At 56.2% G+C, this 114281-nt stretch carries 110 protein-coding genes and 7 pseudogenes (2 of these 117 only partly in view); 51 read left to right on the forward strand and 66 right to left on the reverse strand.

Annotated features, from left to right (window positions below; genetic code table 11):
- From QTL95_RS16825 to QTL95_RS16840, 4 genes are all read right to left on the reverse strand, one after another.
- On the reverse strand, positions 1-4373 hold the 5' portion of the coding sequence (locus QTL95_RS16825) for an AAA family ATPase (RefSeq protein ID WP_289721079.1). The gene continues 244 nt to the left of window position 1, outside the view; 4373 of the gene's 4617 nt are visible here — the first part of the coding sequence; the start codon lies at positions 4371-4373; the stop codon falls past the left edge of the window.
- 444 nt (positions 4374-4817) lie between these two features.
- A complete protein-coding gene (locus tag QTL95_RS16830; protein ID WP_289721080.1) occupies positions 4818-5522 on the reverse strand; it encodes an alpha/beta fold hydrolase in 705 nt (234 codons plus the stop codon).
- 114 nt (positions 5523-5636) lie between these two features.
- Positions 5637-6059 carry an XdhC family protein gene (locus QTL95_RS16835; protein ID WP_289721081.1) on the reverse strand — a complete coding sequence of 141 codons (423 nt, stop codon included), beginning with the start codon at positions 6057-6059 and terminating at the stop codon, positions 5637-5639.
- 105 nt (positions 6060-6164) lie between these two features.
- Positions 6165-6560 (reverse strand): XdhC family protein, encoded by a 396-nt coding sequence (locus QTL95_RS16840; RefSeq protein ID WP_289721082.1) that lies wholly within the window; start codon positions 6558-6560, stop codon positions 6165-6167.
- A 265-nt stretch (positions 6561-6825) separates the two neighbouring features.
- Here QTL95_RS16840 and QTL95_RS16845 point away from each other — a divergent pair, with 265 nt between their 5' ends.
- From QTL95_RS16845 to QTL95_RS16855, 3 genes are all read left to right on the forward strand, one after another.
- Positions 6826-7236 carry a copper resistance protein CopC gene (locus tag QTL95_RS16845; protein ID WP_289721083.1) on the forward strand — a complete coding sequence of 137 codons (411 nt, stop codon included), beginning with the start codon at positions 6826-6828 and terminating at the stop codon, positions 7234-7236.
- A gap of 430 nt (positions 7237-7666) precedes the next feature.
- A complete protein-coding gene (locus QTL95_RS16850) occupies positions 7667-8560 on the forward strand; it encodes a glyoxalase (RefSeq protein WP_289721084.1) in 894 nt (297 codons plus the stop codon).
- A complete protein-coding gene (locus QTL95_RS16855; RefSeq protein ID WP_442981302.1) occupies positions 8557-10017 on the forward strand; it encodes an alginate export family protein in 1461 nt (486 codons plus the stop codon). The genes QTL95_RS16850 and QTL95_RS16855 overlap by 4 nt, the downstream gene beginning before the upstream one ends.
- 66 nt (positions 10018-10083) lie before the next feature.
- Here QTL95_RS16855 and QTL95_RS16860 read toward each other — a convergent pair whose 3' ends face one another.
- Positions 10084-10656 carry a carboxymuconolactone decarboxylase family protein gene (locus tag QTL95_RS16860; protein ID WP_289721085.1) on the reverse strand — a complete coding sequence of 191 codons (573 nt, stop codon included), beginning with the start codon at positions 10654-10656 and terminating at the stop codon, positions 10084-10086.
- 68 nt (positions 10657-10724) lie between these two features.
- Positions 10725-11546 carry an alpha/beta fold hydrolase gene (locus QTL95_RS16865; RefSeq protein WP_289721086.1) on the reverse strand — a complete coding sequence of 274 codons (822 nt, stop codon included), beginning with the start codon at positions 11544-11546 and terminating at the stop codon, positions 10725-10727.
- 195 nt (positions 11547-11741) lie between these two features.
- Between QTL95_RS16865 and QTL95_RS16870 the strand changes: the two genes are divergently transcribed.
- The 4 genes from QTL95_RS16870 (at position 11742) to poxB (ending at position 16170) form a co-directional block, all read left to right on the forward strand.
- On the forward strand, positions 11742-11927 hold the full coding sequence (locus QTL95_RS16870; RefSeq protein WP_289721087.1) for a hypothetical protein: 186 nt from the start codon (positions 11742-11744) through the stop codon (positions 11925-11927).
- 427 nt (positions 11928-12354) lie between these two features.
- Positions 12355-12678, forward strand: a complete 324-nt coding sequence (locus tag QTL95_RS16875) for a UBP-type zinc finger domain-containing protein (protein ID WP_289721088.1) — start codon at positions 12355-12357, stop codon at positions 12676-12678.
- Positions 12665-14392, forward strand: coding sequence for an FAD-dependent oxidoreductase (locus QTL95_RS16880; RefSeq protein WP_289721089.1), 1728 nt, complete (start codon positions 12665-12667; stop codon positions 14390-14392). The genes QTL95_RS16875 and QTL95_RS16880 overlap by 14 nt, the downstream gene beginning before the upstream one ends.
- A gap of 50 nt (positions 14393-14442) precedes the next feature.
- On the forward strand, positions 14443-16170 hold the full coding sequence (gene poxB / locus QTL95_RS16885) for a ubiquinone-dependent pyruvate dehydrogenase (RefSeq protein WP_289721090.1): 1728 nt from the start codon (positions 14443-14445) through the stop codon (positions 16168-16170).
- A 125-nt stretch (positions 16171-16295) separates the two neighbouring features.
- Here poxB and QTL95_RS16890 read toward each other — a convergent pair whose 3' ends face one another.
- The 3 genes from QTL95_RS16890 to QTL95_RS16900 all read right to left on the reverse strand — a co-directional run bounded on the left by QTL95_RS16890 (position 16296) and on the right by QTL95_RS16900 (position 18521).
- Positions 16296-16517, reverse strand: coding sequence for a hypothetical protein (locus QTL95_RS16890; protein ID WP_289721091.1), 222 nt, complete (start codon positions 16515-16517; stop codon positions 16296-16298).
- 158 nt (positions 16518-16675) lie between these two features.
- A complete protein-coding gene (locus QTL95_RS16895; RefSeq protein WP_289721092.1) occupies positions 16676-17815 on the reverse strand; it encodes a patatin-like phospholipase family protein in 1140 nt (379 codons plus the stop codon).
- 310 nt (positions 17816-18125) lie between these two features.
- Complete coding sequence (locus QTL95_RS16900) at positions 18126-18521, reverse strand: DUF1622 domain-containing protein (protein ID WP_289721093.1); 396 nt, start codon at positions 18519-18521, stop codon at positions 18126-18128.
- Positions 18522-19003: 482 nt separating this feature from the next.
- Between QTL95_RS16900 and QTL95_RS16905 the strand changes: the two genes are divergently transcribed.
- Together QTL95_RS16905 and QTL95_RS16910 are read left to right on the forward strand one after the other, a co-directional pair.
- Positions 19004-20878: a DUF262 domain-containing protein gene (locus QTL95_RS16905; RefSeq protein WP_289721094.1), complete on the forward strand. Its 1875-nt coding sequence runs from the start codon at positions 19004-19006 to the stop codon at positions 20876-20878.
- 43 nt (positions 20879-20921) lie between these two features.
- Positions 20922-21473 carry a PH domain-containing protein gene (locus tag QTL95_RS16910; RefSeq protein WP_289721095.1) on the forward strand — a complete coding sequence of 184 codons (552 nt, stop codon included), beginning with the start codon at positions 20922-20924 and terminating at the stop codon, positions 21471-21473.
- 348 nt (positions 21474-21821) lie between these two features.
- Here QTL95_RS16910 and QTL95_RS16915 read toward each other — a convergent pair whose 3' ends face one another.
- The 3 genes from QTL95_RS16915 to QTL95_RS16925 form a co-directional block, all read right to left on the reverse strand.
- On the reverse strand, positions 21822-22493 hold the full coding sequence (locus QTL95_RS16915) for a DNA polymerase III subunit epsilon (protein ID WP_289721096.1): 672 nt from the start codon (positions 22491-22493) through the stop codon (positions 21822-21824).
- Positions 22494-23147: 654 nt separating this feature from the next.
- A complete protein-coding gene (locus QTL95_RS16920) occupies positions 23148-23921 on the reverse strand; it encodes a GGDEF domain-containing protein (RefSeq protein WP_289721097.1) in 774 nt (257 codons plus the stop codon).
- 913 nt (positions 23922-24834) lie between these two features.
- On the reverse strand, positions 24835-25257 hold the full coding sequence (locus QTL95_RS16925; RefSeq protein WP_289721098.1) for a VOC family protein: 423 nt from the start codon (positions 25255-25257) through the stop codon (positions 24835-24837).
- Between the two features lie 272 nt (positions 25258-25529).
- On the opposite strand from QTL95_RS16925, the gene ku (QTL95_RS16930) reads away from it, so the two are divergent.
- The 8 genes and pseudogenes from ku (QTL95_RS16930) (at position 25530) to ligD (QTL95_RS16965) (ending at position 32141) form a co-directional block, all read left to right on the forward strand.
- Positions 25530-26405, forward strand: coding sequence for a non-homologous end joining protein Ku (gene ku / locus QTL95_RS16930; protein WP_289721099.1), 876 nt, complete (start codon positions 25530-25532; stop codon positions 26403-26405).
- Between the two features lie 2 nt (positions 26406-26407).
- Positions 26408-27223, forward strand: a complete 816-nt coding sequence (ku, locus tag QTL95_RS16935; RefSeq protein WP_289721100.1) for a non-homologous end joining protein Ku — start codon at positions 26408-26410, stop codon at positions 27221-27223.
- Between the two features lie 212 nt (positions 27224-27435).
- Positions 27436-28248, forward strand: coding sequence for a DUF1206 domain-containing protein (locus QTL95_RS16940; RefSeq protein WP_289721101.1), 813 nt, complete (start codon positions 27436-27438; stop codon positions 28246-28248).
- A 112-nt stretch (positions 28249-28360) separates the two neighbouring features.
- Positions 28361-29290: a TIGR02587 family membrane protein gene (locus QTL95_RS16945; RefSeq protein WP_442981303.1), complete on the forward strand. Its 930-nt coding sequence runs from the start codon at positions 28361-28363 to the stop codon at positions 29288-29290.
- 6 nt (positions 29291-29296) lie between these two features.
- The gene (locus QTL95_RS16950; RefSeq protein WP_289721103.1) at positions 29297-29707 is read left to right on the forward strand and encodes a hypothetical protein; all 411 of its coding nucleotides are present in this window, start codon (positions 29297-29299) and stop codon (positions 29705-29707) included.
- Positions 29708-30300: 593 nt separating this feature from the next.
- Positions 30301-30501: a hypothetical protein gene (locus QTL95_RS16955; protein ID WP_289721104.1), complete on the forward strand. Its 201-nt coding sequence runs from the start codon at positions 30301-30303 to the stop codon at positions 30499-30501.
- A 167-nt stretch (positions 30502-30668) separates the two neighbouring features.
- The gene (locus tag QTL95_RS16960; RefSeq protein ID WP_289721105.1) at positions 30669-31046 is read left to right on the forward strand and encodes a hypothetical protein; all 378 of its coding nucleotides are present in this window, start codon (positions 30669-30671) and stop codon (positions 31044-31046) included.
- Between the two features lie 110 nt (positions 31047-31156).
- Positions 31157-32141: pseudogene (gene ligD / locus QTL95_RS16965) on the forward strand (non-homologous end-joining DNA ligase).
- A 124-nt stretch (positions 32142-32265) separates the two neighbouring features.
- Here the strand turns inward: ligD (QTL95_RS16965) and QTL95_RS16970 are convergent.
- The 3 genes from QTL95_RS16970 to QTL95_RS16980 form a co-directional block, all read right to left on the reverse strand.
- Positions 32266-32646: a response regulator gene (locus QTL95_RS16970; RefSeq protein ID WP_289721106.1), complete on the reverse strand. Its 381-nt coding sequence runs from the start codon at positions 32644-32646 to the stop codon at positions 32266-32268.
- Positions 32647-32736: 90 nt separating this feature from the next.
- A complete protein-coding gene (ligD, locus tag QTL95_RS16975; RefSeq protein ID WP_289721107.1) occupies positions 32737-35391 on the reverse strand; it encodes a DNA ligase D in 2655 nt (884 codons plus the stop codon).
- Between the two features lie 591 nt (positions 35392-35982).
- The gene (locus tag QTL95_RS16980; RefSeq protein WP_289721108.1) at positions 35983-36852 is read right to left on the reverse strand and encodes a UV DNA damage repair endonuclease UvsE; all 870 of its coding nucleotides are present in this window, start codon (positions 36850-36852) and stop codon (positions 35983-35985) included.
- Between the two features lie 155 nt (positions 36853-37007).
- On the opposite strand from QTL95_RS16980, the gene QTL95_RS16985 reads away from it, so the two are divergent.
- Positions 37008-37424: a hypothetical protein gene (locus QTL95_RS16985; RefSeq protein WP_289721109.1), complete on the forward strand. Its 417-nt coding sequence runs from the start codon at positions 37008-37010 to the stop codon at positions 37422-37424.
- Positions 37425-37457: 33 nt separating this feature from the next.
- Here the strand turns inward: QTL95_RS16985 and QTL95_RS28925 are convergent, their stop codons facing one another.
- The 12 genes and pseudogenes from QTL95_RS28925 to QTL95_RS17045 form a co-directional block, all read right to left on the reverse strand.
- Entirely contained in the window at positions 37458-37868 is a 411-nt protein-coding gene (locus QTL95_RS28925) for an NUDIX hydrolase (RefSeq protein WP_442981304.1), read from the reverse strand.
- Positions 37869-38483: 615 nt separating this feature from the next.
- A complete protein-coding gene (locus tag QTL95_RS16995; protein WP_289721111.1) occupies positions 38484-38942 on the reverse strand; it encodes a hypothetical protein in 459 nt (152 codons plus the stop codon).
- A 232-nt stretch (positions 38943-39174) separates the two neighbouring features.
- On the reverse strand, positions 39175-39444 hold the full coding sequence (locus QTL95_RS17000; RefSeq protein WP_289721112.1) for a hypothetical protein: 270 nt from the start codon (positions 39442-39444) through the stop codon (positions 39175-39177).
- 246 nt (positions 39445-39690) lie between these two features.
- Positions 39691-40905 carry an MFS transporter gene (locus QTL95_RS17005; protein ID WP_289721113.1) on the reverse strand — a complete coding sequence of 405 codons (1215 nt, stop codon included), beginning with the start codon at positions 40903-40905 and terminating at the stop codon, positions 39691-39693.
- A gap of 81 nt (positions 40906-40986) precedes the next feature.
- Positions 40987-41193, reverse strand: a pseudogene (locus QTL95_RS17010) (hypothetical protein); the annotation flags it as partial.
- An 87-nt stretch (positions 41194-41280) separates the two neighbouring features.
- A pseudogene (locus QTL95_RS17015) lies at positions 41281-42039 on the reverse strand (DUF1932 domain-containing protein); the annotation flags it as partial.
- Positions 42040-42226: 187 nt separating this feature from the next.
- Positions 42227-42736, reverse strand: coding sequence for a DUF992 domain-containing protein (locus QTL95_RS17020; protein ID WP_289721114.1), 510 nt, complete (start codon positions 42734-42736; stop codon positions 42227-42229).
- 148 nt (positions 42737-42884) lie between these two features.
- Positions 42885-45089, reverse strand: a complete 2205-nt coding sequence (locus QTL95_RS17025) for a KAP family P-loop NTPase fold protein (RefSeq protein ID WP_289721115.1) — start codon at positions 45087-45089, stop codon at positions 42885-42887.
- Between the two features lie 78 nt (positions 45090-45167).
- Entirely contained in the window at positions 45168-46658 is a 1491-nt protein-coding gene (locus QTL95_RS17030; protein ID WP_289721116.1) for a sulfatase, read from the reverse strand.
- Positions 46659-46695: 37 nt separating this feature from the next.
- Positions 46696-47526, reverse strand: coding sequence for a carbohydrate ABC transporter permease (locus QTL95_RS17035; RefSeq protein WP_289721117.1), 831 nt, complete (start codon positions 47524-47526; stop codon positions 46696-46698).
- Entirely contained in the window at positions 47526-48434 is a 909-nt protein-coding gene (locus tag QTL95_RS17040) for a carbohydrate ABC transporter permease (protein ID WP_289721118.1), read from the reverse strand. The genes QTL95_RS17035 and QTL95_RS17040 overlap by 1 nt, the downstream gene beginning before the upstream one ends.
- 51 nt (positions 48435-48485) lie before the next feature.
- Entirely contained in the window at positions 48486-49841 is a 1356-nt protein-coding gene (locus tag QTL95_RS17045; protein WP_289721119.1) for an ABC transporter substrate-binding protein, read from the reverse strand.
- Between the two features lie 159 nt (positions 49842-50000).
- On the opposite strand from QTL95_RS17045, the gene QTL95_RS17050 reads away from it, so the two are divergent.
- Positions 50001-50945 carry a LysR family transcriptional regulator gene (locus QTL95_RS17050; protein ID WP_289721120.1) on the forward strand — a complete coding sequence of 315 codons (945 nt, stop codon included), beginning with the start codon at positions 50001-50003 and terminating at the stop codon, positions 50943-50945.
- Between the two features lie 44 nt (positions 50946-50989).
- On the forward strand, positions 50990-52366 hold the full coding sequence (locus tag QTL95_RS17055) for a sulfatase-like hydrolase/transferase (RefSeq protein ID WP_289721506.1): 1377 nt from the start codon (positions 50990-50992) through the stop codon (positions 52364-52366).
- A 345-nt stretch (positions 52367-52711) separates the two neighbouring features.
- Here QTL95_RS17055 and QTL95_RS17060 read toward each other — a convergent pair whose 3' ends face one another.
- Complete coding sequence (locus QTL95_RS17060; RefSeq protein ID WP_289721121.1) at positions 52712-53380, reverse strand: hypothetical protein; 669 nt, start codon at positions 53378-53380, stop codon at positions 52712-52714.
- Between the two features lie 322 nt (positions 53381-53702).
- On the opposite strand from QTL95_RS17060, the gene QTL95_RS17065 reads away from it, so the two are divergent.
- The gene (locus tag QTL95_RS17065) at positions 53703-54092 is read left to right on the forward strand and encodes a hypothetical protein (protein ID WP_289721122.1); all 390 of its coding nucleotides are present in this window, start codon (positions 53703-53705) and stop codon (positions 54090-54092) included.
- 69 nt (positions 54093-54161) lie between these two features.
- Here the strand turns inward: QTL95_RS17065 and QTL95_RS17070 are convergent, their stop codons facing one another.
- Positions 54162-55844 (reverse strand): hypothetical protein, encoded by a 1683-nt coding sequence (locus tag QTL95_RS17070; RefSeq protein ID WP_289721123.1) that lies wholly within the window; start codon positions 55842-55844, stop codon positions 54162-54164.
- Positions 55845-56106: 262 nt separating this feature from the next.
- Here QTL95_RS17070 and QTL95_RS17075 point away from each other — a divergent pair, with 262 nt between their 5' ends.
- Complete coding sequence (locus QTL95_RS17075; RefSeq protein ID WP_289721124.1) at positions 56107-56670, forward strand: type II toxin-antitoxin system VapC family toxin; 564 nt, start codon at positions 56107-56109, stop codon at positions 56668-56670.
- A gap of 175 nt (positions 56671-56845) precedes the next feature.
- A complete protein-coding gene (locus QTL95_RS17080) occupies positions 56846-58978 on the forward strand; it encodes a DNA cytosine methyltransferase (RefSeq protein ID WP_289721125.1) in 2133 nt (710 codons plus the stop codon).
- 289 nt (positions 58979-59267) lie between these two features.
- On the opposite strand, the gene QTL95_RS17085 is transcribed toward QTL95_RS17080, so the two are convergent.
- Both QTL95_RS17085 and QTL95_RS17090 read right to left on the reverse strand, forming a co-directional pair.
- Positions 59268-59951 (reverse strand): hypothetical protein, encoded by a 684-nt coding sequence (locus QTL95_RS17085; RefSeq protein ID WP_289721126.1) that lies wholly within the window; start codon positions 59949-59951, stop codon positions 59268-59270.
- A 439-nt stretch (positions 59952-60390) separates the two neighbouring features.
- On the reverse strand, positions 60391-60696 hold the full coding sequence (locus QTL95_RS17090; protein WP_289721127.1) for a hypothetical protein: 306 nt from the start codon (positions 60694-60696) through the stop codon (positions 60391-60393).
- A gap of 455 nt (positions 60697-61151) precedes the next feature.
- Between QTL95_RS17090 and QTL95_RS17095 the strand changes: the two genes are divergently transcribed.
- The 11 genes from QTL95_RS17095 to QTL95_RS17145 all read left to right on the forward strand — a co-directional run bounded on the left by QTL95_RS17095 (position 61152) and on the right by QTL95_RS17145 (position 72190).
- A complete protein-coding gene (locus tag QTL95_RS17095) occupies positions 61152-61625 on the forward strand; it encodes a hypothetical protein (protein ID WP_289721128.1) in 474 nt (157 codons plus the stop codon).
- 375 nt (positions 61626-62000) lie between these two features.
- A complete protein-coding gene (locus QTL95_RS17100; protein WP_289721129.1) occupies positions 62001-62843 on the forward strand; it encodes a hypothetical protein in 843 nt (280 codons plus the stop codon).
- Positions 62844-63139: 296 nt separating this feature from the next.
- A complete protein-coding gene (locus QTL95_RS17105) occupies positions 63140-63442 on the forward strand; it encodes a hypothetical protein (protein ID WP_289721130.1) in 303 nt (100 codons plus the stop codon).
- Positions 63442-65664, forward strand: a complete 2223-nt coding sequence (locus tag QTL95_RS17110; RefSeq protein ID WP_289721131.1) for a DDE-type integrase/transposase/recombinase — start codon at positions 63442-63444, stop codon at positions 65662-65664. Before QTL95_RS17105 ends, QTL95_RS17110 begins: the two co-directional genes overlap by 1 nt.
- Positions 65651-65941 carry a Mu transposase C-terminal domain-containing protein gene (locus QTL95_RS17115; protein WP_289721132.1) on the forward strand — a complete coding sequence of 97 codons (291 nt, stop codon included), beginning with the start codon at positions 65651-65653 and terminating at the stop codon, positions 65939-65941. Before QTL95_RS17110 ends, QTL95_RS17115 begins: the two co-directional genes overlap by 14 nt.
- A gap of 8 nt (positions 65942-65949) precedes the next feature.
- Positions 65950-66981 carry an ATP-binding protein gene (locus QTL95_RS17120; protein WP_289721507.1) on the forward strand — a complete coding sequence of 344 codons (1032 nt, stop codon included), beginning with the start codon at positions 65950-65952 and terminating at the stop codon, positions 66979-66981.
- A complete protein-coding gene (locus QTL95_RS17125; RefSeq protein ID WP_289721133.1) occupies positions 66968-68764 on the forward strand; it encodes a TniQ family protein in 1797 nt (598 codons plus the stop codon). The genes QTL95_RS17120 and QTL95_RS17125 overlap by 14 nt, the downstream gene beginning before the upstream one ends.
- 672 nt (positions 68765-69436) lie before the next feature.
- Positions 69437-70108 (forward strand): type IV toxin-antitoxin system AbiEi family antitoxin domain-containing protein, encoded by a 672-nt coding sequence (locus QTL95_RS17130; RefSeq protein WP_289721134.1) that lies wholly within the window; start codon positions 69437-69439, stop codon positions 70106-70108.
- Between the two features lie 216 nt (positions 70109-70324).
- Entirely contained in the window at positions 70325-70690 is a 366-nt protein-coding gene (locus tag QTL95_RS17135; RefSeq protein WP_289721135.1) for a hypothetical protein, read from the forward strand.
- A 178-nt stretch (positions 70691-70868) separates the two neighbouring features.
- Entirely contained in the window at positions 70869-71090 is a 222-nt protein-coding gene (locus tag QTL95_RS17140) for a hypothetical protein (RefSeq protein WP_289721136.1), read from the forward strand.
- A complete protein-coding gene (locus QTL95_RS17145; protein WP_289721137.1) occupies positions 71090-72190 on the forward strand; it encodes an ImmA/IrrE family metallo-endopeptidase in 1101 nt (366 codons plus the stop codon). Before QTL95_RS17140 ends, QTL95_RS17145 begins: the two co-directional genes overlap by 1 nt.
- Position 72191: 1 nt before the next feature.
- Here QTL95_RS17145 and QTL95_RS17150 read toward each other — a convergent pair whose 3' ends face one another.
- From QTL95_RS17150 to QTL95_RS17165, 4 genes are all read right to left on the reverse strand, one after another.
- Positions 72192-73112 carry an alpha-glutamyl/putrescinyl thymine pyrophosphorylase clade 3 protein gene (locus tag QTL95_RS17150; protein WP_289721138.1) on the reverse strand — a complete coding sequence of 307 codons (921 nt, stop codon included), beginning with the start codon at positions 73110-73112 and terminating at the stop codon, positions 72192-72194.
- Positions 73109-74089, reverse strand: a complete 981-nt coding sequence (locus QTL95_RS17155) for a thymidylate synthase (RefSeq protein WP_289721139.1) — start codon at positions 74087-74089, stop codon at positions 73109-73111. The genes QTL95_RS17150 and QTL95_RS17155 overlap by 4 nt, the downstream gene beginning before the upstream one ends.
- Before the next feature lie 233 nt (positions 74090-74322).
- Positions 74323-74862: a hypothetical protein gene (locus QTL95_RS17160; protein WP_289721140.1), complete on the reverse strand. Its 540-nt coding sequence runs from the start codon at positions 74860-74862 to the stop codon at positions 74323-74325.
- Between the two features lie 343 nt (positions 74863-75205).
- Positions 75206-75736, reverse strand: coding sequence for a peptidoglycan-binding domain-containing protein (locus tag QTL95_RS17165; RefSeq protein ID WP_289721141.1), 531 nt, complete (start codon positions 75734-75736; stop codon positions 75206-75208).
- Positions 75737-75955: 219 nt separating this feature from the next.
- On the opposite strand from QTL95_RS17165, the gene QTL95_RS17170 reads away from it, so the two are divergent.
- Genes QTL95_RS17170 through hxsA form a run of 4 tightly spaced genes read left to right on the forward strand, consistent with a single transcriptional unit; the run spans position 75956 to position 79243 of the window.
- Entirely contained in the window at positions 75956-76174 is a 219-nt protein-coding gene (locus QTL95_RS17170; protein WP_289721508.1) for a hypothetical protein, read from the forward strand.
- The gene (gene hxsB / locus QTL95_RS17175; protein WP_289721142.1) at positions 76171-77577 is read left to right on the forward strand and encodes a His-Xaa-Ser system radical SAM maturase HxsB; all 1407 of its coding nucleotides are present in this window, start codon (positions 76171-76173) and stop codon (positions 77575-77577) included. Before QTL95_RS17170 ends, hxsB begins: the two co-directional genes overlap by 4 nt.
- Entirely contained in the window at positions 77574-78662 is a 1089-nt protein-coding gene (gene hxsC, locus QTL95_RS17180) for a His-Xaa-Ser system radical SAM maturase HxsC (RefSeq protein WP_289721143.1), read from the forward strand. The genes hxsB and hxsC overlap by 4 nt, the downstream gene beginning before the upstream one ends.
- Complete coding sequence (gene hxsA / locus QTL95_RS17185; RefSeq protein WP_289721144.1) at positions 78659-79243, forward strand: His-Xaa-Ser repeat protein HxsA; 585 nt, start codon at positions 78659-78661, stop codon at positions 79241-79243. Before hxsC ends, hxsA begins: the two co-directional genes overlap by 4 nt.
- Before the next feature lie 210 nt (positions 79244-79453).
- Here hxsA and QTL95_RS17190 read toward each other — a convergent pair whose 3' ends face one another.
- Both QTL95_RS17190 and QTL95_RS17195 read right to left on the reverse strand, forming a co-directional pair.
- Positions 79454-80062, reverse strand: a complete 609-nt coding sequence (locus QTL95_RS17190) for a hypothetical protein (protein WP_289721145.1) — start codon at positions 80060-80062, stop codon at positions 79454-79456.
- A 10-nt stretch (positions 80063-80072) separates the two neighbouring features.
- On the reverse strand, positions 80073-80930 hold the full coding sequence (locus tag QTL95_RS17195) for a hypothetical protein (RefSeq protein WP_289721146.1): 858 nt from the start codon (positions 80928-80930) through the stop codon (positions 80073-80075).
- 70 nt (positions 80931-81000) lie between these two features.
- Here QTL95_RS17195 and QTL95_RS17200 point away from each other — a divergent pair, with 70 nt between their 5' ends.
- The 3 genes from QTL95_RS17200 to QTL95_RS17210 all read left to right on the forward strand — a co-directional run bounded on the left by QTL95_RS17200 (position 81001) and on the right by QTL95_RS17210 (position 83296).
- The gene (locus tag QTL95_RS17200; RefSeq protein WP_289721147.1) at positions 81001-81327 is read left to right on the forward strand and encodes a hypothetical protein; all 327 of its coding nucleotides are present in this window, start codon (positions 81001-81003) and stop codon (positions 81325-81327) included.
- A gap of 753 nt (positions 81328-82080) precedes the next feature.
- Positions 82081-82890: a putative bifunctional diguanylate cyclase/phosphodiesterase gene (locus QTL95_RS17205; protein WP_289721148.1), complete on the forward strand. Its 810-nt coding sequence runs from the start codon at positions 82081-82083 to the stop codon at positions 82888-82890.
- Positions 82883-83296, forward strand: coding sequence for a BLUF domain-containing protein (locus QTL95_RS17210; protein ID WP_289721149.1), 414 nt, complete (start codon positions 82883-82885; stop codon positions 83294-83296). The genes QTL95_RS17205 and QTL95_RS17210 overlap by 8 nt, the downstream gene beginning before the upstream one ends.
- A gap of 87 nt (positions 83297-83383) precedes the next feature.
- On the opposite strand, the gene QTL95_RS17215 is transcribed toward QTL95_RS17210, so the two are convergent.
- Entirely contained in the window at positions 83384-84055 is a 672-nt protein-coding gene (locus tag QTL95_RS17215) for a TetR/AcrR family transcriptional regulator (protein ID WP_289721150.1), read from the reverse strand.
- A 76-nt stretch (positions 84056-84131) separates the two neighbouring features.
- On the opposite strand from QTL95_RS17215, the gene QTL95_RS17220 reads away from it, so the two are divergent.
- The gene (locus QTL95_RS17220; protein WP_289721151.1) at positions 84132-85310 is read left to right on the forward strand and encodes an FAD-dependent oxidoreductase; all 1179 of its coding nucleotides are present in this window, start codon (positions 84132-84134) and stop codon (positions 85308-85310) included.
- A gap of 841 nt (positions 85311-86151) precedes the next feature.
- On the opposite strand, the gene QTL95_RS17225 is transcribed toward QTL95_RS17220, so the two are convergent.
- From QTL95_RS17225 to QTL95_RS17235, 3 genes are all read right to left on the reverse strand, one after another.
- Entirely contained in the window at positions 86152-86454 is a 303-nt protein-coding gene (locus QTL95_RS17225) for a hypothetical protein (RefSeq protein WP_442981315.1), read from the reverse strand.
- 100 nt (positions 86455-86554) lie between these two features.
- Complete coding sequence (locus QTL95_RS17230) at positions 86555-86746, reverse strand: CsbD family protein (RefSeq protein ID WP_289721153.1); 192 nt, start codon at positions 86744-86746, stop codon at positions 86555-86557.
- A 141-nt stretch (positions 86747-86887) separates the two neighbouring features.
- Complete coding sequence (locus tag QTL95_RS17235) at positions 86888-87097, reverse strand: hypothetical protein (RefSeq protein ID WP_289721154.1); 210 nt, start codon at positions 87095-87097, stop codon at positions 86888-86890.
- A 234-nt stretch (positions 87098-87331) separates the two neighbouring features.
- Here QTL95_RS17235 and QTL95_RS17240 point away from each other — a divergent pair, with 234 nt between their 5' ends.
- The 3 genes from QTL95_RS17240 to QTL95_RS17250 all read left to right on the forward strand — a co-directional run bounded on the left by QTL95_RS17240 (position 87332) and on the right by QTL95_RS17250 (position 89306).
- Entirely contained in the window at positions 87332-87607 is a 276-nt protein-coding gene (locus QTL95_RS17240; protein WP_289721155.1) for a hypothetical protein, read from the forward strand.
- A 1209-nt stretch (positions 87608-88816) separates the two neighbouring features.
- Positions 88817-89074: a helix-turn-helix domain-containing protein gene (locus QTL95_RS17245; protein WP_289721156.1), complete on the forward strand. Its 258-nt coding sequence runs from the start codon at positions 88817-88819 to the stop codon at positions 89072-89074.
- 13 nt (positions 89075-89087) lie between these two features.
- A complete protein-coding gene (locus QTL95_RS17250; protein WP_442981316.1) occupies positions 89088-89306 on the forward strand; it encodes a PAS domain-containing protein in 219 nt (72 codons plus the stop codon).
- Here the strand turns inward: QTL95_RS17250 and QTL95_RS17255 are convergent.
- Positions 89300-90079 (reverse strand): GGDEF domain-containing protein, encoded by a 780-nt coding sequence (locus QTL95_RS17255; protein WP_289721158.1) that lies wholly within the window; start codon positions 90077-90079, stop codon positions 89300-89302. The two genes, QTL95_RS17250 and QTL95_RS17255, sit on opposite strands and share 7 nt — an antisense overlap.
- Before the next feature lie 46 nt (positions 90080-90125).
- Positions 90126-91172 (reverse strand): annotated as a pseudogene (locus QTL95_RS17260) (PAS domain-containing protein); the annotation flags it as partial.
- 687 nt (positions 91173-91859) lie between these two features.
- On the opposite strand from QTL95_RS17260, the gene QTL95_RS17265 reads away from it, so the two are divergent.
- Entirely contained in the window at positions 91860-92060 is a 201-nt protein-coding gene (locus QTL95_RS17265) for a hypothetical protein (RefSeq protein WP_289721159.1), read from the forward strand.
- A 367-nt stretch (positions 92061-92427) separates the two neighbouring features.
- Here QTL95_RS17265 and QTL95_RS17270 read toward each other — a convergent pair whose 3' ends face one another.
- The 4 genes from QTL95_RS17270 to QTL95_RS17285 all read right to left on the reverse strand — a co-directional run bounded on the left by QTL95_RS17270 (position 92428) and on the right by QTL95_RS17285 (position 97121).
- Positions 92428-92655, reverse strand: a complete 228-nt coding sequence (locus QTL95_RS17270; protein ID WP_442981305.1) for a DUF2934 domain-containing protein — start codon at positions 92653-92655, stop codon at positions 92428-92430.
- 21 nt (positions 92656-92676) lie between these two features.
- Positions 92677-94467: a malto-oligosyltrehalose trehalohydrolase gene (gene treZ, locus QTL95_RS17275; RefSeq protein ID WP_289721161.1), complete on the reverse strand. Its 1791-nt coding sequence runs from the start codon at positions 94465-94467 to the stop codon at positions 92677-92679.
- Positions 94464-95240, reverse strand: a complete 777-nt coding sequence (locus tag QTL95_RS17280; protein ID WP_289721162.1) for an SDR family oxidoreductase — start codon at positions 95238-95240, stop codon at positions 94464-94466. Before QTL95_RS17280 ends, treZ begins: the two co-directional genes overlap by 4 nt.
- Before the next feature lie 75 nt (positions 95241-95315).
- Positions 95316-97121 (reverse strand): YbhB/YbcL family Raf kinase inhibitor-like protein, encoded by a 1806-nt coding sequence (locus QTL95_RS17285; protein ID WP_289721163.1) that lies wholly within the window; start codon positions 97119-97121, stop codon positions 95316-95318.
- A gap of 1405 nt (positions 97122-98526) precedes the next feature.
- Between QTL95_RS17285 and QTL95_RS17290 the strand changes: the two genes are divergently transcribed.
- The gene (locus QTL95_RS17290; protein ID WP_289721164.1) at positions 98527-99042 is read left to right on the forward strand and encodes a response regulator; all 516 of its coding nucleotides are present in this window, start codon (positions 98527-98529) and stop codon (positions 99040-99042) included.
- Between the two features lie 123 nt (positions 99043-99165).
- Here the strand turns inward: QTL95_RS17290 and QTL95_RS17295 are convergent, their stop codons facing one another.
- The 9 genes and pseudogenes from QTL95_RS17295 to QTL95_RS17330 all read right to left on the reverse strand — a co-directional run.
- On the reverse strand, positions 99166-99405 hold the full coding sequence (locus QTL95_RS17295) for a DUF2934 domain-containing protein (RefSeq protein ID WP_289721165.1): 240 nt from the start codon (positions 99403-99405) through the stop codon (positions 99166-99168).
- Between the two features lie 223 nt (positions 99406-99628).
- Positions 99629-100462: a haloacid dehalogenase type II gene (locus QTL95_RS17300; RefSeq protein ID WP_289721166.1), complete on the reverse strand. Its 834-nt coding sequence runs from the start codon at positions 100460-100462 to the stop codon at positions 99629-99631.
- On the reverse strand, positions 100459-100665 hold the full coding sequence (locus tag QTL95_RS17305) for a hypothetical protein (RefSeq protein WP_289721167.1): 207 nt from the start codon (positions 100663-100665) through the stop codon (positions 100459-100461). The genes QTL95_RS17300 and QTL95_RS17305 overlap by 4 nt, the downstream gene beginning before the upstream one ends.
- 43 nt (positions 100666-100708) lie before the next feature.
- Complete coding sequence (locus QTL95_RS28930) at positions 100709-101335, reverse strand: BA14K family protein (RefSeq protein ID WP_442981306.1); 627 nt, start codon at positions 101333-101335, stop codon at positions 100709-100711.
- Positions 101336-101791: 456 nt separating this feature from the next.
- The gene (locus tag QTL95_RS17310; RefSeq protein ID WP_442981307.1) at positions 101792-102355 is read right to left on the reverse strand and encodes an acyloxyacyl hydrolase; all 564 of its coding nucleotides are present in this window, start codon (positions 102353-102355) and stop codon (positions 101792-101794) included.
- Positions 102356-102366: 11 nt separating this feature from the next.
- Positions 102367-102564 carry a hypothetical protein gene (locus tag QTL95_RS17315; protein ID WP_289721168.1) on the reverse strand — a complete coding sequence of 66 codons (198 nt, stop codon included), beginning with the start codon at positions 102562-102564 and terminating at the stop codon, positions 102367-102369.
- Between the two features lie 681 nt (positions 102565-103245).
- The gene (locus QTL95_RS17320) at positions 103246-103626 is read right to left on the reverse strand and encodes a response regulator (RefSeq protein WP_289721169.1); all 381 of its coding nucleotides are present in this window, start codon (positions 103624-103626) and stop codon (positions 103246-103248) included.
- A 406-nt stretch (positions 103627-104032) separates the two neighbouring features.
- Positions 104033-104268: pseudogene (locus QTL95_RS17325) on the reverse strand (hypothetical protein).
- Positions 104265-104480 (reverse strand): annotated as a pseudogene (locus tag QTL95_RS17330) (exodeoxyribonuclease III); the annotation flags it as partial. The pseudogenes QTL95_RS17330 and QTL95_RS17325, both read right to left, overlap by 4 nt.
- A 457-nt stretch (positions 104481-104937) precedes the next feature.
- Between QTL95_RS17330 and QTL95_RS17335 the strand changes: the two are divergent.
- A complete protein-coding gene (locus tag QTL95_RS17335) occupies positions 104938-105813 on the forward strand; it encodes an alpha/beta fold hydrolase (protein ID WP_289721170.1) in 876 nt (291 codons plus the stop codon).
- A gap of 71 nt (positions 105814-105884) precedes the next feature.
- Here the strand turns inward: QTL95_RS17335 and QTL95_RS17340 are convergent, their stop codons facing one another.
- The 3 genes from QTL95_RS17340 to QTL95_RS17350 are packed head-to-tail and all read right to left on the reverse strand — an operon-like array spanning position 105885 to position 107453.
- Positions 105885-106745 (reverse strand): alpha/beta fold hydrolase, encoded by an 861-nt coding sequence (locus QTL95_RS17340; RefSeq protein ID WP_289721171.1) that lies wholly within the window; start codon positions 106743-106745, stop codon positions 105885-105887.
- A gap of 6 nt (positions 106746-106751) precedes the next feature.
- The gene (locus tag QTL95_RS17345) at positions 106752-107021 is read right to left on the reverse strand and encodes a DUF2934 domain-containing protein (protein WP_289721172.1); all 270 of its coding nucleotides are present in this window, start codon (positions 107019-107021) and stop codon (positions 106752-106754) included.
- A 24-nt stretch (positions 107022-107045) separates the two neighbouring features.
- Positions 107046-107453: a response regulator gene (locus QTL95_RS17350; RefSeq protein WP_336622288.1), complete on the reverse strand. Its 408-nt coding sequence runs from the start codon at positions 107451-107453 to the stop codon at positions 107046-107048.
- Between the two features lie 164 nt (positions 107454-107617).
- Here QTL95_RS17350 and QTL95_RS17355 point away from each other — a divergent pair, with 164 nt between their 5' ends.
- Entirely contained in the window at positions 107618-107986 is a 369-nt protein-coding gene (locus QTL95_RS17355; RefSeq protein WP_289721173.1) for a response regulator, read from the forward strand.
- Here the strand turns inward: QTL95_RS17355 and QTL95_RS17360 are convergent.
- From QTL95_RS17360 to QTL95_RS17375, 4 genes are all read right to left on the reverse strand, one after another.
- Positions 107983-108225, reverse strand: coding sequence for a hypothetical protein (locus QTL95_RS17360; RefSeq protein WP_289721174.1), 243 nt, complete (start codon positions 108223-108225; stop codon positions 107983-107985). The two genes, QTL95_RS17355 and QTL95_RS17360, sit on opposite strands and share 4 nt — an antisense overlap.
- A gap of 149 nt (positions 108226-108374) precedes the next feature.
- Positions 108375-109244 (reverse strand): hypothetical protein, encoded by an 870-nt coding sequence (locus QTL95_RS17365; protein WP_289721175.1) that lies wholly within the window; start codon positions 109242-109244, stop codon positions 108375-108377.
- A gap of 7 nt (positions 109245-109251) precedes the next feature.
- Positions 109252-109434 carry a hypothetical protein gene (locus QTL95_RS17370; protein ID WP_289721176.1) on the reverse strand — a complete coding sequence of 61 codons (183 nt, stop codon included), beginning with the start codon at positions 109432-109434 and terminating at the stop codon, positions 109252-109254.
- A 166-nt stretch (positions 109435-109600) separates the two neighbouring features.
- Positions 109601-109813: a hypothetical protein gene (locus QTL95_RS17375; protein ID WP_289721177.1), complete on the reverse strand. Its 213-nt coding sequence runs from the start codon at positions 109811-109813 to the stop codon at positions 109601-109603.
- Between the two features lie 388 nt (positions 109814-110201).
- On the opposite strand from QTL95_RS17375, the pseudogene mscL reads away from it, so the two are divergent.
- Positions 110202-110593, forward strand: a pseudogene (gene mscL, locus QTL95_RS17380) (large conductance mechanosensitive channel protein MscL); the annotation flags it as partial.
- Between the two features lie 99 nt (positions 110594-110692).
- Positions 110693-110911, forward strand: a complete 219-nt coding sequence (locus QTL95_RS17385) for a hypothetical protein (protein ID WP_289721178.1) — start codon at positions 110693-110695, stop codon at positions 110909-110911.
- A 277-nt stretch (positions 110912-111188) separates the two neighbouring features.
- On the opposite strand, the gene QTL95_RS17390 is transcribed toward QTL95_RS17385, so the two are convergent.
- The 3 genes from QTL95_RS17390 to QTL95_RS17400 form a co-directional block, all read right to left on the reverse strand.
- Positions 111189-113000, reverse strand: a complete 1812-nt coding sequence (locus QTL95_RS17390) for a PAS domain S-box protein (RefSeq protein WP_442981308.1) — start codon at positions 112998-113000, stop codon at positions 111189-111191.
- A gap of 142 nt (positions 113001-113142) precedes the next feature.
- Positions 113143-113574: a response regulator gene (locus tag QTL95_RS17395; RefSeq protein ID WP_289721179.1), complete on the reverse strand. Its 432-nt coding sequence runs from the start codon at positions 113572-113574 to the stop codon at positions 113143-113145.
- Positions 113571-114281, reverse strand: the 3' portion of a protein-coding gene (locus QTL95_RS17400) for a PAS domain-containing protein (RefSeq protein WP_289721180.1). It continues 417 nt past the right edge of the window; only the last 711 of its 1128 coding nucleotides appear in the window; the start codon falls outside the window, past its right edge — the gene reads right to left on this strand; it ends in the stop codon at positions 113571-113573. The genes QTL95_RS17395 and QTL95_RS17400 overlap by 4 nt, the downstream gene beginning before the upstream one ends.

Below are 114281 nucleotides of genomic sequence, written 5' to 3' on the forward strand. Positions count from 1 at the left end.
AGTGCGTTCGACACCAACTCATTGACTATGAGTCCACAAGATATTGCCCGGTCGAGGTCAAGCTCGACGTCTTCATCCACCTCCACGCTCAAACTTACTGATCGCGCCTGCATCCCGTAAGCACGGCTGAGGAAGGAGCAAAGCGTCTTAAGGTGTCCTCCCATGGATATACGAGCAAAGTTTCCGGCTCTGTATAGGTTTTCGTGAACGAGAGCCATCGACCGTACCCTATTCCGGCTTTCCTGAAACAACTCAGCGGTTTTGGGATCCTCGATATGCGACGCTTGAAGGCTCAATAGACTGCTGATGAGTTGAAGGTTGTTTTTTACCCGATGGTGGACCTCCCGAAGCAGCGACTCCTTTTCGTCGAGTGAAGCATTTTCAAGCGCTATCGCCGTTTGCCCGGCGATCAGCTTGATGACCGACGTTCGCGCAGGAGGAAATGCCCCCGCGTACAGGTCATTCTCTAAGTATAATATGCCGACAGACCGCCCTCTCGCCACGAGGGGCACGTATAACGCAGAGCCCTTCGCACTACGATGAGACGATTCTACCGGGGACGTTTCGAACGCAACAAGCTCTTGAGAATTAAACGCCTGCCAAGCAGGCTCTAGCGGTATTTCTTGTGCCACCCTTAGGTCAGAGGAGACAGCGAAGCCATTCCCATCATCATATACATTCACCTCGGCCTCAAGCCTGAGCCCGCCACCTTTTGGCGTGAGCAGTCTCGCATGCCTGGCTCCTGCGTTTTCCATTGCGATGGAGAGGAGGGATGTGAACATCCTCGATTGCACCGCCTCCCCAGAGACAGTCGCAGTTGAACGCTCCACTGAAACGAGGTCAAGACCACCAGCTCGAGCGTCGGCAAAAGCTTGGATCTCATGGAGTTCTCGCGCCGTTTCGTTGGGGAATGCTAGGTCGAGGGCCCTCAACTTTGCGTTCGCCCCCCAAGCGCGGTAGGCAGCATAGCTTTTCTCGCGATAGGCAAGAGCTGCTGAGGACAAATCCAACTCTTCGGCAACTTCAGCCGCAAGTTCACATCCCAAGGCCTCCATATGCGAAAATGCCTGAACCCTTGCAGCGGCGATCGCTCGATCAAGAAGTTGCAGGGCCTCGATAGGCCGGTCCTCTAGCCTCGCCACTTGGGCTTTCACGATCGCACAGTGGGCCGTAAACGTCTTCGGTGAACTGTCAGCGAGCGCTTCCAAGAAAGCCAAATGTTTTGCGATTTTCGACAGCGCGTCATATAGCGAGACGCTTTGGGCAGCGGCTTTCGACAGGGCAACAGAGTAGTAGAAGGAATACTCGACGTACTCGAGGTGTCCTGCAGAGGTCCACAGGAGCCGTTGTGCCTTGTCAGCAAACCCCAGTCCTTCATCAAATCTCCGGGCGAAAACGCTCGCCTGAAGCCTCCTCACCCAGTGCCAACACTCAGCGATCTGCATTCCAGGCGTTGTAGTCAATCGCCGTTCAAATTCTTCTACTTCGAACGCACCATCATTGAACTGGCCCAGCTCGAAAGTGGCGCCACGCAAACTGCGAACTGTCATCAACTGGCTCGTGACGATATCCGCAATCAAACCAAATCCAATGAGTTTGGCATATTCCAGCCCCTCAGCGCTTCGCTTCTCGACCGCGCCGAGGCCATCGCCAGCAAACAGAAGGTTGCTTACGGTGGTGCAGGTACAAAAGCCCGCGTACGTTAAGTCACCACTATCCTGCGCAATCGATAAGGCTTGCCGATGCAGATCGCGCGTTGATCGTATAGGTCGCGAGTACGGTCGAACGTGATACGCCACGGTCATCGCTACGCGCCCTTTGAAACGGGAGTATCGCGGGTCAGCAACCAGGGTCAATGCTAGTTCCCCAAATTCACCACCGGCGGGGAAGTTGTCGAACATGGGTCCGAGCACCATACCCAAATAGGCATAACCAAGCGCGGATGATGCTGTATTGCCCGAAATTTGGCTGATGTTAGCCATCCTGCACAGGATCAGACAAACGAGCCGATCACTCGTGAAGAACGCGGGAGGAAGGGCTGCGGAAAGCACGTCAAGAAGTATGGCATCGTCGTTCTGACATGCATGCAGACCTGCCCTCGCGCTAACCTTACCCTGGAGGATTTCATCGGCTACCGGCCCGAACTCGTCCTGAACGTCATCCCAACTCGGGTTGGCGCTCCACCGGTAGCCCTCTTCTGCTAGGAAGTCGAGACACAGGCGTATGGCACCGTCGAAACGGCCCAAAGCCGTAAATAGCGTGATTTCGGTCCACGCAATCCGGCCACGCTTACTTTTGCCGACCGTTCGGCTCCTCAGATCCCGTAACAGTCCCTCGGCCACTTCCGGGTTTCCTGATATCAAGGTGCAATTCGCGATGCTGATTTCGAACTCGAATTGCAAATCCTCATCACGGTTTGGCTGTTCATTTACGAGCCTTAGCCCGGTCTCGTAGTAGCGAACCGCGGCGTCAAACGCTGAAGCTTGCTCGGCCTTCATTCCAGCTGTTAAACTTAGCTTGGCAACGGCGAGTGCTTCTTTGCCTGGCTCGATCAAGTCTATCGCGTAGCTGTATTGCTGGACGACTTCGAAAACCGTATCGCTAGACCCTTGGGGCGCAACGGCTCTCATTTTTCTTGCCAAAGCAAGATGCATCTCGCGGCGCACATCCATCGGCGTTAATTCGTACGCCGCTTCCTGTATTCTATCATGGAAGAATGCAACTGTGTTTCCGTCATTGGTTATCAGGCCTGCCGCCGATGCCTCCTCCAGCGCGTCCTTAGCAGTTTCTTGGTCCAACGCGGCCAGTAAGAGGCTGTTGCTTACGCGATTTCCGAAGAGCGCCATGGCAATGATAGCAGCCCTGGATTCACTGCTCAGCTGGTCAATTTTCCACCTCAGCAAGTCCGAAATGTTCTCAGTTAGAAGGGTTCCGGCTCTGTCCCGGTTGAATGACCACCGCCTTGTAACCTCGCTGAAAGATAGGGCACCCGCATCGGCCAGAGAGCTAAGCAGTTGGGTTGAGAATAGAGGATTTCCCTCTGCCTTTGCGTGAACCTCGTTCGCCAAGTCGGACATCTCATGGCGCGGCGATCCCAGGCTGTCCGCGACCAATGCTACCAATTCGTCTTTGCTCAGCGGAGACAGCACCATCTGGTCGATGTTTAGGGTCAATTTCCCAGCTTTGGCGAGCCAAGCGCCGAGCCGATGACCAAGGCCTACCTCGTTGTTTCTAAAAGCTCCGATTATTAGGAGGTTCGGTATTGAACTATCGATGACGGTCCGATCCAGGAAGTCCAGGGTTGCTTGATCGATCCATTGGATATCATCGAAGAACAGAATGAGTGGTCGAGCCGAAGTGGCGAAAACTCGTATGAAACGGGAAAGAACAGCGTGAAAGCGAACTTGTGCTTCTGCCGGAGGCACGAAAGGCAGATCCTCCTGCTTACCCACGAGCCGTTCAAGATCTGGGATCAATGACGTGATAGCCCTTCCATTGGTCCCCAAGGCCTCTTTTATTGCCGCAACAAGCGATTGGTTTACTGGACGCCGTATCTCGTCTCGGACTACATCGCCAAGTGCCGAAATCAGCGTTGTATAGGGCGTTGTGAAGTCCAGCTGATCAAATTTCCCTTGCGCAAACAAACTCCTTTCTGGTTCGAGGCCCATGCGAAAGCTGCGTAAAAGTGCTGACTTGCCGATCCCAGCCGGACCCGCAACCAGGACAAGCTTCGATGCTCCAAGTCCGCGGGCGTCCTCGAGTGCGTTGTTGAGAACTTCAAGCGCGTGCTCCCGTCCATAAAGACGGGAAGGGATCAACAGGCTTCCGCGTGCGTCTGCTCGCCCAAGTTCAAAGCCAACTCGTTCGCCAAGCGCAAGGCCATTGAGGGCCGCGACAAGATCGGCCTCCAGTCCTGCGGCCGTTTGGTATCGGTCCTCCGGCGGCTTAGAGATCAGCTTCAAAAGAATCGATGCGATGATGCTTGGTATACTTGCTACCCATCGACCCGGCGGAAGCGGCGGTCGCGCTAGATGGCTATGTATCCATTCCCCGGTCGTCCGCGCTGCAAATGGAAGATGTCCTGTCAGAAGCTCGTAAAGAGTTATACCAAGGGAATACAGGTCGCTTCTTTCATCCGCCACAGCCTCCAACCTACCTGTTTGCTCAGGCGAGACGTACGGGAGGGAAAATCTGGTGGGCTGTTCACTCCGATAGCGGAAACGAGCTTGTGTCGAAAATGACCTGCCAAAACCGACGAAGAAGCAGGTGTCCAAACCACTCAACAGCAGGTTCTCTGGTCGAACGTCTCCGTGGATCAGCCCGTTTTGATGGATCTTCACCAGGCTTCGTGTAATCGCAATAGCCAGTCGCAAATAGTCCGTGACCGGACCGCCATGGCGCCAAAGTTGTCGAATGGGGCGACCGCCTGGATCCTGAAAAATTACAGAGGCTCGACCATCGATCATTGCGGCAGTGAGGGGCACCGCAGCAAACGAAGTATCAAGATGAGAAGCAGATCGAATTTCCGCGTCTAGCAGACGAGTTTGCGCTGAACTCTCGCCCGCCCGCGCTACGAGTATCAATGAGGGGGGCGCTCCGGTCTTAGTCACCCGAAAAAGCTCCGCATCGCCCTCCGATCTGAGCGAGGTCCAGGTACCCAAGTCACGCGACGCAACTTCCATGAAGAACTGCCTCTCCACTAACGCGGAAAAGTGCCCAGACGCATTGCCTGAGCACCTTTGGCGCATTGGAATGGTTGCTTGCGTCCCTGTCAATCCTGGGCGCTGTGAACACGCCTGCCGCGGAGGGGTTGCACCCTAGACAGCGGACACGGCTGTGACAGCGTCGAGGATGACGTCAGTTACGGCTTCCGGCATGGAAAGCAGCGACAGGTGGCCTGCCTTGAGTTCGGTTGTCTTCGCGCCCATTGCCGCTGCCAGTTCCCGTTCCAGCTCAACACTGACCACGCGGTCCTCCGTAGACACGACATACCAGGTCAGACGCGAGAGCCATGCGGGCTCAGTCACCTTGTCACCAAATGTACTGGCAGCTAGTGGCGGCTGAAGTACGGCAAGCACCCGCGCTTCATCTTTGGGGAGATCTTGACCGACGTCGTTCACCCAACCTTCTTCTGAAAGTGTCAGGTAGCCCGCGCCGTCGTTCTTGATCTGTGAAAGGCCGGGAGGTGCCGGATATCTGCCGACCTGGTCGCCGACCGTCTCACCAGCCTTTGGAGCGAACGCGGCGACATAGACAAGCGCCTTTACCTTGGGGTCGTTGCCAGCTTCGGTGATGACTGCACCTCCCCAGCTGTGACCGACAAGAACTATAGGGCCTTCGACAGAGTTGATGATACGGCGGGTTGCAGCGGCGTCATCCGCCAAGGAAGAAGTGGGATTCTGAACTGCGACGACAGGAACTCCCTCCTTCAGAAGCAGCGGGATCACTTTCTGCCAGCTTGAGCCATCAGCCCATGCCCCATGAACGAGAACGACAGTTGGCTTTGCGGAAGTAGAGGTCATTTGGTCTTTGCTCCTGACAGGTCTGAATATCGAGAAGATTAAAGTGGCAACGGACGGCTGGTCTTGATGGATCGGACTTTGTTTGGACCGCAATATTGCTGTGAAAATTTGCTGTCATGGCGTAGCCTGCCTCACATAAGCGATCTCGGCGACGATCAACAGAGCTAGGCTCTGCGCATCTCGTGCTTTTGGAAATAGCCCGATCGGAGCTTTGATGCGCGAGAGTTGGCTTGGGCTATATCCCAAACTCGAGAGCCGCTCGATTCGGTTTGCATGCGTCCGCGTGCTTCCCAAGGCGCCGATGTAAAATGGACTTCCGAGCAGAACCTCTCTCATGACAGGAATCTCGTGATCCAGATCGTGGTAGAGAAGTGCCACTGCTGTGTTCTCGTCAAAAGGCGGCAATTCCGGCAGACGGTTGCCATCGCGAATATGGTCGAACACCTCATATCCCGCCGCCTTCGCAACATTTGCCGTTGCCTCGACTTCGAGCGTCCGCCCACCGATGAAGATCTTCGGCCGTGGCCTGTACGACATCACAAAATTCTCGCGGACCCAGCCGGTGGCAGCACTGCCACTAGCACGTAACGAGCGCTCCCCAGGAGAGTAAATCAAGGAAGACGACGCCCGGTTCCGGAGTTCTTATAAAACAGTCTCGATCGGCCCGACATCGTCCACGACGTGTATGGCGATATTGATGCTCCCTCCACATGGGAGACGAATGTCGAAGAACGGTGATCCGACACCTAGTCTAAGGAACCGGTCCATTCTCTTCTCGATGGCCGCAACCGCCTCTGCGGCAACCGCGGCTTCGGTGCATCCCCCGGACACAAAACCACAGTAGAGCCCCTGGTCGGTAATCGCCATCTGAGCCCCCAAAGCTCGCGCCGAACCGCCCTGGACCTCAACCAATGTGGCGAGTGCGACACCGCTTCCGGCTGAGATGCAACTTTGTGCAAACCGCAAGACGTCTTCGTTTCGATCCGTGATGAAAGCAGTCCGGGGTGCATCAAGGTGTGACGAAAGCTTCGTTGACATAACGGCGATCCCGGCTCCGATGTAACTTGTGGAATACTCGGCGCCACGGCTGGCTCCGAAAGACGGAAGCTATGACCGGCTTCGGATAAGGTCTTGAACGATCGTACTGTCGCCAAGATAAATTGGCGGTGGAGGAAAAAACGTGTCTCACGGAGAGAGACCTACACGAAGGTATATACTGTTCACACCTCTGCACGATTTCGTCACAAGCAATGGTCGGCAAGAATAGGAACATCGACAAACTGCATTCTGGAGGAGAGTGACGATGTTGCTTGTGAAGTCGAGCGCTGCTGCAATGCTTTTCGCTCTTTTCTGCACCCGTTTTGCCTTTGCATCTCTCGACGGGCATCAGAGAGCAGATTTGATAGAGGTCCCAGAGCAGAACTTCACCGTGACGTTCACCCAGAGCGTGGACCCTGCAGAGTCATCAGCGAGGATCTTTGGGCCAAGCGGTGAGGTTCCGATAATGTCACCCAGATCCGGAGAAAGTCCCGATGAGTTAGTCGTCCCTGTGCGCCAGTGGCTTGAACCAGGTGTTTACATCATCTGGTTTAACGTGGGTTCGCCAGATGGCCGATTTTTCTCGGGAACGACAACTGTCTCAATCCCCTCATCCGTTCCAACTGGCTCTTCCAAGCCGGAGCCAACGGCTGCGGACGCTTATCAAGAGAGATGAGGTCGGCCACCATGGATATGTCCCGACTGAGACGTGCCTCTCCACACAAGTGTGACCTGAACCAACCAACTCGACTACTGGTCGCAGCAAATGACAAAGGACCTGGTGGCCGCGCGTCCAAGCTCCCAGTCGCCATTGCCCAAATAGAGCCCGGCGCCTTTTCATCACCCGCTGAGCCGTTGTCGCTCGCACTACCGTTCCTGGTCGTTATCGTACTATCCACCGTGGTTTTTGCCGAGGCGATGGCACTTGCACCTATTATAGTCGCGGGCCTGGACGACCTACTGCGTTGAATTTGGATACGCCCTGGCCAGCCGGGCACGAATCTCAGGACATCCTCCAAATCAGCGTTTTTCCGTCCAAGCCGTGCGACCGACGTGCGTTGTATTCCTGGAGAAGTTGAAGACCGATCCCATTCACAGGAGCTGTAATGCGCCGCAGCATGTCCCTATTCACGCTGCCCCTAATCGCGGTGGTAGCCCTCTCAGCTGAATCTTTGGCGAAGTCCGCGAGCCCGCCGGTGGCGGTTGCGCCTCAGTACGACACGACACATGTCTATGTCGCCCCAGATCAGGTGGACAGCTTTGTGCAGGCGTTTATCGGCACATTCGGCGGAAAATCTACGAACCAGGTGGTCGCGACCGTGACGCCGACCCCTAGCAGCACAACAAGTCAGCTGCTTCAGACCCCCGTCGGAACCATTTCCTTGTTTGGGTTCAAGACGCCGATCCCGTATCCGTTTGGACTCGAGCGCAACGGCTACCTGGTCAGGGATATGGACGTTGCAATCAAGGCAGCACGGGACGCTGGCGCCAGCGTAATCGTCGAGGCTTTTCCAGATCCTATTGGCCGCGATGCTGTGATCCAGTGGCCAGGCGGCCTGAACATGCAGTTATACTGGCACACCAATCACCGCGCCTACGACGCGTTCGAGACGATACCCGAAAACCGCGCCTATATTTCACCAGACGCCGTGGGGGAGTTCCTCAGAGACTTCCTCTCATTCTCTCATGGCAAGATTGTTGCCGATGAAAGCAATGCGTCAGGTGCAGAGATCGGCAAACCGGACCAAAAGTTCCGTCGCATCCAAATTCGTTCCGACTTCGGACGAATGCTTGTCCTGGTTTCCGATGGTCACTTGCCCTACCCTTATGGCTACGAAACGACCGGGTATGAGGTACAAGACCTTCAGCAAACCCTGGCAAAGGCTGACAAGCTTGGCGTGACAATTCTTGTCCCGCCGCATAGCGCCGGGGATCGCCAGACTTCCATCGTACAATTCCCCGGCGGGTACATCGCTGAAATTCACGCGGTGGCCAAATGAGATCCGCTCGGAATGAACAGGAAACCCCGAGACGCGGAGCCCGTAGTTGGTTGCGCAACAGGACCGTGGCGTTAGCGCTTTTGCCAATCGCCCTGTCTATTTCCCACTCTTACGCATATGCGCAGAGCCCTGCCTCGCCGCCAAAGCGGCCAGCGATTAAGTCCAATCGCTGGCAGGAGGACTGGTCAGTTCTATCGGATCCTAGCCTGAAAACCGAGCCGCTGGACGACCTCAAATATATTCCGCTTTTTCCTGGCGACCCTGACAGCTACGTGTCTCTCGGACTGACACTTCGTGAGCGTTACGAGATCAACACGGCCCCTGGTTTCGGGATTGGGGATGGTGCGAGAGACTCCTACCTTCTCCAGCGGGCCCAAATTCATATCGACACGCATTTCAATGAGAATTGGCAACTTTACACTCAATTCGAGGATGCCCGTGCTTTCGGCAAGCACGACATCGGCGGAGCGGATGAGAACGAACTCGATTTGAGGCTTGCCTTTCTCGGATACTCGCAGACGTTCGACGCAGGAACATTCAAGGCCCGCGTCGGGCGGCAGGATTTTGCTTTCGACTTGCAGCGCTTCGTCTCCTCGCGCGACGGACCAAATGTTCGGCAGTCGTTCGATGCCGTCTGGGCTGACTGGGAAACGGGGCCGTGGCGGATTCTAGGTTTCATCAGTCAGCCGGTGCAATATCGCGACGACGAGCCATTTGACGACACGTCAAACGGGCATTTCACATTCAGCACAATCCGCCTTGAGCGGCAGGTGTTCGGTACCAATGAACTGTCCGCCTACTATGCTCTGTACGACCGGGACGGTGCGCACTATCTGGATGCAGCCGGTGATGAAGAACGGCATGTGTTCGACGTCCGGTTCGCTGGTAACTCCAATAATTTTGACTGGGATGTGGAGGGGATGGGCCAACTTGGCACCGTCGGGTCGAGCGACATCAAAGCCTGGGCGATCGGTGCACGCGTAGGGTACACTTTCACCGATGCCGCATGGACACCAAGGCTTGGCCTACAGTTCGATGTGGCGTCTGGCGATCGGAATCCTGGCGACGGGAATGTCGAAACATTCAATCCGCTCTTTCCAAACGGCTACTATTTCACTTTGGGAGGCTACACAGGCTATTCTAACCTGATCCATCTCAAGCCATCGATTACGGTGAAGCCCACCGAAAAATTGTCGGTCACCACCGCTGTAGGCCTGCTGTGGCGTATGACTACAGCGGACGCTATCTACACGCAGCCAAGTATCCCGGTTGCCAATACGGCAGGTCACGGCAATTCTTGGACCGGTGCATACGTCCAACTCCGGGCCGACTACTCATTCACACCGAACCTGACAGGAGCACTTGAAGCAGTGCACTACAACGCTGGCTCTACAATTCGCAATGCTGGCGGGCATGACGGCAACTACCTTGGAGCCGAGCTGAAATTTTCGTGGTAATAATATTCCTTGTTGAACGACGGCTGCATCGGCCTGGATGGATACGGCCGCAGCCGTCTTGGGATCTCAGCCTTCGTCCTCAGGCACGCCAATGGCAAAACCGTTCAAGGTCATAGAAACAGAGCAGTAGTGCCCCACAAGCCAGATCAACTCTCTGACTCCAGATTCGCCGAACAATTCCAGCGCATTGTTATATACTCGCTCCGGAAGAACGCCGCCTTTGAGCAGCGCTCTAACAACGTCGAGGGCTGCTGCCTCCGAAATTGACAGATCCGCGGGCCGCTCGCCTGCGGACAATGTCGAGAGCCGAGCGTCGCTCATTGCGTGCCTATTTTTTGCGACAGCCGAGTGGGCATATACCTCGTACGCTGCACCGAAATGAGCGCCAACAGCGATGATCGCCACCTGCCGCACCGAATCATCCAAGTGCCTGAAGGCCGTCATCGCCTTCGTAACGGCCCAGAATGCCTCGCCGACCTCGGGCTGATGTAGCCAAACATTCCAAGGACCAAGGAATGCACCGTCGGCACGCGTTGTAACAAAATCCTGATACTTGGCGCCGACACCAGCCTTCATCTCATCGTAGAGAGCCTTCTGTCTCGGATTGAGTTCGCTGGGTGACAGTGGTGGCATACGCATCGTGATCTCCGAGTTCAATGCCTATTGGAAGTCGCTGAAGGGACTGACGCTACTTGAAAAGGTGGAGATCAGCTTCGAGCAAAAGCGAGAAGGTCTTCGGAAAGTCGGTGCTTATGGGTCACGTATAGGGCGTGAGGAGCGCCCTCGTAGATCTTGTAGATGCACCCCGTAATCATCTTGGCGGTGCGATCGCCTGTGACGGCTTTGGGAGCAGTTTGATCATCGTCCCCGTGCACAATCAATGTCGGAACATCGATTGCGGCAATATCAGCGCTGAAATCCGTTTCGGAAAACGCCGTGACGCAGTCGAGTGTAGCCTTGTGCGAGGCCGCATACGCCATCTGCAAGGTTTGAGTGAGCACGCCTTGCGTGACGCATGAGCCGTCGCGATTGCTTCCGAAGTAGTAGGTATTGAAATCCATCAAGAACTGGGCTCGGTCGGCGGTCAGCCCCGCGCGTATGCCCTCAAATACCGCCTTATCGACCCCATCAGGGTTATCCTTCGTCTGCATCAAGAAAGGTGTTACCGAGCTTACCAGTGCAAGCTTTGAGATTGCTTGGGAACCGTGACGGCTCAGGTATCGAACGACGTCACCCCCGCCCATCGAAAACCCGACGAGGGTGACCTCTGAAAGCCCAAGATAGGAGATGATATCCGCGATATCATCCGCAAACGCGTCATAGTTATAGCCGGACCACGGTTGCGACGAGCGCCCAAAGCCGCGGCGGTCATACCCGATTGCACGGAAGCCATTTTGCGCCAGGAACAACATCTGAGATTCCCACATGTCTGCGGTGAGTGGCCAGCCAGGGCACAATAGTACGGGTTTTCCAGCTCCCCAGTCGTTGACAAAAATCTGGTTGCCGTCGCGCGTAGGAATAGTCGTCATGGGTGATCGTCCGGTTGTATCGGTTACCGGTTAGACTAGCCATCGACGAAGCGTACCGCTTGGACGTTCCTATGGCATCTGACCAGATCGAGACATCCAATGATCATCTAAAACGCAGTCGGTTCGAACAATCCGACGTGGATCGGAGCCAGTACGCTCGCGAAGATCAGCAACCCAGCCATCGGAGAATTTGTAATGACCCGATATAGAGAGCGCACGAAAACTACGACGTACGACACCGGCTTTCCAATCGCTGTGATCGGCATCGCCATGCTGACCCTTCTCCTGTTCCTTGCGGTCGGCCACCTGCATGAGGAGAGCCAACCGCGTCAAGCTCGCGTGTTCGTTCCAGTGGCGATTGAGGAAGCCCGCGCAGACTAGGAATCCTTGGCTCTACCTCTCGCTAGTGACTTCAACACACGGAGCATCGCCATGGATTTTGCATTCTCAGATAATTGGATGACAATACGTGGGCTTTCGCAGCCGGAGCGGGCCCAGACGTTGATACAAGTCAGCAGAAGCCTGCACTACGCAGCCCTGCTCTCACGAACCGCTGGTAGACCAGGTTGGTTCGAGATGGAGCAGCTCGGAGATAGCATGCTGCGCGACCACGACCACTTCTTGAAGAGTGACCAAGCCTGCTCGCAGGCCCATCAGGATGCGATGCGACTTCTATCGCGGTGGGAGTGTCAATTCTCAGCTGAGAGTGAAACTTTGCAGTGAGCCTCGCCCTTTTCCTACAACAGCTTACTTAGACTCTCATGGCCGCGCTTTTCTCGCTTCAACCCGTCTCGGAGTGTAGACCTTAATGTCCCAATGCACGCACATGTCGACGATCAAACGTGTAACTCCTAGTAGCTTGGGCTGCCAAGAATGCTTGGAAATTGGTCAGAGATGGGTTCACCTGAGGCTCTGCCGGGAATGTGGGCACGTTGGCTGCTGTGATGACTCCATAGGTAAGCATGCCACGAAGCACTTCCGCACGACGGGGCACCCCATCATTGAAGGCTATGACCCTCCCGAAGGTTGGGGATGGTGCTTTATCGACAACGACTTCGTCGATCTGCCTGACCAAACGCCGCAACGCGGACCTATCCCTCGGTATGTAGATTTCTCAAATGACGACGAGTGATTTAACCTCCCGATTGCCTCAGCTCTTTCCGGCTCTGAGCCCAGCGCACATAGAAATTGCCACTCGGTTCGCCAGCGGTCCCGTGCAGACCTTCTTGCCTCAAGCTAAAATCTCAGATGTCGGTGATCGGGACGTCCCATCTTGGCTCGTACTGTCCGGCACGCTGGAGGCTTACAAACACAACGGACTGTCGAAAGACGCACTCATTGTGTCCCACGAGGAAGGTGAATTCTCGGGTGAAGTCAGCCAGCTTTCTGGCCGCCCTGCCCTTGCTAGCTTTCGAGCCGGATCCGACGGATGTCAGCTCCTACCGTTCGACTCTTTACACCTCAAGGCCCTGATCATCGGCTCCGCTGAGGTGGGCGAGATCATTATGCGGGCTTTCATCCTGAGGCGGGTCGGTCTTATCGATGGTGGAGGTGCCGGGCCAGTTCTGATCGGTACCCCTGGCAATCAACATTTTGTCAGGCTGCAGAGCTTTTTGACCCGAAATGGCTATCCTAATACCGTGCTTAACGCCCAGGAGGATATCGAGGGACGAGCCTTCATCGAGCGTCTCGGTATTCTACCGGACGACCTACCCCTCATGGTCTGCCCAAACGGCACAGTCCTGAAACATCCTTCCGACGCGGAAGCAGCATGTTGCCTTGGTATAACGCCAGAGCTGGATCCCGACAAAATCTTCGATGTTGCAGTCGTTGGCGCAGGGCCTTCAGGTCTAGCAGCGGCCGTCTACGCAGCGTCAGAAGGACTGAGTGTTATCGTCGTCGACGAACGAGCAGTTGGTGGCCAAGCCGGTAGCTCGTCTCGCATTGAGAATTATCTCGGTTTTCCGACAGGCATCTCCGGTCAAGCTCTGGCCGGACGAGCGTTCAATCAGGCCCTGAAGTTCGGCGCGGAGATTGTTCTTCCAGTGACAGTTACTGGGCTCGTTCCCCCTCTCCCAGGCAAGCTTGCCTCTCAACCGCATCGGATTTTGCTTGATGGCGATCGCTCGATCCGCGCTCGCACGGTCGTGATAGCATCTGGGGCCCGATATCCTCGCCCTGCAGTTCCCCACATTGAAGATTACGAGGGCGCAGGAGTGTCCTACTGGGCATCGGCAATCGAAGCGAAGATATGCGAAAACGAGGAGGTTGTCCTTGTCGGCGGCGGCAACTCAGCTGGACAGGCTATCGCGTTTTTGTCGCCGCGCGTAAAGCGCCTCCATCTCATTGTGCGCCGCGATTTGTCGGAGACGATGTCGACTTATCTGATTGATCGCATTGCCGCCCTTCCAAACGTCGATATCCATGTGGGATGTGAACTTGCCGCGCTGACAGAAGACGATCAGCAAGTCTTCAGAACGACTGTGCGCCGTTTTTCTGACAAGGCAGAGCAGAGCTTCGATGTCCGTCGCATTTTTCTCTTCATCGGGGCCGATCCAAACACCGCCTGGATTAAATGCCGGATCTCAACTGACGACAAAGGGTTCATAACGACTGGCTCAGATTTCGGCGACGCGGTTGTCGCAGAACTTGGAAGACAGCGGTTCCCCTTGGAAACCAGCGTTCCAAACGTCTTCGCGATCGGAGATGTTCGGGCGGGGTCGACAAAGCGCGTTGCGGCGGCGGTTGGAGAAGGTGCCGCAGTTGTCAGCGAGATCCATTCAGCTCTCAAGACAATCACATTGGCCACCGCTTCAACCCCTAAACATCTAGGGGTGAAAGTCTGAGAGGTTTACCCTCCGACACCAGGAAACTCTAAGTAGCCAAGGAGCATTAAATGGCATCGAAGGTCGCGGACGTGATGACCGAAATCCTGCATACGGCGGGAGTCGAACGAATCTACGGAGTTGTCGGCGACAGCTTGAACGGTCTGACGGAGTCTCTCCGAAAGCGCGGTGACATCGAATGGGTTCATACACGCCACGAAGAGACAGCCGCCTTTGCCGCCGGGGCCGAAGCTCATCTGACTGGGAAGCTGGCCGTCTGTGCAGGTAGCTGCGGGCCAGGCAACCTTCACCTGATAAACGGTCTGTTCGACTGCCACCGGTCCCGCGTGCCAGTCCTGGCAATCGCCGCTCAAATCCCGTCGGCCGAGATTGGCCGCGGCTATTTCCAGGAGACCCATCCTGACCAACTGTTCCGCGAGTGCAGTCACTACTGTGAGCTTGTCAGTCACCCAGAGCAGCTGCCTACGGTCATAGAGTCGGCGATCCGCGCAGCTGTCGGCAAACGAGGTGTCGCTGTGGTGGTAATCCCTGGTGATGTCGCTCTTTCCGACTTTTCGGCGAAGATTTCCAAGGCGCCCGCCCTCGCCGTCCAGCAGCCGAGCGTGGTTCCCCCAACCGAACAGATTGCTGATTTGGCTTCTCTTCTTGACGGAAGCGCAAAGATCACTCTGCTTTGCGGCCGTGGATGCGACGGGGCGCATGCCGAGCTGATCGCCTTTGCCAACAAACTGAAATCACCAATTGTTCATGCGCTGGGCGGCAAAGAGCATGTCGAGTTCGACAACCCATTTGACGTAGGAATGACAGGGCTGATCGGTTTCTCTTCCGGCTATAAAGCGATGCTGGAGTGCGATACCCTTGGAATGCTGGGAACCGATTTCCCGTACCGACAATTCTACCCCACCGATGCGAAAATCGTCCAAGTCGATATTCGAGCCGAAAACCTTGGCAGACGCGCAGCCTTGGATCTGGCAATCGTTGGCGATGTCAAGTCCACTCTTTCCGCTGTTTTACCCTCTCTGAAGGAACGCACAGATGAGAGGCACCTCACTGATTGCCTAGCTGCTTACAAGAAGGCGCGTGAAGGACTGGATGATCTGGCCACCGGACGGAAGGGCGGCAAAATTCATCCGCAGTATGTCGCTCGCTTATTAAGCGAGCACGCGTCCGACGATGCGGTATTCACCTTCGATGTCGGCACCCCTACCATCTGGGCCGCGCGATATCTGAAAATGAACGGGAAGCGTCGATTGATCGGCTCCCTCGTCCATGGATCTATGGCCAATGCTTTGCCCCAGGCGATCGGCGCACAGGCTGCGTTTCCCGACCGGCAAATCGTCAGCATGTCTGGAGACGGCGGCTTCGCGATGTTGATGGGGGATTTCCTTACGCTTGTGCAGCAGCACCTACCGGTCAAGGTGGTGATCTTCAACAATTCGACCCTTGGCTTCGTTGCAATGGAGATGAAGGCGTCCGGCTTCCTGGAGACTGGCACCGATCTTCAAAACCCCGATTTCGCGGCGGTAGCCCGAGCAGCCGGTGTTCACGCGATCCGAGTTGAAGACCCTACGGAGCTTGAAGCTGCAGTAAAGGAAATACTGGCTCATCCAGGTCCCGCGCTACTCGATGTCGTAACGAACACCGAAGAGCTATCGATGCCACCAAAAATCGAGGCGGCTCAGGTAAAGGGGTTTGGCCTTTGGGCGATCCGAGCCGTGATGAACGGCAGAGGGGACCAGCTTGTCGACCTAACGGTTTCAAATTTCCTGTCGCGCTGAGCTAGGAAGAACGGTTCCTCAGGGCAATGCGCTCGCTGGAAAAACGTGAACTATGGATCTGGGAAGAGCCCGGGTAACCCCGGGCTTTCCTTTTCAACTCTTGAGATCGGAAGACTTCCAGCGCTTCAGTCCAGCTTGCCTCGCGCAGCGAGGACGAGTACCTTCAATTGCTCAGCGTCATGGACGCCCTGACGGTACAGCTCGATAATTATTGCAGCAGAACGGGTCATTTCATCGGATTCTTCCGCAAATCCAAATTCGGCTTTCACCGCTGCCAGCACCTGGTCGCAGGTCGCCAGATCGTGGCTGTCCAACGCGCGATCGCGTTCGTTTGCTCGATTGTGCACAAAAGTTCCTCCCCTATGACATAAGTCCTAGCAGGAAGCTCGACGGTAAGAAAATCACCTTCGGGTGAAACAGGAAATCAGTAGGCAAAAGAGGTAGCGAAAGCTGCTAGTTGTCATCGTTCGCAGATGTTCAGGATTCAGGCCACCCGGTCGGATTGTCATTTCGAGCCAATCTTATTGCTGCTCGAGAGAATGGGGGTTTCCGGGGTACGCGTCCGCCAGTTGCCAGCAACACCGGCCTGCACACCCAGCTTGAAAAGACTGGTCATGTAGTCGGTGTCGAACTGCGACCTCTTCTGCCCGATAAAGTCATCGGGTATCGCCGTGTAGAACAGCTTGGCATTGCCTCTCGAAGTCAGCGCCTCCAATCGGTTGAGATCAGCGACACCTTGATACTTGATCATTGTTCCGATTGCCCTCTGTGCCAAAGGCAAAACGGTATCCGGAGATGTCTGGTACTCCGGATTTAGCTGGCCGTTGCGTATGACATAAAGGGTTCTCTGCCGGGTATGCGAGAATGCGCTAAGCTCAAAGTTGTCGAGACCAATCTCGGGAGGAGCAAAAAAGACTTGTGCAGCGACGCCACCGTCAACATGCAGTTCCTGGTAAACCTTCCCGTCGGAAGCTTGCACCGGGATTTTAACCGGTGGAAAAATTGCCGGTATCGCCGCCGAAGCCAACAGGATCTTCACTACCAGCTCTCGCCGGTCCTTACGATGGCTCGCACAGATTGCGGATACATCCCAGACCACCGGCCGTTCAGCGTCGATATTTGTTGTCTGAACGAGCAGGCGTCGGCCGAGTTGGTATTCCCTTGAGATAGCATCAAGAACGTCTTCAGTGAGATAGTCCGTCACTAGACCTCGCAGCGGTGAGCTATCATAGAACGCATCCCCAAAGATCCCGAAAACACCACGGCTGCGCATAATCTGGCGGTCACCATACTTCGTGTAGATATCCTCAAGTTCACGATCGTATTTCTGCCCAAGAAAGACAAACGGCGCCGCCAGCGCACCGGTGCTCACACCCGTAACGACTTCGAACTGCGGCCGGTCGCCTCGCTCGCTCCACCCCTTGAGAAATCCCGCCCCGTACGCACCGTTGCCGCCGCCACCTGAAATGGCCAGGTAATCAGCCCTCCGCAGCGACCCAGTGCGTATTCCCTTCGCTGCGGCTCGGCGTATTTGCTGGAACTGAAGAGTTACAAGGCCGCGAAGTTCAGGGGTCACCTCGTCACCCCAAAAGCGGGCCAGCGGAGGGAAGGCCAGAATTGCCTTGGTTTGCTGACTTTCTGTCATAGTCGCTCGGGGCGGCCCGACGCATGCAGAGAGGCTGGAGAGTGAAAGTAGCCCAAAGGCTACTGTCCTGAGGTAACTTCGGCATGACATTCGTGGCATCAGCCCTGCTCGCGATTCCTGGATTGGAATGATTGACCAATGGTCCTGATCGCGGGGACTGCGTTTAGCCCGGGAGGATATCGTCGCCTGATCAGCTCATCGCAGCGAACGTTATCAAAGCCCCTCAGCCCCGCTTGAACAATCCAACTGAAATCTCGCGCAATCATGATAGTCCAGCCGCAGTAAAAGAACGTTGTCTGCCAGGCATTGGTCAGGAGTTCCTCTGCTCACCGCGGGCTTGCCTTCGCCACGGCCACTCACCATCGATTTCCGCTTCAAGCGAGAAACTTAGGAAGGTGCGGATGAGAACAATTAGCCCCAGAATTCCAACGCTGGTCCAGGTCAACGGCGAAACGATCGTCGCGATAATATCCGCACCTATGAGGATTTCTAACCCAAGGAGAATTCCTCGTCCCAGGTTCGCTCTGTATCGAGAGTAGGCCTGATCGTCGGTTTGATTGAAAAGGTCTCTCGCATAACGGATGGTAGCGAAGAGCACACCACAGACAATCACCACCACTCCGAAGATTTCAAGAAGCGACGCCAATGGTTCAAGCACTGGAGCGATCAACCCGACTATTCCGCCGCGTGGTATTGCTCCTTCCATGACTCGCGTTTTCTCCGAACCTTGCTCTTCTCGTAACTCATACTCAGTCGGAGCCGCGGCGTATTGAATGAATGTACTGCGGAGGGGACGAGGTAGCGTCTCACTCTGCCGTAAAGGCACACCATTGAAGGCACTGTCGTCAAACTGCGCTCTGCCAAAAACACACACCTCTTCTTCAGCTTAACGGCATAGCTTCGATTGCCCTGGCCTTACTCCCGGATGCGTTACGCAATAAGGGTTGGCCGACGCCTTTACGCAGAGAATAAGAGCGACCTCGCCTTCTAGGAGCGGTTTGCAATTCGGAAAACGGCGCGAGTGCCGTTAGACGTCGCAGAGCTGTTTTCCGCTCCATTCCCGAACTATTTTTGGGCTTTAATAATAAGGACCTGACAACTTTTAGGGGAATAATGCACAATTGAAATCACCCACAATATCCCTGATTCTCCCTCCGCAAGCTAAAATCCAGAAAGTGGAAGTCCAGCATGAAGCCGTATACGCGCTCCATAATCGAACTGTTCGACGGCAAGAAGCGCTTTCTTATTCCGCTCTATCAACGCCAATATGCTTGGAAGACCAACCCTCAATTGGAGCTGCTTTGGGAAGATATTGTTCGGGCGACTAATCGCCTCCGTGCTGACAGGGCGTCTCTTTCACCTCATTTTATGGGCGCGATTGTCATCGCCCAAGTGAAGACATTCGGAAAACAAGTTCAGGCATACGAGATCATCGATGGCCAACAGCGCCTGACCACATTCCAGATTCTCCTCGCAGCACTTCGGGACGTTGCTGCAAAGCACGGTTCGCGATACGCCGCCGAACTTCAGAAGTATGTTCTCAATGATGGCGTGATGGAGCATGAAGGCGTCGAGCGCTACAAGCTCTGGCCATCACTTATGGACCGCCGCTCCTTTGTGGAACTCATCGACCCGAAAACGGACCTAGACGGTATCGCTCCTAAGCCGATTGATGAGGAGGGTTTCGTGAGGCGATCAGTGGCAGCTCATGCGTATTTTCGAGAGAACATCGAGTCGCATGTGAAAGTCGATGGAAATTTTGACGAGCACACCTTCGAGATTTTGTTCGAGGCTTTGAAGGAAGGGCTAGCGGTCGTTTCCATCGAACTTGAAGGCGGAGACGATCCGCAGACCATTTTTGAGACCCTCAATAGTCGTGGCGTTGACCTGAGTCCTGGCGACCTGATGCGCAACTTCATTTTTCAGCGAGCGAAAGGGATGGGACAGAAGGATGGATCCCTAATCGTTGACGAGCTTTACCGGAAGCATTGGCTGCCATTAGACCACGCGTTCTGGAGTCATTCCGCGTCGAGAGGCAGGCAAACCAGTCAACGCCTCGACTGGATGTTGACAGACCACCTGTCGATGCATCTGGCAAACATCGTTTCGATTGAAACGTTGTTCGAGACGTACCGTCGTTGGATCCTCAACGAGAAACCATTCTCCGATGTTGCGACCGAACTAGCGTCGATCACGGCAACGGCTGAAGTCGAGCGGAAGCTTTTCGAGCAAGACAAGGCCGATCCTCTTGGCCGCTTTGGCGTTTTTGCCGAGGCGTTCGACGTTTCCACGGCGATGCCCCTGGTAATTTACCTCGCGACCGAGGCGAATCTAGGTGATCGGCTGAAGGAAGCGCTCGATGCCCTTGAGAGCTATATTCTGCGCCGTGACATCTGTGGCCTAACGACCAAAGCCTATAATCGCTTGTTCGTGGGAATCATTGATCGAGTACGAAAGGCAGACGGCGATAAGATCGCAGCGCTGATTGAGACACTATCCGCGCGGGAATCCGAGACAGACCGCTGGCCCGATAACGAAGAGTGGAAGCAGGGTTGGCTTGGGCGTGACCAGTACAAGGGGCAACGGCAGCCGCGGCTCCGCTATATTTTCGAGGCATTGGAGCAGCGCAAACGCACCAAGCTTAACGAAGATATCGAGATCAAGTCGAGCCTGAGCATTGAGCATATAATGCCGCAAGGCTGGCAGAGAAACTGGCCTATCCCTGGATATGACACACCGCCCGAGGATGATGCCGAATACATATTCCGTACCGTCGAGCGTGCAAATGCAATCAACAAGTTGGGCAACCTGACTCTTCTGACTCAGGGGTTAAATGCAACGGTATCGAATGGACCGTTTTCGGTGAAGATGCCCGCTGTCCGTTCCAACTCTAGCCTTGCCCTTAACAGAGAACTCAACCACGTCGACGAGTGGAACGAGGATACGATCAAGGCCCGCGGATTGGCACTATTCGAGGTCGCCAAGCAGATCTGGGCCGAGCCAATGACAACAAAGTCCAACTCTCTGACGACTTCTCTAGTCGGTGGCGAAGCCGCCGAATAGATCAGTGTAGTAAGCTGTGCCCCCCAAACTTAGGACCACGCAGATGGCTTTTGACTTTAAGAACGCGACCAGATCAGATCTCAAGAAAGAGTACGACCGGATCGCGAAGGACATGGGTGATGATCAGTTCTTCACCAAGAAAGAACTGAACCATCTGCCTGAGGTACTAGGCGATGGGGAGCAGGTGCTGGCTTTCACTTCCGGCCTCATGGATGGCAATACATGGCTGATCACACTTACCGACCGTCGGATCATCTTCCTGGACAAGGGCATGATTTTTGGCCTGAAGCAATCGAGCATCAACCTAGATAAGGTGAACGCGGTGAGCGGCGAGACCGGCATCATGTTCGGAGCCATCAGAATTGAAGATGGCGCAACACAGCGGGAGATACGGAACGTCTGGAAAAAGACAGTCGTTAAATTCGTAAACAAGATGCGTGATGCCCTTGAGGCCCGTCGGCATCCAACAGCTGCAGCTGCGGCCCCAGCTAACGATGTCGTCTCAATACTGGAAAGGCTGGCAGCGCTGAAGGCTAACGGTGTGTTGACCGCTGATGAATTCGACGCGCAAAAAGCAAAGCTACTGGCGGGCTGAAGTGTGGCTCTTGTGGCATTAGTAGGTATAGCGATCGTCGCGGTTATTCTCTACTTCTGCGTTGGGATCGCTGTCCGTTTCCTTTGGGAGTGGTGGATACTAGTTATCTCCACCCCAACACTCATTGGGGTCGGTCTTCTGTCCGGTTGGATCGGAGCGGCTGTGTCTCTTGTCCTGTGGCTGTACACCCTCTCAGCGAACAATGATTGGCATTCGAAGGCGATTTACTTCGCCGGGGCTGAATGGATTGATCGGAAGTTCAACTTTTCCGACGTCTGAGCCTACGTTGCTGTGAGGTTCGGATTTCGGGCCGCAGCAAATGTGCCTATCGTTGCGACCCTCAGCGATCTATAGTAAGCGTCCCTGAGCGCCGTCGCTTGCTGCCGAGGTTTCAAGCTCGCCTCGACGTCGCAACTCGTATTCTGCGCTGAATCGGACATCGGCGTCACGATCCCCTGCGAACACTTTCAGTACGGTAGTATCCAACCGGTCCCATGTCTTGCCACGTTCGGCGCCTGAGGGGACCCGGGGAAGGAGGCCAGGTTCGCTGCTCCAAGCCATCAATTGCTCAAAATTCGTTTCATTAAGCAGCTCTCTGAGGTGATGTGCGGTAACGTACGCATCGGGCATCGCGCGATGCGCTGGGAGACCTACAGAGTGGACCAGCCCCTTTGGCATACGTTGATAGCGTAGCATCTGATTGGAAAACCTTGATAGGTGAGGCCATACCCGTAGGGCGCACTTCCAGGAACAAATCCACGCAGCCCCGGTAAATCTTGGCGTACAATAGCGCTGCTCGAATGCCGCGCGATGTGCAGCCAACGCCAGCACTCCACCTTCTGGCCGCAAAACACTAGAGGCGACCTCCTTCCAAAACCGCGCCGCCGCAACCTGTTCGTCCAGAATGTGGTGAACCGCCATTGTTTCAGGAGAGATTGGCCGCCCTGGATTTACCAAAATGACCCGCACGCGAGCGATTGCCGTTGACGATGAGGTGCTATCGTTGATCTCGACCAGCATAGGACGCTCGTTTCAGTTAGCCTTCTAGGTTCGGACTTATGCCCAAACGCGAGCAGATCGCCAATGCAGCGAAAAGCCCTTGGAGTCGCGGCCAAGGGCTTTTCTGTGCCAATCCATTGACAGAGAACGTCACTGAGTTGCTGAACAGACGTCCCAGGTGGCTAACCTAGTTGCGACTTATCGGTTCCGAAAAAGTTCTTGGAAATGCGCTGGAGATGCCGTTGACGGTGGATCGAACGTTTCCAGTGCCCGCCGGGCTTCCAGAGCGTTAAGAGCCCGGCCCAGAGCTTTTCGGGCCCCCGCCTGCGCTGGTGAAAACAGAAGCCTTGTCTGCGGCACTCGAAGAGGCAGATCGAATGGTCGATGTTCTGAACCTTGGTGATGTAAACAGGCGAGGCCAACTCCATCGCTGGCGTTAGAGCCCCCGCTAGGCCTGGCGGCTGATCTTCCCTCTCCACCGTTCATGCCGAACATCGCTGATGCGTGGAGCATTGCTTAGGCTGGAGGCAACGCAGGCATTGGACGCCGAACGACACTTCATAAATAGTCGACGACAGCTTTCGACCAACTTTAGTTGCCACTTCCGCGCAAACCCTGTTGGGTGGTCGTCACCTTAAGCAGATTAAGGTGCGCAGTCGGTGATGACGGTCGTCGTTACGCCGCCACACGGTTTCGGCCGCCCCGCTTTGCCCTGTATAACGCGTCGTCGGCCCGGGTCATCACCGCTAGTAGATCCTCTGAACCGGACGCAACCGCAATGCCGATGCTTGTCGTCAATGCCATCCGCCTTCCGCTCCAGACTACCGGCTCACCCGCCAGTCGCTGTCGTATCTGATCGGCTCGCCAACACGCGTCGTTAACGTCAGAGGTCGCCAACAGAATACCGAACTCCTCACCGCCGATCCGAGCGATAAACTCATCCTTTCCAAGAAGTTCGCTGGCTCGATCTACAAATGTCTTCAGGGCCACATCGCCACCAGTGTGGCCGTAGGTGTCGTTGATAGACTTGAAGTGGTCGAGGTCCGCTAACAGCAATGCTCGGGCATTGAGAAGGTGACCGTCGGGGAACTTGCCCATGAGGCCTACTCTGTTCAAAGCCCCGGTCAGCTGATCAGTGACGGCGAGCCGCCGCAATTCGTCCCTCGCCTGCTCTTCCATGATGGCAAAAAGCCCGACGACAAATGCGTTATTCAGGACGAAGTCGCTAGCGAGGATCAAAATGGACGAAGCCCGGCTGTCCGGATATGCGAGATCCAGGAAGAGCGACACCACATAGACCGGCGCGTAAGACAGAAGCACCCAGCCAACAGCCTTTCGAGCGAAACCATGCCCTTGGCGCAAGAAGTAAAGTCCGGTCACAGCAACATTGATCGCGAGTAAAGCGGTGGTGAATATGTTGGCGCCTGTTCTTGCGCCAATCGACGCCAAGACGACATGTCCAATGAATGTGGCTACGGGTGCAGCGGCAAGTGTCCAATGAAACGGCGGTCTCCCGTCCAAAGCTCGCGCCCCGGCCCACGTCAGTGAGATGTTTATCGACACCGCAGTCAGCAGCAGCGCAATACCAACGCTGTCTCTCGTCAGCGTGAATCCATAGACGGCTGCCGAGACCAGTAGCAGACTGGCCGCCCAGAGAAGGAGGTGTGTTTCTCGTCGACGATACCAGAGTGCTAGCAGCATACCTCCGTAACTCAGGTTAAGCAGCGCGTTGCAGAGATGTATGGTCGCGTAGTCTAGGGACATTGCTCTTGGGAGGCCTTTCAAGTTCCGGCAAGCTTATCCGGTCAGCCTTAATAAAGCGTCGGTCCGGCCTAGTGAGATCGCTAGGCGCAGACTTCTAGTCGTGGCGCAAATGCCGTCGATACGCCCCTGAATTGGAGTGTTCAAGGCTGTCGAGATCGCAACTCGGACAGGTTGGGCGCTCGTTTGGCGTTTCGTTGCCCGCATCGAGAAACCGGAAAGATCGCTGCGTCCACCATCCCCGTCGTGTCCGGTTGACACAAGCTGCGACCTCATGAGGCAAACTTCGAGGACAGAGAACAGTTCCGCAATATCGCTTAGCACAGACCGTTGCCTTGCAATGTCTAGCGTGCCTTTGAGCGATCAAAAGCCATTTCAGTCCCAAAAGTCGGAGACACACATCCACCCGGGCACGCGAGCGGATATAGGGAGTCCACTATGGTCCGGAGAGATTCGGTGTCCACGTCCCGAAAGGGAACTGCGGAACGAAGGGAGCAACCACGCTCCCTTTAGTCGTTTTGGGATGCCTCCACTCCGACACCAGCCGGTCGAGTAAATGTGACAGCCAGGCGGCTGGTCTCCGCCCAGGCACTAGAGAGTTTTAGACCCCGAAGGTCACATGCCCTTCTTCATCGATCGGCCAAGCAGGATTGTGAGCGATTTCCCACGCGTGTCCGTCGGGATCAGCCACGTAGCCTCGGAAGCCGCCGTGAACGGGCGCGTCGGCCTTTCGCATCAGAGTTCCACCCGCCTGGATGAGCCGATCCATCAAAGGCTCGACCTCAGCTTGGCTCGCGACGTTGTGAGCCAACGAGTAGGCAGAAGGTGACGGCCCCGCCTTGCGCGACATGTCTTCTTCGAGCGAATCTTTCTTAAATGTGCCGAGAACAAAGCCATTCATCTGCCAGAAGATGATCTCCTCGTTTTCGAAGACCGGAGTCCAGCCAAACCCATCGGTATAGAATCTGCGGGAGAGTGCCAGATCAGAAATTCCAAGAGTGACTACTGAGATTTGATGTTTCATGACCAATACCTTTCGTTCGCTGCGCACTGTTGCGCTGCGTTCAAGGTCTTGGGCCGCCGACGTACGACGGAAGAAACCGCGAGAGCGGCGCCAGGCCAACCTTCCTGACTTTAACCTGTTTTAGACACCGTGAATGTATCGCATCCCGGCAGTTGCGGCAACCTTTGAGCACCCTACGAGCACACAATCGCCAATCTCTACTGGAGCACCAGCGAGCTACGGAACTTCAAGCGTCGCTCTGCAGTTTTCACTTCGAAAGCTTGGAGAAAATCATGGCGGATCATCGTGCTCAATGGAAAGGCCATCTTAAAATCGGCGAGGTCAGCTGCGCCGTGGGTCTGTACACCGCCGCCTCGACCTCGGATCGGATTAGCTTCCATATGTTGAATCAGAAGACCGGCAACCGTTTGAAACGCGAATTCATCGACAGCGAGACCGAGGAGCTGGTCGAGCGCGATCAGCAGGTAAAGGGTTTCGAGACCGGCAGCGGCGACTACATCATGATCGATCCTGAAGAGGTCGCGGCCGTCGTTCCGGACTCCGACAAAATGCTGGAGGCCGAGGCCTTCATACCCTGCGGAAGCGTCGACGATGTCTATTTCGACAAGCCATACTACCTGGTGCCAGCTGACGACGAAGCCAATGATGCCTATTCGAGCATCCGAGATGCTTTGGTGAATACCAACGCCACCGCGATAGCGCGGACGGTGTTGTTTCGGCGCATCCGAACCGTGCTCATCAGGCCTCACGGCAAAGGACTGATCGCGACGACCCTAAATTTTGATTACGAGGTCCGCTCCTCGAAGGATGCCTTCAAGGACGTGAAGAAGGTCAAGGTCGAAGGCGAAATGCTCGACCTTGCGAAGCACATCATTGATACCAAGAAGGGCGACTTCGACCCTGCCAAGACTGACGACCGCTACGAGACCGCCCTCGCCACGCTTGTGAAGGCGAAGGCTGAGGGAAAGGCGCTGCCGAAACCTAAGCCGGTCAAGGTATCGAAGCCGAATGATCTCCTGAAAGCACTTCGAGACAGCGCAGGGATGGGCAAGGGTTCAGCCAAAAAGCCGAAGGCCGCCAACGCTAACAGCGGTAAAGGTAAATCTTCCACCAACAAGTCGAAAACCACTCAAAAGAAGGCGAGCTGACCATGGCGCCGCGTCGTCCTTATTGGAGAGGCTATCTCAAGCTTTCACTGGTTACCTGCCCTGTTGCCATGGTGCCCGCAACGTCGGAAAGCGCCAAGGTGCGCTTTCACACTTTAAACAAGGATACCGGCAATCGCGTCGTTTCCCAATATATCGACAGCGTCACCGGCAAGCCCGTGAAAGATGAGGATGAGGCAAAGGGATACGAGCGCGGCGAAGACGACTACGTCATTCTGACCGATGAGGACCTGGAAGCAGTTGAGCTGGAGACGGTCAGAACCATCGACATCGAGAAGTTCGTGCCGCGGGACAAGATCGAGTGGGTATATCTCGACACGTCCTACTATTTGACAGCGAACGAAAAGATCGGCGACGAAGCCTTCGCGGTCATCCGCGAGGCCATGAAGGCTCAGGATGTGGTAGGCGTATCTCGCGTCGTCCTTGGCCGTCGTGAGCGTGCCGTGATCTTGGAGCCGCGCGGCGATGGCATTGTGGTTTGGACCCTTAGGTTTGGTGACGAGGTCCGGCCAGAGAACGAATACTTCAGCAACATCGATAAGAAGTCAGACGCCCAGGGCGTCGCCGCGTTGGAAAAGGTCATCAAGAAGCGGATCAAAGAGTGGTCGCCTGACATGGTGTCGGACCCGATCCAGGAAAGTTTGCTCAAGCTGATCGCTTCCAAGAAACGGGCCAAGAAGCCAATCAAGAAGACAGCCTCTAAATCGGACAAGGCCGACAAACCCAGCAATGTCGTGAACATCATGGACGCTTTGAAGAAGTCCGTCGCGAAGGAGTTGAAATCTCGAAAAGCGGGATAGCAGCTGCGACGCTGTTCGACTTCCGTTTTCGTTCTCAAAGTGTCGCTCCCTTCTCATTTTGGTGGGACCCTACACATTTCCTAGCTCGGGACGCCGCATGGCACATCCGCAACAAGGAGTCGCCAGTCGTTCACGTCGTCACCCTGCAGGGCTCAGCAACTCGGGAACCGTTTCGCGGTGTGCCCGTTTACCGGCAGCGGGGAGATCGAAAAATGAACGAACCAAAATTTGAATGGCTTGCTCGGGCAGGCTACAGCGCCAGGGGGATTGTCTTTCTGCTCGTGGCAGGGTTGGCTCTGTTTTCGAGCTTTGGTGGTGGCAAGCCGGACACCAAATCTGCGCTCGACGCGTTGCTTGAGCAGCCGTTTGGCAAATTATGGCTCGGACTGATAGGCCTGGGTTTGTTAGGGTTTGTGGCCTGGCGACTTGCCCAATCAATTGCCAACGCCGACAATCACGACGCAAGTGCAAAAAGTTATCTGATCCGAGCTGCCCTTCTCGGAAGTGCCGTCAGCTATATCGGCCTGGCCATTTACGCCTTCAAAGGCGCGGTAGGAGTTGGATCAGCAGGCGGTGGTGGCGAAAAGGATCTTGCCGAGTGGGCGATGTCGCAACCGTTTGGTAGATATCTGGCCGCTGTCATCGGAGCCGGATTTGTGGTGGGCGGCATAGCGACCGCACTCAAAGGAATCTCTCAAAAGTTCGAAAGGTACCTGAAGCTCGGTCAAAGCCGACCGCTGACTCTGGTTTGTGTCTACGGCCTGGTTTCGCGCGGTACCGTCTTCGTGATCGTCGGGGTCTTCTTCTGTTACGCAGCATTCAGCGTTGACCCTGATCAAGCTGGCAGCATGAGTGATGCGCTGACTTTCGTGAGGCGGCTTCCGCTTGGCGGGGTATTGTATCTGGCGGTTGCAATAGGCCTTGCCGCCTTTGGAATCTATAATTTTGTCGAAGCGCGATATCGAACAGTATCCACTCCCAGCCTTTCCAAGGTGAAATCCGAACTGCCGTTACCTCATAGGTAACAAGCCTTGAGGGAAACCTTGTCAACGTTGATGTCCATGACTGCTTTGCTGTCGGCGGCATTGGTGCTTGTTCACCCGACACGCGCTTCCACGGCCGGGGCATGCGCCTTGAATGCCGCCGCGTCAGTCTACGGGTGGTTGGAATTCCTGGTGTAGGAGGAGAAGAACTTTGGCCATCGCGAATGACCGTGACGATTTTGACAGCAGCAAGTTCTTTGCTGGGATCGCACGCGGCGTAGCTGGAGCGTTGCTATTTGCGCTGCCCATGTTGATGACGATGGAAATGTGGGAACTCGGCTTCTACATGGAACGAACCCGCCTTCTCCTACTCCTGATCATTAATATCCCCTTGTTGATCATTCTTTCCGATAAGGTTGGCTTCGAGAAGACCTCGACTTGGCGACAGGCAATTCGCGACGCGAGCATCGCTTACGCGCTCGGGATTGTGGCCAGCGGACTGATCCTTGTCGCGATGGGTGTGGTGACAGCGGGTCAATCAGTACACGAAGTTATGGGCATGATCGCGGTCCAGGCAGTCCCCGCCAGCATCGGCGCAATGTTGGGTCGCAGCCAGCTTGGGGGTCAGCCAGATGATGATAATGGCGACGACGAGGACGGAGACAGTGCTGATCCTGTCCATGAACGCGAAACAAGCTACGCGGGTGAGCTGTTTCTAATGGCGGTCGGCGCCCTCTTTCTGAACCTAAATGTCGCACCGACAGAGGAGATGATCCTCCTCTCTTACAAGATGACGCCGTGGCATGCCCTGGTTATCATCGCTGCGTCACTGGCAGTGATGCATGGGTTCGTATACGCCCTTTCGTTCAGAGGCAGCCACGACCTCGCCGAGGGCACACCGAGCTGGCATGCTTTCGTCCGCTTCACCCTCCCCGGCTACGTGATTGCTGGTCTGATTAGCGCCTATTGCCTTTGGACGTTCCACAGAACCGATGACGTCGGATCCACTCAGATTCTCATGGCTGTCGTCATCTTGAGCTTTCCCGGCGCCATCGGCGCAGCGGCCGCGCGACTGATTTTGTGAGGCAACATGACCAAAATCTCTGACGACAAGAACATCGAAGCAAGCGAGCCGCATTGGATCGAGTGGGCAACGGGCGCGGTTTCGGCGGTTATCGTTCTTGCCGTAATCGTTTGGATCGGAAAAGACGCGATAGTAGACCGGAACGCGACACCCGATCTTAAAGGGGTAGTTCTCAAAACCGAAAAACGCAGCGATGGCGTTCAGGTTCTCTTTGAAATCCGCAATGACTCCAGCGCCACCGCGTCCCAAGTGAACGTTCAGGGTGAAATTTCGGATGGAGAGACCGTCTTAGAACGTATCGGGACGGTTTTGGATTACGTCCCCGGCCACTCAAAAGCCAAAGGCGGTATGGTCTTCCGTCAAGATCCAACCGGCAAGATGATCACTGTGCGAGCGGATGGTTTTGCTGAACCCTAACAGCAACGCGGGTTGCGTCTGAACGTGGTCCTAGTTAAGAGATTGCCGCCTCGCTTCGATGTAAGGTGGCAAGGGAAGGCCCGGCCTGCTTAGGACCGGGCCTTTGCCGCTTAGGAACGCTCTGTCTCACGCTGGGGTTTTTGTCGCTTTCCGAAGCCATTGATCTGCGTTCGAGCCGCGACCTCGCTCACCTGGATCAAACCATATCCCGCCAAACTTCTCCATAAACGCAGACGCTCCCGCCTTCGTGGCAAAGCAGTGCACGTCATAGATTTGACCTTCATGCGTCACTGGTAAGATTTCGCTGCAACGGAGCAACCGGGCGCAGAAATTTGCCTGCTCAGCAACCAAGCTGTCACGGGCTGAATCGACTAGGAGCGCAACTTGATGGGGCCAACCTCAATTGATCGTTGAGATCGTCAGTTTCTTCGCCATTCCGGTAACCCTGCTTTTCCGTCAATTGATCGCCTTGACTCCTACAACAAAAAGAACAAATTAGGAACATTAGAGTGACCATCAAAACGTCTTTGACGAAGACGAACGCCAAAAGAAGTTTGACGCCAAGAAAACGGCAAAATGCTCAAGGAGCTACGATGAGTGACATTGATCGTTCGACCCTACTGCGTGCCCCCATTCTTGTGGCCCGCAAATGCAGCTGCGGTGACTGGGCTGGTTTTGGTTTTGGCAAAGGCGTGCAAGAGTCGTGGTGGTGTTGGACGCATTATCCGTACAAGACGTCCGGTCGGTTGGAGGCCGCCGAGATCGCTGAGGCGCTATCCCGCAAAGTGGCATAAGCCCCCTCTCCCGCGTTGCCATGGAAGATCGAAATGAAAGCTGGCGCAGAGGGATACGGTGGCTCTCGTTTTACAACGGCTGCAGCGTCGAGATCCGGTGCGCGGGATGCGGGATTAGCAAGAACGGTTCGGTAGAGCGGATCCTAACAGCTGTGGGGGACGTTGCTGTGAGCAGCCTCGCCGTCGCATTGGCTCGCGCCATGAAATGCCCGCGCGTAGATCAGGGTGGACATATGGGCTGCCGATTGGAAATCCCATACAGCTCATTCAAGTCGGCCAGCCAAAAGCCCTCTCGTATAGACGCTCTGAAGCTGCCCGCAGATATGTACGTGCTGCCGGACATGGCTCTCGCGGAGGTGCCCGAGTGGTTCATCCTGTACGGCTTTTGCAAGTGTGGGTACTTTCGCGGGATTAACATCAAACAGACGCGGGCGAAGTTTCCCCCATCGTCCCGGACCAGTGAACTCGCCCGCTTCCTCCACTGCAAGCGGTGCGGCCGCAAGGGCGACAACAGGTTTACGTTCAAGCAGATGCTGAGGGACTGACTTGAGGTAATGTTACTACACTAGGCCAGACGGCAGTATTCGCGTGCTGGAACGAATCGCGCCCGAAACAATTGAGTCGCCGTAAGGTAAGTCCTCGACAGGGGTCATTTATGCGTAGTCGATCCAAGCCACTCCTTCTTGACGACCAAGTCGCAAAATCAAAGACCAGGCGGCCGCGTGACCCAGCGCAACCCAATCTTCCCTTCGATGAGATGCCCGCCCGCATTGAGCCTGCCCTTGCCCTTCTCAAATCGAAGGCGCCCAGCGGACCTGACTGGACGTTTGAAGTGAAATTCGATGGATATCGGCTCGCGGTGCATATCGAACCGGGTGGTGTTCGCATCCTAACGCGGGGTGGCCATGACTGGACCCACCGTTTCCCGAGCATTGCTGACGAAGCCAAAAAGCTTGGCGTTGGCTCGGCGATCCTCGATGGTGAAGCGGTGGTCCTCGACAAGACAGGACGGTCGGATTTTGGTGCCCTCCAGCGCTCGCTGGGCGGCCGAGGTGGCAAGCGGGTTTCTGGTGAATCCGTGTTCTTCGCCTTCGACCTGTTATATTTTGACGGCCATCTTCTGACGAACACCGAGTTGTCCGTGCGGCGCCATCTGCTGTCAGACTTTTTAGACGGTAGCACCGGTGCGATTCAGCTTTCCGAAGAGGTGGATGGAGACGGTGAGAAGATACTTGAGAGCGCCTGTATTCACGGCCTCGAAGGCATCATCGCAAAGCACCGTGACAGCAAATATCGGTCCGGTCGCACTGGCGACTGGCTAAAGATCAAGTGCGTACAGAGCGAAAGCTTCGTCGTTATTGGTTATGAGGAGAGCAGCGTGGCCCGAGGCGGCATAGGGAGCTTACTGCTCGCCGGAGCGCGACGCCATCTACCTGAAGCAGACCCTCGATAAGCTCAGGACGAAGCGACCGGCGGTCCTCATGAAAGGTAAAAACTTGGTGTTTGCACAACCGACCCTGATTGCCGAGATCAATTTTCGCGGGTGGACTGACGACGGAAACCTTCGTCGTGCTTCATACAAAGGGCTGCGAGAAATCCAGGACAACGCAGCGATCTATGAGATCGACAGCGGTCAATGATTGGGATGCTCTTTAGGCGTTGCGCAGGAACGCCCGATAGAGCGGATGCTTCGTCGGTATAACTGGCTCGCCTCCCACGCGATGATCCCGATTTGCCGATCAATCCACGCGGAGATATTCGAGTTCACCAATCTGCCGCGATGTTCAAAGCCCGTCCCTTCGATGCGGCATTTGCCTTCGCTAAGCCTTGCCTAATTCGCTCGTCCGTAAATGGCTTTCCGATTACGTCGACTGCGCCATCCAGGCCGTGGCCGACGTCACCTGGGCTTCCAGTGACAAAAATTACCGTTATTCCATAGCGGTCAATGAGACGACGGGCTAAGGCAGCACCGCTCATGCCGTCGGCGAGGCCCAGGTCGACCAGCGCGACGTCCACGCGAGGCGCGTGGGCAAGCGCCTGCTCAACTGTCGCGACCGGACCGACCACTTTATGCCCCACTTCTGTGACGATCCTCTCAAGCTCCATCGCAATGAACGCTTCATCCTCAATTATCAAAACTCGCATGCGAACCTCCTGAATAACCAGCAACTTAGGTCGGATTCGAGGAAGGTCGAGGATTGTCACCGGTTCTTGAACCTTGCTGGTCGCCTTTTTTTACGCCGCATGCTTTTTGCCCCTGTTCAATCGCTTGATGGCCTGTGTCAACGAACGCTGGCCATCGCAGTAATCCTGCCACGCCGTGCTGTTCTTTAGCAAACCCGGCACCGTTCGCACCGTGAAGCGCTTCGGGTCCAGACCTGCTTTTACCTGCGTCCAATTCAAGGGCATTGAGACGGTCGCCCCCGGACGGGCACGCGGCGACAACGGCGCCACGGCCGTCGATGTCCGGTCATTTCGAAGGTAGTCCAGGAAGATTCGGCCATCGCGTTGAGCCTTGGACATCTTGATCAAATAGAGATCTGGGTTGTCTCTTGCCATTGCCTGGCAAACATCGTGGGCAAACCCCTTTGCCTCATCCCAGGAAAGCTTCTTTCCTTTCGGCACCAACAATGGCGTTACCACATGCAGACCTTTACCGCCGGTGGTCTTGCAGAAGCTAACGAGGCCCAACTCCTCGAGCCTGTCGCGGATCTCACGAGCACCCTCGATAACGGTGTCGAATTCCACATCAGGACCAGGATCAAGGTCGAAGACCAACCGTCCGGGTACCTGTGGCTGGTTTGGTTCGCAGTTCCAAGGATGGAGTTCGGTGCCACCGATCTGCGCGATGGCGGCGAGCCCTTCGACGCGGTCAATCTGAAGGTAGGGCTGCTTGTCGCCGCTAACCTTCACCTGCTCGATCAGGTTGGACGAACCCTGCATCGCGTGCCGCTGGAAGAACTTTTCACCACCGATGCCGTCGGGTGTGCGGATAATGGAGCACGGTCGCCCCTTGATGTGGTCGATGAGCCACGGGCCAACGGCCTCGTAATATCTTGCCAGATCCACTTTGGTCACCGGCTCGTTATCGAGCGCATCCGGCCACAACGGTTTGTCAGGGCTGGAGATAAGCACTCCCATCACATCGACCTTCGCCCCCTTCCGATATTTCGCAGGTTTCGTCGGCTTTGGTTCGTCAGTGGCGGGGTCAGGCACATCTGTTATTACGGGTTTGGCGGGCTTTTCTGCCTCGACCTCGTCAGCAGGCTTATCTTCTCGCAATCCTTTGAAGGCAGCCTGGCGAACCTGGCCGTCCGCGGTCCAACCGGCAAATTGAATCTCAGCGACCAGCTCCGGCTTCAACCAAACGATGTCGTCGGTTTTTTTAGGAGCGCCAATGCCGGTGAACGGAGACTTTGACGACTTCAACTTTTCAAGGCGTGGTAGCAGCTTGTCGACAACGCTGCCCCCATACCCGGTACCAACGCGACCAACGTAGACGAAGTGATCGCCGCGATTGACGCCGACCAGCAAGGACCGGAATTTGCCGTTCGTGGTGGCATAGGCGCCGATGACAACCTCATGCCCTGCCCTGCATTTCGATTTTGCCCACGTTTTCGTTCGGCCAGACTGATAGGTCGCATCCGACTGCTTGGAAACAATACCCTCAAGCGACAGCTTGCAGGCAGATTTCAGTACAGCGTCGCCGCCGGTCTCGAAGTGCTCAACAAAGCGAAGGCGCGGGTCGTCACCGGCTTCGGACAGGAAGGTCGACAGGCGTTGTTTCCGGTCTGTCAGCGGCAGTCCTCGAATGTCCTCGCTTCCTTCGAACATGAGATCAAAAGCGAAATATACTAAATCGTCGGTCTTTCCTTCGGACAGCGCCGCCTGCAGCGCCGCGAAGTCAGGCGCACCGCTTTCGTCCAGCGCACAAATTTCACCGTCAATGATCGCGTCAGGGAGATTTGCCCCTGACTCGGCTATTGCTGGATACTTGGCCGTCCAGTCCAGACCCTTTCGAGTCTTGAGCGTCACCTCTCCGTCCTGAATTCGCATCTGAATGCGATATCCGTCGAACTTAATTTCGTGTATCCAGCCTTTGGCCGATGGCGGTCGCTCCAGGGTTTCGCAAAGTTGCGGCTCGATGAAACTGGGCAGCTCGGACGAGGCCTTCGTTTTTTGTGCTCGTTGCTTCCTTTTAGAACCTGCTTTTCGCTCTTCCGCTGCCAATCCTTCGCTGCTGTCCCACACGGCATCGGCTTCGACCGCGCCGCCTGATGTCATGAACGGCTTGGGCTTCCTACCTTTACCTGACGCGATGGCCTCCATGGTACGACCCGATGCGACAGAGGTATCGTTGTCCTCAAGCACCGCTGCACCGTTTTCGTCGACCGAATAGTCATCGTGGTGCTTGATCAGAAGCCAGTTCGTGCGCTTCTCTCCTCCCCTTCCGCGCATCCGCACCAACACGAAGCTGCCGTGAAGCCGGTCGCCCTGGAGAGTAAACTTGAAGTCACCCTTGGCGAGTGCCTGCTCCGGGCTCTTGTTGCCTTCAGGCTCCCAGTAGCCGCGATCCCACAGCATAACGGTGCCTCCGCCATACTGACCTTTCGGGATCGTGCCTTCGAAATCGCCGTAGTCCAACGGATGATCTTCGACTTCGACAGCGAGCCGCTTGTCGGCTGGATCTAACGAAGGCCCTTTGGTCACTGCCCAAGACTTGAAGACCCCATCAAGTTCAAGCCGAAGATCGTAATGTAGACGAGTTGCGTCGTGCTTCTGAATGACAAAGCGCCGCCGGTTTGACAATTTGACAGAGGCTTCACCGCTCGGTTCGGCCGTCTTCTTGAAATCGCGCTTCGCACGGTACTTGGTGAGATTGTCAGCCATGGCTTTTCTCGATCTTGATCGAGAGTCGAAATGCTCGGGCGGGCTCCAATGTTCCAAGCCTGAACCGTCAGCCTTCGGAGACCCAAAGAACGTCCATTTCAGACGTGGGGCGGCTTTTCAGCGCCCGACCGTCTATTTCTATAGATTCCAAGATTTCGGAGAGGGGGGCATTGCATTGATTCGGATGAGTTATCGGGAGGGCGTAGCTGGGCAATTCACTAACTTTGCACAGGAATCCCCTAAGTTTTGACAGAAATGAAACCGTCTAAGGCAATGGGACATGCCTTGCGGATTTTTCGGCGCCCCGAACAGTGAACACTGAGTGTTCGACGGGTCGAACAATGATACGGTTCGCCGCAGCCTATCAACGCTGGCCTTTCGGGTGTTACCTTCGCATTTATCAGGGAGTCTGATCAACTCACCGGGGAACACGCTGAAGCTCGATTGTCCGGCTCGTCGAACACCAAAGTCGGAATTGTTCGACATACCGAAAAATCCTCCGATAATTGTTCGATGTGCCGAAAAATAAAGGAAGACTTTTCGGCGCTTCGAACAATAAGCGATTGCAATTGAGCGGGCCATTCAAGGATCTTACTGACTATCGTCTTGTTCGATTGTTCCTGTCTCCTCGGCCGAGAGTTGCGACATTTCCGCAGGGTGAATACCGAAGCGATCCGCTACGTCGGGTGCGTAGCGAAGCAGGTCAGGTCGAAGGCGAAGCAGAGCCAGGTCCTTCGCCTTTGCCTCCAACATCACGTCGAAATCGAAATCCGCGACCTGCCGCATAAAGGTTGCAAACTCAAATGGATTGCAGAAGTCAGCATGGCCTGTGAAAACCGGCGCCACGGGCTTTACGGTTTTCTTCTTCGTCGCCTTGTCGACCACTATCTTCTCGCGCATCTCCGTTCGAGGCGACGAAAAGTGGATCTTCGGCTGCTCACTGGACGGCCACGTTGCCATTACTTTCGCGAAAGTCTCGACAAGGTCCGCTCTCTCCCGATTCAAGCACCAAAAATGTTGATGGTCGAAGATTACGCGCACACCTGTGTGCCCGTGTATCCACAGCACATCCGCCGCAGAAAACCGAAGATCGTCATGCTCTAGGACGAGGCGGCGGCGCCCTGGTTCGGGAAGCGTGTGCCATGTGTCCACCCAACGCTGCCTGCTTGCAGGAATGTCGCCATACGTGCCACCGACGTGTATGACCAGGACTGCCTCTGGCCCCAGTCCCATGATATCCAGCATTTCGGCCTGACTGAGTAGGTCCCACACGCTTCTAGAGACGAGGTCTGGGTCTGGGCTATTCAAGACGACGAACTGCGAGGGGTGGAAAGACAAGCGCATATCAAGTCTTTTAGCCTTATCGCCGAGAGCGGCCAGCTCGGCTTTGCTCTCCTCGACCATCGCGTGAAACTGGGGCATTTCCGGATGGGTGGCATAAGGCGCCAGATCCGATGACATTCCTTACATCGATATGTTGTGCTTAGCCAAGTGATCGAGAATTTGATCCACGTATTCGAGTGACACCTTAAGATGAGGCATACTTGCCGCTCGGCGAGCATCGTTACTCTTGAGATCGTCTCGTGCCATGACCTTCACTGGAAACCCAAGTCGCGATGTTCGGCGTCGCATGCTCTCTCCCACAATTGCTTAATTTTGAACGCGTCCGGCTTATCCGAGTTCCCGGTTTCCGCCTGCGGTCAAGCTTGCACAAAAAAATACGTGCGGAACGAAATGCCTTGGCAAAGGTTCAAAAACCAAAGGCAATCACGTCCACGGAGGTCGAACGCATGAGCATGGACCAAAGCGACAATCCCACGACCAACCCGATCCACGCCCTTTTCGCGGAGCTTGGTATCGTCGATCCGACCTCAATTGCCGCTGCTGAGGAGCACCACGCTGAACTCATTGAGGCCTACCAGAAGGGTAAGCTAACCGAGGCCGCCCTCCGGGGCAGCTTGTCGAGGAACGCTGGTCAGCCGGAAGCGAATACCCTCGGAGAACCTGTTCGAGTTAGCCGACGCGACCTGTAAAGCTTACGCCAGTCGGGCCTGACCAATAGACAGTTACCTTCCTACGAGAGATCGGAACACGCTGGCATACTGCGGGTGGGACAGGTCGGGCAGCGCGGCGGCCATGTGAGGCGCGATCCAACACATCTCGCTATGCTCATTACCCAACAGCCTTGGCTCTCCGCCCTCCCACTCAGTGATGAGATAGATATGGTAGCGAGCTGGCTTATGGCCAGTCCCTTTGGGCTCGGGCAGCTGGGCGAGAGAACAATAGACTACGGGGTTGAGACCTACCTCCTCTATGGATTCGCGAAGGAGAGCGTTCTGGACGGTTTCGCCCTTTTCGACGTGGCCTCCTACGATGTCCCAACGGCCTGGATACCAATCTTTGTGAAGCGCTCGTTTCACCAAGAGGAGCAATCCGTTTTTAATGAAGATCCCGCAGGCCAAATCGATCACGAGCATATTCCTGGCAACGCCCTGAAATCGGTCTCAGACAAAGCGCCGCACTCCTTCGCTTTCAGCTTATCGCTTCGGTCAACCTAGATGGCGGAGGTCCGCCAGCAGTCATATTGTCCGAGCGCTAGGTCCCGTCGACCTGCTTTAACATTGTACGCGGGGCGGCCCGCGCCGATGCGATGCTGGACAACCATCCGAGCTGACTTTGGTTCCCTCACCCGCGTTCGCTCGCCCCGTATTGAAACTCTCAACAGTGATATCCACATGAACATAAACAGAACAATCCGAAAGGAAGGATGGATCAAATGACCGGCGATAATTCGGTTTCGAAACGTTATATCGACGCATTGGGCGCCATCGCGAGGTTTCGCCATCAACGTCGATCCGGGCGGGGCTGGTTGGTGGGCGACAAGCGAATTTCGTCGGCCGCAATCGCGCGTCTTGAAAACAAGTCTCTCGTTCGAGAAATTGCGTTTAGCGGAGAGCTAACTCTCGTCCTGACGGAAGACGGTAGACGTCTCCTCGCCGAGCGAACGCCACAATAGTTGGGGTGTTTTGCTTGTTGTGAACCGAGCCTTGCCTGACTTCGCTCTGGTGCCGTGTCTTTAATCGCCGCCCGGCTCAGGTCCACGGGTGAACAAACTTGCCCTCCGGGGTTTCAACGCGATCCTCAGTGGCGAACGTGTCTGGCTCAAGTGGACCGATGTGGCCGACCAGCTCATCAATCGCACGGAGCAGATCATCCTGGGACAGTGGTGGTTGCAGCTCCTCGTCAGGCACTTTTACAGTGCTTACGTCTTCATCGCCCCGCAAGGCAACCGCATCCGAGTTTTTTGAAGCTGGTTGCTGGGCGTCCGTAGTTGTGGGTGATGACTTAACAAAGCCGAGGCCCCTGGACCCCAAAGCGACCTCGTTCATTTCAATGCCGCCGTTGATCCATTGCTCGATCAACTCCATGAACCGGGGGTGAGCGTCAATGCTGATACCAGGGCCACGATACTTCGCAACCGATTTCTGAAATATCACACGACGCCGTTCGCTTTGAGGAAGCTTGGAGAGGTCCGTGGTGGATTCAGCCATGACGTGTTTCCGATGCAACGCAAAATCAGAGAGAGTGGCTCGCCAAGCGCAACGGAGGCGAGAAACAGGTGGCCATCCAAAGCTATGGCTAAGAGGAACCGGAAGCCAAGCCTCCGACTGCCATAGCCTGATCGTCCTTGCTTAAGATTTGAATAATCGCGCGAGATCAACTTTGATCGGGCGGCACCCGCCAGCTTTACAGTTATGGCGAGCAAGCCGCTAACTGCCGCAATCAATCCACCTTAAAGGCAGAAGCATTTTCTTCGGCGGACAACGTTTCCTTTATGCTGGCACCTTCCCCTTGGACCGAGAGATCGCCCAAATCTTCACCGAACGCGGCCAGCTGAACCATCATTTGCTTCGCGTGCTGGATGGCATCTCCATCGCTGATCGTTGCATCCTTCGCCATTCGCACGCTCACTAGCTCATTCCCTTCACCATGGAATTCAACAGTGATCGTTCCGGCCGTGGTGCTCGCGACGTTTGTGCTTATGAGGTGCATCACAAATTCTCCTTTTGGATATCTGGAATGTCGGCGACGTCCTTTCTGTTCCAGCGCATCCCATATAATTCTGAGCAAGACGTGCTTTTGAAACCGCGAGTCATCGAGGCCGCAAGCTGGAGCGCTATAATCCCATTGAACGAAGCGTATCCGTCGCGGAAATTCCCAGCCATCGAGCTGAGGGAGTTGGCTGCCCGGCTCAAACAGAGCTTTAGGCGGCGTGGGATGAGCTGGTGGCGAGGGCATTCAGGCCGTCGGTAGATCACCGTGTGTTCGAATGACTCCTGGTGAACATAGGAGTGCTAGGGTACCGAAAACGCAGAGCGCCGCGCAAAGTACGAACAGTGACCAGTATCCGAAAGAATTGGCCCACACTCCCGTGCCTAGCCCCGAAAGTAGAAAACCTACGCTAATGGTGTTTCCAAAGAGCGCTGACGCCGTGCCCGCCCGGCCGAGCAACATACGTTGCACCATCTCCATGCCAACGATGCTGATGATCCCTATGCCAGCTGCTCGCGGTACCTGACCGAGATAGAGGCTCCACATCGTCGGCCATGCAATCGCCATCACGAAATAGGCAGCAAACAGAGCGAACCCCATAAACAGCAGCCAACTCTTCGTCGACAAGTCAGGCCACGCGATGAAAACGCCCATGAATATGACCTCTAGACCGGCGCACAAGCTGAACAACACGCCGACATCACTTTGTGAGCCGATGTCTTCCGCCACAACAATCGACATAGCGTTCGAGCCCATGAACATAGCTGTATGAAAGGCTGACAGCGCGAAAACAGCCGGGGTCGCTCTCAGCAACAGCTGTATCGAGAGCTTCTCCCTCTCCTGGTCTTCAGATGAAACCACCTTGATCCGAGCGAGTGACACAATGACTAGGGACGCAGCCGCCAACAACGCCGCGCCAAAATACACCCCGGCAAACCCTTTCAACGCAATTAGGATCGCGCCCAACGCTGGCCCAATGGTCCAGCTGAGCGAAGCGATCAATCGTAACGCCGCCATTCCCCGCAAGACCGTCGAGCCACCTATCTGGTCAAGATGAGCCTTTGCCACGGCAAACAACAAAGCAAATGACGCCGCGCTAAGACCGAAAAGGACACCAGCGTTCAGCACTAGCAACCACGTATCGGTGAGATAGGCGCATAAGGTAAGCCCCACGGCCTTAGAAAACAGGGATAAAAGCAGGGGCCAGACGACGGGATTACGATCCTGCAGATGTCCGAAAATGGTGGTGACGACGAGCCCTGTGGCTGCAGGCACCGTCAAAAATGCACTCAACTCCAAAGGCGACATTCCAACCCTTTGGACCGCTAGGAGCGCCATGTAGCTTCCGGCCATTGCTTCAGCCACCATCGCTAGCAAAACTGCCAACATGATTGGTGTGAAGAACGGAACACGCCGAAGCGGCGTTTTTGAACCGTCGACCTCGTCACTGTGCTGCTGCATGAGGATTAACCTCTCAGGTGGCGCCGATTCCGACCTTGTGGCAACAATGCCATGGGCCTCGCCTTTTCGGGCAAGGTCAAATCAGTGTTTACCCCCTCGCCCGGGGATGCTGGACACAGTGGCGGAAACCGGGTCGCTGGCCGGGAAACTGTCCTCAAGACCTTCTTCGAGTTCATCTTCCAAAGCGTCCAGGTCTTGGCTCTCGCGAGCGCTTCGGACAGCCTCGAGACCCTTGCTGCCTTCGTCGAAGTTCCCGTTACTCAGAGCGTCGTAGCGATTCACGCTGCCGTGTGATGGCTGCATCTTGAGCATATCCGAAAGCAAGAAGGAAAGTTCGCCTTCACCGGCCCTGTCTGCCGCCATTTGTTGGAACAGCCCCTCCATGCCGACAAAGATAGCTGACGCCGGGTTTTCGGGTCCAAGGAAGCCAGCGATCTCCTTCATCTCGGCGACCCATCGGTATGCCTTTGGAAACATGTCCGGGACGCCAACACCGAACTTTTTCAAAAGCTCGCCCTGGCTTTCCGACAACTCGGCCATCAAGGCTGAGTCCGCGGCATTTTCAGACGCAGCGAGCATCATAGCTGTCGCGAGGCCGATGAGGCCCTTGTTGATGCCCGCGTAACACATTTTGAGCGACGACGCTGCGCCGATAGCGCTGTCGAGTGGACGTGCATCCAAGCCGTATTTAACCAATGCATCCACCACATTATTACCGCCACCGCTCACGTAGATATGCGGCCCCGGCTTGCCGACCTTCGGCGGCCCACCGATAATACATCCATCGTACACCCTATCGATATTGCCGCCGAAAAGGCTGGCGATATCAGACATCGTCTGAGGCGAGACGGCGTTACAATCAACGAAGCAGGCAGACGGCGTCGAGTTTGCCATCTCGTTCGCGATCTGATGGGCAACGGATAGGGCTTGGCTGGGTGGCACGATGGACAAGATGAAGTCAGACTTGACCAAAGTCGCCCAATCGACCTCGCGGATGCCATTCGACAGCGCCCGGTCGCGGGTTTCCTGTGATCGGCCTTCAAGAGAGGTGACGATGTCAGCACCACCCGAGCGAAGGACATTCGCCACGGCGCTGCCCATAGCACCCATTCCGATTACGGCAATCTGCGTCATCCCGGCTTCTCCTTTAATGCATAGCTAGATCTAATGGCGGCACCGGTCGCGGCAAGCGGCGACTTGCCATGAAAACCCGAAAGCGGCTGCCAATAAACCGCCGATCTCAAAGCTCACCGCCGATTTTGACTGCGGAGCGCCACTTGGAGACCGGCGGCATCGGTAAGACGCACCTGCCAGAAGCTCCTTACTGAGCTGCTCGCAGTTTCAGTGCCGCAACGCCGACCGCGACATTGAGCCCTTCCTGTGCCTCAACAGAAATCGGCTGAAGGGAAAGACTATCGCGTTCGCCGCCAATCAAGATCTTCGCCCCTACTCCAAGGCCAAGCGACGCGTCAGCGGCTACGCCTCGATAGGTCCCGGCGAGATCGTTCGGCTGACCCGCGGTCGCGTTGTAAACCAGCCAAATCATACGGCCGCGTTCAACGGTGCCAATATCCAGGCCGAAATCTGTGATGCTACCAACGTAACGGCTCCCCGAGCCTGGTGCGGATGGCGTGAAGACGCAGTTGACATTCTGCTTCGACCCGACGATCGCGCCAATGCCCTCCGAAACGTCACAATCGAGCGTTCCGACCTCAGCCGTTTCGGCCCGCGCGGCTACAGAGGACAGGCTGATCGCCGTCAGCACGGCGAGTGCCGCAGCGGCTGAAGACCAACGTGACTTTCTAACAATTGACGAATGAAGTTTACCCAAGCGCGGCGCCTTTCGCACTTGAGAGTACACTACAGCGGGTACCTATCCGTGAACGAACCTACGGAAGCCGTCTGATGTCGGAAATCATACTCACGTATGGTGTCCGAAATTTTCGAGGTCAGTGCCATATTCTCAGGCGCCAGGCCGATCACCGCCTGCCAATCCTGATAGCCTCTATCAAAGTAGCGGCTTCTTCCACCCCACGCGCATGCAGTTCTTCCAGGCGGGCGACAGTCTTGTCCCATGGAAGCCAAGCAGTCACCGCGTCCTTTTGGAGTGGATAGTAAACCTTGTCGCTCATCGACCAACTTCGCAAGGCATTGAGGAAGTACAGAAAGTTTTCGTCCGTCTTCACGAAACCAGTAGCCCACCTCCGAACAGTTTGCTTGCTGGTCAGCTCGCTCCATCCCCACACATATGCCGCAAGCCGAGGGAGATCGCTGATCGCTGCTTTAGTTGCCGGGTCAGCGGTACGCTTCTTCAAGACTGCCATTAATCGTTGGAACTGGTGGTCATCGAACAGGCGCGATTCCGGAGGCTGCCCTCGCCCTTCAACCACGCCATGACTCACCAGCTGCGTTCGGAAAAATTTCCCGACCAACCAGCTGATGGACTGGCAGTCCTTGGCCAACCAAGTGGCGAGATCGTTGAAAGCCACAGCGTCCTTCTTCTTCAGACGCCAAAGGCAATCTACGACGACGTTCTCGGCCTGTGCTTCTATCGAAACGGAGAACGGTCGCGTTTCGTTATTTATGGATGAAATACGGTCCGCGGCACCCGCAATCGCTTTGACCAACCCGACGGTTTCGGGCACCGAAAGCGTGTTCACAGTGGCGGTGTCCATTCGGTCCAGGGCGTGCTCGAGCCAAGTCAGCCCTGATGCCCGGCGCTCCGTGCCCAGTCGTATCAGCTCCTTGGTGAGCTTCTCGACGTCAGAGCCCGCAAGCACGATCAAGTTCCGGAAAGCATCCTGGGCCATCACCGTTTTTGGTGACGTCAGCGCGAAATAGAAACGGTAATGGATCGGACTGCCGAGTCGCTTGCCGGTTATGGCCTCATTCGTCTCGTTTTGCCCGGCCTGCTCGAAGACACGCTTGCTCGGTGTATCCGCTTTGACGACCCCCGGGATAAACTGGCGAAGGCTCCATATCGACCTAGTTGAAGTCGCATCATCGGACGGAAGCAGGTCCAGCAGTCTTGTGCCCATCTGGATCTTTTCTTCGTCGGTGACCATGCCGTCACCCGTCACGACTACCGAGCGGGTCCCCAGATATTCTTCGAGCCATCGATAGAGCGGCGTGTTCGTGACCTTGATCAGGTTCAGGCGGCAGAGATCCGGGAAGAATACGTCGTCCTTGATACCGGCATAACAGAAGCGAATGGCGTTCAGCGCCAGCTTCACCTCTCGCGGCGTTCGGAGACCGCCACCCTCTCGGTCAACGGCTGACCTCAGGTCGGAATATAGGTCCTTGTCGATCTCCGTTGCGCCGGTAACTTCCTTGTAAATTTCGACTGCATCAGCGAGGAAGCTGTGACGAAGATCGAACGGCTCTGGCAGCGGGATGTTGAAAGTGAGCTGAATGATCTTCTGAAGGAACGCGTCACCGTCGGGCACACTCAGGCCAACCTGAAGGGCATGCGCAAGAACGTCGCGGTCATAGCAAAGAATATAGACAAGCCCTGGGAAGTCGGCAACGGAGCGAACAAGGCGGACGACCTCGACAGCTTGCGATGGCTCCAGGCGATCCAGATCGTCGAGGATGACGACGAAGCCAATGTCTAGCTCGGCAATTTTTTCCGAGATTTTGGCTTTCACCTCGGCAGTTGTCGGGTTCCTGCCCAACTTCTCCAAATATTCGGAACTCAGCTCCAGGGCGTCCGCGCCAGCCTTTGCACCGGGCAGGAGATATTCCGCGAAGCGAGCAGCGGGGGCAAGAACCCTGCCGGTTCTTGCGCCGTAGTTGCGGACCAATTCGCCAAATTCGCCGCCCTTCTTCTTTGCCTTTTTCCAGATACTCTTCCGACCAAGCTGTGCCTCCTCGAATTTTTCGATGACCTCTGCGATGGGATCAAGAAGAGAGCTGACAAGATTCGACACGTCGCCATTTAGCCAAGGAGCGATTTTGATGATGTGGGTTTTCTTGTCCTTACCCTTCTCGAGTTCGGCTTCGAGAAAGTTGAGGAGCGTCGTCTTTCCCGATCCCCACGGCCCCTCAAGGCCGATGACCATCCCGTCGCCTTTGACAGCTTCAAGAATGCTTGGTGCCAGACGCTCAGCAATTCCGACAAAGCCGAACCTGTCGGCCTTCTCGTCTGATAGAGGTCGGTCAGTATCGAGATTGGTGTGAGGCAAGCTGGGGGCTCCAGGACGGGCGACTCGAAGCAATATTTTAGATCGTGCTACCCTAAGCTCCAAGAGGCAGCCTCCCGGCTATCCCAAGCCAAGTCGAACGAACGCTTCCGGGGGCGCTTCGTTCTCAATCATCAGCCGCTTCATCAACTCTGACATCGTCGCTTCCAGCTCGGCGTCCTGAACCGAAGTATTCTGCCCAGGGTCATTGAGAAGGTCATAAAGGCGCGTTTCCTTCTCCAGCAGCGCACCCGGCCCATAGTTGGCGTACATAGGCGAACGGTTGGTAACGGGGACTTTGAGAAGAGGAACGTTTTTCGTCCAGCCGAACGGTTGAGCAAGCGTGCTCGCCCTGAGCTCTTCTGGCGTGAAGGGCTGGGTGATATGCGTCGGCATGAGTGTGTATTGGTATATTTCCTGGGTTTCCAAGTCGGTCGGAAAGCGGTGGTAGGTGTGCCGACCGTCGGTCACGTTAACCGCACCGCCGAAATAGCCGAAGATTAAAGCCTCCCTGTTCTGATCGAGTAGCAAGGACCGACCTTCGGTCTCGGGCGGAGCTTTTACGCCGTAGAGGTCGAGGAATGTTGGTCCAACGTCGATAGACTGCGTCAGACGAGAGATGCGCTTTTGGCCAGGACTACGTGGATCATGGATGAACAACGGGATGTGGACGATCTCCTCGTACATGTTCATCCGGTTCTTAGCCCAGAAGTCATGTTCACCAAGCAGGAAACCATGATCGGTCGTGACGACGAGAGCTGTGTCCTTCCAAAGGTCATGCTCATCGAAGTAATCGAGCAGCTGACCCAAGAGGAAGTCGCACAGCGATACTATGGCGTAGTAGTTGGCACGCAGCTCGTCCGCTTCTTCCGGCAATTCCTCGACACGTCCGTATCGCGGCCAATCGCGGATCGGTCCGTTCCACGATGTTTTGAACGGCTCCTTGAAGCGCTCCGGCGCAAAGAATGGTTCGTGGGGATCAAATGTCTCGATCTGCAGGAGCCAGTCATCTGCCTGCCTGTTCAGATCTAGAAATTCGAGACCCTTGGCGAAACATTGAACGGAGGGAAAATCCTCTTCGTTTTTGATGAACTCCCGGTTGATCATGTATGGATTATATTTGCTGATCGGCCCGGTAGCCGTCTGCGCGTGATGGTACTTTTCGCGCAGCCGCTCCCAGTGCGGTTGGACCATTGCCTTCCACGGGTCGCTTTCCTGACCACGAACGAAGTCGAACGTGTTGTATCGGTTGTGATAGGTCGCCCCGCCGTCCTCCCAATAGTGGTAGTGGTCGGTGATCAGGTGCGAGTGAACGCCTTTGCTCTTCAGTAGCTCTGGAAACGCGTTGTCGAACGGCTCCAATGGGCCCCAACTACGGTGCAAGAAGGTCAAGCGCCCCGTCAAAAGATCTCGTCGTGCTGGCATGCACGGAAGCGAGCCAACGTAGTGCTTGTCGTAGACAGCAGACTTGGCTGCCAGCCGGTCGAAATTAGGGGTGGGAATGCGATTTCCGCCGTAGGCCCCAAGCATATGCCGGTTCAGAGAGTCAAAGAGCACGAAGACCGTCTTCATTGGATTTCCTCTTGCGTTGCGAAGAATCTCGCTGCCACTATTTGACCGCGCCCATTGTCAGGCCGCGCACAATGAACCGTTGGCCGATGAACATCATCAGCAGTGCTGGTATCGTCGATAGGATCGACGCCGCCGCCATCTGGCCGTACTGGACCTCGTATTGTTGGGCGAACCGCGAAATCGCGACAGGAACGGTCGCTGTATGACGGCTCGTTAGGGTCAGGGCGACCGAGAACTCGTTCCAGGAAAATACGAAAGCCAATACGCCCGCTGCGATCAATCCGGGAATGGCCAGCGGCAGCGCGATCCGCAGGAAATTGGTCTGCCTGCGACAGCCGTCCATCACGGCGGCCTCTTCGATCTCGGATGGAATTTCACGAAAGTAGGCCATCATCATCCAGATCGTCATAGGGAGGTTGAGAGCGATGTGGGTGAGAACCACGGCCGTCAACGTTCCGGAAAGATCAATCTGGCGAAAGCTAAGGTACCAGGGCCCGACCAACGTCAGCGGCGGGATCATGTTGAAGATCAATGTCCAGCCCAAGAAAACGCGTGAGATGATCGCTCTCGATTTAAAGTGAACCAGCGAGTAAGCCGCGAGCGTTCCGACCACGAGCACTCCTGCGGTCGACAAGATCGCGACGATGACGCTATTCCAAACGTTCTCCGGGAAGTCCGAGCGCCTTGAGTACAGCACGTCCGCGTAATTGAAGGCTGTCGGGGTGAAGATCCAAGAGCCCTGAAGAATGTCGATTTCGTATTTCAAGGACTGCAGAAGCACCCAAAGGAACGGCGCAAGGATCACGAATACCCCAGCCGCCAGGAGGGCCGAACCAATCCACTTGCCTGGGCCTCTAAGATCAAGCATCAAGGCGCCCTCATAAAACGGCTTGCTCGATGGCCCACCCAGATAAATGCGATGGTGGCGCCTATGACGGCAAGCGACAGCATGGAGCCGTACCCAAGCTCGTTCTGCTGAAAATAGACCTTGTAGAGGTGAAGGCTCACCACCTCCGTCGAAGTTCCGGGCCCGCCCGATGTAAGCAAAAAGATCTGATCGAAGACCTTGAACGCGAGGATTGCTCGGAAGAACAGTGCGACGATGATAGTCGGCCAAATCAAAGGAATGATGATCCGGAAGATGATGGATCTGTTCTTTGCGCCATCGATGCGGGCCGCCTCGATCACATCGTTGGGGACGGCTTCGACGGCTGCGAACAGAATTAGGAACACGAAGGGTGTCCAGTGCCAGACGTCGACGATGACCACCGATAGAAGCGCGAGCGATGTCGAACCAAGCCAGTTTACCGGCTGAAATCCGACAGCAGTGATGGCTTGGTTGAGAACGCCAAAGTCCAGGCTGTACATGAGCTTCCACATGGAGCCGATGGCCACCGGCGGCATCAAGATCGGAATGATCAGCACAGTTCGGACAATGCCCTTCAGCTTTCCGATGGATGACACGAGTATCGCTAGCCCAAGGCCGAAGCAGACCTCAATCAGCACGCTGATCACAGCGAATATGAGCGTGTTTTTCAGAGCGACGCGAAAGATGTCATCGGACAAAAACTCTCTGAAGTTCTCAACGGGCGTGAACTTCCAAACTTCGCTCGCACGCTCGAAAGTGATGGTCGAGAATGCCATCGCGATCATCTCGATAACTGGGTAAATCGTGAGCAGAACAAGCACCGCGCAAGCCGGAGCAAGCGCGAGCCAGTGAAAATTCCGATCAACGAACTCCGCGAGCGGTCGCGGCTGATGCTTGCTCTTGTTCATGACAAAGGCGCCCGCAGCCGTTCCTATTACGAAACGGCTGCTCTCCAACGATTATTCGGCGAGCGGTGGGAGCGAACCGGTTTTCCGGCCGCCCTTCGTGAAGATCGCCTCAATATCCTTTGCCGCTTGGTTGAGGGCTGCAGCCGACGAAAGCTCGCCGATCAATGCCTGGTTCAAACGCAGACCGAACGCCTGGTTCACGGCTGGGCCCTCCGAGTAGCCAAGCAACTGCTTCCCGTACTTGATCTCTTCCTGATAAGCTGGCATCCAGCGAAACTTCGGCTGGTCCTTCAGATCGGACGAGAAAACGTCCTCGCGAACAGGGATGCCGCCACCTTCGGCATAGGCATACTGTGCCTTGTAGGTCAGGAACCACTTCGAGAAGGCAATCGCGCCCTTCTTCCCTTCGTCGGAGGCGTTCTTCGGCACAGCCAACACCCAGTTACCGATGGCGACACCCGGCTGAGCATCGGCCTTGGCTCGGGGCAACACAGCGGCATTGACCTTGCCAACGACTGCCGACTTCTGCGGGTCATCGAAATTCGGGAATGCCGCAACGACCGCATGCGCTTGTTGCCCCTTACCCGTCTGGACCAGCTGAATCAGGTCTCCCTGCCCCAGCGATGCGTAGTTCTGCGGACCGCACGACTTCGAAATCTCGATGAACTTATCGAGTGCTTCCTTCACCTGGGGACTGTTGACCGTCACGGTGAAGTCGCCGTTTTCCGCGTCGTTCTCGATGGATCCGCCGTAGGACAGCAGATAAGCCATGAAATCGTAGTAGATGGAGTCGCCCTTTTCACCGCGCTGCAAGTAGCCATAGCTCTGTGGCGGGTCCTGGAGCACCTTACAGTTCGCAAGGACGTCGTCAAAAGTGACTGGAACCTTGAGGCCTTTTTCCTGGAAGGCATCAGCGCGGTAGTAGAAAAGCTGCACGTTTCCGTTAGGCGAGTAGCCCATAAGCTTACCGGTTGCACAGGTCCGGAACTTTTTGGCGTCGTCCCAGCAACCGCTATCACCGAAGGCGTAGACCTCCTTTGGCACCCGGAATTCAGGATCGATCTCATTTAGAGGCTCGAAGAAGCCGCCCTGGTAGAACTCAACGGTCGAGTTGCCGTTGACATTCACGAGGTCGTAGGGACTGGTGTCGCCGCTGCGAACTGCGGAGCGGGCTTTCTCGAGCATCCCGTCAAAGGGGGTGACTTCAAGGTCGACCTTGTTACCGGTCTGCTCTTCGTAGAGAGCTACGACATTCTCGAAGCCCTTATACCAAGGTGACGCGTTGATCAGGATGGTGATCGGCTCTTGCTGCCCGACATCCAGAAAACTGTCCTCCGCCGCAGCTTGCGTGGCGCAGATTGCCGCGACGCTGGTGGCCAACAGCATTGCAATAGTCCTGAACTTCATCGCTTCCTCCTTGGATTTTCATTATCGAAGAGTAAGCCGACAAAATCAGTCGTGTTAAAGAAAGGCTTTTCTATACGTGGGCCGTTGCGAAGAACGACCGACGCTGATTTGCAGCGGCACGAATGCTATCTTGCGATCTCGATAACCGGGAGGAATACCGTGGACAGAACGCTGCTCGCTTTCTTGGTCGTGGCGGACGAAGGAAATCTGACTTCGGCTGCGAGTAGGGTTGGACTGACGCAACCAGCACTCACAAAACTGATCCGGCGGCTTGAGCGCGACTACGATGCTATTCTCTTCGAACGAACGCCGCGTGGGATGACATTAACGCGAGCCGGAGCCAAACTGAGGGATCGGGCCCGTAGGATCGAAGTTCACTATCGCCAATCTCGTGAAGAGATCCGCTCAATGATAACCGGCACCCTACCGTACTTTTCTATCGAAGCCGGGGCCGCCTACCACATGGAGATCGCACCTGATCTAACGCGCATTCTCAGCGCCGAGTTTCCCGAGACAACAGTGCGGCTCGACTTCAACAATGCGGATTTGACGTTGCCACGACTGGTGTCCGGCGACATCGACCTCATGCTGGGTGCAATCCAGGACCGGCCTCCGGAAGGGATCGAGACCGCTGAAATGTTCAGGGTCGAGATTGTGCCTTACTGCCGGAAATCAGACCGGCTGGCGGATCTGGAAACGGTCGACGCGAGTGACATCAGTGGTCGGCGGTGGATTACCAGGCGGGACGAAGCTATCGTCGCCCGAATGGCTAGCTATTTCAGTGATCGGTGCCTGCCCGCGCCTGATGTCGCTATCGAGGTCGAAGCGCTCGCCGCTGGTTTCAGGATCGTCGCCCAGTCCGACAAGCTGACTCTGGCGCCGCTGTCGTTGACGAATGTTGCGGCAGAGTTCGGGCTTGTGCCTTTGCGTCTCTCGCCGCCGATCTGGCGTTTCGGGTCAGGAGCATGGTTTCGGGCATCGTCGCGAGAATATCCGATCATGAGGCGAGCTTTGGACCTTGTGCCCCAGCTTGTAAGCGAGACGATGGCTATTCCTGCGAGTTATGGACCTGTGGCCACGAAGTCATTTCCTCTCGCTCGTTGAAACGCCTACGTTCCCGCAGAATTTTGAATTGCGAGGTTTCTCGGATGCGTAAGCCTAACGTTATTGTCTTCTTCACGGACCAGCAGCGCCACGACACCACCGGCGTCCATGGCAATCCGATGGGGCTGACGCCAAATTTTGACCGCTTGGCCGCTTCCGGCACCCATCTCTACAACTCTTTCACGAGCCAACCGCTCTGCGGTCCCGCTCGTTCCTCGATGCAGACCGGCCAGTTTGCAACCCAGACAGGCGTTTTTCGCAACGGCATCCCGTTGGCCGATGATGCTGAGACGATTGCGAAGGTATTCGCCAACAACGGCTATAAGACCGGCTACATCGGCAAGTGGCACCTTGGCGGCTCGGATCCCGTTCCCAAGCAGGAGCGTGGTGGCTATCAGAGCTGGCTTGCAGCCAATCTCCTGGAATTCACGTCAGACGCCTACGACACTGTTGTCTATGACGTCGATGACCAAAGGAAAAAGCTTCCAGGGTACCGGGTCGACGCCCTGACCGATGCTGCGATCCGCTACTGCGATGACCACCAGAATGATCCGTTTTTCCTCTTCGTCTCGTTCTTGGAACCTCATCACCAGAACCATACTGACGCATATCCGGCGCCCGACGGCTACCGTGAGATGATGGACGCCAAGACATGGACACCGCCGGATCTTGCGACCCTGAAGGGCACCAGCACTTGGCATCTCGGCGGCTATTACGGGATGGTAAAGCGCCTCGATGAAGCGTTCGGCAGGCTTGTCGATGCTTTGAAGAGTCTGGATCTCCTGGACGACACCATCGTCATGTTCACGTCAGACCACGCTTGCCACTTCAAGACTCGCAATAGCGAGTACAAGCGGTCGTGTCACGAGAGCGCGGTCCGGGTGCCAAGCATGATCATAGGGCCCGGTTTCACCGCTGGTGGCCAGGTGCGTGCTCTATTCTCGACGATTGACGTTGCTCCGACGCTTATCGATGCGGCTGGCCTTCAGGTGCCGGGAGTGATGACCGGGAAATCGATCCTGCCTGTTATCCGCGACCACCGAGCACAATGGCGGGACGATATCTTCTTCCAGATTTCCGAAACGGAGACAGGCCGGGCACTTCGAACTCATCGCTGGAAGTACGGCGTGACCGCGGCATACGATAAGGACGAGGCACGCGCCGACGTTTACAAGGAAGCGTATCTCTACGATCTGGACAATGATCCCTACGAGATGGTCAATCTCGTCGGCCTGACGTCCTTCCGAGAGGTTTCAGATGACCTCAAGGCAAGATTGCTTCGTTGGATCGCTGAAGTCGAAGAGGGCCATCAACCCGAGATCCAAGATGCCAAGCCGCGCTTTCCCCGGCAATATCGGCTGAACGCCAGCGACCTCATCGATGCGGTGGATAGAGAAAGAGACGTCGATCCGCTGGAATAATCTGGCGAGGCCCGCCTATCGTTACAAGCCATCTCACGTCCGTCCGATGTGCTATCTGCCTAGTCGACCCGTCCGCCCTTCGTCAAAAAATCGCGGCCCTTTTGGGAAACGGATTCCGGCGAGATCTTGACTGAAAACACTTCGTTTCCGAGCATAACACGCATATGTCCGGCAGCGCGGAGCTTTTCAAGGAAATCAGAGACTTCCTTGTTCTTCGCGTCAATGACCATGATTTCCTTGGACGACATACGCTCCATTGATTCCGAATTTCCGTGCTATTTCCTTAGCACGGAAAACCCGCCGTGTAATGGTGGTCCGCCCGGCCCACGTACTGCGAAGAATAGATCAGTCGGCATCTCCGCCGGTTTTCGGGAAAAGCTGAAGGACATTAGAACCGTTGGAATGGGCGACGGCGCCTGATTTTTGCCGGTGGGACTGTCGCTCGCCCGCTCGCTGGATTGCGGTCGCCAGACCTTCGCGCTGGCGATAATAATCTGGCTTGGCAGGCAGCGTCAGATCAAACTGCTGAAGCATCCGCTCAATAATATCCATCGCTTCTGCTGCAAGACCCGCATAGCCCTCCTGGCGACGTTCAAAGAAACCGTCGTACCCGGGCGAGGAGAGGTCAAGACTGTCCAACGCATAATTCAGGTTCTTCACCCGGTTGGACAGCCAAAGGATCTCGTCAGACATTTCGGCGCCAAGAACAGACCAGTCAGCGTCCCTTGGGAGAACCAGCATGGGATCAGGGACGTGAAATGCAAATTCCCCCTCGTCCATCGGATTGAATTCTGGAACGTCGTGCACGGCGGCGAAGGCCGCTCCGACAAAGTCATCCAGCGCCAGCACCGTCGACATTGCCAAATTTCTAGCCTCGCCCTTTGCTCTGCGGTTGAAGCCCTTCCTCGACATTTGAAACACAGTCGGGATCAGGGAGCCAGCCGCTAAGCTGCCAGCGCCAATCAACGCCCCAATAGCCATGATCCCCTGGGTGGTTTCGAAGAACTGCGTCAATGTTCACCTCGTCAATGAGAGAGTAGCGTCAAGAAGCACGCGTAGACGGAATCAGCACTTACGGTTCAAGTTTGCCTTGAAGTGCGGAAATTTCAAATCGCATTTCATTGGGGCATCCCGAGAACTTGCCTGCCGCAGCGAACCCTTATTGAGCGCCGCCAACTCACCAACGTGGAAAGTTGCCAGCACAATTGTGATGTCATCTCAAGTGAGATCGGGCGATCCGCCTTTCAAGGACGTCTAGATAAAACGAGGCGGGCACCGTCGAGTATTGACATCACGACTTTGAGTAACGATCTCGAGTGGGTGATCGGAGGCTCAAATGTTGTATGTCTTTGTTGCTCTATGTGCTCTCGCCTGTTCTTTTTTGGTCGGACGCTATTTCGCGGCAAAGACGCGACTTGTCGAGCAGACCATTGACGACACCATAACTCGCAGGTTGGCCGCTTCACCGGTGATGCTCGAGTTGGGTCGAATAACGGAGGAGAATGGGGTTCTCCGTAATCTTCTTATTGACATCGTAGAAAACGAGGCATCGCTCTCGAAATCCGCACAGATGACCGAGGAAGAACGCGTTCGTGCCACGAACGCGCGAACAGCGCGGCGCCGTGAGCTGTTCGGAGAAGCCCTTCTTGCTCTAAAAAGGCCTGGCGTCATCTCCTCGTCCGACAACCTGAAAATCATAACCGGAGGCGTTTCGAAAGAAATCTAGCGACTCGCGCGGCGAGCCTGCGCCGTCGCGCTTCAACAAAAGTGCGACGGTTCAAAGCCGTGATCCGCCTCAGGGCGATTTAGATTCTGTTTTATCCGGAGCGCATTTCATTAGCTTTCGAGTGTTGGCTTTGCCCAACAGCAGATCCGAAATATCTCCGTCCCACTGCGACATACGAAGCTCGTCGCCCTCCGGTTCGATCAGGTAGTGCTGTATCCAGTTCTCGCCTTCGCCCGAGCAGAACGCCATCGCCACGACTGCATTGCCGAAGCTTGCCGCCGACGCGATTTCGCATCCCATCTCATATCCGCTGAATGAGACGGCCTTTTCCTTGATGCTGAACGTCGTCGGCTGCAGCTTGCAGGAACCTTCAACATCGCCGGGTTCGCCGAATGGCTGTGCAGTCAACTTGCCGAACATGGACAAGCTTTCCTCGTCAATATGAGGCGAAAGGTCATATCCCCATTTGCCCAGTTTGTCTGAAAGAGCTTCCGCGAACGACTTATAAGTCTTTGCCGGTCTGCATTGCGGGCTTTCACATACGCGGTAGAAATCGTCAATCGACGACAAAAGGGCGTCCGGAACCATACCCTTGGCGGCGTCGTACGAACCAATGAGGCTCCCAGTCGCAACTAGCCCGGCGGCTACACCGACCGTCACGTCGTCTTCCGATCCGTTCATCCGGTTCAATCGACGAACAAAGTCGGCCCGCAGCAAGGGTTGAAACTGGCTCTTCCGTGTGACATCGACGGGCTTTCCATCCTCCATCCGGAAGATCTGCATTGGTGGATTGGAATCCGAATAGCCGCTGAAAGCGTACAGAAACCTTTGGTCAACACTGACCAACTCGTACGTGCCGTCGCTATCGAGGTCCTCGACGCTCAGTCCTTCTCCGTCGAAATCGCCAATCGGAACTGAGTTGACTGATTTACCTTCTGAGATCGCGGCCACAGCCGACGTGCAGCAGTGCGCCCCGCCTGTAAACGATGAGAAAAGAAGACCCGGCTCGGTACCCTGAAGCGGCGCCACGACAATCGTGCCGAAGCCCCCTTCGGTCGTCTCAAGCTTCAACGTGGTCTCGAAGCCCTTATCTCTCGAGACCCGGAGGTATGCGGAGTAAGTGTCATCAAGGTTTTTTTGGCCATCAAGTTTCGCGGTCCATCCTTCGCCTGAGAAGGTCTTTCCGTAGTCGTCCTTCGACCAGGTGAAAGGCTGACGGAAAGGCAACTCCTGGGGCTTCGGCGGAGCAAATTTCCCAGCATCCTTCATTTGGATGCAGTTCGACAACATACCAATTGTCTGGCTCGAGCCGGACAGCGAATATGGTCCGATTGTCGTCCCCTTCGCCTGAATTCGCATGCGGTTTGACGAGCGCAGGGCAGCTAGAAACTTGTCGCTTGGATTGCTGACGACAAGTCCAATGGCGTCTGTCTTGCGCCAGCCGTCCATACTACCCGTCCAGCGTCCTCCGTCCGTGAAGATGATAACGTCGTATGATTTTGCATCTTGGATCCACGGCAAATCGGCCGTCGGAAAGATCAGGCGCATGTTGCTGGCGTCCGACCGAACAAGGAAGAATCCCTGCGATGTCTGAGGAACCGCTATACATGAACCTTGTTCTTTGTCGTACGAGACCTGCCAACCCTTGTTCGAAAAAACGTTGACGTAGCGATCGTCCGCAGCCCGGGCCCCAACTGAAAGTGCGGAAAGCACGGAAGCAGCAAGCGCCAAGCGCACTGAGATATTAAACACGTTACCCCCAAAGGAATCATTTCCGTCCAAGTGTTGTACTGTTCGATATCAAATGCCAAGTATTAACCGAGTCTATACTCCACATGCGGCGTTGATCGGGCGTGCGCGAGGCCCGCTATGCTTTCGCCGGATACGACTCCTACCGAGATTGCTGCGAGCGACAGCCGGAGTTCGCCCCCACTTCGCGCCCCCAAAATTTAGCGGGTATGGTTAACCGCTCATTAAGTACGCGCTTGTCACGCTCGCTGTAGAGGAACGCGACATGACAACAGCATTCTTGCTCGATACGTGCGTGATCAGTGAAACGTCCTTGGCCCGGCCGCGGGATAGCGTCATCTCCTTTCTGGAGCTGGCAGACAACTACTTCATGCCTGCTGGCGCCTTGATGGAGATCCAGATGGGCATCACCATGGTATGCGCTACCAACCCAGTCAAAGCCGTCAAGCTCAGTAAATGGTATCACGATCTGGTGCGGGCGGGCATACCGATCGTGGAAACTGATCGCGAGATATCGGAGACCTGGGGCGTTCTGGCGGCTGATCCCCGGCTATATAAGTTTTCGCCAAACGGCGGGGGCAAACGGGCTAGAGGCGGCCAGGACCTTCACATCGCGGCGGCCTCGCTTGTACGACGGCTGCCGATCGCGACAATGAACGTCAACGACTTCATGGTGATAAACGAATGCTATCCCCTGCCAGGAGTCTACGATCCGTTGGCCGAAAGGTGGCACGCTCGCATGGAACCGTTGGCTGAACGGTATCCGCATCAGCCAACGACAACTGACGCTCACGAGGACGAAAGCGTTCACAAGGCAGTTATCAGGTAAGGTCTCGCTGCGGTCGGACGTGCCGTTGAATGAGCTTGGCCTTGGAAGTTGAGATTTCGCTCTGGGCCGGGCCGCTTAAATTAGAAACCGCAGCTCGCTACAATTTTATTCATTCCCTTATCGGGACAGCAAAGCCTAGATTGCTATCGATCACTCCAACAACCGGAGAGATCAAATGGCAGTGCCCCCGAGAGTATTTGCGCCGCACGTTCAAGAGCAGATAAAGGACGCTCGCAACGCAGTCATCGAGCACCGGAAGCAGCGCACCGCAGCCCTGCTAAAGATTATCGAGGACGACCTGCCGAAGTTCGCTGATGAAGGTAGAGAGGCGATGGCCAGGCTTCTCGAAAATGACGGCGTCCATCGCCGCCATGTACGCGGATACCTAGATATCCCTCGATTACTCGTTGCCTATCGCAAAGCAATGAACGTCAGCCGATTTGATATTGAGACCGCTGTGGCTCTTGTCGGCCTCGGCGAGGCCGCCCGCCGCGAGGTGATGCGTTTCGTTGAGCGTAGCCAACCGACTGACAGTGTCGAAGTTCGTCGGATCGGCAACAGATGGCGTGAACGCTGCAAAAGTGATGACGAATCAACTTATCACGATGTGATGGGTTTGCTCGCCAGAAGGCGCATTCGCGCTCTTCGGAAAGAGGGCATGACGTTCAGCAGGGTCGTGCCTAAGCTGCATGATCTAATGATCGGGTACGATGATAAATCAGAGGAACAACAGGAAGTCATTCGACCCAAAATCATCGAAATGGCAATCGAACTACGCGAACGCTTCCAAAAAGAGTATGGTACCCAATCGGTTCCGGTTGAAGACTGGGGCAAAATTGAAAACCGTGCTGAACGGGCGCTGGCCGAATGCGACTATGCCTTAAAGGTCTTGGCAAACGGGGAATTCCTTAGAGAGCTGCCAAGCATCGTTCCAGATCGCGATTTTCCAATGCCGCTCTTTTCAATTGGCAAGTACCTGCGTAGCTGGCACGCCATCGATTCAATCGGCTTTCTTTCCCGCAGAGCTAAGACTTCCTCCACGCGATACGCGAAACGACCGCTGGAACGGCTATCGTCCGTCGATATCTGCGGTGGTATCGGTAGCGGCGCACTCGCACTGAAGTCCGCCGGTTTTTATCCCAACATGTTGTTAGACGGCGACAAGAAAAACGTGGACAGCTTTCTTGCGAACCGTAGGGGCTGGCGTGCTCTAAAGGTCGACATCGACCGGAAAAAGAGGGCGGCGGTGGCAATGAGGCACGTCACGAAGTCCCTCCGGGGCAAAGAGCTTGATCTGATGATCGGGGCTCTACCCAAGAAACAGTGGCGGGCAAAGGGCCCAGGGTTAAATTACGAAGGCGAACTTCATTCCGCGGCCATGAAGATGGTTGGCGCCTTAAAGCCGCGAGCGTTCTTCTTCGAGCACAACCCGGACATGGCTAGTGAAAAGCACGCAGAATTCTACATTCCAATGATGACGTTCTTCGCCGAACAAGGATACCACACGACGGTGTTCGAACTGTATCATCCTGAGTTCGGCATTCCACAGGATCGGACAAGTAGTTTCCTCGTCGGGATCAAAAGAGAGTTTGCAGACCAGTTGCGGCATCCGATTATCCGTGACCCGGTTTTTCCAACAGTCGCACAGCTTATCGAAAATGTAGCCTTTCCGTTTCGTACCGTCGAAAGCTACGAAGAAATAAAAGGTGAATCCAGCCCAGAGACTCATTACAATAACTGGTCGTCCGCGTGGCTACGCACTCATGGGCAACGCTTGGCGGGTAATCTAAGCGGGGCGTGGACAAAAAGGAACTGGCAGCACTGGGAGAAATTCGGATTTGACCTCTTCCAAGGCGACGAGCCGATAGAACGCGGAGACCAGCCTCATCATAACTTAATCCCGCTGACGCCCGTCATTATAAAGGCCTTGCAGGGACTCCCGCCAAACTGGAATGTGCGTGCTGCTGACCTTCGCGACGAAATTTCCATGCTTTGCCTCGCCACGCCGCCCGTTATCACGGCTGCCGTCGCACGAAGTGTGCACGCCGCATTGACGGGAGATGAAGTCGACCTCAACGCTGAAGGGGCCTTGGCTATCAACAATTCCCCATTTCTTCACCATCCATTCAACGTTGACGACATGGGCAACGCCAAAGGACAGCTCGCATCTCTATGGCGGACGGGCGTTTTGAGAATGCGCGGAGAACTGCCGACGGCCATGGCAGATGATGACCCTGATCTCTCTAAGCCGCCCGAAGACCTTCATCTCGGTCAGGGTAAGATCAGGATGAAGAAGCGTCCGTCTTAGGCGTTCAGATACCGAAGTCGCGCCTTTCAACGATCTCTTTAAGGCGCGTCCTTATAGCAGGAGTCAACTTCTGAGTTCTTCTATGTAGACCGATGCGACCTCTTCACCGTTCATGGTAACGTTGGCGATGCGATTGGCGAACTCGATACGCCAGTCGCAGCCAGCTGGATAAGTGAATACGTAGGCGTCGGCCGCCGGTCCGCGGAACGAGAGCCGGGATGCAATCGGGGACGCGGCGGACCAGGGTGCTGAATTCCCCACCGCCGAAAGTGGTCACTTAGCTCCCTCGTCAGATCTTTGGGCCTTGCCGCGCTGACAGCTCTTTAAGATGAGTCCTGATCGCCGGAATGAGCTTGTTCAACTCGGTCACATCAACCGTCGCTACTTCCTGAGCGTTCGCCGTGGCGATTGCCTCGCGGCCGATAAACTCGATTATCCAGTCGCAGCCAGCTGGATAGGTGAATACGTAGGCGTCCGCTTCCGGGCCACGCTCGCAGTTGACCTGTATTTCTTCGTCCTCGGGAAGTGCCGCTTTTATAATCCCAAATGCCTTCGCGAAGTCTTCGTCCATGGTGTATCCATCCCTGCTTCGATCAGGGAAAAGAACGCCGTGTCTGGGAAGCCATTCGGCCAACGCAGCGAAAAATGCGTCTGCGTCTTCGCCGACACGGTAGTCGTGCTTTGCTTGGCAAAACTCTTGAAGAGTCCAGCCGGTGTCGCCAATCTCAACATTTTCCCAAATGGTAGCGTTCATCTTAGAGTCCTTCCAACTCGCATTGGTTGATGTCGTGCTGGCATCCTTTCCCAGGAATATTTCCACCGGCGACTGCGTTTTCTGGTCGCTGCTCATAAACTCGATAAACGCCGAGCCGTCCGGATCGCGCATAATCTTGGGCCTGATGCCCAGTTCATCCAAGATCGGGCCTACACGCTTCGTGATCTCCGCCAAACGGTTGAGAAGGTGAAACTCCATTTTTTGTCTCCGTCATTGCTTGTTGACGAGACTTTGAAGTGCGTCGATGCAAGAGACTAAATGCGGGTTGATCTCTTGCGATAAATTTGATCGCTTCCGATCAATTCACATCGGAAAAATCCGCTAAATAATCATTTTTGTTACATTTTTTAAGATCCTGTATGGACGGGCATGTCGTGCTGTGCAATCGTCCTGTTGCAAACTCAGGATCGCAACAATGATCAAGCTTCGAATACAACACGGTCGGCAATACTTCGCGTCAATCTGACGTCGCGAGTTTTCATGTTGAGTATCGGAGTACCTGTATGAGTACGCTTTTTCCCTTGATGAAGTCAGTCTCGAGCACGAGCAGCTGCGGATCAAGTACGGTCCACCGGACTGCGGCCAGCTCGTATTGCGCTCGTCATCTCCTCACAAAAATATAACGCACCGACACACTTTACCCAATGTGAAGCTCGCCAATTCGCGTCATATCGATTGCGGAAGCAGGACAATAGCGTCCGGTCGCGAGGTTCGCAGTGTGGTGTCTGGCGTTTCTTGCCGTGTTCGTTCGCACATTTAAAATCAGCGTGGTGCCGGTAAACCTGGAAGCAGTGCCAGACAGCATGGCCTCATTGGCCGCTACTGGCCTGCCCATGCTGATCCCTGACGGGTCGGAAATGCGGGATACCATCAGGCTGGTGCGCAAAAAATAATAAGGACGCGACCCACTTTCCCCATTCAGTTCCGCTGCGATGCGGATCATTTTGCCGTCCGAGCAAGAACCGCTCCTTTTCAATAGGTAACGACGACATGGCCGCTACAATGAAGACAGCACTCATAACCCGCTAGCTCATCCAAACCCACTCACCGCTATCGCAACCCTTCGAGAGGGATGGCGAAGCTTTGTCCAAAAACTGGAGAGAAACGATGACGAAAGATAGCAATCACAAACTTGCCGGTAACACGAACGATGTCACTAGCAGAAGCTCGCCGCTGGCACCGAACACGGCCCCGTGGACGCCATGCTTGGTGCCCACCCCGGGCCTCTCCCTCCCTTTCGCGTCCTCGCTCAAAAAATTGAAGCGCCTTCGCAAGGTCGATCAGACGACGCTTGAACATGACCGGAAGGCCTACTTCAACCGGATCTGACCCCCTCACCCAGCAAGTTGAATGCCCCAATTTGAGGTCCGCGCACCGCGACCCATTCAGGAGAAAACTATGTATAGCGTGATCAGCGATCTTCTTCTCAAACAGCACGGCCCCCGGTTGATCGGGTCGGACGACTGGAAGTTTTGGGGGCGCCTCCCTTCTACCATCGGCGCCGACCACCGACCCGCGAAGCTTGTCCGCGATGTCGTTGCGCGTGGAACTTCTGATCTTCACAGCAGCGCCGCGATCCGTGAGAAACCCTGCTTGCAGCCAAACATCTCGATGGACTTCTCGGTGTGGCTGACCTTCGCCAGCTACGAGCGCGAAGCAGAGCTTTTTCGCGCGTTGCTGCGGAAATCCGGTGGTGATGGGTCACAATTTCGCGGACAGAAATTAACCGCGGCACCCGAGAATTCCGTGCGCGGCCGCCAACAACTCGGATCCCTTCCGTGTAATTGGTACTGCGGGATTGTTCCCCAGAGGTACAGCGGTCCAGAATCCACTAGCGGACGGCAGCCCGTTCAGAACGGCGGTGAAAAATGAGAAATCCAACCCGCCCTACTCCCATGTCTGAGCGCTCGACCGGCGGTCAAGATCCCAGTTCTGACGAAAGGCACGGGTTCGCGTCATTCATCTCCGCGACAAACACACGTCTGAAATCTGAAGGCTTCTGCCTGAAGAGCCGGGAACTGTTCTTCGTCAATGTCCTCCGCTGCACCGGGCCAGGACTGTTGAACCCGGCTTCAGTGTACAACGACTACCGAGCGGATTTGGCGCACGAAAACCTTAAGCGCATGGCTCAGGGTCCAAGCTTGCTGTCGGAAGCAACCCGACTGCAATTCTATACAGCTGTAGAGGGCCTCCGCGCCTTGGGTCGCTCGCTTCGGCAATCCGCAGCTTTGAAGAAGGCTAGTGGTCATGCAGCGCGATGAACTGGTGAACTACGATCGTTTGATGCGGGATCGGCAGCGAAAGATGCTGGAACGCCGAGGCGAAATGCCAACTCGATCGTCGAAATCTAAGGACTCGTTGGAACATAGCGCAAGCTATTACTCGCCCTACGATGTCATCGGTCATGTGACTGGCGCAGACAAGCTTTACGAGACGGAAAACCATCCTCCCGTCATTATCGGTGTGGTCGGCCACAACGGCGCCAGGTCGGTCGCGAGAAATAGCAACCGGAGCTATCGCGGCCACCTCATCTACGATTGCCGTGAAGTCCAACACGAAAGCCGCCTCGAGAAGAACGTCGCGCAGATCTTGATCACATGGCCGGACGTTGTGAACATCTGGTCCCAGCTTCCCAGGGTCCGATATCCCGACGCGGATGGCGACTGGCATAAGCACACGTTCGACTATCTGGTTCTGTTGGCGGACGGCCGCTACCTCGCAATCTCGGTGAAGCCGGAAATTCACCGAGTGGAGGAAGAGGCAAAACTCAAGCAGATAGTAAGTGTACCGCAATCTGATTTCGACGAGGCGTTCGTCTTCACTGATGCCCAGGCAACGCGTGAGGCTGCATTCAACGCTCGCTTTATCCTTTGGGCCCGCAAGAATGCCAACGAGAAAGAGATCACGGCCGCTCGCGAAATCACCCGGTTGCTTCCAGGTAACGTCTTCTTCTGGCAACTATTCGATGACGGCATTCCGCACAATCTGAGACGCGCTGCCATTGTCAAACTCATTGATAACGGCGAAGTCGTTCCGATAGACCCACTCGCTCGCATCACGGATTGGTGCAGACTGCGCATCGTCCACTAGCCCCTCATATCAAACCAAACGCCACCAAGCCCCTCGATTTGCAGGGACGGCGAAGCTTTGTCTGGAGAATGGAAATGACCGATTTGTCCTGCCCACTCAGTCCAAAAGATTGGATTACGCTCGATGGTCGTCGGCTCGCTCGAGAGGTCGGCCTCCCGGTCGAGGACTCTCACGGCCTTTCGGAAATGACCTCGCCTGTCGGCATGAGGTCTCGGCACGAACTGTTTGTCCATGGGCGATCTCGCGGCGACCGCGACAAAAATAATCCGTCTAACTCGGCGAAATAGGAGGAAGCGATGTCCCGACAGAAACCAATTATTCAGCTCCATGTGACGGATCGCATCATTCTCTTCGGGCAGATCCTGTGCCGCCTGTCTCGCTCTTCCTCCGATGGTTACACGCTCCGGATGCTTGATAAGCCGCATGGTCTCATCTTCGTTTCACGCGAGGAACTCGATGATCTGGTCGCTCGCGCCGAACTCGTGATTGAACCAGGATATTTTCCCGCGAAGTCAGTTGAGAACATGCCACGAGGTTGGCAGCCGTCTGCCGCTATTGCTGCACGCAAAAATCATCCGGGAAATGGAACGGTGCACTGATGTTCGAGGCAGCGTTCAACGTTGGATATCTTCGCCTAGATCTGCGATCAGATGACCGCGTGACCTTTTCGGACAGCATGATCTGCCGCCCGAAGGAAACCGATCAGAACGGGCATTTCCTCAATCCTATTGATGACCCGACATATACACGGTTCGTGTCACACGAGGACTATTATCATGGCATCGTCGCGGGAGATATCCGCGTCGATGACGACTATTTCTCCGTTAAGAAAACTCAGTTTCGTGAGATGTGGGGAGACCTCACGATCAAGGAGCTTTCGGCCGACAGCCGCGCTCGCGTCCATCGGGCGAAGGGCTTCATCGATCGGTACGACAATCTGATCGCAAGCACCGCCGTTCGGATTACCGCCAAGATGCTTCAGGGCCTCTTGGCCAAATGGAACGACCAGATCAACGACGAGGCAAAAGAGAAGCAGAAAGCAGAACAAGATAAGAAGAACGCCCAGAAAGACGGCGCGAAAGCTAACGGAAAGCGTTCCCACAAACGTACGACGTATTCCGTTTTCGACAAGGTGCCAACTGTCGAGACCTTCTATGAGCAGTACAACCGTTTCTATTACTTCGACCAAAACCTGATCGCGCTGGCTCGCAAGCCCAACAAGCCGGGTTGCACGCGCAACCGCCAGAACCATTCGCCTGAGTCGTTGGCACTCGCTATCTCGTGGGCTGATCGATATTACGAAGCTGATCGCGGTAAAAAGAAAGAGCTGTACGCTGAATATCTCGGTGCCGTAGCAGGAAATTCCGCGCTCACCAAAGTCACTTACGACGCCTTCAACGGCTACATTATGATGGGCGCGACCTATGACCGTGTGCTCGCTCGACACGGCGCCGCGCGGGCACGAAAGATGTTCCGCCCGCTCCGTCACGGTACCGACGTTACAAGGGTCGGCGAGCTGGTCGCATTCGACGACCATGAGTGCGACATCGCTCTCTGGCTGCGCGTGTTTGGCGTCTGGGATCATTTAACGCCATATATGAAGAAAATCGCGGAGACCGCTCGCGTTTGGATCACAGTGGGCGTGGATGTCGCCACTGGATACATTGTCGCGATCAAGATGTCGAACAAGCGCTCATCCAGTATGGTCGTCAGCGCGATCGAGATGGCGATCTCCGACAAGACTCACATCGCTGAAATGTCAGGTGCTCGCCGCCCTTGGTTCCCGTTCCCAATCGACACTTTCATTAGTGACAACGGTGCGGAATACACCGCCGACATCGTCACCGAAATTCTCAACGCTTGCGGAATCGAGCCTGACCGCACACCAGCTGGACAGCCTTGGCTTCGCGGGACTTGCGAACGCACGTTGCGCACCCTGGGAGCGTTAGTCACCCACGGCATGCCTGGTCGCACGTTCGCCAACGTGGTCGAACGTGGCGACTACAATTCCGAACAGAACGCGGCGCTCCTCGCAGAGGAATTCTACGCCCTTCTGATCCGGATGACGGTTGATTACCATCATCTCAAGATCTCTGGCCCCCGCAAGCGGGCACCGCATAACGCAGTCGCGCAATACCTTACGGAGATGGCTCCGGGGAATCGTCGCATCATCGACCTTCACAAACGCAGGCACATCTTTGGTGTCTCGCGCAAGCACGCTATCCATCCCGAGGGTATCATCGTTTGGGGCATCCGGTACAACTCCGATGACCTCCAAATCCTCCGCCAGTCAATCGACAACAAGAAGGTGCGAATTCACTTTCACGAGGAGGACCTCCGCTGGATTTCGGTTCAACTCCCAGATCGCAAGTGGATCACCGTAAGGAACCGCTTCGGTTTCGACAGCCCCGTCGGGCTGAAGGAATGGATCCTTGCACGTCAGGACGTTCTGGCTGACGCGAAGGAAGAGGAAAAGAACGATCTCGAAGTTCAGTGGGCCGCATTGGCTCATCGCCGCGAGATCGGAGATAGCGCCATTCTGGCAGCTGGCATCACCATGCATCGCCCCACCCACAACGACTATCGACAGCACCATAAGGTCATGTTCGAGAACGCAAACTTCGAACAAAAGCGGCCTCTCGGGCCGCTACCGATCCCCTTCGTCGAAAAGGAGAAGCTTCTTCAGAGCAGCTTCAAGGCGATCAAGGGCGAAGCTATCGCCCAGCTTGCCGCCGACAAGAAGAAGACGAAGGCCCCCACCAACAAACGCACTGCAACAAAGCCCAAGAAAAAGGAGATTGACGGCTATGACGCGTACTAATCGTAAGGAAGGCATCACGCGCAAGGTTCACAAGAACGGTATTACGCTTTTCGGAATCTCGTACAAGAGCGAGGCTCTCCAGCAGCTGACGCGTGGCGGAGGTGTCGTAGATGCCTTTATTAAGCGTCCTATTCCGGACCTTCGCAAAATCCAAGTCGAATTGTCCTCGGGCGCAATTTTGAAATTGACCGCGGAGTGCCTCAAAGCCTGCGATGAGGCCGTCTCGGAGCAGGAATGGCTCGCCACACTTGCTGAAATCAACGCTGGCCGGAAGTGAGCGTGACCATGGCCCAGAAGCAGAAAACCAAACCCGAAAAGTTCGTTTACACTCCATTGCCTGACCTTGGGCCTTACTTCGCGTTCCGAAAGAAGGTGCGATCCTATCATTTGACGTCAGCCCGCGACCGCGTGTTCTGCGAGCACGCGGACAAACTCTACATGAACTGCGAAGCCAGCCACAACGGCGGGGGCACGGAAAAACGTGCGATCTTCGTGATTGCGCCAGCGGGTAGCGGAAAGACAACACTGGTCAACCATTACGTTGGCTTGCTTCCGTACTTCCAGCCGACCATCGATGCCTACGGGGACGAAGTATCGCCCGTCCTGCGGATCAAGCTTCCGCCTTCGTCGACCGCGAAATCGGCAATGCTCCACATTCTGCGGAAAATGACAATCGACGACAAGAAGTACAAGACGAAGCCGGAAGCAGACCTGCCTGAGATCGTGCTCGGCCATTTGAGGGAGCTAGGCGTCAAATATTTGGTCGTGGATGAGGTGCAGCATGGGGTCCGGGGAACAAAAACCGGCTTCATCAAGAAGATGCAGGACGCGCTGAGGGACCTGATCAACTCCGACGAGTGGCCGTTGCACGCGGTTTTCATCGGCACGCCGGACGTCTTGCCAATCCTCGAGGATGAACAGGTAAACCGGCGGTCGGATATCATTCGGCTCGCGCCCTTGGAAGCCAAGTACGCATGGTTCGTCGACAATCTGATCGAGGAGATCATCGTAGATTCCGCGGGGATGACCTATTCATTCGAAGCCGCCGAGAAGGTGACGGCTCGCCTGATGCACGCTGCGAACTACGTCATGGGGACAGCTATCCTCATGCTCCAGGAAACATGCTTCGCCGCATTCCTTGCTGGAAAGACCGAAATTACCCAAGAGCAACTCCAGGCGACCTACGTCAAAAAGACCGGTTGCTCGCGGCACGACAACGTATTCGAAGCGCCAAATTTCCTGAAGATCAAACCAAACGAGGCACTTGCCGACTTGCTTAAGGAAGACGAGAAGGAAGACGACGATGTCACATACTAAGCTTCCGCGCTCGGTCCCCGTGCATGATGACGAGTGCGTCGAAAGCTTTGCTTGCCGTCTAGCTTGGGCAAATGGCTTTCGCACAGCTATCGATATGCTGTCCTCCGGCCAATCCAGCGGCGGAACCCTTCGCAATCTTTCCCAAAACGCCGTCGCACGCCTCGCAGAGCTGTCGGGTGTTGCAGAAGAGAATCTGCGAAAGTTCACCGTTGCTCCGGGCGTAATTATTCCGTTCGGTGAGACCACCGTGAAACGGTCACAGCTCAATCTCCGGAACGTGCGGTTCTGCCCGAATTGTCTCCATGATGACGCTCGCAAGGAAAACCCCGTCCGCGGCGGGCATCAATACATTCGTGCGGCTTGGGGATGGTCGATGATCAACTCTTGCGCGGTTCACGGTTCGCCTCTGGTGAGTTGCGTGATCGAGCCGCAATCCTTGCAAAACTTCAAGCCCCTCTTGCGGAGCGTCGCCCCCGTCGAGCCCACAGAAGTACACGACGCGGACATCTATTTTTACCGCCGCCTCGTGAGCCCGGCAGGAACTTCATTCTTGGATAGTTTTCCCGCCTACGTCGCAGCCGAGTTCTGCACGCTCATTGGCGAATTCGATGAGGCTCTTCGACGCGGAGCGGTCCGTCACCGCATTGCTGGGGGCTTCGAAGCTCCCACCCAGCGTTCCTCAGGATACGCGATTGCGAAAGGGGGACAGGAGGCTATTTGGGACTTCCTGACTGAGTACGTCCGCCAGATCTCTCGGACCGTGACACAGCCGAAAGCGATTTACTCCGCAGCGCATCACTGGTGGAAGGTAAACAAGCACAATCGAGACTATCACCCGCTGATGAAGCTCCTCCAACAACACGCCGAAGAGCATGTCCCATTGGATCGCGGCGAAGTCTTCTTCTGGCCGGTGCTCACGCGTAAAGTTCACACCGTTCCGTCGGCCGCCATCGCTTATGGACTTTCCGACAAGCGCATCAAGCAAATTCTGGCAGAGCGATATGATGGAGAGTTACCCCGCTTTCTCAAAAAGAGCATCATTCACCGGCCTTTGCTGGACGCACGCTCGTGGCTGAACACCGGCGAGGTCGGCGATATCCTTGGGTGCACGGTCGCGGTGGTCGATCAAATCATCAAAGCTGGCATCCTTACGGCCGTGGCGAACGCGCCAGAAGAAATCCGAATCTACCGTCTCGTTCACCGTAGCGAGGTCGAGGAACTGTTGATCAAGATCAAGGCGGCTGTCCAAACAGAAACGCCCGCCGGTGACATAAAGCCGATAGTCAAGCTTCGCTGGTTCGGCGGCTTTGTGGGGATACTGCGCTTGCTCTTGGATGGGCAAGTCCAGAAAATATACAGCGACAGCCCGAACGTGCGGCTGGACACTATCCAGGTTGACATCGAGGATCTGCGGAAAGCTCCACGAGAACTTACTGGAATGGACGCCATCGACGCAGATGTCGATGCGGACTTGATCGAGCTTGATGCTGCCCGTCGCAGGCTAAAGGTGACTAAGTCCGTGGTTGATGCCGTCATCGACGCCGGGCTTATCCCCTACACGATGGTCGAAAACCGGCGTGGGAGTAAGGGTCGCAGACCTTGGGTGAAGACCGAAGACGTGGATCGTTTCGGCGCCGATTTTGTCTCGCTGGATATGCTGGCAGTGGAGCGGGAAGCAAACCCCATGACTCTGCTTGCCGAACTTGGTGGACAAGGTATCCGTCCGGTCATTCAAGGCGGCCGTTTCGTCGGAAGATATTATCGACGGTCCGATCTCGAGTAGCCTGACCTCAGTCATCAGACGCCAGTGACAAAGCCCGGTTAACAGCCGGGCTTTTTTGCGTCGGTAGATATGGTGTCGTCGGCGAAAGCCACAGTTCGGGATCTCTTACAGGTAGTTTGCAGGATTCCCGGAACACCCTCGAAAATCGGCATGTAGCGATTACAGTAGGTTGCTGGAAAAAGTTCAGGAAAAGTTATCCTGCTCTACATTAGCAACTGCCGATTCCCCTTCACAGTGGCCTCATTTCCCATTTGCGAGGCCGCAATTTCCCTATGAGAATGTCCTCACTCCTAAAAAGGCGATCTAAGCGGCTGAATGTCCGGCTTTTTTGTCGAGTGTTCGGGATGCAAGCGCTTGTAGTGCGCAGGCAGCGGCGAGGAATGAGAAAGGCTCTGTCGGCATAGGTCCCTGGTCGGCTTAAGGCCGACCATTGGCGCCGGAGTACCCCTAGGGGATGATGACGCGTCTGCTTGCGATGCGAACGCGGTCGCTGAGATCGCCTCAACGTCAGCGTTGCATCAGGCAGGGGCATAATCCCATGAATGTTGCGGCCGATCATTTGATGATCGTAAGTGCGGACTCGGGCTTCTCCACAGATGGCGAGAGTGGCGCTCGCCGTTGCTTCGCGAAGTGCGAAGCGACGAGACATGGTGATGGAGTGGGATAAAGCCTATGACGATTGAGAAGCTGCAACTCTCGCCCGAAATTCTCTACTCCGTCAGCGATCTCAGCGAGCTTGGATATTCCAGGACTTCGGTCGGAAGGCTCGTGCAAGCAGGTGCGCTGACTTCCCCGCTTCGGGGCGTCTACCGCCCTGCTGGCGGCGACGAGGCGCCGCTCTTGGACAAGCTCGCCTCAATGTCGAAGCATTGTCCGAACGCAGTCTTCTTCCTCTTTACTGCCGCCTCCTTCCACGGCTTGGCGACGCGAGAACCGGCCTTCGAACACATCGGCCTTCCTCCAACGCAACGGGCTGCGCCAACGTTCTCAAACGGTGAACTCCCGGTGGACGTCGTGAGGTGGTCGCGTTACGAGGACTGGGCGGTCGGGGTCGAAATACACCATCATTTGGGAGTGGACATTCGGATCACTTCCCCAGAGCGTACCCTTTTCGACCTTTGGCGCTATTCTTACAGGAACCCCACGCTGAAAGGGACCCACGAACGCGTCACGGATGAAAACCTGTTTGACGGGTTCTCCGGATATTTCGATAAGTTCTCAAGGAATACCGGGCCGCTGGGCGACCTCGCGGAAACGCTCGAGCGTCGAATGACGACCCGCAACGCCTACGGCGACTTCTTGCTGACCTTTGAACGCGGCTTCAACGCCCGGCAGGTGTTCTGACGTCCATCAGCCAACGGCTTGGCGTGGCACGCAGTTGCGGCCTTGGAATTTCGCCAACTTGCAACCTCGAAACATCATCGAATCCTTTGCGACGCAAGGATTCGATGTGGAAGACACCCTCGCCTGTTCAATCCTGTGGTTGCAATAATCCGAGCACTCTTCGACTATCGTGAAAAATAATGAGTCGGGAGTCCTTATGAAGCGCGAGAAAAGGCCATGAGCCTCCGATCGTATCAGCGACGCGTTCAGGAATGGGTGATCGCCTGCTTTCCACCTGCTTCGGCCTCCAATCGAGCCGAACGTTCGCATCGGTTCCTTGAGGAAGCGCTGGAACTGGCCCAAGCGAGCGGCTGCAAGGAAGAGGACGCCCTTGCTTTGGTCAAATACGTCTACTCACGCCCTGTGGGCGAGGTCTGGCAGGAGAGCGGAGGGGTCATGGTGACCCTTGCTGCGCTAAACAATGCACTGGCCGTCGATCTCGAGGAAGCTTCTGAGCGCGAGCTTCAGCGGAATTGGGACCGGATCGAAATGATCCGCGCGAAGCAAGCCGCGAAGCCTGCAGGATCGGCGCTTCCATCATGAGGGCTGATTTGGAATTTATCGTCGCACAAGTTTGCGTGGCAATAGTCGATTCGAAGATCCCGCCGAGGTGGCGGGGTTGAGAGTATCGTTCGAGGATGATGTGCTTCGGGACCGGTGCTGCCTTTTTGACCGAGGGGAGCAACATTTCGGGGCTTATCTTGCAAGACTTGTGTTTAACATGATCGCTGAAGCCGAGGCGGCTGAAAATGCTGTGGAGTGGCAGGAGATTCTTGTGGATGACCTGCTCGATTGCGGATCGGACGCCTTTCAAATCGCAGTGGGAACGGAATACGTCGCGCAATTCGTTCCTGCCGGTCAGAAATACAAAGTCGGCGCAGATGGGCTGACGGACTGGTCTAGTGTCACACGCCTCAAGTTGACCGCCATATGGAGACGCTGATGATGAATGACGCTAATGCGACAGACTGGTTTTCCAAACCAGGAGATTCCATCCGCGTAGTCATGCAGCGTCGTATGATGAGTGCGGACCAAGTCGCCACCCGGCTGGATGGAGGCTTCCAGACTCTGAGGTCCCTCCTGGACGGATCGATGCCCATCGACACCGAAATCGCCCGTTCGCTGACCGAAGCACTGGGTGCTTCTCCATCGTTCTGGCTCAAGCGCCAGGAAAACTTCGAGCGGGCTGTGGAGCGGGCCGTCGCTTCCATCTCCCGAGATGAGATCGATGAGTTTATACGTAGCGTACCTGCGCCAGGTGCGAAACCGCGCGGCAAGCTGACGGACGCGCGTCGTTCGGAAGAGGTTCGAAAGCGGCTTGTCTATTTCAGCGTCCCCAGCACGAAGTCCTGGCAGGAGCACTATGGCCGGTTGGTCGGCCGCACCGATTTCCGCAGCACGAACGCGTACGCGACCAAGGAGGAGGCCGTCCTTTTATGGCTGAGGCGCGGCGAGCTCGAATCCGACCTTGTCAAAACGCGGGAGTGGAACCCAGGGAACCTTCAGGATCGGGTCGAGACGATCAAACAGCTTTCGTTGCTCAAGCTTCCTGAACAGTTCCTGCCCAAGCTCCGAGTTCTTCTTGGCGAGGCGGGCGTCGCACTTGCCGTCGTGAAGGCGCCGTCGGGATGCAGGGCGAGTGGTGCAACGCGCCTTGTCACACCGGACAAGGCGATGATCCTGATGAGCTTCCGGCACCGTTCTGACGATCAGTTCTGGTTCACGCTGTTTCACGAAATCGGACATCTTGTCCTCCATCACGCTCAAACCTTCGTTGATACCGACGAGGATGGTCCCTCAGACGAGCGTGAAGACGAGGCGAATTCGTATGCTCGGAGCTGCATCGTGCCGGACGAGCGTCGTGAGGAATTCGAGAACCTGACCGAGGACCGCGAACGGGTACTGCGTTTCAGCGTCAAGGCGAAGATCGCCGCCGGCCTCACGGTGGGCCAGATGCAGAAGCGCGACATGATCGGCCAGGACAAGCTGAACTATCTGAAGCGCCGCTGGAGCTGGGAGCAGATCAACGCCGTAGAGGCGTAAATCAGCCCTTGAAGTGAACGAATGCAGTCGGGCTTTTCTGCCAGTTGCAGAGTGCGTCTTCCATTACGGCCATGCCAACGTCGATAGAGCCGTCGAGTTCATCCATCCATTGCTGGAGCTGTGCCGGCGAAGCTGCGGCGTTCGGTGAACCGAGGAAAAGAAGACGTGCTCCTGTGGCCGGCCCCGTCGCGCCCACCAAGTAGGCCGAGCCGGGATGGATGGGTGCAATGTCGTAGCGGCCGATAAGTGCCAGATAGTCGAACTTCGCCAATCGTCCAAAGGAAAGAACGGCGCCCATCTTCTTGTATAGATAGTCGAAGATGGTCTCTGGATCGTTGCCAGCCTCGTGGATTGCGTTTGCGAAAAATTCTACCTGGCTGGGGCCTACCAACTCGAGATAGGTCTGGAGGACCTTCGCGAATTCGCGCTTTGTCCCCGGCTCTAGGCTCTCGTATTTGCGATGGTTTCCGAATTTGCCTTGAATGCTCTTGGCGTTCGCGTAGATCCAGTCAGAGAATGCCGTGGGATTGGATGAAACCACCTGCCAAGTCCAGGTCCCCTCGCCCAACTTGCCGTAAATGTCCTTCAGGCGGAGCCAGCCCGTGTCCGCCGGGCGGGCGAGATGAGTCATGAGAAACACGAGCCAGGCCGCGTCTTCCACTTGGCCGTTCTGCATATGGTAAGCGACCGCGCGCTCTGCGTCGAAGCTCGGATGATTTGGATCCGCCCGACTTGCTGAGACCTGCTTCTTCTGCACCTGCGCGTAGTAGTCCTCCCTGCGAAGGCTGGCCACGAATTGCATAGCCAATGTGTCCAGCGTCGCCGCACTCGCAATTCCCGGAAGATGCCGTACGTTTGCCGAATGCTGCTCGAGCCCTGCAACGACGCGTGCCTTTTCGTCCGCCCGAGTTGGCCATTTCATGCATTTTCTCCAATAGCTTTGATTTCGATCCTGCGACGCAGGTGGCGACGTGTTTCAAGATGAGTTTTGTAGAGAGCGCCGTTGAACTGGTCTTTTAGCTCATCGAGCCGCGCATCGATCCCCGACGCCCAGAAGACCTGAACAAGCCGCAGGATGTCTGACCAGTACGGGTCGCTGATGACATCCTCAGCGCGGAAGGTTGCCCCGCTTCTTATCGCCGACTCCGCTTCGAGAATGGTGCGGATCAGTTCGAAAGGATTTCCAACCGACATTTCCGGCATCGGCTCGGTCCTGTGCCAACCCTCCGCAAGGTAGATGTCGAGCTGGGGTAGATAGTCCTCATAGACATGCATGCTGCCGACATAGTGGTAGTATTCGCCAATCTCATAGTTCAGACGCCGGGCAACCATTTCCTGCAGCATCGTGAAGCAGAACACGTCATGCGGCAGACCGAAGTAAGCATCGTTGGAGCGCATGGTCACGGACAAATGCAATCGTCCGTCGCGTACCAAAAATTGGGCGGTGGTGGTGCACGGTATTTCCTTGAAGTCGCCTTCCAAGTCGGCAGCGTCGAAAAGCTGCACCACCGCCCTCTTTGATCCTGGCTTTGCTGTGAGAAGCGTGATGATGTTTTCGAGCTGATGGATTTCACCCCGCATGTTCAGCAAGCGGGGGCCGTAGGCGCCGTGGAGCCTGCCATCGTCCTCGGCGTCGTCCTTGTACCGGTCGATATAAGGCTGGATGAACTCGAGCCGGTCTGACCCCGAGAGGTACCAGAGAAGTTCGCCTATCGCGCTGAATGGCTTTCCACGATCCTCGGAACGACTAATACGGGCACGGGGGCTCCTCAGCCGTAAAGAAACGCCGAGCAACTCGCGCGTTCCACCTCGGGAACCCTTGTTGAATTGGCCTTTGTCACGGAGAGCTTCGTAAAGGACGTGCAGAACGTCATCAATTCCATCCTTTTCGATTTCCATGACTGCTCCACTGCGAATCGACGAACAGCAGAAAAGATATCTCGGACAGGTTGCGATTGTAACTTCTGCAGTACTGATAACAGTAGTTGAACTCGCTTTTTCCAAAGCGAAGTCCCCCGCATTGTCTCACCGTCCGGAGCAAGCAGAAAGTGTTCGTCAAGACTACTCTGACGCTTCGACTTGCACGGAATTCAAGCGGGCAATCTTCGTGGATTTTTGGGAGTAGAGGAAATTCACGATGACCTCGCTTTCACATGTTCCCTGAGGTCGGTGCTCGCTTCGGCTTCCGTGCCAAAGCGGTACGTCAGGCGAAACGACGAACGATCGGGAATCAAGCCGAGGTGGTGGGCCTCACGATCCTGTTCGAACTTCAGCGACTGGCCGGCGTGGTGCAAAACATCTTCATATGCGGATGGTAGGTGGACACCAATTGCGTCAAGGAGCCCGAGAAGATGCGTGATGAGCTTCGGGCGGTTTGCTATCTCCCGATGGTGGAATACGGAGTTTCGGGCGTTGCGCACACTCGCGAACATTTCCTTGAAATTCGTGCTGGTGAGAATCTTTCCAGGCACGAATTGGTCTTTGAAACGCTGCCAGTCACTCGTAATGAATTGTTCGAGATGCCTCAGGTAGCCATACTGCATGATCTGCATTGCCGAGGCGCCGTCGATGATCTTCGATGCCTCGGCATCGTTTTTCAACCCGTTCGCAAAATCGAATACGGCCTCGCCGAAGTATCGAGGCTCAGGACGTGCGTGTAGAAATCGCGCCACCAGTCATGCGTTCCGTAGATATCGGCCATCGCGTAGCAAATAAACGTTCGGTACGACGTTTCGAACACGTGCAGCGCTGGGTAAAACCTTGAGAGCTCGGAGATTTTCCGATTGTACACCCGATGAAGGCGCGAGACGAAATCTGCAGAAGTCTCTCAAGGAATTGACCGGTGCCTCCCGTTGATCTTGGTTGGGCGTTCATTCCTGTTTCGATTAGCTCCCTCCGGGGAGTTTTTGTGTTTTTGGGCCACGGCCGTTCGCAGTTCGGTTTGCTGATCTTAGTAAAAGCTCATTATGCCCCCTGCCGCACATTCTTGGTTGCCACGGCGGCCCCCATGTCCGACTATTTTCGCCGGGTTCTCTTCTTGCCACGCAAGGCTAAGACGCCAACGACGAAGAGTATAGCTGCGACGACATAGCCGCCGTGCCCCTCAGAGCTTCCCGATCTTTCAGCATTTGTTTCGTGGTTGCCGCTCGACACCTTTTGAGGCGAGGTGCTGTTTAACGGCATTGAGCCTAAATCTGGCTTAGGCTCGGTGTCTGTCGGCGACGCGGGAAGTGCCGCAGCTTGTGCCGCTCCGGTTGCTGGTGCTGATACGTTTCCGGAAAGACCAGGCGCCGCGAACAGCGCCCTCAGGGTCTCTTGAGTGATGATGCCAGACGGGGTCAAATCGTGTTCCCGCTGAAACCCTTTCAGCGCCGTTACGGACTTCGCTCCCCACAAACCGTCTGCTGCGCCGGCCTCGAATCCTTGAAGGGAAAGCGCTTTTTGGACCTCCGGTACCGGCCGGATCTCGGCGTGAAGGTCCGACACTGACAACGCCCACACGACGAAAGCAGACAGTACCGACGCGAATCTGGACTGGAATGACATCGGACTTTCCCACTCTTCCCTAATACGAAATATACACGCAGATTTTCTTCCGCCAATTGTCCGCGCAATGCTTGCATCGCTCTATCGGGGTTTCTCAACAATCGGACCCGTAGTATCAAAAAACTGTGGATCAACTTCAACGTTTATATGCGGAACCCGCAGCAACCTATCTATACTCGCGTTTCTTGTTTGCCCTCCAGGGAAAGTTTCGTGACCCTTATGATCGCGCCGATGTTCCGGCCCTACCTCGACGAAGCTCTTGCACGCTTCTCCTATTTGCATCCTCATGTGCGCGTGGCCGTCACGGAGGAGAGCGTGGTGGTTGCGAGTGATGACCCGGCTGTTATCGCGGAATTTCGACACACGCTGTATCGGCAGAAAATTCATCGAGAAACCGACGATCTACGGCAATCGATCATCCAGAGACTGCTCCGATGACCGTTATGCCTTTGAAGTTTCGATCTACGACGGCGCGCGAACTGATCTTTTGCGACGACGCTGGCGGCTATTTTCGCTCGGACGAAGAATTCCTTGAGAGATATATAAATGGCGTTCTCACACCGACCGATCAGACGTTTCTGCGCACAAATGGGCATGCATTCAGCAACGCTGGCGACTTGGCATACAACGCCTTCACCTATCGCTGGGCGAAGCGGCTGCATGCGCCGGCCGATCTGAACTACGCAATCCTTGTCCCGACACTTCGATGCAACCTTGCCTGTTCGTATTGCCAGGTCAGCCGGGTCAACGAGAATGCGCGAGGTCACGATTGGGACGACGAGACGCTTAAAAGCGTGCTGGCCTGGCTCGATAGCCTCAAGACCGACACCATCAAGATCGAATTCCAAGGTGGCGAGCCACTTCTTCGGCTGGACCTCCTCAAAGCTGTGCGGACCTACGCTCGCGATCGGTTCAAGAAGGCGGAATTCGTCGTCTGCACGAATTTGCAGGAGGTAACCGATGAGGCATGGGAATTCCTGGCGTCGGAGGACACCTCGATAAGCACCTCTCTCGATCCGACCATTGAGCTGCACGAGCGTCATCGAACCTGCAGCGGCAAGTCGACAAGCCAATTCTTGGAGAACCTACGCCACGCGATAGGCGCGTTTCCAGATCGTGTTTCGGCACTTCCAACATTCGATATCGACGCCCTGCCCGCGCCTCGTGACGTTATCGAAACGTATTCGGCATTCGGATTCCGCTCGATCTATCTGCGTCCTGTCAATCATCAAGGCTTTGCCCGAAAGCGGTTCCGAACACAGGACATTAGCTTCGTCTGGAATGACTACGTCCGTCGCTTTGTAATGGCGCTCATCGAATACAACGCACGCGCTGATGTGCCATTGGAGGAGTTCTATTTCTCACATTGCCTACGCCGCGTCCTGCGCGGGGGACACGATGGTCACGTCGACCTGAGAAATCCCAACATCGTTGGGCGCAGCTATCTGGTAATCGACCATGACGGTGCCTTTTATCCTACAGACGAAGCACGGATGGTCACCCGGCTGGGACAAATCGACCTCCGCATGGGAGATATCAAGTCCGGGCTGGATCGCTCTATCGTCGACGTCTTGAACGCCGAAGCGACCAACCTTTTCGACCCGGATTGTGTGCACTGTCCATATCAAGCGTTCTGCGGCGTCGACCTTATCGACGACCTCTCGCGATATGGGCGGATAGATCTGCCACGCCATCGAACCGACTTCTGCCAGAGGCATACCGCTATTTTCGATCTGGTGTTTGAACTGATCTACTCCGATGATCCGAACGTGCGGGCCTCGATAGCGCTGTGGTCTGGCCTGAACTCGGTCGATCCCGAACTGGCAAAGGTTCACCGATGATCGATCTGCGTATCAAGGTCGAACCCCTGCCGTTCTCGGAGCCTCTCGTCCTCAGGCTACGAGAAGGCAACGCCGTTAATGCTGGCGCCGACGACGCCGTCCTGATGTCCGTCGATGGACCGCGCCGCGAGTATGACTATCACGGCTTCTCGATAGCCTTTCATGCTGACAGTGGCGTCAGCCTAGACAACGACGTCGTAATGATCGTTCCCGGACAGGCCAGCGCCCGACGGTTGATCCGGGCAGACTCTGTGCACAACACGCTCCTCATAACCGAACAGTGCGATCAGTTATGCGTAATGTGCTCCCAACCTCCGAAGAAGCAGCATGTAGACCTCTTCACCGAACTTGAGACCGCAGCCTCTCTTGCTCCGCGCGACGCCTACATCGGCCTGTCCGGCGGCGAGCCTCTGCTTCACAAGCGTAAGCTCTTCGACATGTTGATCACGCTTTCTCAGTCCCGACCCGATCTCAAGTTTCATATTTTGTCGAATGGTCAGCATTTCGAGGAGAGCGACATCGATGTTCTTCAGAACATTGGCACAGATCGAATCCTTTGGGGCATTCCTTTATACTTCGCGACGGCCGCCGAGCATGACGCTCTCGTGAAGAAGGTCGGCGCTTTCGATCGACTGCTCGAATCCTTTGCGTTGTTGTTCGACGCGGGCTCCGCGATCGAACTGCGAACCGTGATCATGCGGCAGAACTATTCGATGCTGCCGGCTCTGGCATCATTCCTCGGTACACACCTCCCCTTTGTCGAGCGATGGGCGCTGATGCAGCTCGAGAACATTGGTTTCGGCCGGATGAACTGGAACTCGAGCTTCCAGGACACATCGGTAGAGTTCGGACACGTCGCGCGTGCTGTCGACATTGCGTCAGCGAAGGGTTTAGCCGTGCAGCTTTACAATTTTCCGCGTTGTTCAGTGCCGGTGCGATATCGCCATCTTGCCCCGGCTGCCATCTCGGATTGGAAGAACAAATTTGAAGCGTTCTGCACCGACTGTTCTTCGAGGCAGGCATGCGGCGGCTTTTTCGAGTGGTACAATCATAAAATCGGTTTCAAGGAGTTGGGGCCAATATGAAGCGGCGCGTATTTCTAATTCCATCATTGATCGCAGCGGGATTCCTACCGGCAAAAGCCGGTGCGATGCCGATCGATACAATCGTTAAAAAGCCCGATCCAAACTCGATCCTGGAGCGGCTTAAGATCAAGCATTTATACTCGCTGGCGGGGCATCGCTCTCATTCAAGCCACAGCTCTCACAGCTCGCACTCAAGTCATCGCTCGGGAAGCGGCGGCGGATATCTCCCCAGGACGACCTATACCAGTCCGTCTAACAGCGCTCCCGCGCCGGCGCCTCTTTACACCGCGCCGCCGACCTATACGCCACCGGCGACACTTGCCTCACCCAGCCAGGCGGGCGTGCCGACCCCAGACGCCAAGATCAAGCCGCTTCCAGGTACGTCGACCAAATTCAAACAGATCGTCATTCTGGTGCAATCGGGACTCACGGCATATGGATACTACGCAGGGGCGCTTACCGGCGTCATCGACGACGACACAAGGGCGGCCCTGAGACAGATGCAGCAGGACAACAATCTTAAAGTGACGGGTACAGTTACGACGGAGGTCTTGGACGCCTTCGGTATCGCGGCCAGATAGCACAGCATTATCTGGCGTACTGCGACAGTGATGGTCTATCTCAAGTCGCCGGAAAGCCGATTGCGGGTTTACAGGTCGTGTGGCGACTTCAGTCGCCCCTGAACGCGGCAAACGACGACCGAGTATTTCGTTTCGCCCACCGCTGGTGTCACCTCTTTGACCGCAACGGCCTCCCGTACGTGCGAAGCGTTGCCTCCTCGGTCGACCAGATCAAGGACCATCAGGATCCGCAATCCCGGCGGCAAGTGAAAGCTGGCCCAAGGCAACAGCGGCTTCCGCGCGGGCGCCAGGAATTTGAAGCAAGCCGTGTAGATGACCAAGTAGCTCATTGTCCTCTACATGCGAGAGAACGAAGCCCATGATATTGGCCGCATGTGCCAGATACGTTTGATCGTCGTCGAACTCTAGTTCAAGAAGATGCGCTTGCAATCTGCGCATGGCAGAAGGTCCGGACTGGACGAGATAGAGCACGCCTTGCAACGCCTTGGCGCGCGTGATCGGGTGCAGCCCCTTTCGAGCGGCAATCTGCAGCATCGTGACGGGAAGCGACAGAGGCACTTGTGTTCGCGGACATGCCGCGATGACTCGCGTCATCTCTGCGAGCATGCCGGGGTCTTCCGCGACCGACAGAAAGTAAATCAGCGCCTCGTCGCAGACTAGAGTTTGCGCTATCCACATGGCGACGAAAAGATCCGCACCCGACGGTTCGTCGCGCAGCTCATCTGCCGCTTCGCGCAGACCGGCGATGCCTTCATTCGAGAGATCGACCGGGGCATCCGCTGGATCCCAACCCAATATGCGGTCAACGATTGAATTCACGACTGCAACCCTAAAACAGCTTGTCTTCTTTGAAAGCTTGCTTCCTTCTGTTGGCCGGCACAACGGTATCGAACTCCGTTCGGTCCACCGCGCCAATAATCACTTGGAGTTCTGGCTGGTCTTCGACCGCCTTACCGATACTGCCGATAAGGTCTGCGAACTCGGCCGCCATCTCTTGTGCGCCCGGTGAGTCAAGAACCAACAAGCCTGGATGCCGTCCGACGCCGGATCTGCGCGCAACGTCCAAGACTGCGAGTGCCGCGGCCACGCGCACCCTGAGATTTTCGCCGGGAGCCAGGTCTTTGAAGGTCATCTTCTCGGCTCCGCCCTGTTTCACGTCCAAGCGGTTGATAGAGAGCTTCATGCCCTCCAGGTTCTGAACGCCCAATTGCTCGGAATTGGTCAGCAAAGCGTCACTGACCTGCTGAAGCGTGCTGGCTTGGGTTTCGTCCATCAGCGTCTTCGATACCACGGTGGCTAATTTCAGGATCGCCAGCAATTTTTGGTAGGCAGCCTCGTCTCGCGGATCCTCTGGCTCGGCGGAGTGCTCCTTAATAAGGGCTTCGACAACAGCAATGTCGCGGGCAAGTTCGACTGAGCGATCTGGTGCCGAGAGCTCTTTGTGAAGGTCTTCCGTAGCCTTCATCAGATTGTTTAGTGCTGTCTTGGTTTGATCCGATCGACGGACGGCCGCCATGTACTCACTATCGCGAAGAGCCAACTGCTTGATGGCATCGGCCGCCGCTTCGTCGAGAGCCGGCAGTCGGTCATCGGGCTCGCCGACCGGAGGCAAGTCTATATTCCCGCAGAGGCCACAGGTCTCGACCGCTTCGGCCTTGAACCGACCGGCGTCGATCGAACCCGTCAACAGCGTTGTCGCCGAACAATGCGGGACCGTCACCCTTTACGAACAGGGCGGCGGACATCGCTGGCCATCCATGCTGAACGACAGATTCGTTGGCCTTGTGAAAAGCGTGGATGCGCTCGAATCCAAGCTCGTTCATGAACAGGTCGCCGACAGCTTCCTGAAACGCGTCACCTGCGGGTCCTTCATAAAGGAGCGTTTCGACAGCTTGATGGCGGGTCAGGCGCGCGGTCGCATCTTTCTCATCAACCGCACCTGCTGCCTTCTCCAACTTGATGAAGTACGTCACGCCGTCGATCTGGAACTCTACGTTGATCCGGTCGAGCCACTTCCACACATCGGGCGTCAGGTGCCCAGGAAAACAGGGCTAACGATCACCTCAAGGACCGTGAAAAAGTAACGCATTGCGTCGCTGGAGCCAACTTGTGGCGGCTCGCTTCCAAGAACGAGACCTCGAACTGTCGTAGTGCCGCGTCTGCTTCGGCTTCGTTAGAAGCTTCGATGCGGTAAAGCTCAAGTCCTTTGGACTTCCTGCCTTGCGACCCGGCACTATCCACCGGACCTATTCGCTGAAGTCAGAAAAACAGTTGAATTCTCAGGTCTGATAGAGTCTTTCGCATTGTTCGTTAACGGTTTTCAGCCAGTGTTCGACATTGCAGCGAAGGAGACCGCTTTGACAGATGGATGGCTGTCCCCGCACATTATAGTGCCTTCAAATCCAACGCCTGAAGAGTCGCTGCCATCTAGGGCCGAGCTGCTAGATGCTATGCGAAAGGGTCGAGTAGGCAGTCACCTGTTACTGGTCGCTTTCAATCTCGACGCGTCATGGAATTTGCTCAGCGATGAACTGGTTGCTCGCGTTGAGGCTACCGTTTCCGCTAGATTGCGTCGCATCGCCGGGGTACGCGCTATATATCGGGGGACCAGAGACACCTTCCTGGTTTTGTTAGATGAGGCTAGCGACGATTCTGCTGTCTCAGTCGCTAAAAAATTGGGAGAGGTCATCAACCGCGCGATGTTGCTTGGAGGAAGAGCGGTGCATGTGCGGAGCGCGGTCGGAATGACGGCGATAGATCCGACTGTTCCTGGCGAAACGACGCTACATCACGCCCGCATTGCACTGATGGCAAATCCCCAGCCGTCGGAGAGGGGCATGTCCACTTTCACGTCAGCGATGCTCGAGCTGACAGAAGCACGTCGAGATTTGGAAGCCGACCTGCGTCGGGCTGTTTCTTTGAACCAGTTCGATGTCGTGTTCCAGCCACAATTTCACATTTCGAGTGGCCGCCTCCTAGGCTTTGAAGCGTTGATCCGTTGGCCTCATGAAAGACGCGGGTCCGTATCTCCCGCGGAGTTTATACCGCTTGCTGAAGATCTCGGACTCATCCGGAGCATCGGCGCTTGGGTGCTTCGGGAGGCATGTCTCGCCGCAAGCGGTTGGCCTTCGAAAATATCCGTTTCTGTTAACGTCTCTCCAACTCAGCTTGGACCTGGCGACTTTGAAGCAACAGTCATAAGCGCGTTGCGGACAGCAGAGATCGATCCCGGACGGTTAGAGCTAGAGGTGACCGAGGGCGTCCTCCTGCCCCACGACACCCAAGCGGTTTCGCTGATCGACCGGCTGCGCGGGCTTGGTGTCCGCTTCGCGCTGGATGATTTTGGTACGGGCTACTCCTCATTGGCCTATCTGCAACGCTTCTCATTTGACAAGCTGAAAATTGACCAAGCATTCATACGCTCGGCGCCCTCGGAGGCAAACCGCGCCATCTTGCGGGCGGCGATTGGTATCGCGCACGCGATGAACATGGAAACAATCGCCGAAGGTGTTGAGACTGAAGATCAACTCGCCCTCGTTCGCGAGGTGGGTTGCTCACAGGTCCAAGGATATTTGACGGGACGTCCGATGTCCGCCGAAGACGCCTCGCGGATCGCAAACAGCGTAGAGGCTCAAAGTGATGTATAGACTTGTCTATTACAGTAGGAACTCGTGCCCTAATCTCGGCCATCAAGAGATCGATGCCATCCTACGCGTCAGCCGGCGTAACAACGCCGCAGGGGGAGTCACCGGAGCACTGATGTTCGACGAGGGATATTTCGCTCAGGTGCTTGAGGGCGCGCAGTCCGCGATCGAGGAGACTTTCGAAAGGATTCAGATGGACCCAAGACACTACGATGTTCAGATCGTCGACTTCTCTCCTGTTTCCGATCGGACGTTCCATCACTGGGCTATGACCTACACAGGAGCCAACCTTTCCGCGCCGGCCCGCAAGCTCATAAACGCGAGCGGCGGATTCGACCCTCGATCGCTTTCCGGCCAAGAGATTTTTCTGCAAGTGGCAAGCCTAGTTTTTGCTGAAGGCCGCCCCTGAACTCGCTTCAAGGCAATTCAAGTTCACGCCGTCACGCGCACCTATCTTCGTCAAAAGCCAAGGACCCTCTCCGACAACTCACTTGTTCTAGCTTGCGTCATCAACTCCTCGGCGAATTGCCCCAACGAGGAGACGGATGCCCGCGACGAAGTCAGCGCGATCGTCATGACCTGGAAGCTTTGAGGCGATGCTGGATGTGAAGGGAAATTGATCCGGATCGAGAGCCGCCCAAAGCGTCGCGATTTCCCCGAGGAATTTTGACCTGTTAAGCCCTTTTCGAAGAGCGAACTGGGCGTTTGCCGCATTCTGGGCGGCGACGCCGACAATGTAGCTAAGTAGTGCGGAAACAACACTCCACTCTTCAACGACATTCAAGGCTCGCACCTGATTTCCGATGCGCTCAATGATGCGTATGGTTGGCATGCTCCCGGCAGCGTGAGACAGTACCGAACCCATCCAGGGATGCAGATCAAGGGCGTCAAAAATCCCGAGACCTATCGAGCAGATTTCTTCCTCCGGTGTCAGGCCTACATTCGCGTCCAATGCGCGCTCGATGACGACGTCACACGCGGCAATCAATAGATCGTCCTTGTTCTCGACGTGCCAATAGATCGCCCCTGCTCCCGTTGCCAAGCTCCTCGCCAAAGCCTGAAAAGTCAGGCCGGCTTCACCCAGGTCGTCAAGGATCGTGATTGCCGTCTGAATGATCTGTTCCCTAGACAGGGCGTTGCGCTGCCTAGCTCGTGGAGTTTTCTTCATCTGAAGATCTTGACACACTTAGAACACCATTCCAATTATGGAATGATGTTCCATAGCGCATGTACAAGGAAACTTCGTGACAAATCCCCATATTGCCATAATTGGAGCAGGGCTTGGCGGCCTAACGCTCGCTCGCGTGCTTCATGTTCACAGCATCGGAGCTATAGTCTATGAGGCGGAAACGTCTCCGAGCGCGAGATCTCAAGGCGGGATGCTAGATATTCACGACTTCAACGGCCAGGTCGCGCTCAAAGACGCAGGGCTCTACGACGAGTTCCTTACGCTGGTCCATCAAGGCGGGCAGCAGACCCGCGTGCTGAACCGGGATGGCGGCGTATTGATGGATCTGCCCGACGATGGCACAGGGGGTCGGCCGGAAGTACAAAGGGGGGAACTGCGGCGAATCCTGCTTGACTCACTGCCGTCAGGCAGCGTGCGGTGGGGAAGCAAGCTGCTGGGCGCGGAGCCGCTCGGCGAGGGCCGCCATAAGCTGACATTCTCCGACGGTCATGAGGCGAAGGCGGATCTTCTTGTTGGTGCTGATGGCGCATGGTCAAAAGTGCGGCCGTTGGTATCCCAAGCGGTGCCCCAATATGTTGGGACCATCTTCGTCGAGACGTGGCTGCTTGACGCCGACGCGCGCCACCCGGCAAGCGCAGAGGCGGTCGGCGGCGGTGGCATGTTCGCGCTTGCGCGCGGCAAAGGCATCATGGCGCACCGTGAACCCGATGGTGCTCTGCATGCCTATGTGGCTTTGAGCAGGTCGGAGGACCGGCTCCGGCTGGAGTTCGGTGATACGGAAATGACGAACGCCCGAGTCGCCGAGGAGTTCGCCGAATGGGCGCCTGCGTTAACCGCCCTTTTAAAAGACAGCGACATTGCTCCTGTAGCGCGCATTCTTCATCAACTCCCGGAAGACCATCGATGGGATCGCGTTCCAGGCGTGACGCTGCTCGGTGACGCAGCCCACCTGATGATCCCTTCCGGCGAAGGCGCAAACTTGGCAATGTTCGACGGTGCTGAACTTGGCAAGGCCATCGTTGCTAATGTCGGCGACTTGGAGCAGGCCCTTCAGTCCTATGAAGCCGCACTCTTTCCTCGCAGCGCACTTGCCGCGCGAGAGGCCTCTGAACTCGCGATGTCGATGTTTGGTGATGACACGCCGCGGTCGCTTTTGGAAATGTTCGGCGTGTCGGATCGGGACGTGGAAACGGGATCGGTGTCGAGTGACCAATCTCCGATTGCTCCGTCCTGAAAGACCAGCACCGCGAGGAGTCACCGGTCCCCCCAACCCTCGGCCCGACGGAGGCGAACTGCAGCGCACGTCATGCTGAGCAACAAAATCCCGTTACGGGCACGATAAGGTAGAGCCACAGCCGACTTGGACGGGTGGCATTCGAAAGGCCGAGGGTCTTCTGCCAGTTAGCTTGCTTCGCAGCATCGGCACACGCATAAAGCCCACCCTGAAGTCAACATCACCTGCATGGTGAAACCATCTTTGAGAGGACAAAGTGCCGGCGTAAGCGGCCACTACCTCATAGTAGACCGTACGGCACATGGCATCATCTTGAAGAAACGACCAACATGCGGGACAGGACCCCGCAGGATGACGCAATAGAACGCGCAAGCTCAAGGGCTATCGCCTCCTCCTTGCGACTCGCAGCCGTCCCTTCAAGTATTACGTTCGACCCAAGCATCGAAACGCGCAAGTTCGAAAAGCGTACACGAGGATCTGCAGCGACGGCGGCTTCGATAGAGGCAACCATACTCGAACTGGAGCAGCCAGCCATCTGCACGTCAAAAGCTGAAGTGTAACTGTAAAACTGCAGGATCATCATGCTCCTCCGTGTTGCTGAATGGAGGAACGCCCGCATTCCGACATGGTTCACATCTTGGCTCCGCCGCCCGATTAGGGTTCGCGTCTTTTCAACCTCTCCAGGTATTGAAGACGAGCAGGCCGAGCATTAAAACAAAGAAGGCTAAGCCGACGATCGACCAGATCGATACACCCTTTTTCTTCCCGGAATCAGGAGTTCGCCGGCCTTGATAGGGTGTCTGCTCGGGTCCCTGATCAAATTTCGGAGGCTCGGCCACGATCATTGCGCCGTAAAGAAAGTGAGCAGGACCTTACCCTTTTCACCAAGGAGGCAGACAAAGCGATCAGGCTTCCCGTTCTGTTGTTTACGCGAGATGTAGGCTTCGCCCAGTACGACTGTCTTAACTGGTACGTCTCCGACCTTGGTATCCGCCTTGCTGACAGCGAGGCTCTCCATGTCGAGCACAAGGTCTGTTATTTCTGGCGAGCGCTCCTGCAGTGCCAGTAGGCCAGTCGACTTGCAGGCATCAACTGCTGGATCCGCAGGCGCTTTGCTCTGCGCCTGAGCGCTCAATGCGATCATCACGAAACCAAAGGCACAGATTACTGGTCGTAACACTTTCATAATTTCCTCCGCAAAGAGCCCGCGACAAGCGCGGGCGGATGGTGACAGTCGCAGGATATCAACCCCTATCGACGACCTTTTTGACGGCGTCTTTTGCCTCTCCTTTCGCCACCTGAGCCTTGCCCTTCGCTTCTTGGAGGCTCCCTTTTGCCTGCTCCTCATGATTGTCGATCGCCTTGCCGGCTGCTTGGCGTGCCTTACCGGCCACTTCGTTGGTCTTTCCTTTGATTTTGTCTGCCGTGCTTCCCATGGTCGGATCTCCTCGTTTCGGGTCCGGGAGAAAGACGCAGGGCAGTCGTTCGTTCCATCACCTGCAGAGAATGTATGAGATCTCGCTCTGCAATCGCCGGATCTCCGGACCGACGTTTGGGAAAAGGTGTAAACCAAGCAATCAGCTTGCCGAGTAAAGCAGTTCTCGGAGTTTCACGGCGTCGGTAACGCCGGCACGGAACCATTTCAGCAGTTCGCCTGCACTTTTACGCGCTTCCTCGGAATCAGTGGCGAGTTTTCGCTCCCGGCAAAAGTCGGTTACAATCCGATCAATCATCGTGATCTCGTCCGGACCAAGCGGCTGCTCCCGCTCCCAAATTGCTTGAAACATCACATCCTCCACTCCCTGTCAGAGCATCCTACTACGAGAAGCGTTAATCGCATATTGCAGCCACTTGTGTTGCGAACAAGAGCAAGACAACGACGCGTGCCGACGGACGGCCTCTGACGGCGCATCAGCGAAGCCACCTTTGCGAACGCGCTTTACGCTCTCCGGGATGAGGGTATGATCGAGCAGCTCTACAAAAGCCGGCTGTAGTCTTAGGTATGAGCAGCAGGACTAAAAATGAAGAACCCAGAGGAAGAGTTAGAAAGGGAGCTGGGCCGCAAGAAGCTTATGCTGCGGTTGCCGGCTTTGAGGGACCAGTTGCGGCAGGCTTCTGGCGATGAAATAGACGCGATTTTCGTAGCGTACGAGCGGGCTGTTTCACATCGAGATCGAATCAGTGGACAAAAGGGCGCACCTAAGCAGTGGGCAGCATATTATCAGGAGGTCTTCGAGGATCTGGAGGACAGGATCAAACAGCAGTTGACTGCGCGGCGGCGGCAGGACTTCACGTAACGTTTGCAAGGGTAGGCCTTCGCGCACGTTGTCATTGAGGTTGCTCGGTGGTTCATCGCCCAGCTATCTTCAGCGCCGCAGCCGTAGGTGGGGAGTGTCCGTTGAGCTCCTCCGCACTGAAAAAGCGTGGAGCGTTTGATATTATCGCGCCGAAGCCTGCACAGCAGCTTCGTTTACAGTGAGCGGACATGCCAGGACAGAGATTTTCCGTCACAACCACCGATCCTAATGATGGGGCGTCCCAAGCGTTGGCCAGGCTTGCAAAGTCGCCAGCGAGACCATTTGACGCCGTATATGAGAGCGGAGCAACATTCCATGTCAAACTTGCGCCATACCAAGACCAATCCGGTTCAGAGGTCGAGCCGGATTTATGGGAAGAGCATTGACCTCATTTCCCACGGAGCGTGGTCGGCCTGTCGTCGGCTTTACCAATAGACGCTATAATCTGCGCATCGCCTCGTCGCGGTTAGGCAAAAGGGTTTACTTTGGGCGCGGCCCGTCGTCGTCTATAAGTCGTCCGCCACAGGAACTTTTTGAGATTCCGAGTGTTGTGCTCCCGCCGAGATGTCTCCCAAAGCTTCCTCGGCACGTGGGGGGTCGAGGGCACCTGTAACTCTCTCGGCTCTCCACACCCGCTGGTCGAACAGACCTTCCTCAGGGAGTAGTGGGTTCATCCGTAAGTTAGTTCCGTCGACGTCTCTTAACAATGACTTGCTACCGTGCCTTCTCCGGATAGAGACCCTATGCACTAAACCAGTCGCGCTGAAAGTCCTTGGGCATCTCCACGGACCCCGCACAGGCGTCGGCCTTAAACTTCAAGTTTACCATGGTGTAAAGATAAATCTCACAACACCGGAACTTCAATGTCGCGGTTGACGAGCGCGAAATTGTATCACGGCGGCGAAAGAACGGAAAAGCCGGGTTCTCCGATAAGCCACCGCAAAAATTCTCATGCGCGCGGTCACAGAGGCACGCTTGGACGTATCGAGCATTATTAGTGCGTGCTCTAAGAGCGCCGCTTCTTTGAAGGCCGAAAGTTCAACTTTATCTCTTCGACGTCCGACCGATAGCTCAAGATTGACGACCCGCTCCCTCTAAGGGTCAATCCGGCGTTTGCTTTAAGTTGCATTTTTTAAAAGCGGGAAATCCAAATGGCCGCCTTTTGCGTGTAGATTATTGTTATCATAGTTATCAACGGTGGATGGACTGATGAAACCGGAGCACGGAAAGCACGAAGACTTCGACATTAACGGCTTATTAGGAAGAAGAATAAGGTCAGCGCGCAAATCACTTGGGCTGAGCCAGACGCACATTGCAAAAGCACTTGGAGTTTCTTTTCAACAAGTGGGAAAGTACGAGAGTGGTCAAAACACGATGTCCGTTTCGACATTTTTAACGATCTGCAGGGCTCTTCATCTAAAGCCATCTATCTTGCTGGATGAATATCTCGGACGCGATCAGTGCTAGCCGCTTGCCGACCATGATTACGGACCCGCGACTGCGCGACAATCCGATTGTATTCTCCAACAAAGCATTCGCTACACGAACCGGGTACTCCCGAAAAGAGACCCTTGGTCGGAACTGCCGCTTCCTTCAGGGTCCCGGCACATGCACGACGAACGTCAAAAGAGCGTTTGGTCTAGTTGAGGATCTCTATCTGTATCGGCGTTCTCGCGTCGATTGCCTGTCGAATCAGTGAGGCGAATTCAACGATGCCGTGCTCCGCTGCGTCAGGGCCGTCCGGGTGCAGTCGCGACCAGCAGCCTTGGCGGCGTAGAGGCCGGCATCGGCGCTATTCAGCAGTTCTCGCGCAGAACCAGACGCCGTGCAGGCGATGCCCACGCTCACGGTGACAACACCTTTTTCGCTGAAGGTGTGTGGGATGGACAGTCCGCGGACGCTGTTGCACGCCATCAGCGCTAACGACTGTGCTTCATCGAGGTCGACCGACGGCAGCAATATCGTGAACTCCTCGCCGCCGTACCGAGCAGCTACCGCGCCATATACCGGAGCGAATGTCTCCGCCAATCGGTCAGCAACCTGCCGCAGGCATTCGTCGCCCTCCAGATGGCCGTATCCATCGTTATATGCCTTGAAACTATCAACGTCGATCATTAGCAGCGACAACCGGCGGCCGGGAATGAGAGCCTTTGCAAGCGCGTTGTCGAAAGCGCGCCGATTGGTCAATCCGGTGAGACTGTCCGTCGAAGCTAGCGTCGACAGTCTCTCATTAAGTTCACGGAGGCGTTCCTCGCGTTCACGGTGTGCGGTCACGTCGCTGAATACTATCAAGGAGCCGCCATCGCTCGTCTCCGTGGTTCGGGCCTGGACCGCACGGCTATCGGACAGCCGCAGCAATCGCTCGCCTTCCCTTAGAAGCACGTCGGCCGTCCGCTCGACCACCTCCTCTAAATCGGTCTCCGGCATCGCCTGCTCGCCTCGCTCGAGCGATGCGCGAACGATGGTCCGCATACAGTTGCCTGGAACTAACGTCGGCGGTCGCAGGAAATAGCTTTTGGAAGCGCTTATTGTGAAAGAGAAGGACCCCTCGGGCGTTGAACATGGCGAGGCCGTCCTCCATGCTCTCGACCGCGTCGTTGAGCCGGATCCGGCTGGCCTGCAGTTCCTGTTCCAGCTTCTTTCGTTCCGTGATCTCACGGTTATGCGTTACGACACCAGTTAGGATGCCGTCGTCGTCCAACAGGGGCGCCTTTAGGGTAGATAGCCACGTTTCCGTTCCATCGTTGCGGAGGAAGCGTTGCTCGACGGTGACGGCCTCGCCCGTCGACAGCACCTCGAGTTCCGGCTTGCGGAAGATTTCGGCTGTCTCCTGACTATAGTAGTCGGCGTCCGTCTTGCCGATCAGATTTTCCGGATCTGTTCCCATAAGGGCCGCCGTCGCCGGGTTTGCGACCGTGAACCGCCCGTCCCTGTCTTTGGCGTTGAGACAATCTGGAAGGGCCTCGATTACCGCGCGAAAAATTTTGTTGCCCTGAGTGGCAGCTTGGCGCCTGATCTCCTGAACAATTGCGAGTCCGCAAAGAAGCGTGGCGCCGAAAAGCATCACAGCCATTGGGATTGTCGTCGTAGCCGTGAGCCGATACCAGTCGCTCGTTGGGAGGCGGATGTAAAACCCAAGAGTTCCGCTGAGCGCGGCAATGGTCGCCAATGCGACGGGCAGAAAGGCATCGTTCCGCGCGCCCGCGCTGCGAACCAGCAAGCCGCCGAGCACGGCTGCGAAAATCTGCGGACCCCCCGTCCAGACGCCCTCGCCTCCAAGGTAAATTCTGCGAGCAGTAGCCGCCGCAAGCGGTAGAACGGCACCCAACGGACCACCGAAGTAAGCAGCAATACCCAGGAGGCTGTAGCGAACGTCCAGCAGAACACCGGGGCTGAACTCGAACGGTATGGAGATGGTGCCAAGAACGCCTGCTGTCATGACCAAGCTAAAGATAAGCGTGCCCCACCGATCTCCGGCTCTGATGGCGTAGCGACGGTTCAGCGTCCACATCGAAGTGGCTATCGTGACAATCGCTAGATTGGGCAGGAGCTCGCGTATAAGCATCCGGGAACGTCTTCTCCATTTTTCGCTCAAAGGCTGTTCTATGAGCAAATGATGAAGAAGCCGAAAACGGGAGGAAGGACAGAGACCCTAGGAGGGTCAGGGATCGGGCTGGATGGAGGCAACCGGCGCCGGAGCAGCGCAGTTCTAACAGAAGCAGGGCCAATACTATGGGCTGCCGCAATGCGCGTAACATCTCCATCTCATTTGGATCGCAATTGAGGGTGCCGCTTTCTTCGCGGCTTCCGTGTCGCAGCCAGCTCCGTAGACGCGGCCGATCGGGGCTGGTCTAGGAAGCTAGCTTATCTTCGGCCGCTTTAGATGAGGCCGCATTGGGGAGGCGCAGTTTCGGATTTTGATAGGTCTTGAGGGCATGTCGAGCTCCTTTCTTGTTCAATGCTCGCCGGCGCATTTGCAATGGCAGGCCCCTGCAAGATCCCCGATGATCCAAGGTTTTTTATTGCGACCCCACGTCAAATTTAATAGCGCCTCCGAAGAGAAAGCGTAAAATACCTTCAATCGGTTGATCGCGTGACAACTATTGTTCGCGCTTGGTGCCCATCTTCGGCACTGCGAGATTATCAGTGCAGAACGCCGCCTAGCGCTCACAATTGCGATTGACCTCGTCCAGATAAGGCAGATCGCCTTTTGGCTGAAGAGGCCCGATCGTTGTTCGGAGATCCGCGCTGAATGAGTGAGCGACAGTCATTATCCCAAGAGGAACGTCGAAAAAAGCTCGACGAAACCCATCAAGTCGCGCTTGCGATCATCGACGAGCAACGCAGAGCGCGAGACGCTAAAACCCTGCGACTTCGCCAATTGCGTTTGGCAATGGAGTCTGAAGTGGATAATCAGCCCGCCCGTGAGCGAGATCGGTTGACCAAAAAATGACCGCTTCACCCATCGATCATGCCGCTCACGGCTGAGCACTGCTGGCGGTGCGCATCCCTGAACTCCGTTCTATAGCGCACGGCCGACTAACCATTGAGGAGATGTGCGAAAGCTACACCCTGACTGTCCTCTCCCTGAACACACTGCAAACACTGGGCAGCGATGGCAAACAGATTCACGAGCATTCTCAGCTTGTTTCTGACATCGAAGAGGAAGTCAGATATTTCCTTGCTGACTTCGCCAAGGTGGCGGGCTGAGAAGAAACTACGCCTTGAATCTTGCCATGACCTTCGTGGTTTGGTGAACAGAAAGGCCAGCCGTCTCGAGGCTTGCAGATGAGTAAACCGCAGTGCCTGACCCTTTCGCTTTACTTCTTCGTCCGCTTGGGTGCAGACCCTCTCAAAGGCCGTTGTAGGTGCTCTTTCCCAACGGCCCCCTCGTGATGGTCTCCTTCAGCGGCATCGGCCTGCTGGTGGGTCGCATCGTGTTCAGCTTGCGCACGCCGCCAATGCTCGTCATGTGCTCCGTGCGGCCTGCCTTCGCTTTCCCATATTTCATGGGCCCGCTCGCGGATTTTATCCCTCTTGTCGTCCATCGTTGTTTCCTTCCATTCTGCTCAACTAACAAAGACCTGAACCACATGTGTTCGTAGGGTTTCGTCCGTGACGGGTTCCGTGGAATAGATAATGTCGCCGAGCCTTGTGACCAGAGCCACTTCGGTATCAGAAAGATTTGCTCGAAGGTGGAGCTTTTTGTGGCCGAACTGCCAGTCGATGAACAGGCACTGGTCAGGCGCTTCAACGATACTCCCCGCATATCCTTTCGCGCTCTCGAGCAAAGGAACAATACTCTCTTTTCGCAGGGCGAGAAGCTTTCGGATGAATTCTGCCCAGGCTATCGCGCCTTCCGAGGCAGCCTCGTCCCAATTCACCTTGCTGTTCACAAAGGTCGACATATTGTTGGGGTCTGCAATATCTGCGGCCGATTTACCGGAAGGAATTCCGCCGAAGTTTTCTGCTTCCTTCGGTCGGTTTTCCCGGATCGCCTTTGCAATCTGACCATGGTAATCGGAGAAGAAGTGGAACGGTCTTAAGGATAGATGTTCGTCGCCCATGAACATCATCGGTATTTGAGGCGACAGCAGCAAGATTTCGGTGAGAGCTCGGTAAACCTGTCGATTGATGCCCAGATGCAAGCGGTCGCCAAGCGCCCGGTTGCCTATCTGATCATGGTTCTGTAGAAAGTGTATGAAAGCCGTCGGAGGAAGTGCTTCGGATGGCGGAGGATCGTCACTGACAATCGCCCTGCCCGGTCTGAGGTAGCCAGATGCCATCACCCGCCTGATCTGCCCCCAGATATCGTCCGTGAATGGCTCGTAATAGCCAGTCGCCTCTCCGGTGACGGCAACATGCACCGCATGGTGGAAGTCATCGTTCCAGTCGGCTTTGTAGTAGCGCCCACCGGGAGTCTCTTGCATGAGATCGGTGCCGTTGGCTGGGTTTTCGGTAATGAGGTGAACGTGCCGATCAGAGATTTTCTCTCGGACCTCGATGGCAATTTGCTCGAGGATGTGGACGTCACTGCCATCTTCAATCTGATCGATGGCATCGAACCTCAGCCCGTCCAGGCGAAACTCGTGAAGCCAGTATAGTACGTTCTCCAGAAAATAGCTGCGGACCTCGGGCCGTTCATAGGCGATAGCTGCTCCCCAGGGTGTAGGGTCGCCCTTCCGGAAAAAGCCAGGGGCATATTGGCCAAGGTAATTACCTTCAGGTCCGAAGTGATTGTAGACGACATCCAGAAAAACCATCAGCCCGTGACCATGTGCGGCGTCAATGAATGCTTTTAGATCGTCGGGCGTTCCGTACGAGTTATGAGGTGCAAACTGCAGCACGCCATCGTAACCCCAGCCTCGGGTGCCAGGGAAGTGAGCCAATGGCATGACTTCGACAGCGGTGATTCCAAGGTCGGCCAGCAGTGGGAGCTTCGCCATCGCGGAACGAAAAGTCCCTTCGGTGGTCAAAGCTCCAATGTGGACCTCGTAGACGACGGTCTCCTCCCATGGCCGGCCACTCCATTCGGGATGTCGCCAGCGGTAGCTGTCCGGATCCACAATTACCGAAGGACCTTCCAGACCATCGGATTGCAGACGCGACGCAGGATCACCAACAACCTTCCCGTCGGACAGGACGAACTGGTAACGAGCACCGAACGGAGCAGCGGTTTCTACAACATGCCACCCGTCCGGTGATCGCTGCATCGGGATATCGGCTTCGCCCAGCCTCAGACCAACCGATGTCTCAGCGGGAGCCCAAAGCTGAAAGCGGGTTTTCCCGCCCGACAATGCGACGGGGCCCCACCATTGGATCAAAGGCCGCGTCGCCCGCTTTTTCGTCTCGATGTTCATCTCAGCAGCCCCTGCCCGCCGTCCACCCAGATTGGCGACCCAGTGATATGTCGTGACTTTTCGGAAGCAAGGAATGCAATGACTTCGGCGACGTCTTTGCTTGTTCCCGGTTTCCCGCCGGTGATTGGAACCTGTCCCTCAGGCCAGATAACTGGAATGGCTGTTTCGCTCTCGGCTCTGAGATCAGTGTTTTCATCGATATTGGTCTCGATCTCGCCGGGGCAAACCGCGTTGATCCTGATGTGATGTCGGGCCAGTTCCAAGGCCAGTTGCTGGACCATCGCCACTTGGGCGGCCTTCGTCGCAGTATACGCTGTTGCACCCGGCGTGGTGAACGTTCTGGTGCCGTTGATTGATGAGACTACGATGATCGAGCCTCCGCCCGATCGCTTGAGGTGCGGCACGGTCGACCTTAGCGTCAAAAACGTGCCCGCCAGGTTCACCGTGATGGTGCGATTCCATTCGTCGAGTGTCAAATCGTCGATCGGAGCCCAAACGCCATTGATACCCGCATTAGCAACGACGACGTCCAGACGGGCGAAGCGATCGAGCAAAAAGCCAACTGCGGCCTTCATCTGGGGCTCCGAGGCGATGTCGGCATCTAGTGGTATTGCCGTCCCGCCTGCGGCTTCGATTTCCGAAACTGCATCGCGCAGTTCGTCCGGACTGTGGCCCAAGATGCCGACATCGTAGCCCTCTTTTGCCAGCGCTTGCGCTGCCGCGCGTCCGATACCGGAGCCGCCGCCGGTTACCAGTGCTACCTTTTTGCTCATTTTCTATCCTTGCTCATTGCGACCAAAAAGATTCACCGACAATCAACCCACAAATCCTCTCAAGCGGATGACGGCTTACTTGGCGGCAAGCTTTCGTTCGAAGGTGCCGACGAGCTGGCCTTTCGCCAGGACATGACCTTCCATCGCTTTCAAAACCTCGTCTCGCTTTGCACCCGGTTCGACCCCGAGGGTGTCCGTGTCGAGTGCAAAAATTTGGAAGTGGTAGTGGTGAGGAGGATCACCGGCCGGTTGCCTTGGACCGGTATAGCCCAATGAGCCTCGGCTGTTTGCGCCCTGCTTCATGTTCTTAGGGTCCTGCAGGACCGGGGAGCCCGGAATTCCTTCACGCAATTTGGTGGTCGTAGACGGAAGGTCAAATGCAACCCAGTGCGTGAACGGCTTCGGTTTCGCAGCATCGGGGTCGTCGGCAATCAACACAAAGGATTTTGTTCCCGTTGGCGCTCCTTTCCACTCCAGTGAGGGCGACGCATCGTCTCCATCGGCTGAAAATTGCACCGGGATCGGACCGTCTTCTGGAAACGAGCCTTCTACAGTTATCGGATCAGAGGACTTGGCATCCGCGAGCTCGATCGCGATCTTTGAGAATGGCGTATCAGCAATCACATTCGGAATAGCAGTCGTTGCCGCACTGTCTTTGAAAGCGCCTGCGTATGTCACTTTATAGATAACGCCGTTGCTGTCATCTGCGACGAACAACGAGCCGTCGCTGCCCATGGCGATCCCCGTCAGCCGTCCGAGATAACCATATTTGCCGTTGTCTTGTTTCAGCAGAAAGCCTTCCAGAAACTTCTCGAAGGCGACAGGCTTTCCATTTTCGAAGTTGACGCGAACGACTTCGTAACCGCTGGGCGGTCGACGGTTCCACGATCCCCGCATGGCTATAAAGGCATCACCACGATAGTCGACCGGAAAGGCCTTTCCACTGTAAAACGCCATCTGCATCGGCGCGCTGTGAGGGGTATAGCCCAGCAATGGTTCTGCAGAATGTCTCGCCCATTGTTCGAGGGTGACACCCTCTGGTGGGTTGATGTGCGGGTTGATCCCGCTCATTCCGTAGACGTACGGCCAACCGTACTTCTTGCCCTGTTCTATGTGGTTCAACTCTTCGATCTGTACCTGGTCGCCGAGCCAATCAATCCCGTGGTCCACACCGTACAGGGCGCCCTTCGATGGCTCCCAGGCAAACCCGATCGTATTTCGCAGGCCCGACGCGAAGATCGAACGGGTTTTGCCGTCTTTGCTGGCGCGCAGGATCGTCGCGTTCTCTGGATTGTCTTCCTGACACTCGTTGCATGTGCTGCCGACAGAAATGTAGAGCATTCCGTCTGGCCCGACGTTGATCGTTCGGTTGGCGTGCTGTCCAGCATCCGGCAGATCGTTGATGATCCTTGTCAGTGTTCCGAAGGTTCCATCGGGGTTGATGGTCGCGCTGTAGACGTCGTGAATGGTCGCCAGATACACGGTCTCGCCCGCGATAGCGATCCCATGCATGTTGGGGCGACTCGCCACAGTCTTCACCACGTCGGCGCGTCCATCGCCATTGGTGTCCTTGATCATGATCACGTCGCCCACGCTTCGACGCGTCGCATAGAGCGTCCCGTCAGCGGCGACCGCAAGCATCCTCGGATTGATAAGGTCACGAGCATAGACCTGCACATTAAAACCCTGCGGCACCTTCAAAAGGTCCGAAAGCTTTTCATTGTCAGTGACAGCGAGCTTCTCAGGCTCGAGGATTGATCCCTCGATCGTCACATCTGATGCCACGCCGACATCGCCTTTAATTTGGGCCTGCACCATGGGCGCCGAGCCGAGCGCTGCCAGCGAGATTGAAACATACAGTCCAGATTTTTCGAAAGCCATTTCCCCCCCAATCCCGGCGTGACGACACTGCCGATCTACGGCGGGAACCTCGTTTGAACGGGAAAGTTCCATTTTATCGACAGGTGTGTCGTTGATTACAAGGAATCCCGCAAAAGCCTGCTGCCCAGTCGGCCAAATTTTACGATGCTCCTCAATTCAGAAGCTCAAACCACTCCCGAAGTGCAGCAGCGGCGGCTGAACTAGCAGACAATATTCTACCAGTCCTCGCGAACCAGGATATAAAGCGTCGAACTCTGCGACTACGCGAATGCGCATGTCATGTGGAGACGCCCGGAAGGTGCGAGCATCGAATGATGGACACGGCGAGAGTGCGGACATTTGGCTCACTTCCGCTTCGTCATGGCAGGTTCACCGCTCACTTCGATCCAAACAGGCGCGTAGTAGCTTGTTGCTCCCAGGCGCGAAAGACCTTGTCGGCACTTCCAGCGGTAATCGACCAAAATGGGCGACGCTGTGACGCGGGTCGTTGGATAGCCGCCGGGCTCGCGATGTTTTCGATGTTGAAGCGAATGGAGTTCGACGGGAAGGCCATGCTGTTCGGACCAGCGACCGATTCCACGTCGCCCTTCCTCCGCTGGAGGCCAAGGCATCATTCATACCCTCGCCGTCCAATGTCATAGCGGTCACAGCGCTATGACCTTAGAGATCAAGATCGGTGGCGGATGCGCCCTCCCCATCCTCCACGGCACCTTCCGCCGGCGTACCTATCGCGTCCGCTGCCGCACTTCGTTTGAGCGTCCCTCCACGGGGCGCTCGCTTCGTTTCTCTCTTTCTGACCTTGTCGACAGCATCCCGCAGCCCCTTTGCGGCGTCGGAGGCGAATTGAGCGCGTCGCACGTCCGCACCCTCAATGGTCCTGCTGTCGTCCGTAGCCGAATGTTTTTGTTCACCCATAGCCTCTTCCCCTCAGCGTTGTTGATTGGCTTACCTGCATAGTCAACCAAGGTGGCTGCGATCAGTTCCGACGTGCGCGTTTTAACTTTGCTTTGAGCCATGTTACTCAGGCTGACCGCTGTTCTTGCGGCCTGCGGAGCCGCGCTCGACGAAAGATCGTCTAGAGGCCAACAACTTCATCGGCTGAGTTCCATTAGATGTAACATAGATGCGAACTGACGGAGGGTGAGATGTCCTTGATGCATTCCATTGACGATGTTGTAGCTTCGGAAACCTTGCGGAAGTGAATCGCCGTCATTCGTCGCCTACCTCGTCACATAGCCATAGATTCGGTGCATTGGTCCGAGAGCGGAGATAGACGGGTGCCTGTTCAGCCATTGCGGAGAAATCGCCTCGTGGACGGCGGCATTTTTCGCGGAACTTGTGGATTGCTAGACGTTGTCCGGAACCGGCGGCATGTCTCCGCGTTTCTTGGGCATCGGAGGACATCATGCAGCACGACGATTATAACTGGATCAGCGTTCGGGCCCACGAAATCTGGCAATCGGAAGGTTGTCCAGGTGGTCGAGATCGCGAGCACTGGACACAGGCGGTCGCCGAATGGAAAGGACGCGAGCATTCTTCGGAAGCACCCAGCAATACATTGCGGGATCACGTTAATCGGGTGCTTGTTGTAGACGACGAACCACTGATACGCTTCGCTGCGGTCGAGGCGTTGGAAGATGCCGGATTTGAGGTCCTCGAAGCCGGCAATGCCGACGAGGCTCTAGTCCTTTTGCAACAAAATGATGTTGATGCGGTTTTCACAGACGTCAATATGCCCGGCACCACAGACGGGCTAGGGCTGATGGCACATGTCCGCGCGCGGTCGCCACAGACTCGCGTGATCGTCACGTCGGGACATGTCCGGCTTGGGGCCTTCGACCTTTCAAGCGGTGTGTCCTTCATCCCCAAGCCTTATAGACACGACGTGATCGTCGGAATGCTTAAAGCGCCTGGGAATTAGAAGCTACTCGGGGTTGCCCGTGGATTGGCGCAGATCGAGTCTACCCGCGCTTGTTGGCGAACCGAGAACGCCGAGTTCAAGGCTTGGGCCTCAAAAAGCGAGCCCGCAACGAGATTTTGTTCTTCAGTCAGCGCTCGATGTCGATGGCGGTCGGATGTCTGTCGCTAGTCGGCCACCATGCTCGCCATTGAACTCATCGTTTGCGTCTTGATTGATTTGAGTGACTTTCGCCGTCTCCGTGTCGTTGCCGCGCCCCTTCTCTGCGGCGCGATCCCAATGCTCAAGGTCGCGACCCTCCGGTCGGCCCTCATCTTCCCAAATCTTGTATGCTCGTTCGCGCTGTTGCTGCTCAAGGTCTTCCATTCCAATCCTCCTTCAGTTGGAAAGTTGGAACGTCGCTTGAGGTTGCATGTTCCATCACACAGACTAGTGCGCGACTACAATTTCTTTGCGAGGAAAATTGATCGTGGTGGCCTCGACGACATCGACCGCAATCTCATGCCGCGACGGCCCCCTACATCAGCGGGTTTCTGCGCGTGTCGTCTAGTCGAGGGCCAACTCTGAACCGATGCTCCAACGTAGCTCGTCAAGACGGAAGGAGGAGGTCGGCTGCACCGTGAACGTCAGCGACTTCAGAGTATGGGAGCCAGTCAGGATTCCCCTTCTCATTCCGCCTATTCACCCAGATGGCTCGGAAACCAAGCTCATGGCGGGCTTTCATATCCCAATACATCCCCATGGCAACATGCACAGTCTCGTCTGCATTCACGCCAATATTGCGATAGGCATGCTCAAAGAACTTCCGCGAGGGCTTGTAAGCCTGCGCTTGTTCCGCGGTGATGACGTAATCGAACGGAACACCGATGCCTTCGACCGTCGGCGCGATCAGGTCGTCATCGGAATTCGTGAAGATCGCCAACTTGTAGCGTTCACGAAGCCGCCCTAGCGCGTCTGGAACGTCGGGATGCGGCCCCATCGTCTTAGGCGAGTTCGCGATCCGCTCAAGATCATCATCGTGTAACTGCAAACCATGCATTCGGAACGCCGCACGAAAGCCGGAGCGCAGAATGTCCTGGTACAGCCTGTGAGGCTTTTCGGCCGTCGCTCGTCTTGCTTCCTTTGAAAAAGCTTCAAGGATCTGTCTGGCGTCCAAATCTTTTCGATCGCCAGATGCAGCCCTACCCACCTCGCGCAAGAGCACTTCGTACCACTGCACAAGAGTGCCGTAGCAATCGAATGTGATGATCTTAGGAGTAGGGTTGATATTGAATGGCGGTTCCGGTGCGTAGCTCGGTTCCGGCGGAACTCTCTCAAGGGAAAGGTTCTTCACGGCCCGGTTTGCGGCCGCTTCGACTGAATCGAACGACCGTTTCTTCGCGGGCCAGTCGCTTGGCCGCTCGCCGTCCGAGCCGCCAGTCATGACTCGGCCGAGGTAACGTGCCCAGCAAGTTCGTCTTTGCTGATGAAGATGTCCGTAGCTCCCGCCTCGTGATCTGGGTGCGAAACTAGGATTTCGATATCTTCTGGAAGCTCGAGCGCTTGTTCAGCGCTCATCAGGCCGACAGGAATCGGATCACCGTCCGATGTGACAGCTACTTCGACGATTTTGGTCAGCTTATCCAAGTCTATCTCCTCCGGTTGCAACAAATCTTATATCAATCTACTATCAGCGGAGCGCCGTCTCGTCCCCCACCGTCGGACCGTGGCAAATCCGCCGTTGCCCGCCATACGGCTGGTAGGTGTTGTCCTCAGCCCTATAGGACCGGTACCGCGATGCACACCAGGTTGCCACGCGCTCTGTCACCGGCTTCGACTGTGCGACCTGATCTTCGGAATATAGCGAGACAGATGAGCTGGTTTCAAACGGGGACGAACATCTTCTGACCTCGCCGCTGAACGCTCGGTAAGAGTTTGTCGCTGGATGGAACGAATGGTATCGGCTAGCGCACCAATTAAAATGTTCGGTCGGCAAGGGCCGCTCGTTGGCCGCAGGAGACAGCGAGGTCGCAACATTCTGCTCTGCTGCTAACGGGCTACCGGTGGTTCGTAGAGGTGACGAGGCGTATCTCGATAGAACCGCAGGCATCCGCTCGAACGTTTGTGCGGCCCGATCGATCTTAACCGGCGTCGACGTCCAAAGGTCAGACGCTCCCGTTGTCATCGACGACGAACCCTCGGATCCTTGGAAAACTGAAGTAACGGACGCGACTCCAAGCGATGCCCCAACAGCGCAAGCCAGTCCGAAAGCGAGAGAGGCGATTGCCTTCATGACGTTCCCCAGATGCCAAACCATTCTTGCAGGGCAAACGCAGTAGACCTCAAACCGTTCAATCGTACGGCAAAAATTGTCGCTATCCAGCCGATGTGGTTAGAGCACAGGCTCGCGAAAGCGCTGCGCCGACAAAGGCCTTTCACTTGATGACGACTGCGTGCGGCTGGTTATAGCTGCGTTACAACTTAGAAAAGATGGTGACGATCCATGAGACCAATCGATCCTTCGCTGATCTGTGTTTCTGTCCAATAGATCCAGAGCCCCGCAGAGCTGGTCGTGTCGGCAAGGCCCGACCCTCCATTAAGGCCGGACCATCCAATTGCTGCCAAGATGAGGCTGGAAGCACGGCGGCGGTCGATTTAATTCATCGGATGGCACCGGTTACCGGAGCTAGCAAGCCGATTTCCGGCCGTGCAGCTAAAAACATTTCAGCCAGTCGTTGAACTCCCGGCCTTGTATACCAGGCAGGCGTTCAGTTTAGAACCGGTAGCCGACCTGAATGCCGGCGCGTGTCATGCCGCTGTTGGGGCCGTCGCACAGATTGGCGTGCGAGGAGTGGGCGATCTGTGCCATGACATTCCAGTGCGCGTCGAAGCGATAGCCCGCACCGACATATTCATGAAACAGAAAGCGACAGCCGAGTTCCGGGCCATCATCCGCATAGCCAAGATTGCCATTATGCCAGACGCCGCCAAAACCGGCTTCGGCAAAGACCTTCTCGCTGAAATTGACGGTCCACGATAGACCGCCGAAAATCTGCGTCGCTTCGCCCGAGGTGCCGATCGACGTGCCAAGGTTGATGCGCGGGCGCGCCAGCGTTTGCTTCCAGTCAGTTGCCGCATCCTGGCCGAACGGATCGAAGAACACCGTTACTTCAGGAAACACGCCGTCTTCGCGGCTATGGCCGCCCTGTACCGACGCAGAAGCGCCAAAGCGCAATTCGTCGAAGATCTTGTCATCCGCATGGGCTGTTAGAGGCATAATAAAAATGGTTGCCACGCTTGCCACCATCAATGCCGCGCGACCGATCGATGCCGTCATATAGTATACCCCTAGCCCTGGCGCGAATCGCCGAGAGAATTGGTAGCATCCAGATCGATTTGGTAAAGCGCCGAGACGGTGCCGAGGAGAGATAATCTGAGGTGCTGCCATTCTGCAACATTTTCAAACGTCGAATGCCCCACAAGGCTACGGGAAATAATCTCGGTGATGCCCGGAAATTCTCTGCACAGCATGCGGCGTGGTTGCATGGAAGAGAGCATCCGGTGGTCGTATAGTATCCTGCAGCAGGCGCCCGACCGTTATCCCGACTCCCACCGGTGAGGCCAATACATGCCGACGTGGCACGCGCGCCTTCAGATTGGACCGCGCAGCCGCGGAGGAGCTGTGGTAGATTATCTTGACGATCTCCGGGATGACGTCGCCGGGCTCAAGAGCACTTGCGTACTGCTTGCACGAAGCTGTCCCAGCAGCTCGCTTCGAATCCTTCGGACGACGTAAAAGCATGTCCAGTCCCATGTCTCCGGGACCCGCAGACTTGTTCACGTCGAAATAGTCTCCGGCTTCCTTGAAATACCAGAGATACTCGTGCGTGAAGTCCTCCGAGTCGCTTGGGGATAGGACGCGGAGCAGACTGACAGGGGGGATCGAGATCCCGACCGAGGCTTGCGCTGCCGTGAACACTTTTCCCCGAGGCTTCAGGTTCGATTTTGGTGAGCAAGTTCGTATCGAGTCCACAACATGCCTTCGGCAGAGGTGTTGGATAGCGAACTTCCTTAGAACACAACTGTCCACATATGGGGGGATACATAATTCCCGCTTCCGACGCCCGAGAGCAAGGTCGCCCAAAGTTGCACGGAACACGCCCGATCTGACGGCGCTGCGTTGCGCGGCCGGTACGCTCTCCAATCTGGAAAGACCGTCGACTTCTTCTAGGCCGTCATCCGCACTTCGTCTCGGCTAGTCATCTCCCCGACCAAAGCGGCGATGACATCCAACCCATAAGGCTTGGGGACGAACACAGAATCGCCGGGAAGCTCCTCGGGCCTAAGGCGATGTCCGCCCGATGCGATGATCACCGCCACGTTCATGTGCGTCGTTGAAATCATCCTGGCAAGATCGAGACCGCTCAGGCCGCCCGGCATGTCAACGTCCGTGACCACGGCGTCGATTTCTCGCTGCCCGAGGATGGCGACTGCCTCAAGGACGTTTGCCGCTTCGAGGACGTCGTATCCTTCGTCGGCGAGAGTGTCGGCAAGCATCATCCGGATCAGGATTTCGTCTTCGACAATGAGAACTGTACGCTGGTACATGGCAGTCTCCGCTCCGTGGTTACGAGATGAACTCGCTTGCCAAGATTTAGATTGCCCTCGGCCAATAGTATTTGCGAACATATTTAATAAAATGCGAACAATCCGCGACAGCCGGAGGCTTGCTGACGGTCAAAGCTGGGTCTGCTGCTCGGCTTGGAGACGGGCGGCCCGTAGACGACTGGTCTTCGCCTCGCGGAGGCGGCGCTCCTCCGGGAGGGCGTCGCGTGCGAGCTGGTACGTTCGGTCGCGGTTTTTAGTCCCTTCCTGCGCCGTGAGGGAATTCCGGCTGCCTTGCCGAATTTTCGATCATGACGCTTCCTGTATATTCCGGGAGGAAAACAAGCGACGTGGCGAAAGGTCTCCGTGCGCCACCGGACCGAAGCGCACATCAGACGTCGCAGCGCCGCTAGTTCCTGTTAGCCGCTGCCCAATCGTTCGCGGGTTCCTCGACCGCTTCGGCATCATCGACTGGCACGTCGTCTGCCGGGTCGGGATCGCGATCAAGCGCGAGGCGAAAATTTCCGACTTCCTCTTTGATCGCGTCGAACACGTCGTCTTGCCTTGCCTCGCCCCGGCGACGACGAACGTATCAACGAATTCCTCCAGCCTGTCGCGCAGACGCGCTCTCCATTCCTCAGTCATGACGTCCTCCTTTTTCTCTTTTTGACGGATTCGTCGCTCAATTCGATCCATACGGGCGCGTGGTCGCTCGTGTGGCCCCATCCACGGACATGCCTGTCCACCTCGGCCTTCGACAAACTGGAGGCCGCCTGCGGGCTCAGCAAAAAGTGGTCGATCCGCAGCCCGGCGTCGCGTGCGTAGGCATTCCGGAAGTAATCCCAGAAACGTTGTACGTGGCGATCTTCACCCCTGCCCCTCTTCGAGATCGCGCTGCTCCTCAATCGCGGACAGCCGGGCGTTCGCCGCGCCCAGGACCGACGTCAGGAACTCGACGCGCGTCCATCCCAAGAGGTGCGCTTCCTCGACCAGAGCTGGATCGCGTAGTCGACTGTTTGCTGGAGTTCGACCTTTCGCTCTGTGTTGTCGGAGGGTCAATCATCGCAGTGTCCGGAGCATCATCGTCGTCGGCGATAACCCTAGGAGGTGGCGATCGTTCCTCGTAAGGACGGAGTTTGGAAAGCAGAATTCGAAAACGTCGAGACCGTATGGATGACCGGGTCTCTCATCATTCTGCTATCGATCGTAATTCATGGAGCGGGGTAATGTCGGTGATGCGCTGGATAGATCGACGTCGCGAACTAGATCCATTGAAGCCCAACGCGATTTCGAGCTAGCACAGGAAGCGAAGCCATGCCGCATATCCGGACGGAAGACCTAGATATCGAATTCTTCGAGACGGGAGCGCAGCACGGGAAACCCGTCCTCCTACTGCATGGCTGGCCGGACGACGCCACGACCTGGAACGCGGTCGCCGAGCGACTGAAGGATCGCCACATGAGGTTCGTGACTCCATATCTGCGCGGGTTCGGGCCGACCACCTTCCGCAACGGCAGAACGCCAAGAACGGCGAACGGTGGCATCCTTGCGATGGATGCGATTGCACTGATGGACGGGCTCGGCATCGAACGGTTCTCGGTGGTCGGCCACGACTGGGGATCGCATATCGCCGAATGTCTGGCGATCGGATGGCCCGACCGCGTCGAGCGCATTGCCCAGCTTTCGTCGATGCCGCGGATGGGCGGCCTTCGGACGCCACCTTTCCGTCAGTCTCAACTCTACTGGTACCAGTGGTTCATGGCGACGAAGCGCGGGGCCGAAGCAATCGCGAAAGATCCGAAGGGGTTCGCCCGCATCCAGTGGGAGAACTGGGCGCCCGACGGTTGGTTCGACGAAGCCACATTCGAGGAAGTCTCCAAGTCATTCGAGAACCGGGACTGGGTGGCCATCAGTCTGCACAGCTATCGGGTTCGCTGGGGGGAAGCGGAACCTGATCCGCGGAGCCTTTGGCTTGAGAGCACTGTGAAGGAAACCAAGTCTTTGTCACTTCCAGCGATGTTTATCCAGGGAAAGGCAGATGGTGTTACGCCGGAGACGATGTCGGAAAACGTCCATGAGAAGTTCACGGGGGCGTTTGAGCGCGTACTGTTGCAGAACGTCGGACACTTTCCGCAGCGGGAGGACCCGGAGGCGGTTGCGCGAGAATTGGCGGTCTTTCTCGAAGGCTAGCGCCAGCCGGTCGCGGGCTTTTTCCTTGGCGCGCTTGAAGGAGCTTACAATTGTTCCGATAGACAGAAGGTTCAGCGCGCCATGAATGCTCGGATCGCTACTGCGAGAGCTTCGGGGTTCTCCTCAGCGACGTGATGACCACTATCGATGCCGAACCCGCTAACGTCCTTTGCCCAATCGAGCCAGATTGCCACTGGGTCGCCATAGATCCTCTCGAGATCGTCCTGTGTCGACCACAGGCAGAGCATTGGACATTTCACTCTCTTGCCTGCTTCCCGGTCTGCCCGGTCATGTTCGTGATCGATGCGGATGCCCGCGCGATAGTCCTCTATCATCCCGTGGACAGCGTCAGGGTTGTGGATCACTTCCAGCAGGTCTTCGTAAGCGGCGGCGCCCATGAGATCAGGCGACAGCGAAGAATACCACGCGGTCGGGTCGGCAAGGATTGCACGCTCCGGCTTCTCGGGCTGGGCGAAGAAGAACCAGTGATACCAGTCCCTGGCGAACTTCCAGTCCGCGCGTTCTAGGTGTTCAAGAACCGGCAGCCCGTCCACGGTGATCAACCGCCTGATCTTGTCAGGATGATCCATGGCCATTCGGAAAGCCGTCAAGCTGCCGCGGTCGTGGCCGACCACGTCGAACTCGCGATGTCCCAGCCGTTCCATCAACTCCACGAGTACCGCTGCCTTCGAACGCTTCGACGAATGTCTGCTGTCGGGACTATCGGCTGGAATGTAAGAGCGTCCGAAGCCTGGAAGGTCCGGGCAGACGACAGTATGAGACGTTGAAAGAAGGTCGGCCACCCTCCCCCACGTCATGTGCGTGCGCGGGTGCCCATGCAAAAGCAGCACGGGCCTGCCCTCGCCTCCATGGCGAACCCTCAACCGACCGGTTTTGACGGCGATCTCAAAGAGAGTGAATCCATCGAACACGAAAAGCTACTTGTTTTCCGAGGCGAGCTCGCCCGGCTTGAAACTGCCAGGCGTCGACTGCGGAATGGCGTCGGACGCCGAGCTGTCAGCATCCTTCTCGGCTGTTGACGGGGGTGCGACGCCGCCCGCATGGTCGGAAGACCAAGTCTTCGGCAGATCGCCCGTCTCCCCACGAACCTCCGCCTCGGCTTCCGCCCAGTGACGCTCGTGATGCCCCTCCGGGCGTCCCTCGGCCTCCCATTTCTCATAGGCTTTCTGCCTTATTTGTTCGTCCATTGCAGTGCTCCTCTGCTCGCGTGGCTAAACCTGTCTCCTCGGGCGATGCGGACAACGCTCCTGCAGCACCCCCAGCACGGTTTCGGCCGAAAATGGCTCCGAGATGAATTTTGCGTTTTCCGGCAGGTCGCCGGGCGCTGGGACCGCCGCTATCGATGCGACTACCACACAGATGTCGGGCCATCGCCGGGCCACGTTTCGCGCCAGTTCGAAGCCGTCGGTCGTGCCGGGAGTCTGAACATCGGTGAAGAGAAGCTGCACGGAGCTGTGCTCCTGCAGAAAGTCGTAGGCGTGTTCGGCGGTCGTCGCTTCGACAATGGCGTATCCAACGTTGGAAATGATGTCGCTGGTGTTCATCAGAATGAACGGCTCGTCGTCGACAACGACTGCTATCGGTCTGCGTAGGTTCGCAAAAGTTTCTTTATCCATCATCCGGCATGAACCAATACGAAAGGACAAAGTTCCCCGAAGTGATCCCTGCTAAAAAAAGAACAAGGTCGCGAGCTCCTTTGAGCGATCCATATGACGACAACGTCAATTCCAAACCGATACCCAGTCTGCTATCGTCAAGTTCCGACTTCTCGAAAGGCGATTTGATGAGCGAGATTGAGGGCACGGTCCTGTTGCTCGAAGACGAGCCTTTCATCGCGCTCGACCTTGAGGAAATGCTGGGAGAGCTGGGTGCGCCGAACGTGGTCACGCTCGCGACTTGCCAGGCGGCTCTCGACTGGCTTTACCACAACAATCCGGTCTTTGCAGTGATCGATCCTCGACTCAAGGACGGCTACTGCAGTCCGGTCGCACGGCACCTGTCGGCAAAAGGCGTCCCGTTCATCGTGCATTCGGGCGACCCCGAGGGCGCCGGCTTGGAAGACGACGCGTTCGACAATGGTGTCTGGCTCCCCAAGCCATCGCCGCCGAACGATCTGCAAGCCGCCATTTCGAGGATTGTCCAGACCTTTTAGCGCCGTGCCGGCGGAACGAAGATCGTCAGTGGTTCTGCGGCACCACAACCAAAATGAAGGAGATTGCCGTGATCGATCATTCGAAAATCAAGGAACACGCCAAAGTCATTGCCGATCTCGGGATGGATTTTGCGGTCGTCGAACGGGTGAAGGGCCTTTCCCACTGCTAGCGTCGGATTTTCACCGACGTTCGCCGACCGTCGGGCAATTTCCTCGAAGCGCCTGAAGATGTCACTCATTTACTAGATTAGCCCGACTGCGACGTTGGGTTTGCCGATGCTCATAGGACCGCGATCGTTAGGCGATCACTGCGAAAAGACGCTCTTCCAAAGCGTACTGGGCGACAAGGTGCGTGCTCAGTCGGATCCTGAGCGGCCTGTTGAAGGACTTAACGCCCATCGTCCGCACGAGTTAGCCGCCGCTCTCTCGACTTCGCCGCCGTCCTCGCGCCTCGCAACTCTTCGATCATCGGCTGCCACCAGCCGCGACGCCGCTCGTAGTCGCCTGGTTCCCGGCGCGCCGGCCACGTATGAACAAGTTCCTCCAAGGTCGCGGCGCGCCATCCTGCCCAGACGTGCTCGTCGTCGGCGTCCGGGTGATGCTCGGAGACCTCGGCCGGGTCGACGAGTTCCCCGGTGATTTCGGTGATGACGACGATCCCATATGCCGTGGTGTTGACCGGCCGATCCAAAGGCGGGAGATCCGCGCTCGGGACGGGCAGCCTACGTTCGGACGTCCGGCGCTTTGCTTTCGCTTCCTCTTCGGTGCCCCTCCGGGCCTCGGCCCGCTTTCGTCGCTCTTCAGGTTCAGCTCTCTTCGCGGCCTCCTCGATCGCTTCCCATCGATGCTGAAGGTCGTCGTACGAGGCGTAGGGAACCTCCCAGACTTTGTCGTCGCCGTTCCAGCGGGCGAAGGGTATCTGCCGCAGTTCGTCGACGACCGTCCGCGAGAACGGCGTCTTGATGCGGAAGCCGGTCGGTATGACTTCGAGATACGGCGAAGGGATGGGTTCGAACTCGTAGGCGTCGCGGCCCCTCTCCTCTTCGTACGGCGTCCTGCGATCGGCTTCGGACGCCAGCCATCTGTCAATGCGACGCCGGGCCGTACTGCCGGGGACCGTCCATGCCTGAAGTGCGTCGCTCCATCGAGCGTTCGGAAAGGTCTCACGGAAGCGGGCGACGGTCATCCTGTCGAAGTCGAAGGAAACGGTTTCGTGCTGCGGCTTGTCGTCGGTCTCGGGCTGAGGCGTCGCGGTCATGGGTTCCTTACAGAGGGGCGCCCGTCACGGGATTGACGATCGGCGGCTCGCTCTTGTCCTTTCTGCCGGCGGGCTGCACCGAGCTCGGCGCCATGGATTCTTCGTCGGCCGGCTCGGGATTGGAAGGGGTCGGATGAACGTCGACGGGGCGGCGCTGTTCCGGGGTCGCATTCGTATCGTTCGTGCCCATGGCTCTGTCTACTCAGGTTGCCAGTCTTACAACGCGCCGAACGGGGGTATCGTTCTTCTTCGCCGCTGGCCGGGGGAAACTTTCTCGACGACCGGACGTTATCCGGTCGGAAGGAGCCTCCATGCCCACATCCCAGACGCGCCCGAATGCCAAAAACGACTTCATGTCAGATGCCGACGTCCTTGAGGCAGCCGGCGATCTGGTCGATGCCTTCCTGAAGACGATCCGAGAGCAGGCTCTGGGAAGCGACATCCTCGACACGGATTGTCTGCCAAATAGCAAGACCCGCATCGAAAACGGATTTCGTTTGGCGATCGTCACCGAACCACGCGAACACGTTCGCCGCCGTCTCGTTGCCGCCGGGAGGGTTCTTGCTCAATTCCAAGCCGACGTCGGTTCGAGAATTTCGCTAAGGCCAGCCGCAGATGGCGGTGGGCACGGCCTGTTCGGCGCTCTGTCCTCTCGTCGTCTCGAGCAGCTTTTGGCGTCGATGGAGATGGATCAAATCCGACTTAGCGCGATGTTTGAGCACGCCGACGAGGTCGCCAGGCGTCGTTTCGGAGTTTCAGTTCCGCCGGGCTTCCGGGATGACGGAACGTATACTTGGCATGGCCACGCGCGACCGCACTGATCGGAAGCGGAGGCCGAGTATTTTTCTGGAACAACGCTCGGAGTTATCACGTTCAGCTTTCTTCTCCCAAAAGAATGCAAGACCGAAAACAAGCATTATCAAGCAGTTCAAGTCATTTATCGCGCGCGGCAACGTCATGGACCTTGCCGTCGGCGTTATGATCGGCAGAGCGTTCGGCGGCATCGTGAAGTCCCTGACGGACGATGTCATTATGCCCGTGGTGGAGCGCTCTTTGGCGGCTTCGACTTCTCGAACTACTTCATCCCCCCCTCCTCCGCAGGAAATGCACAGACGCTGGCAGCGGCCCGCGCACAGGGCGCGGTGTTCGCGTACGGCAACTTTGTCACCATGCTCATCAACTTCCTCATCCTCGCCTGGATCATCTTTCTGATGGTGAAAGGCGTAAACTTCCTGCGGCACCAGGTCGAGCACCACGAGAAGACGGGCGTGACCCCGTCTGCCCCACCTTCGGCCGACGTCCGGCTGTTGACGGAGATCCGCGACTTGCTCGCCCAAAAGGACGAGATCCCTGCCCCCCGCTTCGCCAAAGCTGTAATCGTCAGCGGCCCTAACCCTCGACTCAGCGCTCAGAAGGCCTGCTGGGCGAAAAGACGAAAGGGATAGTCAATGGCAAACCGTGAAACCAATGCTCATCAGCCCGCTGAGCGCTATTTGGCGCTCGGAGGAAAGCGGCTGTCAAATATCGACGACAATATTGTAAGCACCCGGAAATGGGATGACGAGCCGGTCGAGGCGTCACGTTTCTGGGATGAGCACATCGCCGCGCTTCCCGAGGATCGGCGGATCGAGGTCGAGACGCATTTGCCGTCAATGAACGACGAGTGAACCTCACGCACGCCGGCGCTTCTCAACATTGGTGACTGGAACTCGCTCCCGTCGCGCGCGCTTCTCGCAGCACCTCGGAGTTAAGTGTGGATCAGATCAACATTGCAAAGCCGTCAAACGGCGCAGGCACTCGCATTGGCAGCCAACTTAAAGAAGCGCGCGTTGCGAAAGGGTGCAGTCTGGAAGACCTGGCAATCGCCACCGGGCTCACCGGTGCGGAAATTGCGGCGATCGAGGACGGCACAGTTCGAAAACGCCGACTCGGCTCCGTTTCTGGTTACAGGTCGTGCGGCAGCAGAGCCTCGATCTTGCAGACGACGCCGGCAGGATCATAGCAGATCCTCGATCGGCCGTTGAGCTCGGCCGCCAAAAGTCTTTCGATCAGACGGCTGCCGAATCCTTTCCGTGACGGTTGCTCTACGGCAGGACCGTTCCGCTCCATCCAACGGAAGGTCAGCCGACCCGTCTCCTCGTCACAGTGCCAAGTGATGGCGACCAAACCTTCCGGCGCGGACAAGGCGCCGTACTTGGCCGCGTTGGTTGCCAACTCGTGAACGGCGAGCGCAAAGGATACGACAGCTTTCTGTGGCAACAGGACCGAAGTTCCGTCGATGTCGAATGCTTCCGGCGGATAGGGTTCGAGAACCTGCTTCACTAAGTCGACGAGATCGGCGCGCTGCCAGTCGCTGTGCGTGAGCAAGTCATGTGCATGCGCCATGGACATCAGTCTGGCATTGAAAGACGCCACTTCGTCGGGCCCGCTCCCGTCCCGGTCCAACGTCTGCCGCGAGATCGCCATCACCGTCGCGAAAACATTCTTGACCCGGTGGTTAAGTTCACCGATCAGCACGTTCTGCAACCGCTCCGCTTCCTTGCGGGCGGTGATGTCTTGAGACATCTTCGAGGCACCCACGGCCTTTCCGTTGCTATCGTAGATCGGCGACACGCTGAGCTGGACATCGACAAGACGACCGTCTTTTCGAAGCCGCTGCGTCTCGTAGAGATGGATCGTCTCGCCAGCGCTGATCTTGCGCAGGATTTCCGGCTCCTCGTCCCGCCGGTCTTCCGGGAGAAGCATCAGGACCGACTGGCCGACCGCTTCGTCGCCGGTATAACCATACAGCTTCTCCGCGGCAGCGTTCCAGGCGGTGATAGTCATATCGAGGTCGATGCTGAGGATCGCATCGTTGGACGACGCCACGATCGACGCCAACTGTCGCTCTGCTTCCTGAGCTCGTTTGCTCGCCGAGATGTCGATTGCGATAAAGCCGACCTGACGAACCGCGCCCTTCTCGTCTCTGAGGGGCGAAACGGAGATGGCTGTCCAGACTTGGCGACCGTCCTTACAGACGCACCGCTTTTCCATGTCGAAGCTTTCGCCAGTCGCAACGAGGTGCTCAAAGCGCTTTTCGGCCTCCGGCAGATCGTCGACACTGGTGATGTCCTTGAAGCTCATGCCGACGAGTTCGTTGTCCTTATATCCCAGCATCTCGCTGAAACGTCGGTTGACCAAGGTTATCTGCCCAGAGAGTTCCGTCTGACCAATACCCGCTGCCGACTGCGAGAAGAGCGCCTGGAGCCGCTCCTCGCTCTCCTTTAGCGCGAGCTGAGACCGCATTCTTTCGGTCGTTTCGCTTACGATGCAGAACACACCCCGGACCTTGCCCCTTTCATCCCTTATCGCTGAATAGGAGATGTCGAAGTAGACATTCTCGGGATGGCCGTGACGCTCGATATAAAACGGACGGTCCTTAGCGGATACGGTCTCACCGGTCTCAAGAACGTGGCGGAGCAACGGCTCAAGGTCGTCCCAGAGTTCGCTCCAGTTCTCGCGAGCCGGCCGTCCGAAGGCGCGAGGATGCCGCAGGCCGATGCTGGGGGCGTAGGCGTCGTTGTAGAGGGCCACATACTGTTCGCCCCAAAACATGACGATCTGAGCATGGGAGGGCAGCATGATATCGAGGGCAGATGCGAGGCAGGCAGGCCACCGGGACGGATGACCCAAGATAGAGTCGTCCCACGCCCCGCCCTCGATCATCTGAGCGATGCTTTCGGGGACATCAACGCCTGGTTTGGATGTGATCGACACTTCGCCCTTCCTCCCGCCATTCCGGCGGACTTGAACGACCGAAAAGTAAGTCATTTCCGATAGATCACAAGGGCGTTTTGTCTGATAGCCGAAGGATACTGAGCGGTGGGACGATTCCAGGGTCGATAGCTAACTGCAGGCGTCATCGATAACGTCCCATAGACGTTGCTTCGGCATCCTCCGCCAGCACGAGACTGGCGGGAGGGGCGGCATCCGGGTTGCCACCCACGACCTTCGAGATGTACTCGAGGGCGTTCTTCATGCCGTTCATCGTATAGGGCTTTTCGATCGCGCCGACCGCCCCGGCGAAATCGTCCGGCAGCCGTTTCAAATTGCCGCTCACGAACACGTATGGGACGCCGATCGCAGCAAGATTTCTTCCAACGTCGATCCCCGTCGGCCCGTCTTGGAGATGAATGTCGACGAAAGCGAAGTCGGGACGCTGTCTTTCGAGGGCTTCGCGGGCCTGTTCAAGGTTCATCACTGTCCCTGTTACTTCATGCCCGGCGGTCTCGATCTCGTATTCGAGCTCCATGGCAAGCAGCATCTCGTCTTCGACGATCATCACTTTCAATGCGACTTCTCCTGTGCGGCGTCGACCATCAGGGTGACGTCCACCCGTGTTCTGTGGCCTTCGACCGTCTTTTCTATCTGTGCCTCGACCTGTCGAGCCGAAGTCTCTAATAGGATTCGCCCGATTTCGGCGCTTTCTTCATCCACCTCCACAGGGATTACCGTGTCCTCGACCCGAATGAGAAAGTGGCCGTTCAATCGCTTTACGACGACATGGATTTCCCCGCCTCCGTCGCTCAGTCCGCGCCGGACGGCGTCGCCCACCAGCTCGTTGACGATAAGCGAGAGCGGGGTCGCTTTCACCGCCGGCACGAAGACTGGGTGAAGGTCGAGCGTAAGCCGAATGTCGTCGCGGCCTACCGCTCCAACCAGATCGGTGACGATCTCCTTCGTGAAGTCGGAGATGTCGAAGCGGGAGACGTCGTCGAGCGTGAAGAGCTTTCTCTGGACGGTGCTAAGTGCTTCCACCCGATTGAGGACCGACATGAGAACGCGCTTGTGGCTGTCGTCCTTCGTCACCCTTGCCTGTAGCTTCACGATGGACGCCATGGTCAAAAAGTTGTTCTTCACACGATGATCGACTTCGTGGACAAGAAGCGTTCGCGCCTTCAGCGCTGATTCGAGCTTTTCGGTATGGCTCGCAACCTCCTCCTCGGCACGATGTCGCGCCGCGGCAAGATCGGCCTCCCTGCTCTTCACGTTTGTGAA

The sequence above is a fragment of the Rhizobium sp. S152 genome, assembly GCF_030380735.1.
Lineage (GTDB): Bacteria > Pseudomonadota > Alphaproteobacteria > Rhizobiales > Rhizobiaceae > Rhizobium.

Coding starts and splice junctions, on each gene's coding strand:
- QTL95_RS16830 (WP_289721080.1), bottom strand. CDS start 5,522: ATGACCTCTACTTCCGCAAAGCCAACTGTCGTTCTCGTTCATGGGGCA.
- QTL95_RS16835 (WP_289721081.1), bottom strand. CDS start 6,059: ATGTCGTACAGGCCACGGCCGAAGATCTTCATCGGTGGGCGGACGCTC.
- QTL95_RS16840 (WP_289721082.1), bottom strand. CDS start 6,560: ATGTCAACGAAGCTTTCGTCACACCTTGATGCACCCCGGACTGCTTTC.
- QTL95_RS16845 (WP_289721083.1), top strand. CDS start 6,826: ATGTTGCTTGTGAAGTCGAGCGCTGCTGCAATGCTTTTCGCTCTTTTC.
- QTL95_RS16850 (WP_289721084.1), top strand. CDS start 7,667: ATGCGCCGCAGCATGTCCCTATTCACGCTGCCCCTAATCGCGGTGGTA.
- QTL95_RS16855 (WP_442981302.1), top strand. CDS start 8,557: ATGAGATCCGCTCGGAATGAACAGGAAACCCCGAGACGCGGAGCCCGT.
- QTL95_RS16860 (WP_289721085.1), bottom strand. CDS start 10,656: ATGCGTATGCCACCACTGTCACCCAGCGAACTCAATCCGAGACAGAAG.
- QTL95_RS16865 (WP_289721086.1), bottom strand. CDS start 11,546: ATGACGACTATTCCTACGCGCGACGGCAACCAGATTTTTGTCAACGAC.
- QTL95_RS16870 (WP_289721087.1), top strand. CDS start 11,742: ATGACCCGATATAGAGAGCGCACGAAAACTACGACGTACGACACCGGC.
- QTL95_RS16875 (WP_289721088.1), top strand. CDS start 12,355: ATGTCCCAATGCACGCACATGTCGACGATCAAACGTGTAACTCCTAGT.
- QTL95_RS16880 (WP_289721089.1), top strand. CDS start 12,665: ATGACGACGAGTGATTTAACCTCCCGATTGCCTCAGCTCTTTCCGGCT.
- poxB (WP_289721090.1), top strand. CDS start 14,443: ATGGCATCGAAGGTCGCGGACGTGATGACCGAAATCCTGCATACGGCG.
- QTL95_RS16895 (WP_289721092.1), bottom strand. CDS start 17,815: ATGACAGAAAGTCAGCAAACCAAGGCAATTCTGGCCTTCCCTCCGCTG.
- QTL95_RS16900 (WP_289721093.1), bottom strand. CDS start 18,521: ATGGAAGGAGCAATACCACGCGGCGGAATAGTCGGGTTGATCGCTCCA.
- QTL95_RS16905 (WP_289721094.1), top strand. CDS start 19,004: ATGAAGCCGTATACGCGCTCCATAATCGAACTGTTCGACGGCAAGAAG.
- QTL95_RS16910 (WP_289721095.1), top strand. CDS start 20,922: ATGGCTTTTGACTTTAAGAACGCGACCAGATCAGATCTCAAGAAAGAG.
- QTL95_RS16915 (WP_289721096.1), bottom strand. CDS start 22,493: ATGCTGGTCGAGATCAACGATAGCACCTCATCGTCAACGGCAATCGCT.
- QTL95_RS16925 (WP_289721098.1), bottom strand. CDS start 25,257: ATGAAACATCAAATCTCAGTAGTCACTCTTGGAATTTCTGATCTGGCA.
- ku (WP_289721099.1), top strand. CDS start 25,530: ATGGCGGATCATCGTGCTCAATGGAAAGGCCATCTTAAAATCGGCGAG.
- ku (WP_289721100.1), top strand. CDS start 26,408: ATGGCGCCGCGTCGTCCTTATTGGAGAGGCTATCTCAAGCTTTCACTG.
- QTL95_RS16940 (WP_289721101.1), top strand. CDS start 27,436: ATGAACGAACCAAAATTTGAATGGCTTGCTCGGGCAGGCTACAGCGCC.
- QTL95_RS16945 (WP_442981303.1), top strand. CDS start 28,361: ATGCCGCCGCGTCAGTCTACGGGTGGTTGGAATTCCTGGTGTAGGAGG.
- QTL95_RS16950 (WP_289721103.1), top strand. CDS start 29,297: ATGACCAAAATCTCTGACGACAAGAACATCGAAGCAAGCGAGCCGCAT.
- QTL95_RS16955 (WP_289721104.1), top strand. CDS start 30,301: ATGAGTGACATTGATCGTTCGACCCTACTGCGTGCCCCCATTCTTGTG.
- QTL95_RS16970 (WP_289721106.1), bottom strand. CDS start 32,646: ATGCGAGTTTTGATAATTGAGGATGAAGCGTTCATTGCGATGGAGCTT.
- ligD (WP_289721107.1), bottom strand. CDS start 35,391: ATGGCTGACAATCTCACCAAGTACCGTGCGAAGCGCGATTTCAAGAAG.
- QTL95_RS16980 (WP_289721108.1), bottom strand. CDS start 36,852: ATGTCATCGGATCTGGCGCCTTATGCCACCCATCCGGAAATGCCCCAG.
- QTL95_RS16985 (WP_289721109.1), top strand. CDS start 37,008: ATGTTCGGCGTCGCATGCTCTCTCCCACAATTGCTTAATTTTGAACGC.
- QTL95_RS28925 (WP_442981304.1), bottom strand. CDS start 37,868: ATGCTCGTGATCGATTTGGCCTGCGGGATCTTCATTAAAAACGGATTG.
- QTL95_RS16995 (WP_289721111.1), bottom strand. CDS start 38,942: ATGGCTGAATCCACCACGGACCTCTCCAAGCTTCCTCAAAGCGAACGG.
- QTL95_RS17000 (WP_289721112.1), bottom strand. CDS start 39,444: ATGCACCTCATAAGCACAAACGTCGCGAGCACCACGGCCGGAACGATC.
- QTL95_RS17005 (WP_289721113.1), bottom strand. CDS start 40,905: ATGCAGCAGCACAGTGACGAGGTCGACGGTTCAAAAACGCCGCTTCGG.
- QTL95_RS17030 (WP_289721116.1), bottom strand. CDS start 46,658: ATGAAGACGGTCTTCGTGCTCTTTGACTCTCTGAACCGGCATATGCTT.
- QTL95_RS17035 (WP_289721117.1), bottom strand. CDS start 47,526: ATGCTTGATCTTAGAGGCCCAGGCAAGTGGATTGGTTCGGCCCTCCTG.
- QTL95_RS17040 (WP_289721118.1), bottom strand. CDS start 48,434: ATGAACAAGAGCAAGCATCAGCCGCGACCGCTCGCGGAGTTCGTTGAT.
- QTL95_RS17045 (WP_289721119.1), bottom strand. CDS start 49,841: ATGAAGTTCAGGACTATTGCAATGCTGTTGGCCACCAGCGTCGCGGCA.
- QTL95_RS17055 (WP_289721506.1), top strand. CDS start 50,990: ATGCGTAAGCCTAACGTTATTGTCTTCTTCACGGACCAGCAGCGCCAC.
- QTL95_RS17065 (WP_289721122.1), top strand. CDS start 53,703: ATGTTGTATGTCTTTGTTGCTCTATGTGCTCTCGCCTGTTCTTTTTTG.
- QTL95_RS17075 (WP_289721124.1), top strand. CDS start 56,107: ATGACAACAGCATTCTTGCTCGATACGTGCGTGATCAGTGAAACGTCC.
- QTL95_RS17080 (WP_289721125.1), top strand. CDS start 56,846: ATGGCAGTGCCCCCGAGAGTATTTGCGCCGCACGTTCAAGAGCAGATA.
- QTL95_RS17085 (WP_289721126.1), bottom strand. CDS start 59,951: ATGGAGTTTCACCTTCTCAACCGTTTGGCGGAGATCACGAAGCGTGTA.
- QTL95_RS17090 (WP_289721127.1), bottom strand. CDS start 60,696: ATGATCCGCATCGCAGCGGAACTGAATGGGGAAAGTGGGTCGCGTCCT.
- QTL95_RS17095 (WP_289721128.1), top strand. CDS start 61,152: ATGTATAGCGTGATCAGCGATCTTCTTCTCAAACAGCACGGCCCCCGG.
- QTL95_RS17100 (WP_289721129.1), top strand. CDS start 62,001: ATGCAGCGCGATGAACTGGTGAACTACGATCGTTTGATGCGGGATCGG.
- QTL95_RS17105 (WP_289721130.1), top strand. CDS start 63,140: ATGTCCCGACAGAAACCAATTATTCAGCTCCATGTGACGGATCGCATC.
- QTL95_RS17110 (WP_289721131.1), top strand. CDS start 63,442: ATGTTCGAGGCAGCGTTCAACGTTGGATATCTTCGCCTAGATCTGCGA.
- QTL95_RS17115 (WP_289721132.1), top strand. CDS start 65,651: ATGACGCGTACTAATCGTAAGGAAGGCATCACGCGCAAGGTTCACAAG.
- QTL95_RS17120 (WP_289721507.1), top strand. CDS start 65,950: ATGGCCCAGAAGCAGAAAACCAAACCCGAAAAGTTCGTTTACACTCCA.
- QTL95_RS17125 (WP_289721133.1), top strand. CDS start 66,968: ATGTCACATACTAAGCTTCCGCGCTCGGTCCCCGTGCATGATGACGAG.
- QTL95_RS17130 (WP_289721134.1), top strand. CDS start 69,437: ATGACGATTGAGAAGCTGCAACTCTCGCCCGAAATTCTCTACTCCGTC.
- QTL95_RS17135 (WP_289721135.1), top strand. CDS start 70,325: ATGAGCCTCCGATCGTATCAGCGACGCGTTCAGGAATGGGTGATCGCC.
- QTL95_RS17140 (WP_289721136.1), top strand. CDS start 70,869: ATGATCGCTGAAGCCGAGGCGGCTGAAAATGCTGTGGAGTGGCAGGAG.
- QTL95_RS17145 (WP_289721137.1), top strand. CDS start 71,090: ATGATGAATGACGCTAATGCGACAGACTGGTTTTCCAAACCAGGAGAT.
- QTL95_RS17150 (WP_289721138.1), bottom strand. CDS start 73,112: ATGAAATGGCCAACTCGGGCGGACGAAAAGGCACGCGTCGTTGCAGGG.
- QTL95_RS17155 (WP_289721139.1), bottom strand. CDS start 74,089: ATGGAAATCGAAAAGGATGGAATTGATGACGTTCTGCACGTCCTTTAC.
- QTL95_RS17165 (WP_289721141.1), bottom strand. CDS start 75,736: ATGTCATTCCAGTCCAGATTCGCGTCGGTACTGTCTGCTTTCGTCGTG.
- QTL95_RS17170 (WP_289721508.1), top strand. CDS start 75,956: ATGATCGCGCCGATGTTCCGGCCCTACCTCGACGAAGCTCTTGCACGC.
- hxsB (WP_289721142.1), top strand. CDS start 76,171: ATGACCGTTATGCCTTTGAAGTTTCGATCTACGACGGCGCGCGAACTG.
- hxsC (WP_289721143.1), top strand. CDS start 77,574: ATGATCGATCTGCGTATCAAGGTCGAACCCCTGCCGTTCTCGGAGCCT.
- hxsA (WP_289721144.1), top strand. CDS start 78,659: ATGAAGCGGCGCGTATTTCTAATTCCATCATTGATCGCAGCGGGATTC.
- QTL95_RS17200 (WP_289721147.1), top strand. CDS start 81,001: ATGCTGAACGACAGATTCGTTGGCCTTGTGAAAAGCGTGGATGCGCTC.
- QTL95_RS17205 (WP_289721148.1), top strand. CDS start 82,081: ATGTCCACTTTCACGTCAGCGATGCTCGAGCTGACAGAAGCACGTCGA.
- QTL95_RS17210 (WP_289721149.1), top strand. CDS start 82,883: ATGTATAGACTTGTCTATTACAGTAGGAACTCGTGCCCTAATCTCGGC.
- QTL95_RS17215 (WP_289721150.1), bottom strand. CDS start 84,055: ATGAAGAAAACTCCACGAGCTAGGCAGCGCAACGCCCTGTCTAGGGAA.
- QTL95_RS17225 (WP_442981315.1), bottom strand. CDS start 86,454: ATGATCGCATTGAGCGCTCAGGCGCAGAGCAAAGCGCCTGCGGATCCA.
- QTL95_RS17230 (WP_289721153.1), bottom strand. CDS start 86,746: ATGGGAAGCACGGCAGACAAAATCAAAGGAAAGACCAACGAAGTGGCC.
- QTL95_RS17235 (WP_289721154.1), bottom strand. CDS start 87,097: ATGTTTCAAGCAATTTGGGAGCGGGAGCAGCCGCTTGGTCCGGACGAG.
- QTL95_RS17240 (WP_289721155.1), top strand. CDS start 87,332: ATGAAGAACCCAGAGGAAGAGTTAGAAAGGGAGCTGGGCCGCAAGAAG.
- QTL95_RS17245 (WP_289721156.1), top strand. CDS start 88,817: ATGAAACCGGAGCACGGAAAGCACGAAGACTTCGACATTAACGGCTTA.
- QTL95_RS17250 (WP_442981316.1), top strand. CDS start 89,088: ATGATTACGGACCCGCGACTGCGCGACAATCCGATTGTATTCTCCAAC.
- QTL95_RS17255 (WP_289721158.1), bottom strand. CDS start 90,079: ATGCGGACCATCGTTCGCGCATCGCTCGAGCGAGGCGAGCAGGCGATG.
- QTL95_RS17265 (WP_289721159.1), top strand. CDS start 91,860: ATGAGTGAGCGACAGTCATTATCCCAAGAGGAACGTCGAAAAAAGCTC.
- QTL95_RS17270 (WP_442981305.1), bottom strand. CDS start 92,655: ATGGACGACAAGAGGGATAAAATCCGCGAGCGGGCCCATGAAATATGG.
- treZ (WP_289721161.1), bottom strand. CDS start 94,467: ATGAACATCGAGACGAAAAAGCGGGCGACGCGGCCTTTGATCCAATGG.
- QTL95_RS17280 (WP_289721162.1), bottom strand. CDS start 95,240: ATGAGCAAAAAGGTAGCACTGGTAACCGGCGGCGGCTCCGGTATCGGA.
- QTL95_RS17285 (WP_289721163.1), bottom strand. CDS start 97,121: ATGGCTTTCGAAAAATCTGGACTGTATGTTTCAATCTCGCTGGCAGCG.
- QTL95_RS17290 (WP_289721164.1), top strand. CDS start 98,527: ATGCAGCACGACGATTATAACTGGATCAGCGTTCGGGCCCACGAAATC.
- QTL95_RS17295 (WP_289721165.1), bottom strand. CDS start 99,405: ATGGAAGACCTTGAGCAGCAACAGCGCGAACGAGCATACAAGATTTGG.
- QTL95_RS17300 (WP_289721166.1), bottom strand. CDS start 100,462: ATGACTGGCGGCTCGGACGGCGAGCGGCCAAGCGACTGGCCCGCGAAG.
- QTL95_RS28930 (WP_442981306.1), bottom strand. CDS start 101,335: ATGGTTTGGCATCTGGGGAACGTCATGAAGGCAATCGCCTCTCTCGCT.
- QTL95_RS17310 (WP_442981307.1), bottom strand. CDS start 102,355: ATGACGGCATCGATCGGTCGCGCGGCATTGATGGTGGCAAGCGTGGCA.
- QTL95_RS17315 (WP_289721168.1), bottom strand. CDS start 102,564: ATGCAACCACGCCGCATGCTGTGCAGAGAATTTCCGGGCATCACCGAG.
- QTL95_RS17320 (WP_289721169.1), bottom strand. CDS start 103,626: ATGTACCAGCGTACAGTTCTCATTGTCGAAGACGAAATCCTGATCCGG.
- QTL95_RS17335 (WP_289721170.1), top strand. CDS start 104,938: ATGCCGCATATCCGGACGGAAGACCTAGATATCGAATTCTTCGAGACG.
- QTL95_RS17345 (WP_289721172.1), bottom strand. CDS start 107,021: ATGGACGAACAAATAAGGCAGAAAGCCTATGAGAAATGGGAGGCCGAG.
- QTL95_RS17350 (WP_336622288.1), bottom strand. CDS start 107,453: ATGATGGATAAAGAAACTTTTGCGAACCTACGCAGACCGATAGCAGTC.
- QTL95_RS17355 (WP_289721173.1), top strand. CDS start 107,618: ATGAGCGAGATTGAGGGCACGGTCCTGTTGCTCGAAGACGAGCCTTTC.
- QTL95_RS17360 (WP_289721174.1), bottom strand. CDS start 108,225: ATGAGTGACATCTTCAGGCGCTTCGAGGAAATTGCCCGACGGTCGGCG.
- QTL95_RS17365 (WP_289721175.1), bottom strand. CDS start 109,244: ATGACCGCGACGCCTCAGCCCGAGACCGACGACAAGCCGCAGCACGAA.
- QTL95_RS17370 (WP_289721176.1), bottom strand. CDS start 109,434: ATGGGCACGAACGATACGAATGCGACCCCGGAACAGCGCCGCCCCGTC.
- QTL95_RS17385 (WP_289721178.1), top strand. CDS start 110,693: ATGGCAAACCGTGAAACCAATGCTCATCAGCCCGCTGAGCGCTATTTG.